Source organism: Marinobacterium lutimaris (assembly GCF_900108065.1).
GTDB lineage: Bacteria > Pseudomonadota > Gammaproteobacteria > Pseudomonadales > Balneatricaceae > Marinobacterium_D > Marinobacterium_D lutimaris.
Genome location: NZ_FNVQ01000004.1, coordinates 399734 through 489205, shown reverse-complemented (window position 1 = coordinate 489205; position 89472 = coordinate 399734). Strand labels below are relative to the sequence as shown.

The 89472-nt window shown below is 59.3% G+C and carries 88 protein-coding genes, 1 tRNA gene and 2 other RNA genes (1 of these 91 running past the window's edge); 54 read left to right on the top strand and 37 right to left on the bottom strand.

The features are described from left to right. The first annotated feature begins 681 nt into the window (after positions 1-681). On the top strand, positions 682-1458 hold the full coding sequence (otnI, locus tag C4S72_RS19390; protein WP_104004819.1) for a 2-oxo-tetronate isomerase: 777 nt from the start codon (positions 682-684) through the stop codon (positions 1456-1458). Positions 1459-1476: 18 nt separating this feature from the next. Here otnI and C4S72_RS19385 read toward each other — a convergent pair whose 3' ends face one another. Next, a complete protein-coding gene (locus C4S72_RS19385; RefSeq protein WP_104004818.1) occupies positions 1477-2298 on the bottom strand; it encodes an HDOD domain-containing protein in 822 nt (273 codons plus the stop codon). Positions 2299-2387: 89 nt separating this feature from the next. Here C4S72_RS19385 and C4S72_RS19380 point away from each other — a divergent pair, with 89 nt between their 5' ends. Continuing rightward, positions 2388-3044 carry a tRNA-uridine aminocarboxypropyltransferase gene (locus C4S72_RS19380; protein ID WP_104004817.1) on the top strand — a complete coding sequence of 219 codons (657 nt, stop codon included), beginning with the start codon at positions 2388-2390 and terminating at the stop codon, positions 3042-3044. A 51-nt stretch (positions 3045-3095) separates the two neighbouring features. Here C4S72_RS19380 and secB read toward each other — a convergent pair whose 3' ends face one another. The 3 genes from secB to C4S72_RS19365 are packed head-to-tail and all read right to left on the bottom strand — an operon-like array spanning position 3096 to position 4252. Continuing rightward, the gene (gene secB, locus C4S72_RS19375) at positions 3096-3548 is read right to left on the bottom strand and encodes a protein-export chaperone SecB (protein WP_104004816.1); all 453 of its coding nucleotides are present in this window, start codon (positions 3546-3548) and stop codon (positions 3096-3098) included. A gap of 33 nt (positions 3549-3581) precedes the next feature. Continuing rightward, positions 3582-3839, bottom strand: coding sequence for a glutaredoxin 3 (gene grxC, locus C4S72_RS19370; protein ID WP_104004815.1), 258 nt, complete (start codon positions 3837-3839; stop codon positions 3582-3584). After that, complete coding sequence (locus C4S72_RS19365; protein ID WP_104004814.1) at positions 3839-4252, bottom strand: rhodanese-like domain-containing protein; 414 nt, start codon at positions 4250-4252, stop codon at positions 3839-3841. The genes grxC and C4S72_RS19365 overlap by 1 nt, the downstream gene beginning before the upstream one ends. Positions 4253-4515: 263 nt before the next feature. Between C4S72_RS19365 and gpmI the strand changes: the two genes are divergently transcribed. From gpmI to C4S72_RS19345, 4 genes are read left to right on the top strand one after another with little or no spacing between them, the layout of a single operon-like run. Beyond that, positions 4516-6066, top strand: a complete 1551-nt coding sequence (gene gpmI / locus C4S72_RS19360; RefSeq protein ID WP_104004813.1) for a 2,3-bisphosphoglycerate-independent phosphoglycerate mutase — start codon at positions 4516-4518, stop codon at positions 6064-6066. Between the two features lie 23 nt (positions 6067-6089). Continuing rightward, on the top strand, positions 6090-7226 hold the full coding sequence (locus C4S72_RS19355; RefSeq protein WP_104004812.1) for a murein hydrolase activator EnvC family protein: 1137 nt from the start codon (positions 6090-6092) through the stop codon (positions 7224-7226). A 21-nt stretch (positions 7227-7247) separates the two neighbouring features. Next, positions 7248-8549, top strand: coding sequence for a S41 family peptidase (locus tag C4S72_RS19350; RefSeq protein WP_104004811.1), 1302 nt, complete (start codon positions 7248-7250; stop codon positions 8547-8549). Positions 8550-8553: 4 nt separating this feature from the next. Next, positions 8554-9336, top strand: coding sequence for a divergent polysaccharide deacetylase family protein (locus C4S72_RS19345; RefSeq protein ID WP_104004810.1), 783 nt, complete (start codon positions 8554-8556; stop codon positions 9334-9336). A gap of 12 nt (positions 9337-9348) precedes the next feature. On the opposite strand, the gene C4S72_RS19340 is transcribed toward C4S72_RS19345, so the two are convergent. From C4S72_RS19340 to coaBC, 6 genes are all read right to left on the bottom strand, one after another. Further along, the gene (locus C4S72_RS19340) at positions 9349-10539 is read right to left on the bottom strand and encodes a CynX/NimT family MFS transporter (protein WP_104004809.1); all 1191 of its coding nucleotides are present in this window, start codon (positions 10537-10539) and stop codon (positions 9349-9351) included. A 141-nt stretch (positions 10540-10680) separates the two neighbouring features. Continuing rightward, complete coding sequence (slmA, locus tag C4S72_RS19335; protein WP_104004808.1) at positions 10681-11286, bottom strand: nucleoid occlusion factor SlmA; 606 nt, start codon at positions 11284-11286, stop codon at positions 10681-10683. A 9-nt stretch (positions 11287-11295) separates the two neighbouring features. Next, entirely contained in the window at positions 11296-12201 is a 906-nt protein-coding gene (argB, locus tag C4S72_RS19330) for an acetylglutamate kinase (protein WP_104004807.1), read from the bottom strand. A 61-nt stretch (positions 12202-12262) separates the two neighbouring features. Then, positions 12263-13651 (bottom strand): phosphomannomutase/phosphoglucomutase, encoded by a 1389-nt coding sequence (locus C4S72_RS19325; protein ID WP_104004806.1) that lies wholly within the window; start codon positions 13649-13651, stop codon positions 12263-12265. 51 nt (positions 13652-13702) lie between these two features. Continuing rightward, the gene (gene dut / locus C4S72_RS19320; RefSeq protein WP_104004805.1) at positions 13703-14164 is read right to left on the bottom strand and encodes a dUTP diphosphatase; all 462 of its coding nucleotides are present in this window, start codon (positions 14162-14164) and stop codon (positions 13703-13705) included. Next, positions 14130-15359, bottom strand: a complete 1230-nt coding sequence (gene coaBC / locus C4S72_RS19315) for a bifunctional phosphopantothenoylcysteine decarboxylase/phosphopantothenate--cysteine ligase CoaBC (protein WP_104004804.1) — start codon at positions 15357-15359, stop codon at positions 14130-14132. Before coaBC ends, dut begins: the two co-directional genes overlap by 35 nt. 120 nt (positions 15360-15479) lie before the next feature. Here coaBC and radC point away from each other — a divergent pair, with 120 nt between their 5' ends. From radC to ppk1, 11 genes are all read left to right on the top strand, one after another. Continuing rightward, complete coding sequence (gene radC / locus C4S72_RS19310) at positions 15480-16154, top strand: RadC family protein (RefSeq protein WP_104004803.1); 675 nt, start codon at positions 15480-15482, stop codon at positions 16152-16154. 224 nt (positions 16155-16378) lie between these two features. Continuing rightward, a complete protein-coding gene (gene rpmB / locus C4S72_RS19305) occupies positions 16379-16615 on the top strand; it encodes a 50S ribosomal protein L28 (protein ID WP_104004802.1) in 237 nt (78 codons plus the stop codon). Between the two features lie 11 nt (positions 16616-16626). Further along, positions 16627-16794 carry a 50S ribosomal protein L33 gene (gene rpmG / locus C4S72_RS19300; protein WP_027854336.1) on the top strand — a complete coding sequence of 56 codons (168 nt, stop codon included), beginning with the start codon at positions 16627-16629 and terminating at the stop codon, positions 16792-16794. Positions 16795-17051: 257 nt separating this feature from the next. Then, positions 17052-19010 carry a methyl-accepting chemotaxis protein gene (locus C4S72_RS19295; protein WP_160115552.1) on the top strand — a complete coding sequence of 653 codons (1959 nt, stop codon included), beginning with the start codon at positions 17052-17054 and terminating at the stop codon, positions 19008-19010. An 89-nt stretch (positions 19011-19099) separates the two neighbouring features. Then, positions 19100-19981, top strand: a complete 882-nt coding sequence (locus C4S72_RS19290; protein ID WP_104004801.1) for a DMT family transporter — start codon at positions 19100-19102, stop codon at positions 19979-19981. A 15-nt stretch (positions 19982-19996) separates the two neighbouring features. Next, entirely contained in the window at positions 19997-20809 is an 813-nt protein-coding gene (gene mutM / locus C4S72_RS19285; protein WP_104004800.1) for a bifunctional DNA-formamidopyrimidine glycosylase/DNA-(apurinic or apyrimidinic site) lyase, read from the top strand. 79 nt (positions 20810-20888) lie between these two features. Next, on the top strand, positions 20889-21803 hold the full coding sequence (locus C4S72_RS19280) for an alpha/beta hydrolase (protein WP_104004799.1): 915 nt from the start codon (positions 20889-20891) through the stop codon (positions 21801-21803). Positions 21804-21915: 112 nt separating this feature from the next. Next, positions 21916-22446 carry a phosphatase PAP2 family protein gene (locus C4S72_RS19275; RefSeq protein ID WP_104004798.1) on the top strand — a complete coding sequence of 177 codons (531 nt, stop codon included), beginning with the start codon at positions 21916-21918 and terminating at the stop codon, positions 22444-22446. Beyond that, positions 22447-23496: an MJ1255/VC2487 family glycosyltransferase gene (locus C4S72_RS19270; protein ID WP_104004797.1), complete on the top strand. Its 1050-nt coding sequence runs from the start codon at positions 22447-22449 to the stop codon at positions 23494-23496. A 566-nt stretch (positions 23497-24062) separates the two neighbouring features. Beyond that, on the top strand, positions 24063-25073 hold the full coding sequence (gene hemB / locus C4S72_RS19265) for a porphobilinogen synthase (RefSeq protein WP_104004796.1): 1011 nt from the start codon (positions 24063-24065) through the stop codon (positions 25071-25073). Between the two features lie 49 nt (positions 25074-25122). Further along, a complete protein-coding gene (ppk1, locus tag C4S72_RS19260) occupies positions 25123-27282 on the top strand; it encodes a polyphosphate kinase 1 (protein ID WP_235009197.1) in 2160 nt (719 codons plus the stop codon). Between the two features lie 92 nt (positions 27283-27374). Here ppk1 and C4S72_RS19255 read toward each other — a convergent pair whose 3' ends face one another. Further along, a complete protein-coding gene (locus C4S72_RS19255; RefSeq protein ID WP_104004794.1) occupies positions 27375-28214 on the bottom strand; it encodes an SDR family oxidoreductase in 840 nt (279 codons plus the stop codon). Between the two features lie 50 nt (positions 28215-28264). Between C4S72_RS19255 and C4S72_RS19250 the strand changes: the two genes are divergently transcribed. The 3 genes from C4S72_RS19250 to C4S72_RS19240 are packed head-to-tail and all read left to right on the top strand — an operon-like array spanning position 28265 to position 31833. Further along, entirely contained in the window at positions 28265-29182 is a 918-nt protein-coding gene (locus C4S72_RS19250) for a hydrogen peroxide-inducible genes activator (RefSeq protein WP_104004793.1), read from the top strand. Then, the gene (gene recG, locus C4S72_RS19245; protein WP_104004792.1) at positions 29182-31263 is read left to right on the top strand and encodes an ATP-dependent DNA helicase RecG; all 2082 of its coding nucleotides are present in this window, start codon (positions 29182-29184) and stop codon (positions 31261-31263) included. Before C4S72_RS19250 ends, recG begins: the two co-directional genes overlap by 1 nt. 54 nt (positions 31264-31317) lie before the next feature. Continuing rightward, complete coding sequence (locus C4S72_RS19240; protein WP_104004791.1) at positions 31318-31833, top strand: DUF501 domain-containing protein; 516 nt, start codon at positions 31318-31320, stop codon at positions 31831-31833. A 75-nt stretch (positions 31834-31908) separates the two neighbouring features. On the opposite strand, the gene C4S72_RS19235 is transcribed toward C4S72_RS19240, so the two are convergent. Both C4S72_RS19235 and coaD read right to left on the bottom strand, forming a co-directional pair. After that, positions 31909-32154, bottom strand: coding sequence for a YfhL family 4Fe-4S dicluster ferredoxin (locus C4S72_RS19235; RefSeq protein ID WP_104004790.1), 246 nt, complete (start codon positions 32152-32154; stop codon positions 31909-31911). 63 nt (positions 32155-32217) lie between these two features. Then, on the bottom strand, positions 32218-32697 hold the full coding sequence (gene coaD, locus C4S72_RS19230) for a pantetheine-phosphate adenylyltransferase (protein WP_104004789.1): 480 nt from the start codon (positions 32695-32697) through the stop codon (positions 32218-32220). 351 nt (positions 32698-33048) lie between these two features. On the opposite strand from coaD, the gene C4S72_RS19225 reads away from it, so the two are divergent. Further along, on the top strand, positions 33049-33681 hold the full coding sequence (locus C4S72_RS19225) for a TetR family transcriptional regulator (RefSeq protein ID WP_160115551.1): 633 nt from the start codon (positions 33049-33051) through the stop codon (positions 33679-33681). Here C4S72_RS19225 and rsmD read toward each other — a convergent pair. Both rsmD and C4S72_RS19215 read right to left on the bottom strand, forming a co-directional pair. Beyond that, complete coding sequence (gene rsmD / locus C4S72_RS19220) at positions 33667-34284, bottom strand: 16S rRNA (guanine(966)-N(2))-methyltransferase RsmD (RefSeq protein WP_104004787.1); 618 nt, start codon at positions 34282-34284, stop codon at positions 33667-33669. The two genes, C4S72_RS19225 and rsmD, sit on opposite strands and share 15 nt — an antisense overlap. After that, complete coding sequence (locus C4S72_RS19215; RefSeq protein ID WP_104004786.1) at positions 34281-35444, bottom strand: hypothetical protein; 1164 nt, start codon at positions 35442-35444, stop codon at positions 34281-34283. Before C4S72_RS19215 ends, rsmD begins: the two co-directional genes overlap by 4 nt. Before the next feature lie 496 nt (positions 35445-35940). On the opposite strand from C4S72_RS19215, the gene ftsY reads away from it, so the two are divergent. The 8 genes from ftsY to trmB all read left to right on the top strand — a co-directional run bounded on the left by ftsY (position 35941) and on the right by trmB (position 42278). Then, positions 35941-37203 carry a signal recognition particle-docking protein FtsY gene (gene ftsY, locus C4S72_RS19210; RefSeq protein ID WP_407657719.1) on the top strand — a complete coding sequence of 421 codons (1263 nt, stop codon included), beginning with the start codon at positions 35941-35943 and terminating at the stop codon, positions 37201-37203. A 17-nt stretch (positions 37204-37220) separates the two neighbouring features. Further along, positions 37221-37889, top strand: a complete 669-nt coding sequence (gene ftsE, locus C4S72_RS19205) for a cell division ATP-binding protein FtsE (RefSeq protein ID WP_104004785.1) — start codon at positions 37221-37223, stop codon at positions 37887-37889. Continuing rightward, on the top strand, positions 37879-38892 hold the full coding sequence (gene ftsX, locus C4S72_RS19200) for a permease-like cell division protein FtsX (protein WP_104004784.1): 1014 nt from the start codon (positions 37879-37881) through the stop codon (positions 38890-38892). Before ftsE ends, ftsX begins: the two co-directional genes overlap by 11 nt. 165 nt (positions 38893-39057) lie before the next feature. Next, a complete protein-coding gene (rpoH, locus tag C4S72_RS19195) occupies positions 39058-39912 on the top strand; it encodes an RNA polymerase sigma factor RpoH (protein ID WP_104004783.1) in 855 nt (284 codons plus the stop codon). A gap of 123 nt (positions 39913-40035) precedes the next feature. Continuing rightward, a complete protein-coding gene (locus C4S72_RS19190; protein WP_104004782.1) occupies positions 40036-40419 on the top strand; it encodes a DUF423 domain-containing protein in 384 nt (127 codons plus the stop codon). Between the two features lie 19 nt (positions 40420-40438). Beyond that, positions 40439-40639, top strand: coding sequence for a sulfur carrier protein ThiS (gene thiS, locus C4S72_RS19185; protein ID WP_104004781.1), 201 nt, complete (start codon positions 40439-40441; stop codon positions 40637-40639). A 52-nt stretch (positions 40640-40691) separates the two neighbouring features. Next, on the top strand, positions 40692-41486 hold the full coding sequence (locus C4S72_RS19180) for a thiazole synthase (protein WP_104004780.1): 795 nt from the start codon (positions 40692-40694) through the stop codon (positions 41484-41486). Positions 41487-41576: 90 nt separating this feature from the next. Further along, positions 41577-42278: a tRNA (guanosine(46)-N7)-methyltransferase TrmB gene (gene trmB / locus C4S72_RS19175; RefSeq protein ID WP_104004779.1), complete on the top strand. Its 702-nt coding sequence runs from the start codon at positions 41577-41579 to the stop codon at positions 42276-42278. A 105-nt stretch (positions 42279-42383) separates the two neighbouring features. Here the strand turns inward: trmB and C4S72_RS19170 are convergent, their stop codons facing one another. Beyond that, on the bottom strand, positions 42384-42785 hold the full coding sequence (locus tag C4S72_RS19170; protein ID WP_104004778.1) for a nuclear transport factor 2 family protein: 402 nt from the start codon (positions 42783-42785) through the stop codon (positions 42384-42386). A 168-nt stretch (positions 42786-42953) separates the two neighbouring features. Between C4S72_RS19170 and C4S72_RS19165 the strand changes: the two genes are divergently transcribed. The 4 genes from C4S72_RS19165 to C4S72_RS19150 are packed head-to-tail and all read left to right on the top strand — an operon-like array spanning position 42954 to position 48831. Next, the gene (locus C4S72_RS19165; protein WP_235009196.1) at positions 42954-44141 is read left to right on the top strand and encodes an ABC transporter substrate-binding protein; all 1188 of its coding nucleotides are present in this window, start codon (positions 42954-42956) and stop codon (positions 44139-44141) included. Positions 44142-44200: 59 nt separating this feature from the next. After that, positions 44201-45070, top strand: coding sequence for a branched-chain amino acid ABC transporter permease (locus C4S72_RS19160; RefSeq protein ID WP_104004776.1), 870 nt, complete (start codon positions 44201-44203; stop codon positions 45068-45070). Positions 45071-45076: 6 nt separating this feature from the next. Continuing rightward, entirely contained in the window at positions 45077-47596 is a 2520-nt protein-coding gene (locus C4S72_RS19155; protein WP_104004775.1) for a branched-chain amino acid ABC transporter ATP-binding protein/permease, read from the top strand. Beyond that, on the top strand, positions 47593-48831 hold the full coding sequence (locus C4S72_RS19150; RefSeq protein ID WP_104004774.1) for an amidohydrolase family protein: 1239 nt from the start codon (positions 47593-47595) through the stop codon (positions 48829-48831). The genes C4S72_RS19155 and C4S72_RS19150 overlap by 4 nt, the downstream gene beginning before the upstream one ends. Before the next feature lie 6 nt (positions 48832-48837). Here C4S72_RS19150 and C4S72_RS19145 read toward each other — a convergent pair whose 3' ends face one another. Both C4S72_RS19145 and C4S72_RS19140 read right to left on the bottom strand, forming a co-directional pair. Continuing rightward, positions 48838-49521: a GntR family transcriptional regulator gene (locus C4S72_RS19145; RefSeq protein WP_200826838.1), complete on the bottom strand. Its 684-nt coding sequence runs from the start codon at positions 49519-49521 to the stop codon at positions 48838-48840. A gap of 188 nt (positions 49522-49709) precedes the next feature. After that, positions 49710-50186 (bottom strand): Spy/CpxP family protein refolding chaperone, encoded by a 477-nt coding sequence (locus C4S72_RS19140; protein WP_104004772.1) that lies wholly within the window; start codon positions 50184-50186, stop codon positions 49710-49712. Between the two features lie 151 nt (positions 50187-50337). Here C4S72_RS19140 and C4S72_RS19135 point away from each other — a divergent pair, with 151 nt between their 5' ends. Both C4S72_RS19135 and C4S72_RS19130 read left to right on the top strand, forming a co-directional pair. Beyond that, the gene (locus C4S72_RS19135) at positions 50338-51051 is read left to right on the top strand and encodes a response regulator transcription factor (protein WP_104004771.1); all 714 of its coding nucleotides are present in this window, start codon (positions 50338-50340) and stop codon (positions 51049-51051) included. Then, entirely contained in the window at positions 51048-52346 is a 1299-nt protein-coding gene (locus tag C4S72_RS19130; protein WP_104004770.1) for a sensor histidine kinase, read from the top strand. Before C4S72_RS19135 ends, C4S72_RS19130 begins: the two co-directional genes overlap by 4 nt. Here C4S72_RS19130 and astA read toward each other — a convergent pair. From astA to glnK (C4S72_RS19105), 5 genes are all read right to left on the bottom strand, one after another. Beyond that, positions 52343-53362, bottom strand: a complete 1020-nt coding sequence (gene astA, locus C4S72_RS19125) for an arginine N-succinyltransferase (protein WP_104004769.1) — start codon at positions 53360-53362, stop codon at positions 52343-52345. The two genes, C4S72_RS19130 and astA, sit on opposite strands and share 4 nt — an antisense overlap. Before the next feature lie 217 nt (positions 53363-53579). After that, the gene (locus tag C4S72_RS19120) at positions 53580-55643 is read right to left on the bottom strand and encodes a putative bifunctional diguanylate cyclase/phosphodiesterase (protein ID WP_160115550.1); all 2064 of its coding nucleotides are present in this window, start codon (positions 55641-55643) and stop codon (positions 53580-53582) included. Positions 55644-55790: 147 nt separating this feature from the next. Beyond that, positions 55791-56129 (bottom strand): P-II family nitrogen regulator, encoded by a 339-nt coding sequence (glnK, locus tag C4S72_RS19115; RefSeq protein ID WP_104004767.1) that lies wholly within the window; start codon positions 56127-56129, stop codon positions 55791-55793. Between the two features lie 197 nt (positions 56130-56326). After that, the gene (locus C4S72_RS19110; RefSeq protein WP_104004766.1) at positions 56327-57586 is read right to left on the bottom strand and encodes an ammonium transporter; all 1260 of its coding nucleotides are present in this window, start codon (positions 57584-57586) and stop codon (positions 56327-56329) included. Positions 57587-57638: 52 nt separating this feature from the next. Next, positions 57639-57977 carry a P-II family nitrogen regulator gene (glnK, locus tag C4S72_RS19105; RefSeq protein ID WP_104004765.1) on the bottom strand — a complete coding sequence of 113 codons (339 nt, stop codon included), beginning with the start codon at positions 57975-57977 and terminating at the stop codon, positions 57639-57641. Positions 57978-58301: 324 nt separating this feature from the next. Here glnK (C4S72_RS19105) and C4S72_RS19100 point away from each other — a divergent pair, with 324 nt between their 5' ends. Beyond that, positions 58302-58580: an accessory factor UbiK family protein gene (locus C4S72_RS19100; protein ID WP_104004764.1), complete on the top strand. Its 279-nt coding sequence runs from the start codon at positions 58302-58304 to the stop codon at positions 58578-58580. Positions 58581-58613: 33 nt separating this feature from the next. Continuing rightward, complete coding sequence (locus C4S72_RS19095; RefSeq protein ID WP_104004763.1) at positions 58614-60119, top strand: YifB family Mg chelatase-like AAA ATPase; 1506 nt, start codon at positions 58614-58616, stop codon at positions 60117-60119. A gap of 57 nt (positions 60120-60176) precedes the next feature. Here C4S72_RS19095 and C4S72_RS19090 read toward each other — a convergent pair whose 3' ends face one another. Then, on the bottom strand, positions 60177-61889 hold the full coding sequence (locus tag C4S72_RS19090) for a putative bifunctional diguanylate cyclase/phosphodiesterase (protein ID WP_104004762.1): 1713 nt from the start codon (positions 61887-61889) through the stop codon (positions 60177-60179). 307 nt (positions 61890-62196) lie between these two features. On the opposite strand from C4S72_RS19090, the gene rep reads away from it, so the two are divergent. Beyond that, positions 62197-64212: a DNA helicase Rep gene (rep, locus tag C4S72_RS19085; protein ID WP_104004761.1), complete on the top strand. Its 2016-nt coding sequence runs from the start codon at positions 62197-62199 to the stop codon at positions 64210-64212. Between the two features lie 87 nt (positions 64213-64299). Here the strand turns inward: rep and C4S72_RS19080 are convergent, their stop codons facing one another. Then, on the bottom strand, positions 64300-64728 hold the full coding sequence (locus tag C4S72_RS19080) for a c-type cytochrome (RefSeq protein ID WP_104004760.1): 429 nt from the start codon (positions 64726-64728) through the stop codon (positions 64300-64302). Positions 64729-64938: 210 nt separating this feature from the next. Continuing rightward, a complete protein-coding gene (locus C4S72_RS19075; protein ID WP_104004759.1) occupies positions 64939-65661 on the bottom strand; it encodes a peptidase in 723 nt (240 codons plus the stop codon). 153 nt (positions 65662-65814) lie between these two features. Here C4S72_RS19075 and C4S72_RS19070 point away from each other — a divergent pair. The 3 genes from C4S72_RS19070 to C4S72_RS19060 all read left to right on the top strand — a co-directional run bounded on the left by C4S72_RS19070 (position 65815) and on the right by C4S72_RS19060 (position 66240). Continuing rightward, a tRNA-Arg gene (locus C4S72_RS19070) sits at positions 65815-65891 on the top strand. A 47-nt stretch (positions 65892-65938) separates the two neighbouring features. Beyond that, a non-coding RNA gene (locus C4S72_RS19065) (RtT sRNA) lies at positions 65939-66063 on the top strand. Positions 66064-66114: 51 nt separating this feature from the next. After that, a non-coding RNA gene (locus C4S72_RS19060) (RtT sRNA) lies at positions 66115-66240 on the top strand. Positions 66241-66331: 91 nt separating this feature from the next. Here the strand turns inward: C4S72_RS19060 and C4S72_RS19055 are convergent. After that, positions 66332-66607, bottom strand: coding sequence for a hypothetical protein (locus tag C4S72_RS19055; protein WP_104004841.1), 276 nt, complete (start codon positions 66605-66607; stop codon positions 66332-66334). Between the two features lie 363 nt (positions 66608-66970). Between C4S72_RS19055 and C4S72_RS19050 the strand changes: the two genes are divergently transcribed. Both C4S72_RS19050 and C4S72_RS19045 read left to right on the top strand, forming a co-directional pair. Next, entirely contained in the window at positions 66971-67507 is a 537-nt protein-coding gene (locus tag C4S72_RS19050) for a hypothetical protein (RefSeq protein ID WP_104004758.1), read from the top strand. Positions 67508-67714: 207 nt separating this feature from the next. Beyond that, positions 67715-68797, top strand: a complete 1083-nt coding sequence (locus tag C4S72_RS19045) for a TRAP transporter substrate-binding protein (protein WP_104004757.1) — start codon at positions 67715-67717, stop codon at positions 68795-68797. 73 nt (positions 68798-68870) lie between these two features. On the opposite strand, the gene C4S72_RS19040 is transcribed toward C4S72_RS19045, so the two are convergent. The 10 genes from C4S72_RS19040 to C4S72_RS18995 form a co-directional block, all read right to left on the bottom strand. Next, positions 68871-69593, bottom strand: coding sequence for an SIR2 family NAD-dependent protein deacylase (locus C4S72_RS19040; RefSeq protein ID WP_104004756.1), 723 nt, complete (start codon positions 69591-69593; stop codon positions 68871-68873). A 151-nt stretch (positions 69594-69744) separates the two neighbouring features. After that, the gene (locus C4S72_RS19035) at positions 69745-70533 is read right to left on the bottom strand and encodes a TIGR00266 family protein (RefSeq protein WP_200826837.1); all 789 of its coding nucleotides are present in this window, start codon (positions 70531-70533) and stop codon (positions 69745-69747) included. A 54-nt stretch (positions 70534-70587) separates the two neighbouring features. Then, complete coding sequence (locus C4S72_RS19030) at positions 70588-71463, bottom strand: type 2 periplasmic-binding domain-containing protein (RefSeq protein ID WP_104004754.1); 876 nt, start codon at positions 71461-71463, stop codon at positions 70588-70590. After that, complete coding sequence (locus tag C4S72_RS19025; protein WP_104004753.1) at positions 71439-73841, bottom strand: bifunctional diguanylate cyclase/phosphodiesterase; 2403 nt, start codon at positions 73839-73841, stop codon at positions 71439-71441. Before C4S72_RS19025 ends, C4S72_RS19030 begins: the two co-directional genes overlap by 25 nt. A gap of 252 nt (positions 73842-74093) precedes the next feature. Beyond that, complete coding sequence (efpL, locus tag C4S72_RS19020; RefSeq protein WP_104004752.1) at positions 74094-74660, bottom strand: elongation factor P-like protein EfpL; 567 nt, start codon at positions 74658-74660, stop codon at positions 74094-74096. A 112-nt stretch (positions 74661-74772) separates the two neighbouring features. After that, positions 74773-75711, bottom strand: a complete 939-nt coding sequence (locus C4S72_RS19015) for a 2-hydroxyacid dehydrogenase (RefSeq protein WP_104004751.1) — start codon at positions 75709-75711, stop codon at positions 74773-74775. Between the two features lie 110 nt (positions 75712-75821). After that, positions 75822-77192, bottom strand: coding sequence for an aspartate aminotransferase family protein (locus tag C4S72_RS19010; protein WP_104004750.1), 1371 nt, complete (start codon positions 77190-77192; stop codon positions 75822-75824). A gap of 26 nt (positions 77193-77218) precedes the next feature. Further along, on the bottom strand, positions 77219-78706 hold the full coding sequence (locus C4S72_RS19005; RefSeq protein WP_104004749.1) for an NAD-dependent succinate-semialdehyde dehydrogenase: 1488 nt from the start codon (positions 78704-78706) through the stop codon (positions 77219-77221). 227 nt (positions 78707-78933) lie between these two features. After that, on the bottom strand, positions 78934-79932 hold the full coding sequence (gene doeB, locus C4S72_RS19000; RefSeq protein WP_104004748.1) for a N(2)-acetyl-L-2,4-diaminobutanoate deacetylase DoeB: 999 nt from the start codon (positions 79930-79932) through the stop codon (positions 78934-78936). A gap of 45 nt (positions 79933-79977) precedes the next feature. Further along, the gene (locus C4S72_RS18995) at positions 79978-81156 is read right to left on the bottom strand and encodes a M24 family metallopeptidase (protein WP_104004747.1); all 1179 of its coding nucleotides are present in this window, start codon (positions 81154-81156) and stop codon (positions 79978-79980) included. Positions 81157-81408: 252 nt separating this feature from the next. Here C4S72_RS18995 and C4S72_RS18990 point away from each other — a divergent pair, with 252 nt between their 5' ends. From C4S72_RS18990 to spoT, 11 genes are all read left to right on the top strand, one after another. Next, a complete protein-coding gene (locus C4S72_RS18990; RefSeq protein ID WP_104004746.1) occupies positions 81409-82425 on the top strand; it encodes a TRAP transporter substrate-binding protein in 1017 nt (338 codons plus the stop codon). Positions 82426-82613: 188 nt separating this feature from the next. After that, positions 82614-83192 carry a TRAP transporter small permease gene (locus tag C4S72_RS18985; RefSeq protein WP_104004745.1) on the top strand — a complete coding sequence of 193 codons (579 nt, stop codon included), beginning with the start codon at positions 82614-82616 and terminating at the stop codon, positions 83190-83192. Positions 83193-83208: 16 nt separating this feature from the next. Beyond that, entirely contained in the window at positions 83209-84495 is a 1287-nt protein-coding gene (locus C4S72_RS18980) for a TRAP transporter large permease (protein WP_104004744.1), read from the top strand. Positions 84496-84507: 12 nt separating this feature from the next. After that, entirely contained in the window at positions 84508-84945 is a 438-nt protein-coding gene (locus C4S72_RS18975; RefSeq protein ID WP_104004743.1) for a universal stress protein, read from the top strand. 91 nt (positions 84946-85036) lie between these two features. After that, the gene (locus tag C4S72_RS18970; protein WP_104004742.1) at positions 85037-85753 is read left to right on the top strand and encodes a GntR family transcriptional regulator; all 717 of its coding nucleotides are present in this window, start codon (positions 85037-85039) and stop codon (positions 85751-85753) included. Continuing rightward, positions 85750-86757, top strand: coding sequence for a hydroxyectoine utilization dehydratase EutB (gene eutB / locus C4S72_RS18965; protein WP_104004741.1), 1008 nt, complete (start codon positions 85750-85752; stop codon positions 86755-86757). Before C4S72_RS18970 ends, eutB begins: the two co-directional genes overlap by 4 nt. 13 nt (positions 86758-86770) lie before the next feature. Further along, entirely contained in the window at positions 86771-87763 is a 993-nt protein-coding gene (locus C4S72_RS18960) for a cyclodeaminase (RefSeq protein ID WP_200826836.1), read from the top strand. Positions 87764-87836: 73 nt separating this feature from the next. Next, the gene (locus C4S72_RS18955) at positions 87837-88325 is read left to right on the top strand and encodes an Lrp/AsnC family transcriptional regulator (protein WP_235009195.1); all 489 of its coding nucleotides are present in this window, start codon (positions 87837-87839) and stop codon (positions 88323-88325) included. Positions 88326-88397: 72 nt separating this feature from the next. After that, complete coding sequence (gene gmk, locus C4S72_RS18950) at positions 88398-89021, top strand: guanylate kinase (RefSeq protein ID WP_104004740.1); 624 nt, start codon at positions 88398-88400, stop codon at positions 89019-89021. Positions 89022-89083: 62 nt separating this feature from the next. Next, positions 89084-89296 carry a DNA-directed RNA polymerase subunit omega gene (gene rpoZ, locus C4S72_RS18945; RefSeq protein ID WP_104004739.1) on the top strand — a complete coding sequence of 71 codons (213 nt, stop codon included), beginning with the start codon at positions 89084-89086 and terminating at the stop codon, positions 89294-89296. 98 nt (positions 89297-89394) lie between these two features. Beyond that, positions 89395-89472, top strand: partial view of a bifunctional GTP diphosphokinase/guanosine-3',5'-bis pyrophosphate 3'-pyrophosphohydrolase gene (gene spoT, locus C4S72_RS18940; RefSeq protein WP_104004738.1) — the 5' portion only. The gene runs 2046 nt beyond the window's last position; 78 of the gene's 2124 nt are visible here — the first part of the coding sequence; the start codon lies at positions 89395-89397; the stop codon falls past the right edge of the window.

Genomic DNA, 89472 nt, shown 5'->3' with positions numbered 1-89472 from the left:
CGCCGATGGTAGTGTGGGGCTTCCCCATGTGAGAGTAGGTCATCGCCAGGCACCTAATACGAAGAACCCCAGTACCGTTGGTACTGGGGTTTTTTGTATTTGGGTGGTGTGATCTGCTGTGTACTACACAGGCCCATGTGACAAAGCCCTGTTCCGCAGGAACGGCTTTGGACGTCGGCTCAGCCGACGCCCGTAGGGTCAGAAGCAGCGCTTCTGATCACTGTAGGTCATCCTCCGAGATCCTTCCGAACGCTGGCATAATAAGCCCCGGAAAGCAGGCAGGCACCTAAAGCAGGTCATCGCTGTTCACCCTTACAGCCAGCTCAGCCCTTCACCATCGACCTATAGCAGCCAATGCTCCACCGCTCCCGATCACTACAGTTCATCCACCCAAGCCTCCTCACGCACTGAACGACCCAAGCATAATCCCCTGGTAATCGGGGCGATGGCGCCCCTCCTACGCAAAGCGATCCTGCCACCGCACCGAAGCACGGGAGGTACGCCCGTGCCGATCGAAGCCAGCACGGTGGATAATCCAAAGCTCGATGGCTGATCGCGACGAGGTCGTCGCGCCGGTAGCTGATTCCAGTTCAGACCGCAGTAAATATCTGGCCAGTTCCCTTCCCCTTCAGCTACCAACACCCTAGCATCAAACAAAAAACCACAAAGAGGGATCGCGCCGTGCCCAGATTTGCCGCCAACCTGTCGATGCTATTTACTGAGTTACCCTTTCTGGAGCGCTTTGAAGCGGCTTCTGGGGCTGGATTTGATGCCGTCGAATATCTATTCCCTTACGACTACCCCGCGGATGAGATTAAGCAGAGGCTGGATGCGCATAATCTGGAACAGGTGCTGTTCAACGCTCCTCCCGGCGACTGGTCAACGGGGGAAAGGGGACTGGCCTGTCTGCCCGGCCGAGAGGACGAGTTTGCCGAAGGTATAGAGCAGGCGATCGCGTATGCCGGCGTTCTTGGTAATCTGCTTATTCATGTGATGGCCGGGATCGTGGGGGAAGGTGTATCCCTGGAGCAAGCCCAGGCCCGCTATATCGCTAATATGCGCTACGCCGCCCAACAGGCGGGCAAGCAAGGTTTAAGACTGATGATCGAGCCTATCAACAACCGCGATATGCCGGGTTACCTGGTGAACTATCCCAATCAGGCGAAGATGCTGATCGAAGAGATAGGAGAAGGAAATGTTGGCCTGCAGCTGGATCTGTATCACTGCCAGATGATGCAGGGCCGGGTCACTCAGACGATGCAGGAGCTTTTCATGCTCACCGAGCATGTGCAGATAGCAGGAGTACCCGGCCGGCACGAGCCGGATGTTGGCGAACTGAATTACCCCTATATCCTGAAACAGCTGGATGAGCTGGGTTACCGTGGCTCTGTGGGGTGTGAGTATATCCCTCAGGGTTTAACTCAGAGCGGGTTGAGCTGGATGGATGCTTATCGTTAAAACGCTGTGGCGCTGCTCTCAGGCGCCCATGCCTTCGAGAATCTCATCTTTCAGGTTCAGATAGTCCAGATCGACAATGCCGAGATGGGCAAGTGCCGGTTGGAGTCGCGACAGTTCCTGCTTGGGAGAGATACGCCAGTAGTAGCGGTATGCCTCGCTGATATCCTGGGCCAGGGTCAGTACGCAGAGCAGCTCACGGGTATGGTCAGCTACCTCGATCCGGTCTTCGAGCACGGCGTCGATCTGAGGCTGGAGGCGTATGGTGTCGGCGATATACTGTGGCAGCAGCCATCGCTCGGCCATCCGAGCGCCAACCCGGTAATGGCTGAAACCGAACTGCTGGGTCTCGGCCTGTTCCAGCTCTGCGGCGCTGAGGTTGCCATTTTTCAGCAGGAAGTCGCGATAGTTATCGAATCCCTGCACCATCAAGGGCAGCCCGCAGTCATGCAGCATGCCGCAGGTGTAAACATCATCCTTGTTTAATCGTGTCAGGCGTTGGGCGATCACTGTGGATAACTCGCTGACATCCTGAGCTGTATCCCAGAAGCGTTCCATACGGCCGGTTTTCTGCAGAGAGTTTTTCATCAATGTCAGCCTGACCAGGCTGAATATCCGCTGGAACCCGAGCAGGCTCAGGGCCCGTTCAACCGAGGTGATCTCCACGGCGAGGCCATAGTAGGGGCTGTTGGCCGCTTTCAGTATCATAGAGTAAAGCGCCACATCCTTACGCAGCAGATCTGCGATCTGACGCTGGTCAGGATCTTCGGCCTGAAAGGCTCGGGCAAGGGAGATCAGGATTTCGGGCTGTGGCGGTATCAGCGTATTGAAATGCTTTTGCATTCAGGGCGACCTCCCGCCACAGTTGCCGTTACAGGGAAAGCCAGTATAGTGCGCACCAGATGCATTTTCAGCTTGAACCCATATAACTTATGTCCAATATCAAAGATCCCGCGCGCAGGCCGTATCTGGCCCGTGGCGCCGGCGTAAAGCGTTGCGAGACCTGCCGTCTGGCTATCGAGTCCTGTATCTGTGAGCATCAGTCCAGTGTCGCTGCGAACTGCGAATTCTGGTTGCTGATGCATCATAACGAATTCTATAAACCGACCAATACCGGCAAGCTGATCGCCGATAGCATTCACGGCACGCGGGTTTTTGAATGGTCGCGGACCGAGCCGCCCCAGGCGTTGCTTGACGCGCTGAATGATCCGGCCTATTTCCCCTGCCTGGTCTTTCCTGAAGGGGAGGACTACCAGCAGCGCATGGTTGCAAAACCACCGGCAGACGGAAGGATTCCCGCCTTCATTATTCTTGATGGAACCTGGCGCCAGGCGCGGCGTATGTTCAGGCACAGCCGTTATCTGCAGCACCTGCCGGTGATCGAACCGAAATCGGACCGGGTATCCAGCTATACACTCAGGCGTTCAACGGTGGCGCATCATCTGTGCACGGCTGAGGTGGCTATAGCTTTGTTGGAGTTGCAGGAGGATAGGGCGGCTGCAAGCCATCTGGAGGGATATTTCGAGCGTTTCAACCGTGAGTATTTCGCTACACGGCGGAAATGGGACAGGGAAGAGGGTGAGGAGTAGGAACTGACCGCGGAAACAGCATGAATCCGCGGTCCGTAAGCTGCTTGCCGATCAGTGCTTTTCGGCTTCTGCGGCTTTTTGCTGCTGCTGAGCGTACAGCGCGTCGAAGTTGACCGGTGCCAGCATCAGAGCCGGGAAGCTAGCCTTGGAGGCCAGGTTGTCGATCGCTTCGCGAGCGTAAGGGAACAGCAGGTTCGGGCAGAAAGCGCCCAGGGTGTGCTTGGTTTCCGCTTCGCCGAGGCCGGCCAGCAGGAAGATGCCTGCCTGCTGAACTTCGATCAGGAATGCAGCTTCGCCTTCGTTTTTGACGGTCACGGTCAGGGACAGAACAACTTCGTAGTGTTCCGGATCCAGAGAGGAGCTGCGGGTGTTGATATCAAGGTTTACTTCCGGCTGCCACTGCTTGGTGAATACACCGGGAGCAGCAGGAGTTTCCAGAGAAGCGTCTTTCAGGTAAACGCGCTTCAGCGCGAACTGGGGCTGTTTCTGTTGGTTCTCGGACATCGGATTTTCCTTTGATGGGTAACAGGTCGGTGCTCAGTCTGCCAGCAGTGGATCCAGCTCGCCGCGCCGCTCCAGCGCGAAGAGTTCGTCGCATCCGCCGACGTGGGTTTCACCGATGAATATCTGCGGTACGGTATGACGGCCATTGGCACGCTGCATCATGGTCTGGCGCAGCGTTGGATCGGTATCCACATCGATGGCGTTGTAGCTCACACCCTTATGCTCGAGCAGCATGATCGCCCGCGAGCAAAAGGGGCACCAGCGCGTCAGATAGATTTCGACGGGCTGCATTATTTCACCACGGGCATGTTCTGGCCGCGCCACTCGGTCATGCCACCGGAGAGACGGATAGCCTGGGTAAAGCCTTCAGCCTTGAGCTTCTTGGTCGCAGAAGCTGCAGCCTGACCGACATTGCAGACTACGATAACAGGCTTGGATTTATCTGCCTTGATCTCACCCATGCGTTTGTCCAGATCGGCCAGCGGCAGGTGCAGTGCGCCGGTAATATGACCGGTATCCCACTCTTTCTTCGGGCGGATATCGATAACGGTGGCGCCATCTTTGTTGATCAGGCGGGTGGCTTCGGCGGGAGACACCGATTTGCCGGACTTGCGGCTCTCGGTCCAGAGCAGCATCGCCAGGGTCAGAACCCAGGCTGCAATCAGGTAATAATGTTGAGAGACAAATTCAATCACGCGATCCATAAGGCTTCCCTAATTGGGGGCTAGTCAACAGGCCGCACAGTATACATGGGCGTGGCGCGCTGGATAAGGTTTGCACCAGGAATTTGGCCGTCGGGGGGCAAGGTAGGGTAAACTGATCCGACCAGATCTATGCAGCCCAACGGAACTATTGGCGCTAGCCGGAATCCAGATCAATCTCGTTGAAAGCGGTGCATTAACGCGACAGTACGCCGAGAACGAGCGGTCAGTTCCGAAATATAAATCAGATTGAATAGATATTTGTGATGACTCAAGCACGTTCAACCAAAGCACTGATTATTCTCGATGGCTTCGGTATCGAAGCGACCCCGTCCTCGGCCATTCAGGCGGCGCAGACGCCGACCTGGGACAAGCTGCTCGCGTCCAAGCCCAACAGCCGGATCAAGACCTCCGGCATGGCGGTGGGGCTGCCGGAAGGGCAGATGGGCAACTCCGAGGTTGGCCATATGAATATCGGTGCCGGTCGGATCGTGTACCAGAACCTGACCCGCATCACCAAGGCGATCGAGGACGGCAGCTTTGCCGAGAATCCGGTGCTGACCGCTGCGATGGACAAGGCGATTTCCGCGGGTCGTGCGGTGCACCTGCTGGGTCTGCTGTCGCCGGGTGGCGTACACAGCCATGAAGACCACATGCTTGCGCTGGCCGAAGTCGCAGTGAAGCGCGGCGCCAAAGAAGTGTATCTGCATGCGATTCTCGATGGCCGCGATATGCCGCCGCGCTCCGCTGAGCCCTCTATTGCTAAAACCGAAGCGAAATTCCGTGAGCTGGGTGTAGGTGCCATCGCCACCGTGGTGGGGCGCTACTTCGCCATGGACCGCGATAACCGCTGGGATCGTGTGCAGCAGGCCTATGATGCGATGACCGCTGGTGAGTCGACCCAGCGGGCCCAGTCAGCCCAGCAGGCGCTGGCCGAGGCTTATGCCCGTGACGAAAACGATGAGTTCGTCACCGCCACCGTGATCACCGATATGGCCGGTCACCCGAAAGGCCTGATCAAGGATGGCGATGCGCTGATCTGCGCTAACTTCCGTCCGGACCGCGCCCGTGAAATTACCCGCTGCTTCGTCGAAGACGACTTCGATGGCTTCGAGCGCAAGGTGAGACCGGCCCTGGCCGACTACGTGATGCTGACCCAGTATGCGGCGAGTATCCCCGCCAGCTGTGCCTATCCGCCGGAAAAACTCTACAACGGTCTCGGCGAGTATCTCTCCAGCCTGGGCAAGACCCAGCTGCGCATCGCTGAAACCGAAAAATATGCCCACGTCACCTTCTTCTTCAACGGTGGTGAAGAGGCGGTTTATCCGGGCGAAGAACGTATCCTGGTGCCCTCGCCGCAGGTTGCCACCTACGATCTCAAGCCGGAGATGAGTGCGCCGGAGGTTACCGACAAACTGGTCGAGGCGATCCTCAGCCGCAAGTTTGACCTGATCGTCTGCAACTTCGCCAATGGCGACATGGTTGGCCACACTGGCAAGTTTGATGCCGCGGTCAAGGCGGTGGAAGTGCTCGACGACTGCCTGGCCCGTGTTCTGGCGGCGATGGCGGAAGTGGAGGGTGAAACGCTGATCACCGCTGACCACGGTAACGTCGAACTGATGGTTAACCCGGAAACCGGACAACCGCACACCTCTCACACCAACTGGCCTGTGGCGCTGATCTACGATGGCCCGCGTGCCGCCGAGCTGAGGCTCGACGAAGGTGCTCTCTGTGACCTGGCTCCCACCCTGCTGGCTTTGATGGAGCTGGATGCGCCGGCAGAGATGGGTGGCAAAAACCTGGCACACTTCAACTGATACGGGGCCTCTGGACCTGATTCATGCGCCTTTTACTACTGATGCTCGTGCTGCTTGTTTCGCTGCCATCAATGGCGGCGAGCGAGCAGGAGGCGCGTGAAACCGAGAAGCGGATTGCAGCGCTCAAGGATGAGATCGCCTCGGTGCAGCGAGGTATCGAACGTCAGCGTTCGGAACAGAAGGAGCAGCAGCAGGCTCTGCGCGACAGCGAGAAGCAGATCAGCGAGGTTTCTGCACAGCTGCGTCAGCTCAACGGCGAGATCGACGGTCTGGGTACCGACCTGGATGGACTGGAAGAGCGTGAGGCTGAGCTCGAACGCCAGGTCGAGGCCAGCGCGGGGCGCGTGCAGGAACAGTTACGCGCCCAGTATCGCGAAGGCCGCCAGCCGCAACTGCAACTGATGCTCACCGATCGGGACCCGGCGCGGGTCGAGCGCCTGATCTATTATTACGATCAGCTCAACGCGCAACTGATCGAACAGATGCAAACCTACCGTACCCAGCTTGAGGCGCTCAACGCGACCCGCTCTCAGGCTGCCGATACCAGCGCCGCGCTGTTTGCCAAGCGTGAAGAGCTGGAAGCACAGCAGCGCAAACTTGAGTCTGCCCGCCAGCAGAGGGAAACCAGCCTGGCCAAACTGAAGTCGGCGATGGCGCAGGATCAGCAGCGTCTGTCCGGGCTGCAGAAGAACCAGACCCAGCTACAGAGTCTGCTGGAGCAGCTTCGGGAATCGATCCGGCGCTCCCAGCTGGAAACCGCCAATCAGGACTTCGACAAGCTCAAGGGCAAACTACCCTGGCCAGTGGATGGCAGTATCAAACGCGGCTTTGGCCAGAAAGTGAATGACCTGGCCTACGAAGGCGTGTTGATCGGTGCCCGCACCGGGCGTGAAGTGCATGCCGTGCATTCAGGCCGTGTGGTGTTTGCCGATTGGCTGCGTGGATACGGTTTACTCTTGATCATTGACCATGGCGGCGGTTATATGAGTTTGTATGGACACAATGAGAGCCTGTTGCGCGAGACCGGCACCTGGGTCAGACCGGGTGATGTGGTTGCGACCACCGGCGACAGTGGCGGTTATGATGAAACCGGCCTCTATTTCGCGATCCGCAAAGGCGGGCGCTCTATCGATCCGGCCCCTTGGCTGGCGGACCGCTGAAAATCACTTCAAGGATAAGCTATGAATCTTCTTGCCAGTGTAAAACGAACCTCTCTGCTGCTCGGGCTTTCGGCGACCCTGGCTTTGCCGGTGACCGCCTGGTCCCAGGAGCCTGAGGGCTCAGAACCGCAGGCGACGCTGCCACTGGAAGAGTTACGCATGTTTGCCGAAGTTTACGGCCGCATCAAGGATGCCTATGTGGAGCCGGTGGATGACAAAACACTGCTGGAAGACGCCATCCGCGGCATGCTGTCGGGGCTGGACCCGCACTCTTCCTACCTGGAACCGGAAGCGTTCGAAAACCTGCAGGTGCACACCAGCGGAGAGTTCGGCGGTCTGGGCATCGAGGTAGGCCAGGAAGATGGCTTTGTGCGTGTGATCGCCCCGATCGATGATACCCCGGCTCAGCGTGCCGGCATCAAGGCGGGCGACCTGATCATCAAGCTTGACGATACGCCGGTGCAGGGAATGCCGCTGAACGAAGCGGTGGAACTGATGCGAGGTGAGATCGGCAGCGAAATTGTGCTGACCATCGTCCGTGACGGGATCGAGAAGCCGTTTGAGGTCACCCTGGTACGTGATGCCATCAAGGTTGCCAGCGTCAAGAACCGTCTGCTCGAGCCTGGATACGGCTATCTGCGCCTGACCCAGTTCCAGCTCAACACCGCCGAGGATATGCGTAAGGCGATCAACGAGATGCAGCAGGAGCAGCCGCTCGAAGGGCTGGTGCTGGATCTGCGTAATAACCCCGGTGGCGTGCTTCAGGCCGCCGTCGATGTGGCCGATACCTTCCTTGATGATGGCCTGATCGTATATACCGAGGGCCGCCTGCCCAGCTCCCAGCTGGAGTTCAGCGCCCAGGCAGAGACCCAGGCTCCAGATCTGCCGCTGGTGGTGCTGATCAATGGTGGCTCCGCCTCGGCTTCCGAGATCGTTGCCGGTGCGCTGCAGGACCATCACCGTGCCGTACTGATGGGTACCGACAGCTTCGGTAAGGGCTCGGTGCAGACCGTACTGCCGCTGGGCAGTGACCGTGCCGTCAAGCTGACCACGGCGCGTTATTACACGCCGAGCGGCCGTTCTATCCAGGCTCAGGGCATACACCCGGATGTGATGATTGAAGAGGGGCGCCTGACCCAGGTTGAACATGAAAACCTGGTGAAAGAGCGTGATCTGGTAGGCCATCTGGAGAACGGTGAGGAAGACAGTCTGGCCGGCAATGGCGATGCCCACCTGGCCGAACGTGACATCCAGCTTTACCAGGCGCTTAACCTGCTTAAGGCGCTGAACATCGTTTCAGCGAACCAGCTGAATCAGGGCTGATTCGATGGCGATGGCCGTCAGGCTTTGGCTGGTAGCGCTTTGTCTGCTGGCCCTTCCGGCTTGGGCTGCGCCACTGGCGGAGCGGCCCAAGCTGGTGCTGATCATCGATGATATGGGCCTCAGTCTGGAACGGGGCCGGGCGGCTCTGGCACTGCCAGGGCCCATCACCTACGCCGTTTTGCCGTTTCGACCTCACTCCCGCGAACTCAGCCTCGAAGCTACAAGCGAAGGGAAAGAGGTGATTCTGCATGCGCCGATGGAGAATATGCGCCACCTCAAGCTGGGGCCGGGGGCACTGACGCCACAGCAGTCCCGGGAGCAGATGCAGCAGCAGCTCAACGCTGCGCTGGATTCTATCCCCGAGGCGATCGGTGTGAACAATCATATGGGCAGCCTGCTCACTCAGCTTGATGAACCCATGAGCTGGGTGATGGAGGTTATCCACAACCGCGGCTTATTCTTCATCGACTCGCGCACCACAGCGGATACCCGGGCGATGGCCGTGGCGCACTCTGCCGGTGTTCCCTCGGTGGAGCGCAATGTGTTTCTCGACAATGATCTCTCGGTCGAAGCGATCACTCACGAATTCCAGCGCGCGGTGGATCTGGCTTTGACCGAAGGGCGCGCGGTGGTGATCGGTCATCCCCATCCGCAAACGATTTCAGTACTGCAAACCATGCTGCCGACGCTGGGTGAACTGGGCATAGTGCAGATGTCGGCAGCGGCCTACCTGAACGAGATCGAAGACGCGCAGAGGCGTCTTCTGGCGCGGCAGACCGCGCACTGATCCTCGGCGGAATCAGTCGCTGAGCGTTCCTGGCCTGGCGGCTACCACTCCCGACAGCATCTGTCCCACTTGCAGCGCCAATAGCAGCGCCAATGCAATCCCCCATCCACTGGTCAGGTCATGCAGCGCGCCGATCACCAGCGGGCCCATGGCGGCGATCAGGTAACCCACGGACTGTGCCATGGCGGACAGCGCCAGCGCCTGTGTCGTGTTCTCGCTGCGCAGCGCAAACAGAGTCAGCGCAAGGCTCAATGCGCCTCCGATGCCGAGACCGATCAGTGAGGCCCAGAGCCAGGCCAGAGGCGGCATCAGCAGCAGGCCGGCCAGTCCGGTGAAGGTCAGGGTAAACAGCCCGATCACCAGCGGTCGCTGATCCTGCATCCGGGTGGCGATCATCGGTGTCAGCAGGTTGGCCGGCACGCCGGCCAGGTTGACCAGCGAGGCTGCCTGTCCGGCGGCCAGGTCGGACAGACCGTTATCGATCAGCATGTTGGGCAGCCAGGTGGCGATGCTGTAGAAGCAGGTGGACTGCAGGCCCATGTAGCCGGTTATGGCCCAGGCGCGGCGGTTGCGCCATAGCGGTGGCCTTTTCGCCTTGGGCGGCTGATAGCTTTGCGTATGCACCCGCAGCAGAAACAGCCAGGGCGGCAGGCATAGCAGCGGCAGCAGCGCCCAGAGCAGCATCGGCGCACGCCAGTCCATAAATGCATCACGCAGCGGCACCGCCAGGTAAACGCCGAGCCCGGCGCCGGCGGACAGTGTCACCGAGTAAATACCGGTCATCACGCCGGTGTGATTGGGGAAATAAGCCTTCACCAGGCCGGGAATCAGCACATTGAGCAGGGCGATGGCGGAGCCGATCAGCAGTGTGCCGAGCAGGATAATCTGGAACGGCGGCATCACCCTCAGGACGGCGCCGGTGCTGATCAGCAGCAGCGCCCCCAGCACCAGTAGTGGAGGGGTGATCTTGCGTGTCAGCAAAGGCACCAGTGCAGAGACAAAGGCGAAACAGAGCAGCGGCAGGGTGGTCAGGGTACTGAACTGACTGGCGCTGAAATTGAGGTTGTGGCGGATATCTTCCACCAGCGGCCCGACGACGACGAGGCCTCCACGCAGGTTGATGGCGGCCAGCATCAGGCCGAGTACGGCGAGACCTATGGCCCAGGGGCGACCCGAGAGCGGGCCTTTGAGGGGAGTGGACATGAACTTTCCTGTTCTTGTTGTTCGTTATTTTCTGCTTGTTATGGGTGGTGCGTTTTTTGTGGTGCGGTGTTGATAAAAAGCACTACCCCGGCACCTTTACGGCGGCCGGGGTAGTGGGAGGCGCTGTGACGCTTGTCAGCTTCAGGCGGCGCGGAACAGACCCTGGGCAAGGCGTGCCCACTGTTCTGGCCAGAACTCCGTCGGTCTGCGCTTGAACTCGCTGCGCACAAACTGGCGGATGCGTCCTTCAGCGGTGGCGAGAATCAGGTTGGCTGTGGAACCGGCAGGAATCTCCGTTCGCAGCCCCTCTCTGACTTCCGCTTCGCGCATGATCTGCTTGAGCTGGGTTTCCAGCCGTTCAAACAGCTGATTCACCCGGTTGCGCAGGCGTTCGGTTTCACCGGAGAGGGCATCGCCGGTCAGGATACGGGCCATGCCCGGGTTCTTTTCCACAAATGCCAGCAGCAGTGTCAGGATCTGTTCGCACTTGCGTTTACCGCTGACCTCGGAGCCGACGATCAGGTTAACACGGGAAAACAGGGTATCCTCGATAAAGCCGATCAGGCCCTCGAACATCCGTGCCTTGCTCGGGAAGTGGCGATAGAGCGCCGCTTCCGACACCCCCACTTCGCGGGCCAGGGCGGCGGTGGTGATGCGGGCGCCCGGGTTGCCCTCCAGCATCTGCGCGAGCGACTGCAAGATCTGCTCGCGACGGGAAATTTTACGTTCCTGCTGTACTTCGCTCATCCAGGGTCCTTAGCCTAGGTTTCGGTTGGTAATCAGGGTGCCGACACCCTCATCGGTAAAGATCTCCAGCATGCAGGAGTGCTCGACCCGGCCGTCGATGATATGGGCGCTGTTCACACCGCTTTTCACGGCGCTGAGGGCGCAGCCGATCTTCGGCAGCATGCCGCCGTAGATGGTGCCATCTTCGATCAGCTCATCGACCTGGCGGGTAGACAGACCGGTCAGTACCTTGCCGTCCTTGTCCATCAGACCTGCGATATTGGTCAGCAGAATCAGTTTTTCCGCCTGCAGCACCTCGGCCACCTTGCCGGCGACCAGGTCGGCGTTGATGTTGTAGGAGTGGCCCTCGGCATCAACGCCGATCGGCGCGATCACCGGGATAAAGTCGGAGTTGACCAGCATCTCCAGTACCCGCACGTTAACGCGATCAACCTCGCCCACATGGCCGATATCGATGATCTCCGGCGCTTCCATCTCCGGTGTCTTGTGTTTCACCTTGAGCTTGCGCGCGCGCAGCAGTTCGCCATCCTTACCGGTCAGGCCGATCGCCTTGCCGCCGGCCGCGTTGATCAGGCCGACAATCTCCTTGTTCACCATGCCGCCGAGTACCATCTCGACCACATCCATGGTCTTCTCGTCGGTGACCCGCATGCCGTTGATGAACTTGGATTCGATGTTGAGCTTTTCCAGCAGCTCACCGATCTGCGGACCACCGCCATGAACCACGATCGGGTTGATGCCGATCAGCTTCATCATGACGATATCGCGGGCGAAGCTCTCTTTGAGCTTCTCGTCGATCATGGCGTTGCCGCCATATTTGATCACCAGTGTCTGGCCAACAAAGCGCTGGATGTACGGCATTGCCTCTGACAATACCTGGGCGGTGGAGATCGCCTGACTACGGTTAAGGGGCATTTAACTCATCCTCTGAATATGGGTGTTACTGATGGCGCTCATTCCTCGGGCTGGCTCCGACTTATTCGTCGGGGATGTCGAGGCTGGCGTCGACAGCGTGCAACCGGGTCTGGAATTCATGGCGGATACGCGCAAGCGCCGCCTCATTCTCAGCCTCGAAACGCAGTACCAGCATGGGGGTGGTGTTGGAGGCCCGTACCAGTCCCCAGCCATCCGGATAATCGATACGCACGCCGTCGATGCGGCTGGCTTCACCACCCGGAAACTCCAGTTGCTGAAGCGCGTCGACTATCTGGAACTTGTTCTCTTCGGTCACCTGAATATTGATCTCAGGCGTACTTATATCTTCAGGATAGGCGCTGAATATCTCGTCGGCAGTTTCGTGGCGCTTAGCGAGAATCTCCAGCAGGCGCACGGCGCTGTAGAGACCATCATCGAAACCAAACCAGCGCTCCTTGAAGAAGATGTGGCCACTCATCTCGCCGGCCAGCAGAGCTCCGCACTCTTTCATCTTGCGTTTGATCAGCGAGTGGCCGGTCTTCCACATGGTAGCCTTGCCGCCGGCATTTTCGATCACTTTTGGCAGCAAACGCGAACATTTTACGTCGAACAGGATCTCCGCGCCCGGGTTACGTGATACCACGTCCTCAGCGAACAGCATCATCACGCGATCGGGATAGATCACCTTGCCCTTCTCGGTGACTACGCCGACGCGGTCGCCGTCACCATCAAAGGCCAGGCCCAGGTCAGCGCCGGTTTCGGCCACCTTGGCGATCACATCCTGCAGGTTCTTCAGCTTGCCCGGATCCGGATGGTGGTTGGGGAAGGTACCATCCACCTCGCAGAACAGCGGGATAATCTCCACGCCCATGCGCTGGATCAGTTCTGGCGCCAATATGCCCGGAATACCGTTGCCGCAATCCACCACAACCTTCAGTGGGCGGTTGACGTGCACATCACCGGCAATGCGCTGCAGGTAGGCTTCGGCCACATCCTCTTCGCTGCGCTGTCCCTTGCCTTCGGTGTAGTCGCGCTGGTCGATACGTGTGCGCAGCTCCTGAATCTCTTCACCGGACAGGGTGTGTCCGGCCAGCATCATCTTGAAGCCGTTGTAATCGGACGGGTTGTGGCTGCCGGTGATCATGATGCCGGTCTGGTGCGCGCGTTGATGCGCGGCAAAGTAGAGTACCGGCGTTGGCACATAGCCGATATCGATCACGTCAGCACCGCCCTCAAGCAGGCCCTCGATGAGGACCTCTTTCAGGCGTGGCCCTGAGAGTCGGCCGTCGGCGCCAACGATCACTTCGCCAATTCCCTGGCTGTGAGCGCTGGCGGCAAAGGCACGACCGAGATGGTAGACCAGCGGCTCAGTCAGCGACTCGCCAACAATACCGCGGATGTCGTAGGCGCGAAAAACGCCGGCATCAAATGTTTCCAAATCAAAACTCATTCCGTGCTCCTTGCTGAGTAGTTGGTTGAAACATTGTAGATAGAGCTGGGCTCAATGGCGGCCGGAAGATCCAAATCCGCCGTCACCACGGTCAGTGTCGGTAAACTCTTCGACCACTTCGAAGTCGGCTTGGACCACGGGAACCAGCACCATCTGCGCGATACGCTCGCCCGGCTCCACGGAGAAGGTGGTATCGCCACGGTTCCAGCAGGAGACAAACAGCTGGCCCTGGTAGTCGGAATCGATCAGGCCGACCAGGTTGCCGAGCACGATACCGTGCTTATGGCCCAGGCCCGAGCGCGGCAGGATCATTGCGCACAGGTTCGGATCCTCGATGTGGATCGCAAGGCCGGTGGGGATCAGTTCGGTCTGACCGGGCTCCAGGGTGATCGCGTCATCGAGGCAGGCGCGCAGGTCCAGGCCCGCGGAGCCATCGGTGGCGTAAGCCGGCAGCGGGAACTGGCCGCCGATGCGGTCATCAAGAATCTTTACCTGTAGCTTTCGTTTGTTCATTGAAGTGCTCTGCTATGCGGTTGATCAGTTGGCGAGCCAACTGCTGTTTCGAAGATTGCGGCAGCGTTTCTTCGCTGTTCGGGCCGATCAGTGTGACGGCGTTTTCGTCGCTGTTAAAGCCGATGCCCTCAGCGGACACGTCGTTGGCGATGATCAGATCCAGGCGTTTACGGGTCAGTTTATCGCGGGCGTATTGCAGTACATCGCGGGTCTCTGCGGCGAAGCCCACGGTGAACGGACGTGAATCTGCGGCTGCGACGCTGGCGACGATATCCGGGTTTTTGGTCAGACGCAGTTCCATGATCTCGTCCGAGCCCTTTTTCATCTTATGCTCGGCCACGGCGACCGGACGGTAATCTGCCACTGCTGCGGCGGCGATAAACAGGTCGCAGTCGTGCAACGTAGCCATGGCTGCGTCCAGCATCTGCAGGGCGCTTTCAACCTGCACCCGCTCGACGCGATCAGGAGCGGCCAGGTTGACCGGGCCTGAGATCAGCGTGACGCGGGCGCCGGCATCGCGCGCCGCTTCAGCCAGGGCGTAGCCCATCTTGCCGGAGCTGTGATTGGAGATATACCGCACCGGGTCCAGCGCCTCACGGGTAGGGCCGGCGGTGATGCAGACATGACGGCCGCTCAGCGCCTGGAAGTCGAACTGTTCGGCGCACAGCTGGGCCAGTTCGACCGGCTCCAGCATGCGGCCGGGGCCGGTGTCGCCGCAGGCCTGGGAGCCGCTGCCGGGACCAAACACCTGCACATCTATGCTGTCCTTCAGGCTCTGCATATTCTGCTGGGTACGCGGATCACGCCACATCGCCTGGTTCATGGCCGGCGCCAGGGCGATGGGCGCATCGCTGGCCAGGCAGAGGGTGGTCAGCAGATCGTCGCCCATGCCGGCGGCGAGACGAGCGATAAAGTCGGCGCTGGCAGGCGCTACCAGAATCAGGTCAGCCCATTTCGCCAGTTCGATATGACCCATGCCGGCTTCGGCTTCGGGATTGAGCAGTTGCAGATGTACCGGGTTGCCGGACAGCGCCTGCAGTGTCAGCGGGGTGATAAATTCGGTGGCGGCCGCGGTCATCACCACGCGGACATCCGCCCCGGCACCCTTCAGAACGCGCGTCAGTTCAGCGCTTTTATAGGCAGCTATACCGCCACTGATACCGAGAAGAATCCGGCGGTTAGTAAGTCTGTGCATACCCTGTGTGTCCGATGAATTCAGGATGGAGGCTTGGGAGAGTCCAGCCCTTTAAGATACCATTCTGATGCTGTGTTGCGTAGTGCAGACGGCATGATCGGGACCACAGGGAGGTGGCAAATGGCGATCACGGACTGGCCTGCCGAGGAGCGGCCGCGAGAAAAACTGCTGGCCCGCGGCGCTGAGGCGCTCTCCGATGCGGAGCTGCTGGCGATCTTTCTGCGCACCGGGGTAAAGGGGAAAAGTGCTGTGGATCTGGCACGGGAGCTGTTAACCACTTTTGGTGGTCTGCGGCCGCTGATCGAGTCCTCCAGGGAGCAGTTCTGCGCAGCCCTGGGACTTGGCGATGCAAAGTATGTGCAGTTACAGGCGGTGATGGAGATGTCGCGGCGTCATCTTGAGGCGCAGCTGCAACGTGGTTCTGCACTGGAAAGCCCCCAGGCGGTGCGGCGCTATCTGTCGGCGCAGCTACGGCATGAAAACCGCGAGGTGTTTGCCTGCCTGCTGCTGGATAACCGTCATCGCGTGATCCGCTTCGAGCCGCTGTTCTTTGGCACCATCAACGCCGCCAGTGTTTATCCCCGCGAGGTGGTGTCGCTGGCGCTGCGCCATCAGGCGGCGGCGCTGATTCTGGCGCACAATCACCCATCGGGTGTTGCCGAGCCCTCCCAGGCGGACCGTCAGATCACCGACCGTTTGATCGATGCCCTGGCGCTGGTCGATGTGCGGGTGCTGGATCACCTTGTGATCGGCGACGGGGAGAGCGTGTCCTTCGCCGAGCGAGGTTGGCTGTAACTGCCGGTTAGACGGGACCCTTCTCTGTTGGAAACTGGTGATTAATTAGCCAAAAAAGCTGGCGCTTCGATTGCTATCTCTGTATAGTACGCGGCCTTCTGTCCCTAATGGTACGGGATTTTGTCCGGGTTATTGGACGCTCCGCCTGAGAGAGCGGCGTAACATCGCTCTCGATAAGTATCTGACAGAAGTTAATTAACCCTTTTAGATTAAGGTTTATTACAATGTCTCGAGTTTGCATGGTAACGGGCAAGCGCCCGGTAACCGGAAACAACGTTTCCCACTCTCAGCGCAAGACGCGTCGTCGCTTCCTGCCGAACCTGCACTGGCACCGTTTCTGGGTTGAGAGCGAAAACCGTTTCGTTCGTCTGCGTGTTTCCTCCAAGGGCATGCGCATCATCGATAAAAAGGGCATCGACACAGTTCTGACCGAACTGCGTGCCCGTGGCGAGAAAGTTTGAGGAGCTAGGTCATGGCTAAAGGCGCACGCGAAAAGATCCGACTGGTTTCCTCTGCTGGCACTGGTCACTTCTACACTACTGACAAGAACAAGCGTAACACTCCGGACAAGTTCGAATTCAAGAAATACGATCCGGTTGTTCGCAAGCACGTCATCTACAAAGAAGCCAAAATCAAGTAATTGGTTTTAGCTTTCGAAAAACCCCGGCCCCGGCCGGGGTTTTTTTATGCCTGTAATGTCGCAATCAGAATTGAGGTTGTTCCGATCCGGCCGATATCCTAGTTTTACAATCGGGTATTGGATCTGATCGATTGTGTGGAGCCTTCCGGTCGGGATATCGTGCTGTTACAAGATGGATATGTCGCCAAAGACTAACAGGGTTTGTTTTGGCAGGGTGCCGATCAACAAATCCAACGACAGTTCGAGAGTGCGCAGAGATGAAAATCAAACAGAAGCTGATGCTGGCGTTCGTGTTTACCGTGTTGGTGCCCAGCGTTTTGCTGTCCGCCTACAGCATTACCCATTCGCGCAATGCCGCAGAAGAGCGTTTCGCCGAAATAAGTGAGCTGAAGGTCAGAGCTGTTGATGATTCATTCAGCGCCTTCTTCCAGGATATCAGCAAAGATATAACCAACCTGGCCAAGATGCCCGCCATTCGCAGCGCCGACAGTACCATCCCCACCTACTACGGCGGCCCGGATGTCGATATGAAGCCCTCCCGGGCGGGCGGTCTGGAAGGTGAGATCTACGCCAATCTGGCGCTCTTTGCCGATACCCATCCCGGTTTCGCCTATGTCTACATGGGCACCGAGCAGGGGGGGTATGTGCAGTGGCCGGAAGGCAAGGTCTCTGCCGGCTACGATCCGCGCAAGCGCCCCTGGTATGAAGAGACAATGCGTAACCCGGGCGAAGTGGCGATCCGCAGTGCTTACTACTGGGCGGTGGATGACGTCACCCTGGTGGCGGTGGCGCGCAGCATTGAAAACGCCCGTGGCCAGGTGGTTGGCGTGATGTCCGCGGATGTATCCCTGGCGTCGCTCACCGAGATGGCTCGGGAGGAGAAACTCGGCGACAACGGTTACCTGATGCTGGTGGAAGATACCGGTACCGTATTGGTGGACGCAACCCGCCCGGAAAACAACTTCAAGAACATCAATGAGCTCGAAGGCGATGCGTACCGGCAACTGGCGGGTACCCAGAACGGGCTGCTGCGCGTCAATATCGCGGGTGAGGAATACAGCGCCCGGGTGCACAGCTCAGAGGCTCTGGGCTGGAAAATCATCGCCTTGATGCCGCGCAGTGAAATCCTGGCACCGGCCCAGGCGATGATGTGGACCCAGGTAGGCATCACCGCATTGGTGGTGGTGCTGGTCTGCGTGTTTGCCTTCTGGCTGTCCGGCATGCTGGTCAAGCCGGTGCGCCTGGTGAGCGATGGCCTGCGCGAGATCGCTCAGGGCGAGGGGGATCTGACCCAGCGCCTCAGCGTGGTGAGCAGGGATGAGGCCGGCGAGCTCGCGGTCTGGTTCAACCAGTTCCTGGATTCGTTGCAGGGGCTGGTGCGCCAGGTCAGCCGCAGCGCGGAAGAGATCGAACAGGTGTCCGGCGAAACCAAGAGCAGCGTGGCGGCGGTGGACCGGGCCAGTGAATACCAGGTGCAGGAGGTCGAGGCGATGGTGGCCTCGGTCAACGAGATGTCGGCCACCGCGAATGAAGTGGCCAGCAGTTGCTCCCGCACCGCGGATGCGGCCATGGCCAGCCAGGAAGCCAGTGAGCAGGGTCGCCAGATCATGGGCCAGACCGAGCAGAGTGTGCGTCATCTCGGTGACCAGGTAGCCCAGTCCATGGAGCATATCCGTGAGCTGGAGCTGGAAACCAATCAGATCAACAAGATCCTCGAGGTGATTCGCGATATCGCCGAGCAGACCAACCTGCTGGCGCTAAACGCCGCGATAGAGGCGGCCCGTGCCGGTGATTCGGGACGTGGCTTTGCCGTGGTAGCCGATGAGGTACGTACCCTGGCGCAGCGTACCCAGGTTTCCACCGAGGAGATCAGCTCGCTGGTTGATCGTTTGAAGAACCAGACGGCCCAGGTGGTGGGCACCATGGAAACCAGCCATGCACAGTCGAAACAGACCGTTGAACTCTCCGGGCAGGCCCATGAGGCGTTCGAGCGGATCAAACGTTCGGTGGACGAGATTACCGATATGGCGACCCAGATCGCCAGCGCCGCCGAGCAGCAGCACCAGGTATCTGAGGGTATCAACGCCAATATCGAGGCGATTCACGGTGCCGCCAGTGAAGTGAACCAGGTCTCTTCCGACGTGGCGGACAAAGCATCGCGTCAGACCGACCTGGCGGCACAGCTGACCAGCCTGGTGCACCGCTTCAAGGTCTGATTTTAGCTCCATCTCCATCGGAGACTGCCTGTACCCGGGGTGGCAGTCTCCGGTATCGTTTGCCTTCCCATAAATCGAAGGAAGGCTCGATGTCCATTGCCGCGCTGAAACCTTATGTGCCGCTGCTGTTTGTGCTGCTCTGGAGCACCGGCTTTATCGGTGCGCGCTTCGGCTTGCCCTACATTGAGCCGTTCAATTTCCTGTTTATCCGCATGCTGCTCACGCTGGTGGTGTTTTTCGCGCTGGTGCTGGCGTTCCGTGCCGCCTGGCCGGGGCCGCGTCAGGCGCTGCATCAGATGGTGGTGGGATCACTGGTGCATGCGGCATACCTGGGCGGTGTGTTTGCGGCGATCGGCTGGCAGATGCCGGCGGGTGTGGCCTCATTAATTGTCGGTCTGCAGCCTCTGCTCACCGCGGTGTTGGCCTGGGTAGTCTGGCGCCAGAGGCTGCTGCCGTTACAGTGGCTGGGCCTGGTGTTGGGCCTGATAGGGGTGGCGCTGGTGCTTGCGGGTGGCAACCGGCTGGGGCAGTTTGAGCTTACAGCCCCCGCGCTGGCGGGCGTGGCGATTGCGCTGGTGGCGATCTCGGTGGGTACGCTCTATCAGAAGCACTTTGGTCAGGGGGTGAATCTGCTGACCGGCTCCTTTTACCAGTATCTGGCCACGGCGCTGTGGATGGGGTTGCTCACCTATACCTTTGAAACCGGCGAGGTAGACTGGCAGCCGGAGCTGATTGGGGCGCTGGCCTGGCTGGTACTGGGGCTTTCAGTGTCGGCGATCCTGCTGTTGCTGCTGATGATCCGTGAGGGCGAAGCCTCCAAGGTGGCCAGTTATTTTTATCTGGTACCGCCGGTTACCGCGATCGAAGCCTGGCTTCTGTTTGACGAGCAACTGGGCGCGCTGGCGCTGTTCGGTGTGGCGGTCACGGTCAGTGGTGTTTATCTGGTCTTGCGGCGTCAGGCCGCAGCTTAGCGTTGAAGTATATCCATGCCTGAATTACCTGAAGTAGAAACCAGCCGGGCGGGCATCGCTCCGCATCTTGAAGGACGCACTGTTTCTCGCCTGGTGGTGCGTCAGCCGCAGTTGCGCTGGCCGATTCCCGCCGAGCTGGCGCAGTGTCTGGAGGGGCGGGTCATCCGCTCTGTGGCGCGTCGTGGCAAATATATTCTGATTGCCGTGGATGGCGGTGCCGCGCTGCTGCATCTGGGGATGTCGGGTAGCGTACGTGTGTTGCCGGTTGGTGCGCCGGTGGGCAAGCACGACCATGTGGATCTGGAGCTCGATAGTGGCGTCATGCTGAGGCTCACCGATCCGCGCCGTTTCGGCGCACTGCTCTGGCAGCCAGAGCATGAACTGCACAGTCTGCTGGCGTCGCTGGGCCCTGAGCCTCTCTCGGATGAATTTAATGCCGAGTATCTGCAGACCTGCTGCAAGGGACGCAAGACCGCGATCAAGACGCTGATCATGAACAGCCAGGTGGTGGTCGGGGTGGGAAATATCTACGCCAACGAGGCGTTGTTCCAGGCGGGTATCGATCCGCGTCGGGCTGCGGGCCGTGTCTCCGCGCAACGTCTGGAGCAACTGGTGGTCTGTATCAAGCAGGTGCTGGCCTGGGCGATCAAGCAGGGCGGCACAACGCTGAGGGACTTTGTCGGCGGTGACGGCAAGCCCGGCTACTTCAAGCAGGAGCTGCATGTTTATGGCCGCGCTGGTGAGCCTTGTCACAGCTGTGGCAGTATATTGAAAGAGGTGCGTCTGGGGCAGCGAAGTACCGTTTTCTGTCCCTCCTGCCAGCGTTAGGGGATATCGGCATTGCGCCGGCTCCCTCATTCCTGACCGCATAGGTCGCTGCTGCCAGAAAGAGAGCAGAGGAGAAAGCATGAACCGTCCAGTAGAGTTGGCTCCACCGCGTTTTGAAACCGGCGACGATCCGATCCGGGAGGTACTCAGGCACAAGCTTGCTATCGGTCCTCATCTGGCGCGGCGGGAGGCTTTTCGCGTGGGCTCGGATGGTCTCCACTGTGAGTATTATCACTGCTCCGATCAGGCGCCCCTGCTGGTATTCCTGCCGGGTATCGGTACCTACTGTGAACTCTACGCCGAGCTGCTGGCTCGGCTCTGCGATCACGGCTTCAACGTGGTCGGGGTCGACCCGCGTGGCCACGGTTATTCGGATGGTCCCCGCGGCGTTTATACCGTCGAAGAAACGGTCTGTGATCTGGAACGGGTGGTAACGGCTCTGCGAGAGCGGGGCAACGGCCAGGTGGCAGTCTATGGCTACTCCATCGGTGCGGTGATCGCACTGGCGCTGGCTGAGTCCGATGAGCGGGTGGATGCCACGCTCTGTGGAACGCTGCTGCTCACCGAACAGCCGCCGGACCTGATGCATCAGATGGGCTGGTTCTGGACCTGGGGTACGGCGCAGATGTTTCCGACCCTGAAGGTGCCGCTGGGGAACTTCATGGACTTCGACACCCTGCTGGCCGGTAACCCGGCAGGCGAGGTGATCAATGAAGATCCGCTGGTGGTGTTCGATTACCCGTTGAGCACCCTGTCGAGCCTGTTTACCCACCGCGCCGCCAGTTATTCGAACTGCTTCGATTTCGATCTGGCGATTATCCAGGGGGATAGGGATGAGGTGCTGCCGCTCTCCTATGCCGAGCGGGTGATCGGGCAGATGGCTCAGCCCTCGGAGCTGCTGGTTCTGGCCGGTGAGGGGCATATGATCCCCTGGGATAACCCGACACTGCTGGCGCAGAGTGCAGCAGACTGGTTGCAGGCTAGCCTCAAGTAAGATGGTTGTTTAACTCGCCGCCGTATTAACCAAAGCGTCAAGGCGCGGTCATCTGTCTGTCATTCCTGACTGTGGATAATGCCTCCAGGCTGCACAGAAGCGGATGACTGCGATGAACAGACTTCAGAAACTGACCGCCCTGGATACGCGTTTTTTCTACTGGTGTAATGATTTGCACCGGGATCTCGGGTTGGCGCCGGTTAGTCGATTTGTCTCCCGGCTGGGCGACGGTGTGTTGTATCTGCTGGTGGGGTTGGGGTTCGCCCTCTGGGAGCGCGAGCAGGGAGTTATCTTCCTGCAGGTTGGCCTGATGGCCTTCGCGCTGGAACTGCCGCTCTATCTGATACTGAAAAACACCATTCGCCGCGACCGCCCCTGTGACCGCTTAAGCGGATTCAGGGCCGTGATCAAGCCGTCCGACAAGTTCAGTTTTCCATCTGGCCACGCTGCTGCGGCCTTCCTCTTTGCCACCATCATGTCGGCGTTCTACCCGCCGCTGGCACCCTTCGTGTTTATCCTGGCCGGCCTGATCGGCCTGTCCCGGGTGTTACTGGGTGTGCACTATCCCAGCGATATCGCCGCCGGCGCTTTGCTGGGCGTTTGCTCCGCCGTGGTTGCGCTGCACCTCTGGGAGCTGATCTGAATGCGGATTCTGTACGGAGTTCAGGGGACGGGTAACGGCCATATTACGCGGGCGAGGGTGATGGCGCCTACGCTGGCTAATGCCGGGATCGAGGTCGACTATCTGTTCAGCGGTCGTCCGGCGGATGCCTACTTCAATATGGAGCCCTTCGGTGACTACCGCACCCGGCGTGGCATGACCTTTGTCACCGAGGCGGGAAAGGTGCAGCGCTACCGCACCCTGAGGGACAACAGCCTGCCGGAGCTGATCCGCGATGTGCGTGCCCTGGATCTGACGGGGTATGACCTGGTGCTGACCGACTTTGAACCGGTTACCGCCTGGGCTGCCAGGAGACAGAAGGTGCGCAGTATCGGTGTGGCTCACCAGTATGCATTCTGTTACCGCGTTCCAGGTGTCGAGCGCGCGCCTCTTTTGAAACCCTGTCTTAACCTGTTTGCGCCGGCTGACGTGAAAGTGGGTGTTCACTGGCATGCATTCAACGCGCCGATCCTGCCTCCGTTGATTGAGCCACAGCGCCTGCCGCTGAGTTGCGATGCCGGCAAGATCCTGGTCTACCTGCCGTTCGAGGCGATGGACGATATCAAGGCGGTGCTGACTCCTTTCAGCGATTACCGCTTTGTGATCTATGCCCGGGTTGATGCGCCGTCCGAAGAGACTAACCTGTCGATCCGTCCTCTTTCGCGCGATGGCTTCCAGGCGGATCTGGCCAGCTGTGATGGTGTGATCTGCAATGCTGGCTTCGGCTTGTGCAGCGAAACGCTGCAGGCGGGTAAAAAACTGCTGGTGAAGCCGCTGAAAGGGCAGGTTGAGCAGCTGGCCAACGGACGCGCTCTGCAGCGTCTGGAACGGGGGCAGGTGATGAATCAGCTCTCTACGGAGGTGGTGGCAGGCTGGTTGCCGGGTGATAACCCTGAACCCCTGCCCTGGCCAGATACTGCGGGCGCGCTGGTGGAGTGGCTCGCCGAGGGCGCAGAGGCACCGGTAGCCGATCTCTCGAAGCGTCTGTGGCGTGATTTTCAGGCTGACGGCTTTGCCGAGCAGTTCTCCTGAGCATTTTCCCTTTCTAGCTGAAACGGTTGTCCGCCTGCCAGAGGTTCGCTCGGGGCGGCTTAATGCTGTTCGCGTATAGAGAAGAATCTGGCTTTAGCTGTGAGGAGAAGCGTTGTTAACAAAGAGGCTGCCAGGGAGATGGCTGGGAGAGCGTGCTTTTTAAGCGGGGCAGAAAAGATAAAGGGACGTATGTTCCGTCATACGCCCCTTTAACATGGCTTCCATTGATCCTTGCATCTGTTCGCGTCCTGCATGCGTCCTGCTGTCCGTTGATGCGGGCTGGGCCATCCAAGTGTTCGGTCCGTGAACAGGAGATCCGTTAAAAGAATTATCGCAGTGCGGAAAAAAATGGATATAGGAATTTTTCCTAGTTTTTCGGCTTTTCGATGTGGTGGGGTTTTGAATTGATCGAGGTCAAAATTCATACAGCGGCTTCACAGGGAGAAGCATGCATCCCCTGATCAAGCTTTGCGTTAACATGGTGTTTAATAACAGATAAGTTGGCGCTGTCATCTTGCTGTCATCATTTTGTCGTCAAATGCGAAGCTGAAACAAGGATATCCACCGTGACTTTCAACAATAGCCAGCGTTTCTACCCCGATACCCGTATGCGCCGTATGCGTGCCGACGACTTTTCCCGTCGCATGATGCGCGAAAACACCCTGACCCCCGATGATCTGATCTACCCGATGTTTGTTATCGAGGGTAGTAACGAGCGTGAAGCCGTAGCCTCCATGCCCGGTATCGAGCGTCTGAGTATCGACCTGCTGGTGAAAGAGGTGAAAGAGGCGGCAGCGCTGGGTATTCCGGCTGTGGCCCTGTTCCCGGTAACGCCACTGAGCGCCAAGTCAGAAATGGCTGAAGAAGCGTTCAACAGCGATGGTCTGGCGCAGCGTGCTGTGCGTGCCATCAAGGAAGCGGTGCCCGAGATGGGCGTGATTACCGATGTGGCACTGGACCCGTTCACCACTCATGGCCAGGACGGCATCATCGATGATCGCGGCTATGTGCTTAACGATATCACCGTTGAAACGCTGGTGCGTCAGGCGCTCTCCCACGCGGAAGCGGGCGCGGATATTGTTGCGCCCAGCGACATGATGGATGGCCGCATCGGCCAGATCCGCGACGAGCTTGAAGACAACAGTTTTGTTAACACCCGCATCATGGCTTATTCCGCCAAGTATGCGAGTGCTTACTACGGACCTTTTCGCGATGCGGTAGGGTCTGCAGGTAACCTGGGTAAGGGTAATAAGTTCACCTATCAGATGGATCCCGCCAACAGCGACGAAGCTCTGCATGAGGTCGCGCTGGACCTGGCCGAGGGTGCCGACATGGTGATGGTTAAGCCGGGCATGCCATATCTGGATATTGTGCGCCGCGTGAAGCAGGAGCTTCGGGTGCCAACCTTTGCTTACCAGGTGAGTGGCGAGTACGCCATGCACATGGCGGCGTTCCAGAACGGCTGGCTGGATGAAGAAAGTGTCATGCTGGAATCGCTGATGGCGTTCAAGCGTGCGGGCGCGGATGGCATTCTGACCTACTTTGCGATGAGGGCCGCCCGCCTGCTCAATAGATAAACTATATTTGGCGGATGGGAAGATGGAGCTACAGACGGGAGTTACTGACATGGCGGACAACACGGAACTGGATACCAGCGAAGCGACGCTGGCCTTGCGTGAGAGTCGTGAGATTCTGCCCACTATCGAGCCGATAGAAGCGCCGCCAGTCGATCTGAAAGCGCCTGAGCTTTATATCAACCGCGAGTTGAGCCATCTTCAGTTTAACGTCCGCGTGCTGGAACAGGCGCTGGATGAAACTCAGCCGCTGCTCGAGCGGCTGATGTTCCTGCTGATCTTCTCCAGCAACCTGGATGAGTTTTTCGAGATCCGCGTTGCCGAGCAGATGCGCCAGTTGAAGTATGGTCGCGAAGCGGTCGGCCCTGATGCCATGCACCCGCAGAAGGTACTGGAGAAGATCCGCGAGATCTGCGAGGTCAACGTTGCCCGCCAGTACCGCATCCTCAATGACATCATGCTGCCGGCGCTGGAAAAGGAAGGGATTCACTTCCATCGCCGTGGTGCCTGGACGCCGGAACAGCGCGCCTGGGTTGAGGATTACTTCAACGAAAAACTGGTGCCGGTGATCAGCCCCATCGGCCTGGACCCTTCGCATCCGTTCCCGCGCCTGGTCAACAAGAGCCTTAACTTTATCGTCGAGCTCGACGGCAAGGATGCGTTTGGCCGTGAAACCGGCATGGCGATCATTCCGGCGCCGCGTTCACTGCCGCGTCTGATCCGTCTGCCGGACGAGCTCTGCGACGGTGGCGACAACCTGATCTTCCTGTCATCGGTAATCCACGAGTTTGCCGACAACCTATTCCCGGGGATGCAGGTCGAGGGTTGCTATCAGTTCCGTATCACCCGTAACGCCGACCTGACCTTCGACTTCGAGGAGATTGAGGATCTGGCGCGTACCCTGCGCGGTGAGCTGCATTCACGCAAGTTCGGTGATGCGGTGCGTCTGGAGGTGGACAGCCGTACGCCAGAGCACCTGCTCAGTTTCCTGCAGGCGGAGTTCAGCCTGCCGGACTCTCACGTGTACCGGGTGACTGGACCGGTGAACCTGACCCGCCTGATGGCGGTGCGGGATCTGGTGGAGCGCAAGGATCTGCGCTGGCCGCCGTTTACTCCCGGGCTGCCGAACAAACTGAAAAACAGCGAAGATATCTTCACGACGATCCGCCGCAACGATCAGCTGCTGCTGCACCCGTTCCAGTCGTTCTCGCCGGTGGTGGATCTGCTGCGCCAGGCAGCCAAGGACCCGGAAGTCGTCGCGATCAAGCAGACGCTTTACCGCACCGGTGTGAAGTCGGATATCGTCAACGCGTTGGTGGAAGCGGCCCGCTCCGGCAAGGAGGTCACCGTGGTGATCGAGCTGCGCGCCCGTTTCGATGAGGAGAGCAACCTGCAGCTGGCCAGCCGTCTGCAGGAGGCCGGTTGCCTGGTGGTTTATGGCGTGGTTGGTTACAAGACCCACGCCAAGATGATGCTGGTGGTGCGCCGTGAAGGTAACAGCCTGGCGCGTTATTGCCACCTGGGCACCGGTAACTACCATTCAGGCACCGCGCGTCTCTATACCGACTACAGCTACATGACCGCCGACGATCAGGTCGGTGAGGATGTGCACAAGATCTTCCAGCAGCTTACCGGTATGGGCAAGATCCAGAAGCTGCAGAAGCTCTACAACGCGCCGTTTACCCTGCATGCCAAGATGCTGGAACTTATCCACAACGAGATTCGCAACGTCAAGGCGGGCAAGAAGGGGCATATCATCATCAAGGTGAATGGCCTGACCGAACCGAAGCTGATCCGAGGGCTCTACGAAGCGTCCCAGGCCGGGGTTGAGGTCGATCTGATCATCCGTGGTATGTGCCGTCTGCGTCCGGGGCTGGAGGGGATCTCCGACAATATCCGCGTGCGCTCGATCATCGGTCGTTTCCTGGAGCACACCCGTGTCTACTGGTTCGCCAATGCCGGTAAACCCACGGTGATCTGCTCCAGCGCGGACTGGATGGAACGCAACATGCTCAACCGTGTTGAAACCGGCTTTGAGCTGTACGGCAAGCATGCCGACCGGATTCGCACCGAGCTCGGCTACTGTCTGCAGGATAACTGCCAGAGCTGGGAGCTGCACTCCGACGGCAGTTACACCCAGAACCGTCCCGCCGAAGGTGAGGAGTTGTTCAGCGCACAGCAGACGCTGTTGAACGAGCTGGCCAACGCCTGATCCAGGCTCCTGAAGTCTGAATGAAGCTGGCCCCGATCGTTCGGGGTCAGCTTTTTTCTGCCTGTTATTTTCTTCCTGTTACTTCCTGCCTGCTACTTCGGCTCTTTAAGTAGTTCGCTGAAACCAGTCTTGAAATCTGGATACTTCAATTTGTAGCCTGTTGCCTGCAGACGCAGGTTACGACAGCGTTTGCTGCCGCCACGCCGCACCGGCTTGCGCTCGGTAATCTCAACGTCCAGCTGCTGTGCCAGCCAGCCCATCACCTCGCTGATCGGAGTTGGAGCGTTGTCACTGGTGAGATAAATCGGTGCCAGCGTCTCACCCCGGATCGCCATGCCGACCAGGTGCGCCAGAAAGCCTGCGCAGTCGTCGCGGTGAATCCGGTTGCTGAAGTGAACCGGAGACTCCGGCGCCTGAATGCCGGCACGTACCTGATTCAGCAGATGGGTGCGGCCAGGGCCGTAGATACCTGAAAAACGCACCACCGTGGCGGGAACCGACGCGCTCAGTGCTATCTGTTCGCTCTCCAGCAGTATCTGTCCCGAGGGGCTGTCCGGCTCGGTGGCGCTGAACTCATCCACCCACTCGTGCTCATGTTGCCCATAGACGCCGGTTGAGCTGGTCAGGAACAGCCGCTTGGGAGGCTGTGGCAGGGCGGCGAGTACTCGCTTGAGGCCATCGACATATACTGATCGATAGACTTCCAGATCTCGGCTTTTAGCGGCCGCAGCGTAGACCAGGTAGTCGCAGGCGGGCAGAGCGGGAAGGCCATCGGCAGATGACAGATCGCCGGCCAGTGGCTGGATGGCCTCTGGGAGCTGGTTTATAGTACGCCGCAAACCATAGACCTCGACGCCTTCAGCGGCGAGACTAACCCCTAAGGCTGATCCGACATCACCACAGCCGGCAATGAGTACCCGGATTTTTTGCATTTTAACCTCCACGCAAACGCTCGGGTTCACATCTTAACAGAGGAATATGCATGACGCTGACGGAGCTTCGTTACATTGTCACTCTGGCGCAGGAACAGCATTTTGGTCATGCCGCCGAGCGCTGTTATGTGAGTCAGCCCACGCTCTCCATTGCGGTGAAAAAGCTGGAGGAGGAGCTCGGGGTCGCGCTGTTCGAGCGCAGTAAAAATGCGGTGCGGGTGACGCCGGTGGGCGAAAAGGTGGTGCGTCAGGCACAGATGGTGCTGGAGCAGTCCGAAGCGATCCGTGAACTGGCGAAAGAGGGCAAGGATCAGCTGGCATCGCCGCTGCGGGTTGGTGCGATCTACACCATCGGGCCCTACCTGTTTCCGAAACTGGTGCCCAAGGTGCAGCAGATGGCGCCGCAGATGCCGCTCTATATCGAGGAAAATTTCACCGAGGTGCTGCGTGGCAAGATCCGCACCGGTGAGCTTGATGCGATCATCCTGGCGCTGCCGTTTCATGAGCCCGATGTACTGACCCGCTCGATGTATGATGAGCCGTTCATGATGGTGCTGCCGAAAGAACACCCGCTGGCGAAAGAGAAAGAGATCGACAGCTCCAAGATCAGCGACGAGCGCATGCTGCTGCTGGGCGAGGGACACTGTTTCCGCGATCAGGTGCTGGAAGCCTGCCCGGTGCTGGGCCAGTCATTCCACGACAAGCACACCATTACCGAAGGCAGTTCGCTGGAAACCATCCGCATGATGGTGGCTTCGGGCCTTGGTACCAGTGTGCTGCCGATCTCTGCGATCGAAGGCCATCCGTCACGCAATCTGGTGGCCACGGTGCCGTTCAAGAAGCCGCAACCGATGCGCACCGTCGCGGTTGCCTGGCGCGCCAGCTTCCCGCGTCCGCAGGCGATCGAGGTGCTGATGCGCGCCATCATGGAGTGTCACGAATCCGGGCCGATGGCGGATATCGCCTGATGCTCTCCGTGTCAGCCAAACCGGTACCGATCACCGAACTCAAGGGGGTAGGGACGGCGCTGGCACTGAAGCTTGAGCGGCTGGGTCTCGAGACCATTCAGGACCTGCTGCTGCATCTGCCGCTGCGTTACCAGGACCGTACCCGGGTGTTGCCTATCGGCAGCCTGAGGCCTGGCGACGAGGGCGTTATCGTCGGCCATATCGCCGCCAGCGATATCACTTATGGCCGCCGCAAGGCGCTGATGTGCCGGGTGCAGGATGGCACAGGCTCGATCACGCTGCGCTTTTTTCATTTCTCGGCGGCACAGAAAAACAGCCTGGCTCAGGGAAAGCGGATTCGGTGTTTTGGCGAGGCGCGTCCGGGGCCTGCATCGCTTGAGATGGTGCACCCCGAATACAAGGTGATCGCCGATGAGGGCAGCGTTCGCGTCGATGATGCGCTAACACCGGTCTACCCCCTGACTGAAGGACTCACCCAGGGGCGCATCCGTGGCCTGGTCGAACAGGCGCTGGGGTGGCTCGATAAGGGCATCGTCGAAGACCTGTTGCCGGACAACCTGCGTCAGCAATGGCAACTGCCAGAACTGACCGAGTCGATCCGCTATCTGCACCAGCCGCCGGTAGCGGCGGACCAGGAGCAGATGCTGGAGGGCAAGCATCCGGCGCAGCAGCGCCTTGCCTTCGAGGAACTGCTGGCGCATCACCTGTCGCTGCTGAAAATTCGGCAGAAGGTGCAGGAACAGGGCGCGCCGCTGCTCAAGGCCACGGGCAAACTGAGCCTGCCGTTTATCGCCAGCCTGCCGTTTGAACTGACCCAGGCGCAGCGCCGCGTCGCCCGGGAAGTGGCTCGTGATATGACCCTGCCGGTGCCCATGCTGCGGCTGGTGCAGGGCGATGTGGGCTCGGGCAAGACCGTGGTCGCCGCGCTGGCGGCGATCCAGGCACTGGAAAACGGCGCCCAGGCGGCGGTGATGGCGCCTACGGAGATTCTTGCCGAACAGCATTACAACAATTTCTCCGCCTGGCTCGAGCCCCTGGGCGTCAGCGTGGCCTGGCTTGCCGGCAAGGTGAAAGGCAAGCAGCGAGCAAGAGAGCTTGAGCGGATCGCCAACGGCGAGGCGCAGCTGGCGGTGGGTACCCATGCGCTGTTCCAGGAGGAGGTGCGCTTCCATAATCTGGCGGTGGTGGTGGTCGATGAGCAGCATCGCTTCGGTGTTCACCAGCGCCTCAGTCTCAGGGAGAAGGGGTGCAACGGTGAACAGACGCCACACCAGCTGATCATGACCGCCACGCCGATCCCGCGAACCCTGACCATGAGCGCCTACGCCGACCTGGATTGCTCGATCATCGATGAGCTGCCGCCGGGACGAACGCCGGTAAATACCGTGGTGATCGCCGATGGGCGTCGTGACGAGGTGATCGCGCGGGTGCGCAGCGCCTGCAGTGAAGGGCGCCAGGCTTACTGGGTCTGCACCCTTATTGAAGAGTCCGAGGCGCTGCAGTGTCAGGCCGCCGAAGTCACCGCCGAATCCTTGCGGGAAACCCTGCCGGAGCTGCGCATCGGCCTGGTGCACGGGCGCCTGAAAGCGGCGGAAAAAGCGCAGATCATGGCAAGCTTCAAGGCTGCGGAACTCGATCTGCTGGTGGCGACCACGGTGATCGAGGTCGGCGTTGATGTGCCCAACGCCAGCCTGATGATTATCGAGAACCCGGAGCGCCTCGGCCTTGCCCAGCTGCACCAGCTGCGTGGCCGTGTCGGGCGCGGTTCGGTCGAGAGCTTCTGCGTGTTGATGTATCATGCGCCGCTTTCACAGCAGGGGCGAGAGCGTCTGGCGGTGATGCGTGAGAGCACCGATGGTTTCAGGATCGCCGAGAAGGATCTGGAGCTGCGTGGCCCCGGTGAAGTGCTGGGGACCCGCCAGACCGGCATGATGCAGTTCCGCATCGCCGACCTGCAGCGTGACGCGCACCTGCTGCCGCGGGTTAAGCGGGCTGCGGCCGATATCGAACAGGCGCCAGCATTGATGGATGCGCTGATTCGCCGCTGGCTGGGTCAGGGCGAGGCCTACGCCCGCGTCTGACCGCTATAGTTTCAATACAGTCTTTGTATTCAGAGTTTTATTTAGAGAAGAGCCATGCAGCCCGACAGCTCACAATTAGAAATAATCCAGCGTCAGCTCGGGCGTGAGCCCCGCGGTATCGTCGCCATCGCCCATGCCACGGAGCAGGGGGTGCCGGTGGTACTGCAGATACGCTCGCTGGTGGATGACAAACCCTTCCCGACGCTTTACTGGCTTAGTTCTCGCGACCTTTACCAGATGATCGCCGAGATCGAGACCGCCGGCGGTGTGAAACGCATTGAGCAGATGCTGGCTGAAGATGGGGCGCTGCGCGAGGCCTATCACGCCCAGCAGCAGGCCTATGTGGATCTGCGCTGGCAGCTGATGGATGCAGGGGATAAGGCCCGCATCGAGGAACTTGGATTTACCGACCTGTATAACCGCTACGGTATCGGCGGCATCGCCCAGTGGGACAAGGTGCGCTGCCTGCATATGCAGTACGCCCATCATCTGGTGGCGGAGAATCTGGTGGGGGAGTGGATGGACAGAGAGTTCGGCCTGAAAGAGCGACTTGCCGCGATCCGCATTTAAGCCTTGCGAGTGCAGAACGAAAAACGGCAGCCATCTGGCTGCCGTTTTTCTTCCACCGTCTACCGGTGGCGGGCCTTAACCCATCAGCTTGTGGTACTTGTTCATCAGCTGATCTTCGGTTTCGGCGTGATCCGGGTCTTTCGGGATGCAGTCGACCGGGCACACTTCAACACACTGCGGCGTATCGTAGTGGCCTACGCACTCGGTGCACTTGCCCGGGTCGATTTCGTAAATTTCCTCGCCCGGAGAGATTGCCTCGTTAGGGCATTCCGGCTCGCATACATCACAGTTGATGCATTCATCGGTGATCATCAATGCCATGGTGGCTACCTCAATGACTGACAGGTTTTAGGTAAAGCAAACTTCGACGGGTCGATAGTCTGCTTAGGACGAGTAATGCTGCTTCAGGGCATCCGCTACGGCCGGATGTACAAATTTTTCCACATCCCCTCCCAGTGATGCGATCTCGCGGATCAGGGTAGAGGATATGAATGACAGGCTTTCCGCCGGCGTCAGAAACAGACTTTCGACATCCGGTGCCAGCTTGCGATTCATATTCGCCAGCTGAAACTCGTATTCAAAGTCTGATACGGCGCGGAGCCCACGCAGGATTACATTGGCGTCCTGTTCACGGACAAAGTCAGCAAGCAAGCAGTCAAAACCGACCACTTCCACACCATCGAGGTGGGCAAGTGCCTGCCGGGCCAGATCGACACGTAGATCCAGCGACAGGGACGGGCCTTTCTTGGGACTGTCGGCAACCGCTACGACTATGCGGTCGAACAGCCGTGAGGCGCGTTCTACCAGGTCAGTATGACCATTGGTGATAGGGTCGAAGGTGCCGGGATAGACTACCGTATTCATCACAGGCGCTGACCTATATATCTTTTATTTAAGCGACACTGTTTGAAGCCGGATCTCCGCCTTCTGTACAGCAGATCACCATCTAAGCTTCCTTAAGGCGCGGATGTTAGCCCAATTAACAGAGGCGTACAAATAGAATAATGGAATCGTAATTATAAAAATGGTTATATTAAATCAAAGTTAATATTCCTATAAAGAATAAGGTTATCCGGACGGTAGGGATGATTGTTCGGTAAATGTGACGTTTTTGTTACCCGTAGTGGGTCCATATTGATTCCGTTGTAAGGCCCACGTAATTTACGAAGCTTAATTTAGGCGCGGCGAATGTTATCGCGATCAGGGAGAGGACGTGTGGTCAGGCGTAGTAAGGAAGAGGCGGAAGCCACTCGTAAGGGATTGTTGGACAAGGCGTTAGAGTTGTTTGCGGCAGAGGGAACCGAAGCGGTCACCATGAAGCGCATCGCCGCGGAGGCGGGCGTCACCCATGGTGCGATGTACTGGCATTTCCGTAACAAGAAGGATCTGCTGGAGCAGCTGCATCTGCGGGCGCACTGGCCGTTCGAGGCCCATTACCTGGATCAGCGCCAGGCGGTGCAACAGGACGCGCTGGAGGCTCTGGAAAATTTCCTTCGCGCCGCCCTCGCTGAATTTTCCAGAAACACAGAGTTGCAGCGTCTCTATCGTCTGTTCCACTACGGTCGCGGATGTTCGCCGGAGTTAACCGATATGGCGCCCAGGCTGGACCAGGAACTGGAAAGCTGGCGCGACTTTATTCACTACTTTCTGAAACAGGCCCGCAAGCAGAAACAGCTGCGTAAAAAGCTCGACCTGGAACTGCTCAGTGACAGTCTGTTGATCGCCATTGTCGGTGCCATTGATCTCTGGCTGACGGCTCCCAAACGTTTTGACCTGCGAGAGCAGACCGATTATCTGCTGGCGATGCAGATTCAGGGCCTCAGGGTGCTGAAATCATCCATGGTCTGAGCTGCATTCATAAAGTCGGTAGCTGACCTGTCCGGCGTGCTTTTCCCGGTAAAGCGACCAGCTTTCCGGCACATCCGGCGCGCCGATCTCCTTCTCGCTTTCCACATAGACCATGGCACGCTCCGACAGCAGGTTGTGGCTCTCCAGCAGCGCGCAGAGTGGAGCCACCAGCCCCTTGCGGAATGGCGGGTCCATAAATACCAGGTCAAAGCGTTCCGATTCGTCAGCCGGCAGTGCCGACAGCCAGTCCAGCGCGCTGGCGTTGACTACCTCGGCGTTCTGCACCTTCAGCTTCTGCAGGTTTTCCCTTAGCGTACGCGCCACCAGCGATGACTGGTCCACAAAAGTGAGCGAGCCGGCGCCGCGAGACAGCGCTTCAAGGCCCAGGGCGCCGCTGCCGGCACAGAGGTCGACGCAGCGAGCGCCTTCGGTCACGCCCTGCAGCCAGTTGAACAGGGTTTCCCGCACCCGGTCAGGGGTGGGCCTCAGGCCCTCGATGGCGGCGAAAGGAATGCGGCGGCTACGCCAGTCTCCACCGATAATGCGAACGAACGCCTGCTCGGCAGCCTCAGGACGTTTGCGGGTGGTGTTACGGCGACTCATGACGGATTTCCAGTGCTGGCAAAACGGATCTGCAGGCTATGCCCGGGATCGAAAAGGTTAGTGATCAGGGCGCGGGCTGCGTCCAGATCGATAGTGTTCAGTGTATCGCGAAACGCCCGATGGCTGTCCAGCGGCAGTCGGTACAGTGCAACCAGCTCCAGCCAGTCTTGCGGCGCTTCATCAATGATCCGGTCATACCGTTCCAGCAGGGCTGCGCGGGTCTGCTCCAGCAGTTCCTCGTTGATCGCCTGGCCCAGCTGTTCAGGAGTCTGCAGGGATGCGGCGGCGTCCGCCGGCAGAATCAGGGCGCGATAGCCGTTCTGTGCCAGCGGCTTCCAGATCCAGCGGTAATCGCTGTTGCCGCCAAGCCGCGGCAGAAGTTGCGCGACCAGCTCTGCTGCCAGGCGTTGCTGTGCCAGCTCGGCGCCATCGCGCGGTGCGCCCTGCAGCTGGCCGGTCAGTACCAGGTTTCGCTCTGGCTGGCGGGGGCTGGCGTTCAGGACGAGCTGCATCGGCGAGATATCGGATCGCCGGTTTCGGGCATCCGGCGCCGGTGCGTCCTCTTCGCTGGGTTCGATATTTCCGCTCAGGATCCAGGTGGGCAGCGCCGCAGTTGGTGTATCGGCGGTGTCTGCCAGTTGTTCGCCCAGCGCGACAAGCAGTCGACTCTCATCCTGCTGCGACTGCAGGTAACGCTCGGCCTGGGCACGCTGGTGCAGGGGGGCGTTATTCAGCCGTTCCTGTCGCCGGAGCAGGCTATAAAACTGCTTCATCTGCTGCGCAGTGGGCACCTTGTTCATATGCAGGCGCACCAGCAGATGCGTGGAGCTTTCCTTCAGCTGCGCCTGCCAGCCACGTTCGGAGAGCCAGTCGTGCATATCGGTCATGCTCAGCCGCTGCTGCAGCGCCTGGGCGCTCACCCGGTTATCGATCCAGGCTTGGTCGGTCAGTGTCTGTGGCAGCGGCAGCAGCAGGCCAAGGTCGATGCCCTCCTGTTGCAGCGGCAGTTCATAGGCATGCAGCGTGCTGTTCCAGCGCAAAGGGTCGAGCGGAGTCTCGCCGGCGCCCCGCTGCAGCAACAGAATAACGATCGGAAGAACCCAGACCAGTATCAGCAGGTAACGGCGGTTGAAGAGTGGTTTGCTTTTGCTTTCGGCCACAGCCTTTCGCTGTCCTTCGGTTGGATGGTAACGCTATGTTAAGATAGCGCGCTTTAGACTCTCATTGAACGGGGGCGTCTCCCGCTTACCCTTCAGTCACCCGGATACTACAGAATTTATGGAAGCACTCTACACCTGGATGCTCGATAACGGGCTGGATCCCAGTATTGTTCCCTACGCCTTTGGCGCCATCGCGTTTGTCATTCTTCTGGCTATCTTTTTCTACCTGCTTGGTGGCAAGGATAGCGCTGCCGAGCAGCCGCTCGAAAAGCCTGCTGAAGCCAAGCCGGTAGAAAAGCCGGCGGCACAGCCGGCAGCAGAAGCGCAGCCGGAAGTCGTTGAAGAACAGCCTGAAGCCGCCGAAGAAAAGCCGGAAGAAGCTAAACCGGAAGAAGCCCGTCGGGAAACCGCTCAGGTTGAAACCAGCGAAGCAGCGTCCGATGTGGTGAGCCAGGCGCGCACCGAAGCGGAAACGGCTGAAGCGGCCCGTGCCGACCTGGAAAAGCAGCAGGAAGAGCTGGAAGCCCAGGCCCTTGAAGCCCGTGAACAGGCTCAAGCTGAGCAGCAAGCGGAAAGCGCGCCGCAAACGCCTGAGCCCGCGGTAGAAGAAAAAGCCGTCGAGCCTCCTGTTCAGCCAGAAGTGGTCGAGCAGCCGCCGGTAGAGGAAGAGGCTCCTGCCAAGGCTGAAGCGCCGAAAGAAGAGCCGAAGCCAGAGGAGCCGGTTGCAGAGCCGGAACCCGCGGCCAAGGCTGTTGAGCCTGAGCCTGAGCCTGAGCCTGAGCCTGAGCCTGAGCTTGAGCCTGAAGCTGCGCCTGCGCCCCAGGAACAGCCGGAGGTTCGCAAGAAGCGCCTGTTCGACCGCATCAAGAGCGGCCTGAGCCGCACCAAGGCGGGTCTGACCGAGCAGCTTGGCAGCCTCTTTATGGGCGCCAAGGAGATCGATGACGATCTGCTCGAAGAGATCGAAACCCTGCTGCTGATGGCTGATGTGGGCGTTGAGGCAACCACCGAGATCGTCACTCGCCTGACCGACCGCGTTGAGCGTAAACAGCTGAAGAACCCTGAAGCGCTGCGTGATGCGCTGAAAGAGGAACTGGGTGACCTGCTCGGCGGCGTTGAGCATCCGCTGGTGCTGCCGCAAGACAAGTCTCCGGCGGTGATCCTGATGGTCGGCGTCAACGGTGTGGGTAAAACCACCACCATCGGCAAGCTGGCCAAGCGTTACCAGAGCGAAGGCAAATCGGTGATGCTGGCGGCGGGCGATACCTTCCGCGCCGCGGCTGTCGAGCAGCTGCAGGTCTGGGGTGAACGCAACAACGTACCGGTGGTGGCTCAGCATACCGGCGCCGATTCCGCCTCTGTGCTGTTCGACGCGCTACAGGCCGCCAAGTCTCGCGGTGTTGATGTGCTGATCGCCGATACGGCGGGCCGTCTGCAGAACAAGGACAACCTGATGCAGGAGCTGCAGAAGGTGGTGCGCGTGATGCAGAAGATCGATCCGAGTGCGCCGCACGAAGTCATGCTGGTGCTGGACGCAGGTACCGGTCAGAACGCCATCAGCCAGGCTAAGCAGTTCAAGGAAGCGGTGGGCGTCAGCGGTATCACCCTGACCAAGCTGGATGGTACCGCCAAGGGCGGCATCATCTTCGCCATTGCCAAGCAGTTTGGCCTGCCGATCCGCTTTATCGGTGTCGGTGAGCAGGTGGATGACCTGCGCCCGTTCGAGGCGGAAGAGTTCGTTCAGGCGCTGTTCGACTAAACCGGGCTGGAGCACCCATGACCGCGATCCGTTTCAGTAACGTCGGTAAACGCTACCCCAATGGGCATGATGCCCTGAAGGGGGTGAATTTTGACCTGCACTCGGGGGAGCTGGCGTTTCTGACCGGTCACTCCGGCGCCGGTAAAAGTACGCTGCTGAAGCTGATCATGCTGATGGAGCGGCCCAGCCGGGGCGAGGTCTGGGTCGGCGATCAGGATCTGGCGCGGCTGCCGCGCAAGCAGATACCGTTTCACCGTCGCCGCATTGGTGTGGTGTTCCAGAATCACCAGTTGCTGTTCGATCGCAGTATCTTCGACAACGTGGCGCTGCCGCTGCAGCTGTCCGGTTACGACCCGGTGGATGCGGCGCGGCGTGTGCGTGCGGCGCTGGACAAGGTGGGCCTGCTGTCGCGGGAGAAACTCAATCCGCTGACGCTGTCGAGCGGTGAGCAGCAGCGGGTCGGCATCGCCCGTGCCATCGTGCATAAGCCGAAACTGCTGCTGGCGGATGAGCCCACCGGTAACCTGGATCCGGCTCTGTCCGAGGACATCATGCACCTGTTCGAGCAGTTCAACAGCATCGGCACCACGGTGCTGATTGCGAGCCATGATCTTTCGCTGATTAATCGTATGCGTCACCGCGTATTGACGCTGAAGGACGGCAGGATGGTGGCTGATGTCGACTGAGAACCCCTCACAGAAAACGCAGAAACAGCCCCGTAACGCCGCTCAGGCGCCAAGGCGAGGTGCGGTTCAGCACCGCATCGGTCTGGCTGACCGCAGCCGCAGCTGGAGGCGTCACCATCGCGAGGTGGCGCGGCAGTCGTTTTTCCGGCTCTGGGTCACGCCACTGGCGTCGCTGATGACCATGGCGGTACTGGCGATTGCGCTGGCGCTGCCCGGTTTTCTGTTCACGGCGTTGAAAAACCTGGATCAGCTCACCTCTGGCCTGGATACCGATCCGCATATCTCGCTCTACCTGAAGGTGGATTTGAGTGATGCACGGATCGACAGCTTCAGTCGTGAACTGCTGCTGCGCCAGGATCTTGCCTCGGTGGAGCTGATCAGTCCCGACAAGGGGCTGGAAGACTTCAAGCAGTACACCCGCTTTGACGATCTGCTCGACTTCTTTGACACCAACCCGCTGCCGGCGGTGATCACTCTGATCCCCATGGCGCGGGATGCCGACGCTCTGGCACAGCTTCGCAACGAACTGGCGCAGCTGCCGGAGGTGGAAGAAGCACGGCTGGATCTGGAGTGGGTGCGCAGGCTGGGCGCCTTTATGGCGTTGGCCGAGCGTAGCGCCTGGGTACTGGGTGGTCTGCTGGCGCTGACCGTGCTGCTGGTGGTGGGTAACACCGTACGCATGACCATTGAGTCGCGCCGGGACGAGATCCAGGTCAGCAAGCTGGTGGGCGCCACCGACGCCTGGGTGCGCCGGCCTTTCCTGTATAGCGGCCTCTGGTTTGGCCTGTTCGGCGCGGTTCTGGCCTGGCTGCTGGCGCAACTGGCGCTGGCGCTGGTGGCAGAACCCGTGCAGGCGCTGGCAGCGCTCTATCTGAACGACTATGTTGTGCATGGGCTTGGCGTCAGAGAATCGCTGACACTGCTGCTGACCGGCATGATTCTCGGGCTTGGCGGCGCCTGGCTGGCGGTGGGGCGTCATCTGAAGGACATCGAGCCAGGCTAGTCTATAACTGAGTCAGTCGCCAGGTTATTGCGTTTTTATCCACAGCGCGTTATTTTTTCTGGTCCGCGAAAAAGGCGGGAGTCGACAGACCGGGAACTTTTCCACATTGGGTACGGTCCTAAACTCGGTTTTTAAATGTTGGATCCAAACGAGGTGAATCCTTAAATGGGCACGAGCTTACAGGTTGTTGAACAACTCTCACCGGGGCGCAATGTAGACGCTTACGTGCAGAGTGTGAGCACGATTCCAATCCTCACCGCTGAAGAGGAGCGTGAACTGGCCGAGCGTCTGCACTACCAGAGCGATCTGGAAGCGGCACGTCAGCTGGTTATGTCTCATCTGCGTTTCGTTGTACACATTGCACGTAGTTACTCCGGTTATGGTCTGCCGCTGGGCGATCTGATCCAGGAAGGTAACGTGGGCCTGATGAAGGCCGTCAAACGCTTTGACCCCACCATGGGTGTTCGCCTGGTTTCCTTTGCGGTGCACTGGATCAAGGCGGAGATGCACGAATTTATTCTGCGCAACTGGCGTATCGTTAAAATCGCGACCACCAAGGCGCAGCGCAAGCTGTTCTTCAACCTGCGTTCGCAGAAGAAGGGCCTGGGTTGGATGAACAACGACGAGGTCAAGGCGATTGCCGATGATCTGGGCGTTGATGCGAAAACCGTACGTCAGATGGAAGGTCGCCTGGCCTCCAGCGATACTGCCTTCGATGCGCCGGTCGATACCGACGAAGACAGCGCCTGGCAGGCGCCGGCTGCCTATCTTGAAGATATGAGCGCTGACCCGGCTGCGCAGCTGGAAGCTTCCGACTGGGAGGAGAGCTCCCAGAAAGCACTGATGGACGCGATCTCCGTACTGGATGAGCGTAGCCGCGATATCCTGATGCAGCGCTGGCTCAGCGAAGAGAAGGCCACCCTGCATGATCTGGCGGCCAAGTACGGCGTATCCGCCGAGCGTATCCGCCAGCTGGAAAAGAACGCCATGAACAAGATCAAGGTGGCGATGAGCGCCTGATCCTGGATTTTATGACTGGCTAAAGAGGCCGCCGCACTCCCTGTGAGTCCGGCGGCCTTTGTTTTTACGCCTGCCGGTGCGCGGCGTATACTATGGCCCCCAAACCGAATACCCGGAGAGAAGATGTCGGCCCGCCTGACCTTTCTGAGTGCTGCCTTGCTGGGTGCCCTGGCGGTTTGCCTGGGTGCATTTGCCGCACACGGCCTGCGTGATCAACTGACCCCGCGCATGCTGGAGGTCTTCCAGACCGGGGTAACCTACCAGTTCTACCATGTGTTCGCGCTGTTTGGCGTTGGCCTGCTGCTGCAGCGCCAGGACCGCCGTTTGCTGCGTGTCAGTGCGGTACTGTTCCTGGTCGGTATGCTGTTGTTCTGCGGCAGTCTCTACCTGCTGGTCGCCACGGGCGTTCACTATCTGGGAATGGTTACGCCGGTGGGCGGAGTACTGATGATTGCGGGCTGGCTGACGCTGGCCGGCGGCGTTTTCAAGGCTCTCCCGGGTAAATAGTTAATCAAGGTAAATCAGGATGCAGATACAGTTAAACGGTGAATCTTTCGATACCGCGGAAGGCGCCACCTTGGAGCATCTGGTTGAACAGCTGGGCCTTGTCGGCAAGCGGATCGCCATCGAGCTGAACATGGAGATTGTGCCGCGGGGCGAGCACGCCGAAACCGCGCTGAAAGAGGGCGATCAGGTTGAGGTGGTTCACGCCATCGGTGGCGGTTGAGCCGCGCCTGTCCAAGCCGTTCTCCAATCGAATTTATGCAGGGTAATAGACTATGTCAGAGCAACAGCTGAACGATAAACTGGTTATCGCCGGTAAAACCTACAACTCACGTCTGCTGGTGGGCACCGGAAAATACAAGGATCTGCAGGAAACCGGCGCAGCGATCGCTGCCAGCGGCGCGGAGATCGTTACCGTGGCGGTGCGCCGCACCAACATCGGCCAGAACCCCGATGAACCGAACCTGCTGGACGTCGTCAGCCCGGACAAGTACACCATCCTGCCGAACACCGCCGGCTGCTACACCGCTGCCGATGCGGTACGTACCTGCCGCCTGGCCCGTGAACTGCTGGACGGCCACGACCTGGTGAAGCTGGAGGTACTGGGCGACCAGAAAACCCTCTATCCCAATATCATCGAGACCGTGCAGGCCGCCGAGACCCTGGTTAAGGATGGCTTCAAGGTGATGGTTTACACCAACGACGATCCCATCGTTGCCAAACGTCTGGAAGAGATCGGCTGTGTCGCGGTGATGCCGCTGGGCTCCCTGATCGGTTCGGGCCTGGGTATCCAGAACCCGCACAACATCCGTCTGATCATGGAAGAGGCGCAGGTGCCGATCCTGGTGGATGCCGGTATCGGTACCCCTTCGGAAGCGACCATGGCGATGGAAATGGGTTGTGCCGGCGTATTGGTCAACTCCGCCATTGCTGGCGCGCAGAACCCGGTGCTGATGGCGCAGGCGATGCAGAAAGCGGTGCAGGCAGGCCGTGAAGCCTTCCTGGCGGTGCGTATGCCGCGTAAGGCTTATGCCAGTGCTTCCTCTCCGCTAGTTGGCACTATTAGTTAACTTTCCGTGAGTTAAACAAGTCTCAGCTAAGATTACCCAGACGCGGGTGCCGATGCGGCGCCCGCGCCCATACAAAGACAAGAGTTACCCATGAGCGAAACAGAACAGCAGCCGCGGCCGATGCGGCAGGTGCGCAGCTTTGTGGTGCGTGCAGGACGGATGACCGAAGGCCAGGAGCGGGCCCTGAAAGAGAACTGGCCCCTGTACGGGCTGGAACTGAGTGGTGGGATGCTCGATTTCCGCGAGCTGTTTGGCGATGACCGTCCGGTAATACTGGAGATCGGCTTCGGCATGGGCGATTCGCTGATTGAAATGGCGCGTCAGGCACCGGAGAAAGGCTTTATCGGCATCGAGGTTCACCCGCCGGGCGTCGGTCGTTTGCTCTCCCGCGTGCGTGAAGAGGGGCTGGAGAACATCCGTGTCTTCGGTGAGGATGCCATCGAGGTGCTGGCCCAGTGTATCCCGGATAACAGCCTCGCCGGTTTGCAGCTGTTTTTCCCCGATCCCTGGCCGAAAAAGCGCCATCACAAGCGCCGCATCGTGCAGCCGGAGTTTGCCCAGACCATCCGCAAGAAGCTGGCGATAGGTGGAGTTTTCCACATGGCCACGGACTGGGAAAACTACGCTGAGCACATGATGGAAGTGATGAGTGCCGCCGAAGGCTACCGCAATGCGGCGGGTGCCGGTGAGTTTTCACCCCAGCCGGATTGGCGCCCCGTCACCAAGTTTCAGAAGCGTGGCGAGAATCTCGGCCACGGTGTCTGGGACCTGATGTTCGAACGTACCGAATAAAGCTTCCGGCGCATCTCCTGCCTGGGAGGTGCGCCTGTGCTTTTCTATTCTTTTTAGCTTTTTTCCTTTCTTACTGCAGCTATCCCTGCTGCTATTCCTTCTGTTTCAGTCGCGGTTGATCGCCGGCTCCAGAATCCACTCCGCGCTGTCGTTCCAGACATCCATGCGCGTAATTTTCCCATCACGTACTTCGAAGCGATCCAGGTAGCGGTTGCCGGAGAAGCTGCGTCCATCCAGCCACTCGCCGTACAGCGTGCCATTGGAGTAAACCACCACATGGTCGCTCTTGTCGCAGGCATCAAACTGACCCAGCTGCTTTTTGACCCAGCTGTAGCGAGATTTGTTGAACGCCGTGATCTCGTGGGCGCTGGGCATGGCGCGGCCACCGGTAAAGGTGATCTTCACGTCCTCGGCCATATAAGTGGCGGCGAGGACCGGATCGGGCTTCATGGAAGCATCGAGAAACTCACGAACTATTTCTACGGCAATCTCTACGGCGTCTTGCATCTTATCTCTCCCGGTTAAGGCGTTTTGTGCACGGTTTTAACTGGTTGTGCACTCTGTTGGTGCCAAATTCTGTAGATTACTAGCCAGATCGCTAGCATTTCCTACGTTATTTTAATGGCATCTATATTGCTAGCAATAAATTAGCAATCAAACAGCGAGGAGATGTTCATGTCTAGCAAGCGAAGCATTCTGGGTAAGGGGCTCAAGGCGGCAGCCCTGGCAACAGCAGTCACTGCAGTCAGCGTATCCGCGCAGGCGGCTGAAACGATCAAGGTCGGTCTGGTGGCGGCACTGTCCGGTCAGTCGGCTAAATCCGGTGAAGCGATCACGCGAGGCCTGTCGGTGGCGATCGATGAGATCAACGCCAACGGCGGTGTGCTTGGCAAGCAGATCGAGCTGGTCCGCCGTGATGATGAGAGTAACCCCTCCCGCGGTCTGCTCGCAGCCCGTGAACTGATCCAGAAAGAGGAGGTGGCGGTGATCTTCGGTGGTCTGGATACGCCGGTGTCCATGGCGCTGGTGCCGGTGATGAACCAGCTGAAGGTGCCGTACATGGGTACCTGGGCGGCGGGTACCGCGATTACCCACAACGGTGCCGAAGAGAACTACGCCTTCCGCGTCTCTGCTGTGGATGAAATTGTCGATGAAGCGTTGCTGCGTTACTCCATTCAGCACTACAACACCCAGAAGCCGGGCATGATTCTTATCAACAACCCCTGGGGTGAATCCAACGAGAGAGGCCTGATGAAGGCGATCGAGTCTCGCGAGATGCCGATTGCGGGGCTGGAAAAGTTTGAATCCGGTGATGTGGACGTGGTGCCGCAGCTGACCCGTCTGAAAGAGGCCGGTGCCGATACTCTCTATATGGTGGGTAACGTGTCACCTTCGGCGCAGGTGGTGAAGTCCCTCGATCGTATGGGCTGGGACGTGCCGATCGTTTCCCACTGGGGCCCGGCCGGTGGCCGTTTCAGTGAGCTGGCAGGTCCGAACGCCGATCGCGTCGAGTTCATCCAGACCTTCCTGTTCGCTCCCGAAGGTGAAGATCCCAAGGGCGATGCCGTCTTTGCCGCTCTGCAGGCCAAGTACCCGGAGATCAAGACCCACGCGGACGTGACGCCGGCGGTGGGTATCGCCAACGCCTATGACGCCATGCACCTGGTGGCGCTGGCGATGGAAAAGGCTGGCACTGTTGAAGGACCTGCGCTACGTGAAGGTTTCTACGCCATCGATGAATATGAAGGCCTGATCAAGACCTACAACAAGCCGTTCTCTCCGGATAACCAGGACGCGCTGGGCCCTGACGACTATGTGTTCGCACACTTCGTCGACGGCGCCATCGTGCCGGTTTCTAAATAATAAAAAAGTTTACATAGAAAAAAGCCCGCCCCGAATCGGGGGCGTGGCGGGAGTCTGCAATGATAAGTGCCTCGATCATATCGGGCCTGGGGCTTGGCAGCATGTACGCGCTGCTGGCGCTGGGCTTCCACGTCACCTTTATCGTGTCCCGCACGGTCAACTTCGCCCAGGGCAGTGCCATGATGCTGGGGGCCGTGTTCGGCTTCACCCTGTATCAGACCTGGGGACTGCCGCTCTGGCTGGCGGTGCCCATCGCGCTGGTGCTGGCGGCGATCTATGGCCTGGCGATCGAGCGCTTTCTGGTGCGGCCCTTTGCCTCCCGCGGTTCCGACGGCTGGCTGATGGCGACGGTAGCCGGCGGTATCCTTGTGGATAACCTGGTGCTGTTCACCTTCGGCAAGGAGCCGCGCCAGTTTCCCTCCGACTGGGCATCCAGCACCGTCGAGCTGTTCGGCTCGGGTGTGTATATCCAGCAGTTGCTGATTCCCGCCATGGGGCTGCTGCTGGCGGCGGCCCTGATGCTGGTGAACCGTTACACCCGCCTCGGCAAAGTGCTGCAGGCCACGGTACAGAACCCGGATGCTGCATCGCTGATGGGGATTCGGGTGCCGCGGGTGATCTCCATCGCCTTTGCCGTATCCACGGTGCTGGCGGCCATCGCCGGCCTGCTGATCGCACCGCTGTTCAGCGTATCCTCCGACATGGGCACGCTGTTCGGTCTGAAGGCGTTCGCCGTGGCCATTCTGGGCGGTATCGCCAGTGCGCCCGGTGTGCTGGTGGCCGGTCTGCTGTTTGGCGTGATCGAAGCGCTGGTGACGGCGCAGCTCGGCTCCGCCTTTACCCAGATTATTACCTTCTCTCTGGTTATTGTCGCGCTCGCGCTGCGGCCCGACGGTCTGTTCGGTAAACGTCGACTGCTTAAGGTGTAACGCGTTATGACCCTGAATACTTCAATAGGACTGGCGATCGTGGCACTGCTTGGCGCCAGTCTGAGTTTTATCGTCGACAGCTACAGCCTGCTGGTGCTGACGCTGTTCTGCCTCAGTGCCCTGGTGGCCACGGGGCTGAATATCCTGATCGGCCTCAGTGGCCAGATCTCCTTTGGTCATGTGGCCTTCTACGCCATCGGTGCCTACTGCGCCTCTCTGATGACGATGGCCGGTGTTCCCTTTGGACTGGCGCTGCTCAGTGCCGCGGTGCTGACCGGTGTTTGCGGCGGTCTGCTGGCGATCCCTGCGTTGCGCGTGCAGGGCCCCTATCTTGCGATGGTGACCATCGCTTTCGCTTTCGTGATTCATCACGGGCTGATGGAGTGGAAGGATGTCACCGGTGGCTCCAACGGCCTGATCGGTGTGCCGATGCCCAATTTTGGCGTCGTCTCCTCGGAAACCGGGCTGGCATTGACCTCGGTGCTGCTGATGGTAGCCGGGCTCTGGTTTTACCAGCGACTCGCACTGGGTCCCTGGGGCAAGGCGATGCGGGCGGCCAAGGGGTCGGATACCGCGGCACGCTCTATCGGCATCAACCCGATGGTACCCAAGGCCTGGGCCTTTGCTCTGTCGGCGGCGATGGCGGGCAGTGCAGGGGCGCTGATCGGGCCGCTGATGATGTTTATCAGCCCGAGTACCTTCCCGTTCTCCCAGTCGATCCTGTTTGTGCTGGCGGTGATCGTTGGCGGCAGCGGCTTTCTGTTCGGGCCGTTGATCGGTGCGGCGGTGATCGTGCTGCTGCCGGAGCTGCTCTCTGGTGTGGCGGAATATCGCCTGCTGGTCTTTGCCGGCTTCCTGCTGGCGGTGCTTTGGGCAGCGCCGCGCGGCTGTATCGGTCTGATCCTGTCGCGGCTGCGCCGCAACGAGGGCGAACGGGTACCGGCGCGGGCGGATGCCGGCGTGCTGGAGTCGTTCCTGAACCCGTCCCGCGGTTACGCCGGTGGCCTCTCTGTGGATAACATCGGCATCAGTTTCGGTGGCGTCAAGGCAGTCCAGGGTGTCAGCTTCAAGGCGCCGGAAGGGGAGGTGACCAGTATTATCGGCCCCAATGGTGCGGGTAAAACCACGGCGCTGAACCTGATCAGCGGCTTCTATACGCCAGACAGCGGCTCGGTGAAGCTGGAGTCGGAGCTGGCCGGGCGTAACGCCTGGGATATCGCCCGCGCCGGGATAGCGCGAACCTACCAGACCACTCAGCTGTTTGAGGAACTGAGTGTGATGGACAACCTGCTGATCGCCATGCGCAAGGGGCAGCTGAGCCATCCGTTGGCCCAAGAGAGCGAGCGTGCGCGGGAAATCGTGCGTAACCTGCTGGCGTTCACCGGCTATCGCGGTGAGCTGGATATCGCCGCCGGCAATCTGCCCCACGTGGATCGCCGCCTGGTGGAGATCGCCCGGGCACTGGCGATGGCGCCGCGGGTACTGTTGCTGGATGAACCGGCCGCGGGGCTGAGCCGTTCGGAAACGGACCAGCTGGGCGAGCTGCTCAAGGCGATCGCCGGTTTTGGTATCGCGGTGATCATCGTCGAGCACGATATGCCGCTGGTGATGTCGGTATCGGATTCGATCCTGGTGCTCGATTCCGGCAAGCCGATCGCGCTGGGTACACCGGCCGAGATTCGCGACAACCCCCAGGTTATTGCGGCCTATCTCGGTGGCACCGACTACGAGGGCCGCCCAAGGCAGCAGGCCTGGGCAGGACCTGCCGACCACACCCTGTTTGTGAAGGATCTGCAGCTCGACTACGGCGCAGCGCCGGTGGTTGCTGATGTGAACCTGGTGGTTAAGCCCGGTGAATGCGTGGCGATCCTTGGTGCCAACGGTGCCGGCAAGTCCAGCATCATGCGTGCGCTGGCGGGACTGCACCGGCCGGTGCAGGGAACCATCCTGCTCAATAACGAGAGTATCGATAAGCTCGATGCCAGTGGTATCAGCAGCCAGGGGCTGGCGCTGGTACCGGAAGGGCGGCAGGTGTTCCCGGAGCTGAGCGTGCGCGACAACCTGCTGATGGGCGCTTTCCAGCGTGATTTCCGCAAGGAGGAAGAAAGTCAGGAAGAGGCAGTGGAGGCAGTGCTTGAGCGCTTCCCGCGGCTGCGTGATCGTATCGATCAGCCGGCGGGACTGCTCTCCGGCGGTGAGCAGCAGATGGTGGCGATCGGCCGTGCACTAATGGCCAAACCCACGCTGCTGCTGCTCGATGAGCCTTCGCTGGGGCTGGCACCGGCGATGATCCGGGAACTGTTCGAGGTGCTGGCCAGCCTGCGTGACGAAGGCATCACCATCCTGCTGGTGGATCAGATGGCTAACCTGGCGCTGACCCTGGCGGACCGCGCGTACCTGCTGGAGACCGGACGTATCGTTAAGGCCGGAAGCGCTGAAGAGCTCAGCAAGGATAAGGCGCTCGAAGCGGCTTACCTCGGCTCCGAGGATAAAAAGAGGGGTAAAGAAGGGGAGGATGCCGCATGAGCCTGACCCGTTTTATCAATCTGCGCCTGCCGGAAAAACCTGATCAGCTCAGTGAGCTCTGGGTCGATGCCAGCGGAGAATTTATCGCTCCGCCGGAAGACGCCGCGGCCGATGCCGATATCGATCTTCAGGGGCAGCTTGTGCTGCCGGGCTTGATCGAGACCCACGTACATCTGGATAAGGCGTGCATCATGGATCGCTGTCGCCTGGTGGAGGGCTCACTGCAGGAGGCGATCAGCGAAACCGCCAGGGCCAAGCAGGCGTTCGATCCCGAGGATATCTATCAGCGCGGTCGCCAGACCCTGGAGAAGGCGATTCTGCAGGGTACTACCTGGATGCGCACTCATGTGGAGATCGACCCGGTGATCGGTTTGCAGGGGCTGGAGGCGGTCCTGCGGCTGAAGCAGGAGTACAGCTGGGCGATCACCCTGCAGGTCTGCGTTTTTCCACAGGAGGGGATGTTTAATAACCCGGGCACCGAGGCGCTGCTGCTTGAAGCGCTGGATCGTGGCGCCGATCTGCTCGGTGGCTGTCCCTATACTGACAGCGAGCCGGTGGCGCAGATCGAGCGCCTGTTCGATATCGCGGTAGAGCGTGATCTGGATCTGGATTTCCACCTGGACTTCGATCTGGATCCTGCCAACAGCCTGATTCCGGCGGTGGTGGATGCCTGTCTGCAACGCAACTGGCAGGGGCGGGTCACCATCGGTCATGCCACCAAACTGTCGGCCCTGCCGCCGGCACGGCTGGCCGAGGTCGCCACCAGCCTGGTGACAGCGGGTATCGCGGTGACGGCGCTGCCGGCCACCGATCTTTACCTGAACGGGCGCGGGCATGATCACCTGGTGCCGCGGGGTGTGAGTCCGCTGCACCGGCTCAGCGATGCCGGGGTCTGCTGCTCGATCTCCACCAACAATATCGGCAATCCGTTCACGCCGTTCGGCGATATGTCGCTGGTGCGCCAGGCGAATCTCTTTGCCAACGTGGCCCAGCTGGGAACACCGGCGGACTTCGAGCGCTGCCTGGATTGGGTATCGGTGGAGTCGGCGCGACTGCTGGGGCTGGACCGCTACGGCCTCAAACCGGGCTGCCGTGCCGACTTTATTACCCTGGCTGTGGATAACCGGGCGGGGGTGGTGCGTGACCTGAGTCAGCCGACACAGGGCTTCAAGGGCGGGCGACAGACCTTCTCGCGGCCACAGCCGCAGCTGCTTGGGCCGGAGAAGTTCGGTTAAGCGGTGTTATTCCGCCGTTGTGAGCAGGGTCTGGAGGCTGTCAGGTGAAGCCTGATAGCTGGACAGGTCCAGCTCGCTCTCAAGGTGGTTGAGGTGCTCGATCATGAGTTCATGGGCTCTTGAGCGGTCACCCTTCGCCAGGGCGGCGATGATCTGGCCATGTTCATCATGCTGGCAGGGCGGCTGGTCGTTACGCTGATACAGGCTGACGATCAGCGAGCTGCGCGTCATCAGGTTCTGCAGGATCTCGCGCAGCACCGTATTCTCGGAAATCTCCGCCAACAGCAGGTGAAAGTCGCTCAGTGAGCGCACGATATCGCGACGGTCTTCGCCGTCGGTGGCCTGCTTCTCCCGCGCCATATGAGCCTCGATACGGTCGCGATTGCGCTCCAGCTTATCCTGGGTGATCGCTTCCACGATGCCGCGCTCCACGGCCCTGCGGGCGGCGAACACGTCGCGCGCTTCCTGGGCGGTGGGCTTGGCCACACTGGCGCCTCGGTTCGCTTCGATGGTGACGATATGCAGCATCGACAGTCGCTGCAGTGCCGCCTGCACATGGTTGCGGTTGGCATCCAGAGCCTCGACAAGCTGAGCTTCGACCAGGCGCATACCGGGCGGGAGTTTATGCTGGGCGATCGCCTGGGAAAGGCGTTCGATAATACGGTTTATTTCACGTTGCTTGGGTGTCACGGGCCGACTCACGAATCGATAAAGCCAATATAAAACAATGACAGGAACGGGGTTCCGGATACTGCGCAGCAAATGATAGCAGAAAGTGCTAGCACAGTAGTTGATTCCGGTGGGACTCTTTCGACCAGGCAACGTAAAACGGCCGGAATAAGACCGGCCGTTTTGGCTTTAGCTACAGATCTGGCTACTTAGCGATCGCAGTCACGCTCGCCGCGTTCGCCATGATGGCCCTTGAAGTCACCTTTGCGGTGTTCGCCGCCATGTTTACCACCGCGCTCTGCGCGCATCTCCTGGAACTGCTGCATCTGTTCCGGCGTCAGGATCTCTGCCATCTTGGCGTGCATGTCGGCGCGCTGCTGGATACGCTCTGCCACCTGAGCCTGGGTCTGTTCGATCAGCTTCTGCACGTCGGCCTGGTAAGTGTCTGAGCTCGGGTCCAGGTCTTTCAGGCCACCCTTGTGGTCGCGCATTTCGTCACGCATCTCCTGGCGGGCTTCGCGCTGCTGATCCCAAAGTGCTTTCATCTGGGTCTGCTGTTCTTCACTCAGGCCCAGCTTGCTGGCCATACGGTCGCGGTACTCGCCTTTTTCCTGGGCGATCGCTACGCCGGTCAGGGAGCTGGCCAGCAGGGCTGCGGTGATACCGCCGATAATCAGTTTACGCATGGTGTCTCTCCTCGCTCTCTCTTGTTGATGGACTCAGTATGCGAGGAGTCACTGCTAAGTTGGGTTAGCAGGGAGTAAAGTTTGGTAAAGGCCGCCACAGCGGCAAAGGGACGGCTTAATATGCACTCATGAGATGTTTTAAGGAGCGAGTGTGAGTACAGAGCGACTGCTGATTATCGATGATGACAGGGATCTCTGCGATCTGCTGAAAGCCTATCTCAGCCATGAGGGTTACCGGGTGGATGCCTGCCATTCCGCCGAGCAGGCGCTGGAGCTGGTTGGTGATGGCAGCGGCTGGGATCTGCTGGTGCTGGATATCCAGATGCCCGGTGCCAGCGGATTGGAATTGCTGCAGCAGCTACGCCCGCGGGTGCAGACACCGGTGATCATGCTCACCGGCCGCGGCGATGAGATCGACCGTATTCTCGGCCTTGAGATGGGCGCCGACGATTACCTCGGCAAACCCTGTAATCCTCGCGAACTGCTGGCGCGGGTGCGCGCCGTGCTGCGTCGCTCTGCGCTTAAGGAGCAGCCGGCAGAGAAGAGCCTGTTCCCGGAGCAGCCGGTGGAGGCGTTCGGTATCCGTCTCGACCCCGGTTCTCGCGAGGTGCTGGTGGGCAGCGAAGCGGTTGAGTTGACCAGCGCCGAGTTCAACGTGCTGGCGTATCTGATGAACAGCGCCGGCACGGTGATGAGCAAGGAGCAGCTCACCGAGCTGGTGCTGCACCGCAAGCTCACCGCCTATGACCGGGCGCTGGATGTGCATGTCAGCCGGGTGCGGCAGAAACTGGCGGCGCTGCTGGAGCAGGAGTTGATCAAGACGGTACGTGGCCAGGGCTACCAGTTTCTCAAGGGCAAGGCATGAACTGGCATCGTAAACTTTTCTGGAAAATCTTCCTGGTCATCTGGCTGATCAGTGCGGCCGGCACGGGCCTGGCCGTGATCGGTATCCTGAACATGGCCGAGGAGCGCCAGAGCAAGGAGCTGCTGGAAACCCGGGCGCTGGGCCAGGCGCGATTGATGCTGGAATGGGAAGATCGGGGCGATCATCGTCACCACGATGACGACGATGATCATGATGCCCGCCGCCGTATGATTCCGCTGTGGATCTTCGATGCAGAGACTGGTGTGCAGCTGCAGGGGCCGGACCGCAGACCACCCCGTGAGTCGAGTGCGCTCAGCTTCGCCATGGAAGGGCTGCAGGGCGAGCCCCTGAAAGTGGTCGTACATGCGCCCCGTGGCGGTCTCTACTTGAAAAAGATACTGGGCTTTCTGGTGTCGGTGCAGGCAGTGATTGTGTTGCTGGTATCGGCGTTGGCGGCGCTGTTTCTCTCCTGGCTGATTATCAGGCCGATCAACCAGCTGCGTGCCCACGCCAAGGATCTCTATCACAACCAGAACCTGAGCACCCGGGCCAGCAGCCGGCTGAGCCAGCGCCGTGATGAGATCGGCGAGCTGTCGCGGGAATTCAACGCCATGGCGGGATATGTCGAGGATACGCTGACCGCCCAGCAGCGCCTGCTGCAGGATGTTTCCCATGAACTGCGTGCGCCGCTGGCGCGACTGCAGGTGGCGGCAGGCCTGGCCGAACAGCGGCTCGGTGAAGATGACCCCACGGCTGGCCGGATCAACCGGGAGTGCGAAAAGCTGGACGGCCTGATCGACAAGATTCTGTCCCTGTCGCGGCTGGACCAGGTCGATCCCAGCGGCGAGCCGTTCGAGCTGCTTGAACTGCTGGAAGAGCTGCGCGCCGATGTGGATTTCACCCAGCCGGAGCGCCCGGTCCTGGTCAGTGTTGAGCCCGCCGGGTTGCGCCTGGCTTTGAATGACGAGCTACTCAGGGGGGCGGTATCCAACCTGATCAGCAACGCACTCAAATATACGCCTGCTGACAGCCCGCTGGCGCTCAGGGCTGTGCGTTCATCCACAGGACTCAAACTGAGCCTGAGGGATAGAGGGCCGGGCGTCAGCGAGGATCTGCTGGCGCGTATCACCGATCCTTTCGTACGTGGCGGCGACAGCTGCGATGGCTATGGTCTTGGGTTAAGTATTACCCGGCGTGCGGTGGAGCGTCTGGGTGGCAGTCTGGTGCTGGCCAACCATCCAGACGGTGGCCTGGAGTGCGTAATCAGCCTGCCGCGGTCTGTGATTGCGGCCTAAAGCCTGAGCAGGCGCGCCTCGTCTCCCTCTTGTAGTGACAGGGCGGCGGCCTGTTCGGCGCTTAGCCGCAGCGTCTTTCTCTCTGGGCTCAGCGGGGTCATCAGGCAGCGAAAGCCGGTGGTCAGGGTATTGGCCACTAGGTGCCGCCTGGCGCCGTCCGGCGGTGGAGAATCATCGACAATCACTCGAGCGCGCCGGCTTTTATTAATGGCGCGGATATCGCCCTGGCGGGCCGCCAGGGTGGGGCCGGCATCGAAAATATCGATGTAGTTTTCGAATCTGAACCCCTCCCGCCTGAGCATCTTGCAGGCGGGCTCGGTGTTCGGGTGCACCTTGCCGATGACTTCCTGGGCATCCTCCGGCAACAGGTGGATATAGATCGAGTGTTTCGGCATCAGCTCGGCGATGAACACCTTGTTACCGGCGCCGGTCAGGTGATCGGCCTGGTCGTAATCCATGGAGAAAAAGCGCCGGCCGAGCCCTTCCCAGAAGGGGTTGGTGTGCTGCTCATCGGTAAACCCCCTCATCTCGGCGATCACACGGTCATCAAAGCGACCGCTGTGCTCTGCCATAAACAGGAAACGCGATTTCGACAACAGGGTGCCCTGTCCGCTGTGGCGGTATTTCGGTCGCATATACAAGGTGCAAAGCTCGGAGCTGCCGGTGTAGTCGTTGCACAGGTTCAGTGTCTTGAACTCGTTATAGACGCCGAGTTCCCGCGACGAGTGCACAACGGTGCCGAGATGGTAGTGGTAGAACGGCATATCCAGCCCCACGGCGGCGGTGATGCCGCAGGTGCCGGCGATCTCGCCGCTGTCGCTGTCCTCCAGTACAAACAGGTAAGTCTCCGGGCCCGGGGCGGCGTCACTGCGGCTCAGGGTCTCAACCGATTGACGGATTTTATTGGCCAGGAACTCCGCATCGGCTGGCAGGGAAGTAAAGCCAGGGCCTGATTCCCGGGCAATCTCTAACAGCACCTCAAGATCCGTATGTCGGATTGGACGGATGATAAACATGGGCCGCCTCCATAAATCCCTGTTGTTGCTAGTGATATAACAGAGAGTTTAGTCCGCTTGCCGGCAGATAGGCGTGGAATATGTGGTATTAGTCACTGGATAAGTCTGTGGCTTTGTTATGCAAACTGCATGAATCTTTTGCAAAAGATGTTTAGTAACAGTGGCTTATGTATGTTTTGCAGAATGCGACAAATGTGGATAACTTTTTCGGAATGGCTCAGAGCTGGGGCGCGGTCAGGGTTTCCTGACTGTAACGCTGGATGATCTCCTCCAGTGGCAGAGGCCTGTCGAACAGGAAACCCTGACCCACCGGGCAGCCGGAGTTGAGCAGGAACTGGTGCTGTTCGCTGGTCTCTATTCCCTCGGCCAGCACCTGCAGTCCTAACTGGCGCGCCATCAGGATAATGGTTGAGGTGATCGCCAGGTCGTCGCGATCATCCGGCAGATCCTGCACGAAGGAGCGATCAATCTTGAGCACCTGTACCGGCATCTTTTTCAGGTAGCTCAACGAGGAGTAGCCGGTGCCAAAATCATCGATCGCCAGCGTGATGCCCAGGTCACGTAACTTGTGCAGCAACATCAGGGAGTTGCTGTAGTTATCGATCATCAGCCCCTCGGTGATCTCCAGTTCCAGGAAGCTGGCCGGCAGTTCGGTTTCCTCCAGCACTGATTTAACCGTAGCAGCCAGGCCCAGGTCATCGAACTGGCGTGCGGAGAGGTTCACCGCCACCCGGAAGGGAGCGTCCAGATGCTGGCGCAGCTTTGCGGCGTGGCGACAGGCCTGTAGCAGCACCCAGCGGCCGATGGAGACGATCAGGCCGGTTTCCTCGGCCATGGGGATAAATTCTGCCGGTGAGATAGGCCCTTCCTGGGGGTGGTTCCAGCGCAGCAGCGCTTCAATACCCACCAGGGCGCCGCTTTTCAGGTCAATCTGCGGCTGGTAAACCAGCTTCAGCTCGCCCCGGTCCAGTGCCTGGCGCAGGTCGTGCTCAAGTGTCAGCGCCCGGTGTGCTTCAGCGTTCATCTCGGCACTGTAGAACTGGTAAGTGTTACGACCCACGTGCTTGGCGCGATACATCGCCAGGTCTGCATTGCGCAGCAGGCCGCTTACGTCCACGGCGTCGACGCCCAGCAGCGTAATGCCGACACTGACGGTGACTTGTATCTGGTGCGTGCCTATGTCCAGTGGCTGTGCCAGCAGCTCGATAATATCGTCACAGTAGTTGCGCACCGCGTCGATGGAGCTCAGGTTACGCAGCAGAACGGTGAATTCGTCGCCGCCGAGGCGGTGCACCGTATGCGGCGGATTGATACAGAAACGCAGCCGGCTGGCGACGCTGCGCAGCAGCGTATCCCCGGCTTCATGACCCATGGTGTCGTTGATCTTCTTGAAATGATCCAGATCGAGCAGCAGCAGGGCACTGATCCCTTCTCCGCGCGAGTGCAGCAGCTCTTCGAGGTGGTCGCGGAAATTACGCCGGTTGCCCAGGTCTGTCAGCGGATCGAAGAAGGCCAGCCGTTCCATCTGTTGCTGGTGCTCTTTTAACTGGGTGATATCGTCGCTGACCGAGACAATATTGGTCAGCTTGCCATCCTCATTCAGAATCGGCGAGATCGACTGCAGGCTCCAGTAAAGCTCACCGTCCTTGCGCCGGTTATGCAGAGTGCCGCGCCATTTGCGGTGGCTCAGGACAGTGGCCCAGAGATTGGCGTAGACCTCACCGGGCGTATTGCCGGATTTGAGAAACGAGGGCTGATGCCCGATCACCTCTGAAAGGGTGTAGCCGCTGATATCGGTAAAACGGGAGTTGATATATTCGATGCGCCCCTGAGAGTCGGTGATGACCACGGCGCTGCCGCTGTTTTCCACGGCATTGGAGAACTGCTTCAGTTCCAGCTCCCGGAGGTGGTGAATCCGTTCATCGGTGACCAGCACCAGGGCTGCGCTGACATTGCCATTGGTATCGTGTACTGCCGATACGTGCAGCTCCAGATCCAGAGGTGCATCGTTGTGAATACGGTAGTACGGCAGGGAAAATGCGGCATGGTCGCCACGAAACAGGGCGCCAAGGCGGCTGACGAGATCCGGGCTGGAAGCGCTGTCGAGAAAAAAACGGCTGAGCTGATGAAGCGGGGAGGGCAGGGAAATCAGTGCAGACAGTGCCCTGTTGGCTGCCAGGCAACGCCCCTGGCTGTCAAACAGGCAGGCACCCAAAGGAGAGGACTCCAGAGCATCCAGAGTACTCCTGGCTACAGCGCTTATCTCACCTTGCTCGGGCACCCTCACCACCGGACTTCTACCCCAACTTCATGACAAAAAAGCTAAAGGGTGATCCTAGCAAACAGAGGGCTTAGTGCAATAGATTTGCGACACAAACTCGATTGTCGATGGTGTGGAGCAAGGGTTGGAGCGGGTGGGTCGAGACGCTCAGAGAGCGTCTGAACCGCTTTCGCCGGTACGGATACGGATAACCTGTTCCAGCGGAGAAACGAAAATCTTGCCGTCGCCGATCTTGCCGGTGTTAGCGGTTTTGCTGATCGCTTCGATCACCTGGTCGACCATGGCGTCATCGACAGCGATTTCGATTTTGACCTTGGGAAGGAAGTCCACCACATACTCGGCACCACGATAAAGCTCTGTATGGCCTTTCTGACGACCGAAACCTTTCACCTCGGTGACGGTGACACCCTGAATGCCGATATCCGACAAGGCTTCGCGAACATCATCAAGTTTAAACGGCTTGATTACCGCTGATACCAGTTTCATCGTTTGGCTCCTTATTAATCGTTGGGCGCACTGCTTCACAGCAAAATGCCCTGACTTCATCCGGTTAGCTACCGGAATTCCTGAGTATACCTACAATAGCCGGCTTTCGCATACGCGTCATTCGCCGCGAAGTGCAAAAATAGATACGTAAAAAAGGGAGCCACGAAGGGCTCCCTTTTAGGCTCAGTTACAGAGCATTAGTTCTTGCTGGAAGCGAACTCAGGATAAGCTTCCATGCCGCACTCGGCGAGGTCGACACCTTCGTACTCTTCCTCTTCGCTGACACGGATACCCATGACGGCTTTGATGATCAGCCATACGATCAGGCTGACAACGAAGACCCACAGGAAGATGGTCAGGGCGCCGATGATCTGGCCGGAGAAGGTAGAACCGTCGTTGGTAACCGGTACCAGCAGCAGACCCAGCAGACCGACAACACCGTGCACGGAGATCGCACCGACAGGATCGTCGATCTTCAGCTTGTCGAGGGTGATGATGGAGAAGACAACCAGCACGCCGCCGAGGGCACCGAAGATGGTGGCCTGCAGGGCAGACGGGGTGGAAGGCTCAGCAGTGATCGCTACCAGGCCAGCCAGGGCGCCGTTCAGGGCCATGGTCAGGTCGGCTTTGCCGAACAGGATGCGGGCAACGATCATCGCAGCAACCACACCACCGGCAGCGGCAGCATTGGTGTTCATGAATACAACGGCGACAGCGTTGGAGTTCTCAACATCGGAGGTCGCCAGAACGGAACCACCGTTGAAGCCGAACCAGCCCAGCCACAGGATGAATGTACCCAGAGTGGCCATCGGCAGGTTCGCACCCGGAATAGCGTTGATTTCGCCATTCTTGCCGTATTTGCCCTTACGAGCGCCCAGTACCAGAACACCGGCCAGAGCAGCAGAAGCGCCCGCCATGTGTACGATGCCGGAACCGGCGAAGTCAGAGAAGCCCAGGTCGCCCAGAGTGTACATGCCGAAGACAGCGTTGCCGCCCCAGGTCCAGGAACCTTCCATCGGGTAGATGAAACCGGTCATGACGACAGCGAACAGCAGGAATGCCCACAGCTTCATGCGCTCAGCAACGGCGCCAGAAACGATAGACATGGCGGTTGCAACGAACACAACCTGGAAGAAGAAGTCAGCAGACGGAGCGTAGGTAGCCGGCTCTTCTGCGCCGGTGAAACCGTCACCGGTGATGCCGGAAAGGAAGTACTCGCCGCCGTACATGATGGCGTAGCCAGATACGAAATACATGATGCAGGCGATCGCAAACAGCGCGACGTTCTTGGTCAGGATCTCGGTGGTGTTCTTGGCGCGAACCAGGCCTGCTTCAAGCATGGCAAAGCCGGCGGCCATCCACATCACCAGAGCACCACATACCAGGAAGTAGAAGGTATCCAGTGCATATTTAAGCTGGGTAACGTCCCCGGCTGTTGTATTCAGAAGTTCTTCCATCTGCTTAGCCCTCCATCAGGCCTTACAACGTCTTAAACAGTTTATGGATTGATCAGAGCGCGTCGTGACCGGTTTCGCCGGTACGGATACGTACGACTTCTTCCAGCGGCATGACGAAAACCTTGCCGTCGCCGATTTTGCCGGTCTGAGCGGCTTTGCTGATCGCTTCGAGGACCTGGTCGACGATATCGTCAGCCACGGCCGCATCGATGCGTACTTTCGGCAGGAAATCGACCACGTATTCTGCGCCCCTGTAGAGTTCGGTATGACCTTTCTGACGGCCGAAACCCTTGACCTCAGTCACAGTGATACCCTGAACGCCGATGTCGGACAGCGCTTCGCGTACATCATCCAGCTTGAACGGTTTGATGATTGCTGAAATCAGCTTCATTTCTGAATCCCCCTTGGAATAGATATAACGAAGTGTGCGCTGCTTAGGGGCGTTGCACGCCTCGGTTGTGGTTCCCTCAAGCCAGAACTGTGCCACTAGTAAAAAGTTCTTAATAAACAATTAGATATTTGTATAGAGTGAAAATTGATCAGGTAACTGGCGGTGCACGATAAAAAAAGCTGAGCAATTTTTGTGCACCGATAAAGTGCGCGCATTTTTTTGGTGCACTGTATTTTCAGACTTGCACCAAGCCTGACAGTACGGGGTCTGGCGCGGTATAGTGGTGTTCAGTCATCAACCAATTCAAGCTGGGGTTTATTCCCGATGCATCAAAAACTGATCGATAGCCTCAATGCTCAACTGGGCCAGATTTTCGAAGGCGCCCGTGAGCTGCCGGGGCAGAAAGAGTTGCAGCAGCAGGTGCGTACCGTGGTACAGAGCACCTTTTCCCGACTCGACCTGGTGACCCGGGATGAGTTCGACGCCCAGAGCGCCGTTCTGGCACGAACCCGCGAGCTGGTAGAACAGCTGGAGAAGCGACTCGCCGAACTTGAGCAGGCAGCCCCTGCCGCAAAGGAAGGCAACGACAAACCGGCGGAGTAATACGGCTTCGCCTCATGACCCAGGGACGGTGTCATGTCTTTAGCCATAATTCATACCCGGGCCCAGCTTGGCGTCGAAGCGCCGGCGGTGTCCGTTGAAGTACATCTCTCCGGCGGTCTGCCGTCACTTTCTATCGTTGGTCTGCCGGAAACGGCGGTCAAGGAATCCCGTGAGCGGGTGCGCAGCGCCCTGATCACAGCGGGTTTCGACTTTCCTCAGCGACGCATCACCATCAATCTGGCGCCGGCGGATCTGCCGAAAGAGGGCGGTCGCTACGACCTGGCCATCGCTCTTGGCATCCTGCTGGCGTCGGGACAGTTGAAAAGCGACTGGCTGGATCAGTTCGAGGTGATCGGTGAGCTGGCGCTTTCCGGCACGGTAAGGCCGGTGACCGGTGTTTTGCCGGCAGCGGTAGCCTGCGCCTCGGCCGGGCGCAAGCTGATCGTACCCGCCCGTAATGCGGAAGAAGCACTGATGACGGGCGAGGTTCAGGTGCTTGCCACCGAGCATCTGCTGGCGCTGACGCAGCTGCTTGGCAGTAAAGAGCTGCCGGAGATGCCGACGCAGGCACAGCTACCACCGCTCTCTGCCGATGTGCCGGACCTGTGTGATGTTCGCGGCCAGCTACAGGCACGGCGCGCTTTGGAAGTGGCCGCCGCCGGTGCCCATAATCTTCTATTCAGTGGCCCGCCCGGCAGCGGCAAAAGCATGCTGGCATCGCGACTGCCCGGTCTGTTACCGCCGATGGCACGTAATGAGGCGCTCGGCGTGGCGGCTATTCACTCGGTGGCGGGGTTGCCGGTGGAGTTGGCCTGCGCCGGCGTGCGCCCTTTCCGGGCGCCGCACCACACCGCCTCGGCGGTGGCGCTGGTGGGTGGCGGTGGGCGACCGAGGCCGGGGGAGATCTCTCTGGCCCACCAGGGCGTTTTGTTTCTTGATGAGCTGCCGGAGTTTCCGCGCCGGGTGCTGGAGGTGATGCGCGAGCCGATGGAGAGCGGCGAGATACTGATCTCCCGCGCGGCTCGCTCGACCCATTACCCCGCTCGGTTTCAGCTCGTTGCCGCCATGAATCCCTGCCCCTGTGGATACTTTGGCGATGGCACTGAGCGCTGTCACTGCAGCCCGGACCAGATCAAACGTTATCAACAGCGTATCTCCGGGCCGCTGCTGGATCGTATCGACCTGCATCTGCATGTGCCAGCACTGAGTCCTGCAGAGCTGCTGCATCCGGCGGAGCCTGGCGAGGGCAGTGCCAGGGTGAGAGAGCGGGTGCTGGCGGCACGGGAGCGTCAACTGACGCGGCAGGGCAAGGTGAATCGCGATCTGTCGGCGCAGGAGCTGGATCAGTTCTGCGCGCTGCCGGATGATGCGCTGCGGCTGCTGGAGCAGGTGATGGTGCGCCATCATGTCTCGGCGCGTGCCTGTCACCGTCTGCTGCGGGTGGCGCGGACGCTGGCAGACCTGGCGGGGGATGCGGATATCGGCAGTGCCCATCTGCTGGAGGCGCTGGCGTACAGGGGCAAGCTGGCGGAAACTTAAGCGGTTGATTCAGTAGGTGGTTAATTAAGTGGGCGGTTGATTCAGTAGGCAGTTGATTCAGCCGCTTTGCAGCTGGTTGGTTCCGAGCATCTTCAGGAACACGTCGAGGCTCACCGGCGGGCTGAAGAAGTAGCCCTGGACCTGGTCGCAGTCCTGTTTGATCAGGAACTCCAGCTGGTTCTTGGTTTCCACCCCTTCCGCGATCACGCTCTTCTGCAGGTTATGCGCAAGGGTGACGATGGCGCGGACAATCTCTTCATCATCGGGGTTGCCGGGTACACCGGCGATAAAGCTCTTGTCGATCTTAAGCGTGGTGATCGGCAGTTTCTGCAGCAGCGAGAACGAGGAGTAGCCGGTACCGAAATCATCCAGCGAGAAGGCGATGCCGTGGGCGCTCAGGGTCTTGATGCATTCCTTGACGTGCATCTCGTCGCTGAACAGCGCGGTTTCGGTAAGTTCGAACTCCAGCATCGAGGTGTCGATATCGAACTGCTCTATAAGACGCTCGATGGTGCGCGCCAGATAGGTGTCCTGGAACTGGCGGAACGACAGGTTCACGCCGATATGACCGTGCAGCCCAGCCTCGCGGATCAGCTTCATATCGCGGCCGGCGCGCTGGATGACCCAGTAGCCGATCGGCACGATCAGGCCTGACTTTTCGCAGGCAGGGATAAATGAGTCCGGTGGGATCAGTCCGTGGACCGGATGCTCCCACCGGATCAGCGCTTCAGCGCCGGTGATGCAGCCGGTGCGCAGATCGATGCGGGGCTGATAATAAAGCACGAACTCTTCGTTCTGCAGGGCGCGCCAGAGCTCGGGCTCCAGCGTGATATCCTCGTTTTCGCTGCGATCCAGACGGGTATCGTAGATAGCGTAGCTGAGTCCGCCCTTCTGTTTGGCGCGGGTTCGCGCCAGGCCGGACTGCTTGATCAGGGTGTCAAATTCGCTGCTGTGCTGGGGCGAGTAGGCAACGCCGATACTGCAGCTCAGCGTCTTTTCACCATCACCGATGTTGTATGCCGGCATAAGCGCGGCGATCAGTTCACCGAGGAGCCCCTTGGTGCGGTGCTCAATTACATCGGCTTCTTCCACCGGCAGAATAAAGGCGAATTCGTCGCTGCCGATGCGGGAAATATGCCGGGTTTCGCCGAAACTGCGCAGGCGACGGCTCAGCTCCAACACGACTTCATCACCGGCGTCGTGGCCGAATTCATTGTTGAAGCGGCTGAAACTGTCGAAGTCGACGGTGATCAGAGCCAGCTGCTGCTTTTCATGCAGCTCATTAACGAGTGCCTGGTAAAAGTACTGACGGTTACCCACACCGGTAAGCGGGTCGGTAATTTTTAACTGGGCGAGGGCGTCCTGGCTGCGGCGGGTGCACTGGGCGTAGCGCAGTGAACGCAGCAGCAGGTCACGGTCGAGCTTTTTCAGGCTGAGTTGGTCGATAAGCGGCTGGCGGATCAGCAGCGATGGATCGGCTTCGGCCAGATGATCGTTGAAGACGATGATCGGCATGCCGGGATGAGCCAGCTGTACCCGCTTGATCAGGTTCTGAAGTGCGGGTTTATCGTTGGTGTAGCAGAGCAGCAATGCTCCGCTCGACAGCTTCTTTTCGATATCCTCCGTGCTGGCGCACGCCTGCAGACGGAAGCCGTCCGTCGGTATCAATACCGATTGCAGCAGCGGCTCAAGCCGGGCTGTGGGATCTAGCAGCAACAGCTGTTGCTGATCGTTGTCACTGTCGTGTGTTGCCTGGTCAAATGCCAGCATCTGCCGGTCCTTCTGAAACTGCGATAGGTACGGCGCCGGAGTGCTCTGAGATTCGCCACTCTCGTGCGATAATGGCTGCCCCGGAAGGCCAGCCAGATTAACACGTACAAATCAGGCTTGAAACAACTGTTTAAATCGTTTTCTTTCAGTCTCTTAGGATTATCCGTCCCGGGTAATGCGTGGAGGCGGTTCCTGAGAACTCTGCGACTGAGCTGTGGCGGATTGTCTTAAAATACCACCGCTTTTGAACAGAATCTCTTAATAGATCGGCCGTATCGTTACAACATTTAGCTTTTATTGAGGTGTCATGAGCAAACTGAACCCCCGCCAGCAGGAGGCCGTCCACTATATCGGTGGCCCGTTACTCGTGCTCGCTGGTGCCGGATCGGGCAAAACCAGCGTAATTACGCGCAAGATTGCCTACCTGGTTCAAAGCTGTGGCATCGAGGCGCGGCATATCGCAGCGGTTACCTTTACCAACAAGGCAGCGCGCGAGATGAAAGAGCGCGTCAGCAGCCTGATTCAGGGCAAGGCCAGCCGCGGTCTGACCGTCTCTACCTTCCATAACCTGGGGCTGAATATTATCCGCCGTGAGCACAAGGTGCTCGGCTTCAAACCCGGCTTCTCCATTTTCGATGACCAGGACAGCAAGGCGCTGCTGCGCGACCTGATGATCGATCACAATGAAGATACCGACCATGTGCAGATGGTGCAGGGCCAGATCTCCAGCTGGAAGAACGACATGGTCGAGCCGCAGCAGGCGCTGGAAATCGCCCAGGGGCCGCAGGAGATTCTCGCCGCCCGCGCCTATGAAGCTTACAACCGTCACCTGCGCGCCTATAACGCGGTGGACTTCGACGACCTGATCCTGGTGCCGGTAAGACTGTTTGCAGAGCATCCGGATGTGCTCGAGCGCTGGCAACACCGCATCCGTTACCTGCTGGTGGATGAGTACCAGGATACCAACCTGTCCCAGTATCGGCTGGTTCGGCAACTGGTTGGCCACCGTGCCGCACTCACCGTGGTGGGCGATGACGACCAGTCGATCTACGCCTGGCGCGGCGCCCGACCCGAGAACCTGAATCAGCTGCAGGAAGACTTTCCCAGCCTCAAGGTGGTGAAGCTGGAGCAGAACTACCGCTCGACCAGCCGTATCCTGAAGGCGGCCAACACCCTGATCGCCAACAACCCACACGTGTTCGAGAAGACGCTGTGGAGCGAGATGGGCTATGGCGATCCATTGCGGCTTATCCATACCCGTAACGAAGATGCCGAATGCGACCGCATCGCTACCGAGATTCTCGACCGCCACCTGCGTGACCGCATCCCGTTCAAGGAGTTTGCCGTGCTCTACCGTGGCAACTTCCAGTCGCGACTACTGGAGGTGAAGCTGCAGAGCTACCAGGTACCCTACAAGATCAACGGTGGCACCTCCTTCTTTGCCCGCGCAGAGATCAAGGATCTGATGTGCTACCTCAAGGTGCTGGTCAACCGGGATGATGACAACGCCTTCCTGAGGGTGGTGAACCTGCCGCGCCGTGAGATCGGCCCCTCCACGCTGGAGAAACTGGGGCAGTACGCGTCCGAGCGCCAGATCAGCCTGTTCGCCGCCTGCGATGAAATCGGTATAGAACAGGTACTCTCCGCCAAGGCGGTGGACCGGTTACGCCGTTTCTGCGACATGCTGCAGCGGATGTATGAGAACTGCGGCAAAGGTGACCCGATCGCGGCGATTCGTGATCTGATCTACGAGATCGAATATGAAGACTGGATCCGCCAGAACAGCACCAGCGAAGGGGTTGCCGAGAAGCGGGTGCAGAACGTCTGGTTCCTGGTCGACTCTTTGCGCTCAACGCTGGAGCGTCTGCAGGAGGAGGATCCGGACGCCGGCATTGAAGAGGCGATTGCGCGCCTGATCCTGCTGGATCTGATGGATCGCCAGGAAGAGGAAGACGACTCCGACAAGGTGCAGCTGCTGACGCTTCACGCCAGCAAGGGACTGGAGTTTCCCCACGTTTTCCTGATGGGGATGGAGGAGGAGCTGCTGCCGCACCGCAACAGCATCGAGATGGATACCATTGAGGAGGAGCGGCGTCTGGCCTATGTGGGGATCACCCGCGCCCAGCGTACGCTGACCATGACGCTGGCAAAAAAACGACGTCAGTTCGGCGAGGAGGTGGAGTGCGCGCCGAGTCGCTTCCTGGAAGAGTTGCCGGCGGATGACCTGGAGATCGAAGGCGCAGGTCAGGCCAGCCCGGAGCAGAACCGTAAACGCGGCAACGCCACGCTGAACAGCCTCAAGGGGATGTTCGACGACCTCTGATCGCCTGAGGCTTCTCTCAACAACGAACAAGGCCACCCGAGGGTGGCCTTGTTGCTATCTGCTGTAGAAATCAGATTGGGTCTGAAATCAGGAACCGGACAGCATGTACTCGATGGCAGTCTTGATCTCGTCGTCGGAGCAGTCTGCACAGGTGCCTTTCGGCGGCATGGCGTTGAAGCCGTTGAGCGCATGGTTCATCAGAGTTTCCATGCCTTTCTCGTCCAGGCGGGCCTGCATTTCGTTAGTGCCGAATTTCGGAGCGCCCAGCACGCCGGTGCCGTGACATGCAGCGCACTTACCGGTGTAGATGCTTTCGCCAGAGCGGGCACCACCAGCAGCGACCGGTGCAGCAGCGGCGCCACCACAGCTGTCATCACCTTCGATACATACGCTACCGATCGGCTTGATGCGCTCAGCGATAGCATCATCGGTAGCCGCCTGAACAGAGCTGGCCAGGGCAAAGCCCAGACCCAGCGCGCAGAGTGCTTTAACAGCTTTTGCAGCGAATTTGTTCACAGTCACAACCTCATTATCAGGAAATGGTTTTGGCAGGCTTGTCAAAATGCGCTTCCAGGCGAGGCAAACAAGGCTGCACCAAAAATCTGGTCAGGGATTATACCGACAAAAAAGTCCCTACGAAAAGGCGGACCTTAGTACCCCTGACCCAGGACAGCTAATAAAAGGTCGCTGGTGCATCAACCGGTGAGAACGCAGCGACCGGCTCGATTACAGGGTTGTACGCGGCAACTGGTTAAACAGTTCCTTGATCCCTTCACCCCAGGCTTTGCGCAGCGCCAGGAACTCGGCATCTTCGCTGCCCAGCTGGCGGGTGCGCTCAAGGCTGAAGCTGTTCTTTTCATAAGTAAGCACGTCGATTGGCAGATCCACCGTTAGGTTACTCTTGATGGTGGAGTCCATCGAAATCAGGCCGCAGGTCATCGCGGTTTCCAGCGGCGTGTTGAAATCGATGATACGGTCGAGAATCGGCTTGCCGTATTTGAACTCGCCAATCTGCAGGAACGGCGTTTCGATGCTGGCCTCAATAAAGTTGCCCTGTGGATAGATCAGGAACAGGCGCGGCTCCTCGCCGCGGATCTGGCCGCCGAGCAGCAGTGAACAGCCCAGGTCCACGCCCTGGCCCTGCTGATTGTGGGTGTCGCGCTCGATAATCTCGCGCATCAGCTTGCCGATATACGCCGCTTCGTCATACATGGACGGCAGCGTCATCAGGTTCTCTTCAGCCTCGTTGATACGCCGTTTCAGCAACTCGACGATACTCTGGGTGGTGGCCAGATTACCGGCGCTGAGCAGCACCAGTGCATGATCCTTGCCGTTGCCAAAAGAGAACAGCTTGCGGAAAGTTGAAATGTTATCCACACCCGCATTAGTGCGGGAATCGGCCACAAAAACCAGCCCTTCAGCCAGTCGCATCGCCACGCAGTAGGTCATCGCTCTCAGGTACCGTTATTGAGTTGCGGTTAGTTCAATCGGGCCTATAGTAGGGCCGCCAGATGCTGGTCGTCTACACTTCTTAGGGAGTAAATCTAGCTTGCAAAGCGCTGTCGAATCGGTAACATTGCGACCCGCAAACACTTCCTATGCGCGCCTGTAGCTCAGCTGGATAGAGTAGCAGGTTCCGATCCTGTTGGTCGGGGGTTCGAATCCCTCCAGGCGCGCCATTTTTCCTAGCTCCACCTTATCTTCCAGTCCGCACTAAAGCTCACAAAGCATTCCTACGCCTGGAGGGTGAGAACCCCCGATGGGGTTCGAGCCGAGCGCAGCGAGACAGCGTTGCCGCAGGCAACGACCCGAAGGGCGAGGCGAAGCCGAGTAATCCCTCCAGCTCCATCTGCACCATTTTCTCGACCGACCTTATTTTCCAGTCCGCACTAAAGCTCACAAAGCATTCCTACGCCTGGCGGGTGAGAACCCCCGATAGGGATTCGAGCCGAGCGAAGCGAGACAGCGTTGCCGCAGGCAACGACCCGCAGGGCGAGGCGTAGCCGAGTAATCCCTCCAGCTCCATTTGCACCATTTTCTCGACCGACCTTATCTTCCGGTCCGCACTAAAGCTCACAAAGCATTCCTACGCCTGGAGGGTGAGAACCCCCGATGGGGGTTAATCCATCGCCTTCTTAACCGCCTTTTTCACCGATGGCTCTTTCTTCTCTTCGATCTTGTCCATCACCTTGCCATCCGGAAGCTTGTCCTCGACCTTGTCTGCAGCCATATCCTTGGCGGCCTCGGCCGGTGTGCAACGGCCGCCGATGCCGATGGTGGATTTAGCGACCGCACCCTTGGCGACCTTTTCGGCGTTGCAGTCGGGATCCAGCAGGTCCGCCGACGCTGATGAAGCGGCCAGGGTCAGCGCGAAAGCCAGTGCAATCTTTCTCATTTCGTTCTCCTTAACAGCCATATCTGAACCGCTGATCATGCTTCTGCGTTGCTATCAGCCGGTTAATATTCCGCAGGTTGATATCCCTGAGAGAGCAGAGTCTCTCCTTGGTACTGCCTCCAGGCAGCCCAAATGAAGAATAGTCGATCAGCATTTCCTGGCCATGACGCGCCGATATCTTTTCGCACAGTGCGAATCATTTTCGCCCTGAGGTGCGCCCCCGGCCGGATTCATCAGGGCTTTCGGTGGCAGAGGCCTGTCTATCGGTTAGTTCAGCATCGTCTAAACTAAAAACCTGCCGACTGACTCGGATATATCCAGTGTCGGCAGCAGGCATTCCTATCAATAAGAAAGGCGACGCAGATGAACAGGTTAACTGGCAAGTTACTGATGGTAACCGGCCTGATCCTGTCTCCGGTGTTGGCACAAGCTGAAGATAATCAGGCTTTAATCGAACGGGCGCTTTCCGCGGCGCCATCCATGGTCATCGACGGTGCGACGGTGATGTACCGTGGCGAGGTGCTGCAAGAGGGCAGTAATGGCTGGGTCTGTATGCCGGAAACCTTTCCGGACGACGGTTCTCCTCTGTGCAATGACGCGGTCTGGATGGAGATGATGCAGGCGATGGGCGCCCAGGCACCCTATGAGGCGACACAGGTTGGCTTCTCTTACATGCTGGCAGGCGACGGCCCAGATGGCGGGGTGAGTAATTCGAACCCTTTCCATGCGGACCGCTTCCATGCGGATGACTTTATCCGTGAAGGGCCGCACCTGATGGTGATACTGCCGGCTGAGCTGCTGGAAGGTATTCCGAGCGACCCGAACGCCGGTGGTCCCTATGTGATGTGGAAAGACAGCCCCTACGCTCATGTGATGATTCCGGTCGGCGAACGTAAATAGATCGACCGGGTGAGTTCTGTTTAAGCCACCTTGATAAGAGGGGCGAGGTTTGCCCCTCTGCATCGTTTTATCCCCGCTTTTTACCGCCAAACGTGGGCGAAGTGTGCAATATCTGCGCTGTACTCTTCAGAACTTTGCGCACAGAAGGTACTATCCTCCGGCTCCTCTCGACATAAAAATGACACATACGGACACGGACTGACGACAATGAGAATTCGCTTTGCCTCGTTCAAGCTGGCGGCGGCGCTTGCCGCGCTGCTGTCGCTGGCCAGTACCTCTGTGCTGGCAGATAAGACCTACCGACTGAATCTGGCCGAAACCTGGGGGCCGAACACACCGATTCTGGGCGAGACCACGCGCCACATGGCTGCCATGGCCGAGAAGATGTCCGGCGGGCGCCTGCAGATCCGTATCGATTCGTCCAACAAGCACAAGGCGCCGTTCGGCATCTTCGACATGGTCAAGGCCGGTCAGTACGACATGGGCCACACCGCGTCCTACTACTATAAGGGCAAGGTGCCCAACACCATGTACTTCACCACCGTTCCTTTCGGAATGACCGCGCCGGAACAGTACGCCTGGTTCTACTATGGCGGCGGTATGGAACTGATGGAAAAGGTGTATGCGCCGCATAACCTGCTCTCTTTCCCGGGCGGTAACACCGGCAACCAGATGGGCGGCTGGTTCCGCAAGGAGATCAACTCCATCGAAGATCTTCAGGGTCTGAAAATGCGTACCCCAGGCTTTGCCGGTGAGGTAATGGCCGAAGTCGGCGTTGCCGTAACCAACATCCCGCCGGGCGAGCTGTACACCTCACTGGAGCGCGGCACCATCGACGCACTGGAGTGGGTTGGCCCCGCGCTGGACCTGCCGATGGGTTTCCACCGCATCGCAAACTACTACTACTCCGGTTGGCAGGAACCGGGTGCCGAGGTGCAGTTTCTGATCAACAAGCGTACCTGGGAGAGCCTGCCGGAAGATCTGCAGGAGATCCTGCGTGTGGCGATGCGCACCGCAGCCTACGACATGTACAGCGAGAGTACCCACCTGAACTCCCTCGCCTGGCAGCAGATGAAGGAAGAGTATCCGGATGTGACCCACAAGGTGTTCCCGCCGGAGGTGATGGATGCGCTGCGTGCGGCTACGGAGAAACTGCTTAAGCAGGAAGCCGCCAAGGATCCGCTCACCGCGGAAATCGTGGAAAGCCAGGAAACCTACCTGAAGCAGGTTCGCAAGTGGACCAACATCTCCGACAAGGCTTACCTGGATAGCCAGCCGGCCTTGGATTAAGCGCCTCGGAATAAAAAAACCGCCTGTTGGCGGTTTTTTTGTGTCTGCGGCTTGGGCTTTGGGCGCTATTGGCTCAGTCCAGCCAGCGCTTGATCCTGTCCAGCAGATGACTGTCTTCGGCAAAGGCTTCGGTGGCGCTGGTGCGGAAATGGCGCTCGTAGGGGATCAACGACTTGCCGTCGTAGACGCTTTTCTCGCAGGGATCGACATAGACGATACGCGCCGCGCCCTGGCTGCCCATGTAGGCTTCGGCGCAGAAGGCGATGACGCTTTCGCTGCTGCCCACCACCACAACCAGATCCTCTTCGGTGAGGCTGTCCATCAGGGCGAACAGCTCCTGGTACACCGGCGCCATCTCGCCGAAAAACACCACGTTGGGTTTGAACTGTTTCGGTCGGCTGGCGTAGTCGAAAGCCTCGTAACCCAGGTGGAAGATCTCGCGGCTTTCCAGGTCCACCATCTCCAGCAGGTTGCCGTGGATATGACGCACAGCTGTGCTGCCGGCGCGTTCATGCAGATCATCCACGTTGGAGGTCATCAGAATCACGCGCCCGGGATGTGCCTGCTGTACGGCGGCTATGGCTTTATGGGCCGGGTTGGGCTCAACACCAGCCAGCGAGGTGCGGCGCTGGTTGTAGAACTGATGCACCAGCTCGTAGTTACGCTCGAAGGTGTCGATATTGCAGACATCCTCGATGGAATGGTTTTCCCACACCGCATCTGAACCGGTGCGGAACGTAGGTACGCCGGACTCGGCGGAGATGCCGGCGCCGGTGAAAAAGATAACTCGTCTCATCCCGATCCTCCTTTCAGGCCTTACAGACTATGCGCAGGAGTGATGGCGTCAAGCGGTGAAAGCGGCGGGTGTTTGGCCAGAAGCAGGGCGGGGCTTATAGTCGCAACTATTGAACGGAAGAGCGGCGCCCGTGGGGCACCATCGTTGAGCCTTAGCGGCCGTCGAGCATACGGCCCAAGCCGCCAAGGACAGAACCCTCACCCTTGTCACTGCCGCCGGAGCTTGGCGCGCTGGCGATGATGCGGTCCGCCATGCGTGAGAACGGCAGGCTTTGTAGCCAGACGGTGCCGTGCCCCTGCAGCGTGGCCAGGAACAGACCTTCACCGCCAAACACCATGGACTTCAGGTTGCCGGCGCGTTGAATGTCGTAGTTGATACCCTCGGTGAAGCCCACCAGGCAGCCGGTATCGACCCTCAGCGTTTCGCCGTTCAGTTCCTTTTTCACCACTGTACCGCCGGCCTGGATAAATGCCATACCGTCACCTTCGAGGGTCTGCAGGATAAAACCCTCACCACCGAACAGGCCGGAACCGATGCGGCGGTTGAAGGCGATGCTGACCCGGGTGCCAAGTGCGGCGCAGAGAAAGGCGTCTTTCTGGCAGGTGATCTTCTCGCCGTAATCGGCCATGTTGAGTGGGACGATATTGCCCGGGTAGGGGGCGGAGAACGCAACGCGGCGTTTGCCGCTGCCGCGGTTGCTGAAATGGGTGGTAAAGATCGATTCACCGGTGAACACCCGCTTGCCGGCGGAGAAGAGCTTGCCCATAAACCCTTCATCCGGGTTGGAGCCATCGCCCATCTTGGTTTCGAAGTCGATCTCCTGCTCCATGTAGGTCATGGCGCCGGCTTCGGCGATAACCGTCTCGCCTGGATCCAGCTCCACCTCAACCAGCTGCATTTCGGAGCCGATCAGCTCGTAATCTACTTCATGACAACGCATAGCGATTTTTTTCTCCTTGTTCGGTCAGCCGGTGATCGATGGCGCCGGCACCTGTTATCGCGATTTTTCGAGTGCCGGTTGGTACCAGAGTTCACTGGGAACCTTTTGGATCGACGGAAGCGTAAACGGGGAGGTCAGGTCGATAATCTGGTAGTCGCTGTGTTCGAGAAAACTCAGTGCCCTGCTCATCTCCGGACGCTGGCGCAGAAAACGTTCGAACTCGCCGCTTTCGTGCAGTTGCATCAGCCCGTAGAGGATGCGCTCCTGGAGCAGAGGTCTGCGTTTTGATACCGCTATGTAATAGGGGCCTGTGTAGCGCAGGACCACTTTTTTATTTGCGACCAGACCTTCGGCGAGTGGCAGTTTCAGCTCTTCCCAGATCTCGGCCACACCGCGGGGGAAGTAGTCGACACGACCCGCTTTTAGCATTCGCATCATGCTTACCATGTCCGATGTGGTAATAACGGACAGCTGGTTGGCTCGCAGTATATCGGTGTCCGCCCAGTCGCCGCCCTGGATGGCAACGTACGGCTGTAAATCTTCCAGTGACTTGACCGCTTCCAGGGCGGCCAGATTCTCCGGGGTGGTCATCATCACCCGGTAACCGAGCAGGCCGCGCATCAGCGGAAAGGGGACCACGAGCATTTCCGACTCGACCTCCTCGCTGGACATGACAAACATGACGTCCAGCAGTGCCCCATCCGTGACCAGTTGACGCACACGCCCCTGGGAAGGGGACATATCGGACCTTTGCAGCCTGTAAGGGCCGTACTTCTCCTCTGAGGCCTGCAGGCTTTTCTCTAGCAGGGCGAGCGGGTAATCAATCAACCCGTCAGTGGCATAGCGCACCAGGGTCGTCTGATCTGCACTCCAGGCCGGGCGTGGCAGAAGCAGTGCAAGGCTGATCAGGAGCGCTGAGAGTATTCGCATATGAGTGACTCCCGGGTATCCAGCATTCGGCTGAACTGTTCTGCTGGCATGGGGCGAGCGAAATGGTAGCCCTGCAGCAGCTCGCACTGCATCTCGCGCAGTGATTCGGCATGGCGGGCTGTTTCGACACCCTCGGCGACCACCGCCAGGCCCAGAGTGTGGGCCAGGTTGATGGTGGCCTCTACCAGCCTGAGAGTGCGATCGTCGTCATGCATATTGAGGATAAAGCTCTTATCGATCTTCAACGCCTGGAACGGGAAGCGGCACAGATAGTTCATCGAGGCGTAGCCGCTGCCGAAGTCGTCGATCACCAGTGAGATCCCTTTGTCGGTCAGCTGCTGCAGCTTGTTCTGGATCAGGTCGTTACCACTCAGCAACAGCTGTTCGGTGACTTCAAGTTTCAGGGCTTTACTGGGCAGCCCCGAGAGCTGCAGCGCGTTGTTGACCACCCGGAGAAAGCCGCTGTCAGCCATCTGCAGCGGTGATACATTGACGTTGATGACGAAGTCCGGCTTTCGGTAGAGCCATTCGCTGGCCTGGATGCAGGCGCGTTGCAGAATCAGTTCACCGATCTCTCCGATCAGGTTCAGGCGTTCCGCCTCGCCGATAAACTCCTCCGGTGAGATCCAGCCGAGCTCCTCGTTATGCCAGCGGGCCAGGGCTTCGCAGCCGCTGATCTCACCGCTATCAGACTGGACCACCGGCTGGTAATAGACATCCAGCTCTTCCAGTATCTGTCCGCTTTTGAGCAGGGTAGAGATGCGCAGGCGTCGCGCCAGTGCTTCACTCATCTCCGGCTTGAAGAAGCGGAAGCTGCGGTCGCCACCGCGTTTTGACTGGTAGAGCGCAGCCAGGGCGTGTCGCATCAACTGGTTACCGTTGTCGCCATCATCCGGTGCCAGGGCGATGCCGATGTTCAGGTTGGCGTTGATCTGCTCTTTTCGCAGCCAGAGTGGAGTGTTGAATGTTTTCAGCAGGTTGCTCGCCAGGCGTTCGATACCGCCGCGCTGGTCGTCTTCCTCAAGCGGCAGGGCGCAGAGCAGTTCATTACCGGTGGTGCGGGCGAGCAGGGCGCCGCTGGGCAGGTTCTCCTCGATGATACTGCACACCTCCAGTAACAGCTGATCGGCATACTGCAGCCCCAGGGACTCCAGGACCTCGGCGTAGGACTGGATGGAGATCGCCAATACCGCCAGGTTGTTATCCTCGATCAGTTGTTCATCGATACTCGCCAGGGCCAGCTCGCGATTGGGCAGACCGGTGAGTAGATCATGTTCAAGCAGGTGGCGTTCCCGGGCTCGGGCCTCGCGCTGTTCGGTGATATCGATGGCGAAGAAAATGAAGAGCTCCTCTCCCTGATCCCTGAAGCGCCGGCAGCGGATATTGATCCAGGCGGGGCGTGCTTCATCGTAGGGCCAGAACAGTTCCTTTTCCCACTCTTCGGTGCTGCGAGTGTTTTTGATAACGCCGCGCAATCCTCCCTGCTCGGGAGCGATACGCTCGCCAAGCTGTTTCAGGGTCTGGCTGTCCACCTCTTCCCAGGGCTCTACACCGAGCAGCTGCTTAAAGGGGTTGTTGGCATACTGGGGCTGCTGGTCGGCATTGAAGATCAGCAGTGCAGCGCTGCCGGTATTGGCTGCCAGGGCCAGGCGCCGGTGCTCGGTGCTAATGGTCTTGAGCCGTTCGGCGTCTTCGATAAAGCGCTGGCGCATGGCGTTAAGGGCGTTACGGATCTGGTCCAGCTCATCGTCTCTCTGCGCCTGGGAGCGATCATAGACGAACGCCTGCGCCGGAGTGCTGAGGGTGATCTGGCTGGCGCTGTGGCGCAGTTTGAGCAGGTGGCGGAACAGCAGGCGATGCAGAATCAGTAGAATCAGCGCCGAGACGATCAGCGTTTTCAGCGCCTGTAAAGCCACGATCAGCAGGGCCTCTCGCTGCAGGTTGTCATAGGCGGCTGAGCGATCGATCTGCAGTGTCAGTTGTCCCAGCGGGATAGCGCCGTCCGGAGTGTTTTGCTGCAGTGGATAAGTTTTTCTTGTGATGTGCTGAGAGCCCTGCGCCTCGCCGGCGCTGTAGCTGCTGCCTTCTGGCGTTTTCAGTGAAGCCTGGGCGATGTAGGGAAGGCGCTGGATAGACGTCAGATTGTAGGTAATAAGCTCTTCGTCCAGGCGCCAGACGGCATCCTGAAGGGACAGAATAAAGGTCGGTTCGGCATCTGCCAGTCGTGCATCCAGCTGATTCAGCTCGTCCTTGAAGCCGACGTAGAGCTGGGCGACAGCGACCAGCGCGGCAAACAGGCTGCTGGCCAGCAGAATGCTGGCGAGAATCTTCAGGGATAGAGGATGGCTTTGCCTGAGCTCCTGTAAGCGTCTCAGCATTCGTTATTATTTCCTCAGGGGGGCTCCGCTTCGGATTACCAGGCCGCTATCGGTGGTTTCAGTGTAGACGAACCGAGACAGCCTTACCGGAAAAGTAACATTTTTGTCGTCAGTTTTAGCGTTGATTTAAGGGTATCGGTTGAGGATAGGTGGAGCGCGGGTAAAAGGGTTAGATATTCTGCTGAAGAGTGCTCAGGAAGCGGGTAGAAAAGGGGAGCGTCGCCCATGCTGGGATGGGCGACTGGGTGCGGATCAGGCGCGGGAGCTGAACTTACCGGTTTCGGTGTTGATCTTCACCTTTTCGCCGGCTTCCAGGTATTCAGGTACCTGAATCTCCAGGCCGTTGGCGAATTTCGCCGCCTTGGTGCGACCGGTAGCGCTGGCCGCTTTCATACCCGGTACGGTTTCAACGATTTCCATCACCACAATCGCCGGCAGCTGGATAGAGATCGCCTGACCGTCCACCAGGGAAACCATGATCCCTTCCATGTTTTCGATCAGGAAAGGCACCTGGCCTTCGATAGCGCTGGCGTCGATGCCGTACTGGCTGTAATCCTCGGCATCCATGAAGTAGTAGAGGTTGTCTTCACGGTAGAGGTAAGACGCGGTGCGGCGTTCCAGGGCAACATCCTTGAGGATATCGTCGCCGGTGTAGGTAGCTTCATGTTTGCCGCCACCGGGCAGCAGGCTGAAACGTACGCGGTACAGCGTGGATGCGCCACGGGCAGTGGGGCTACGGACGTCGATCTGCTGGACGACCATCAGTTTGCCGTCGATATCGACGACCTGGTTACGCTTGAGTTCGGATGCCTTGGGCATACACACCTCGAAAAACGTGTGGGTTAAAAGTTGGCGCCTATTCTAGCGCTGTTCCCGGCTGGCCAGGGAGTCAAATTTTACCTCTGAGCAGTCATGCCAGCGGTGTTTCAGCCTAATAGCCTCGCTGGTAATCCACCGTCTCGGGAATGCTGCCATGCATCAGGTAGGCACTGACGTTCTGGCGCACGATTTCGCTGGCGCTGGTGATATCGGTGGGGCCGGAAATATGCGGCAGAACGCTGACCGCCGGATGCTCCCAGAGCGGATTATCCTGCGGCAGCGGCTCCTGGTTGAATACATCGAGCACGGCGTGTTCCAGATGTCCCGCATCGAGGTGGCGTAACAGGGCGTCGTAATCGAAGATCGGTGCGCGGGCAAAGTTGATGATGCTGGCGCCGGGCTTGAGCTGTGACAGGCGCTGGTCGTTCATCAGCAAGCGGGTGGCGTCAGTCAGTGGCAGCAGGGCGATGACAATATCGCACTGAGGCAGCATCGCATCCAGGCCTTCACTGCCGGCGAAATGCTCCACGTTGTCGATCTGCTTCGGGCTGCGGCTCCAGGCGCAAACCTTAAATCCGTTGGCGAGCAGCGTCTCGATGGCGGCCAGGCCCAGGTTGCCGGTGCCGAGCACGCCCACGCGCGTCTGTGACGGCGGCTGGTAGATATGCTGTTTCCAGTGGTGCTGTTGCTGCTGACGCAGGTAAGTGGGGATCTGCCGGTGCAGGTAGAGTGTCCAGGTCAGTACACCCTCGGCCATGATTCGCGCCAGTTCCGGGTCCTGCATGCGCACGATGGGGATCTCGGCCAGCTCCGGCATGGATACCATCTTTTCCACCCCCGCCCAGAGGCTCTGCACCCATTTCAGGTTCGGAAAACGGCGCAGCTCCGAAGGTGTCGGGTTGGCGACGATGGCGAACTCTATGCTCGCTGCCTGCTCATCGTCGATCGCTTCGGAAGTGATCACCTGCTGATCGGGCAGTACCCGGTTCAGGCTTTGCAGCCAGAGCTCAAGCTCCTCGGCATCGATATCGGCGATCAGCGGGATAAGCATGGTGTCTCCTGTTTAGCAGCCTGGGGATAGCAAACACTCGTGCTGTTGGCAGCATGAGAGGCACAAAAAAGGGGGCACAGTGTGCCCCCTTGGGTGTATTAGCAGTCAGCTTAACCGAGAACTTCCTCGATGGCACTGTGCAGGGCGGAGACCACCTTGTCGCACTCCTCCTTGCTGATGCAGAGCGGCGGCGCAAAGCCGAGGATATCGCCCTGTGGCATGGCGCGGGAGATCACGCCGCGGGCCAGCAGTGCAGCAGCCAGTTTGCCGCCGAGTGCGCCAACGTTGTCGAAGCGCTTGCGGCGGGCCTTGTCTTCGACAAATTCCACAGCCACCAGCAGGCCTTCGCCGCGTACCTGGCCCACGTTTTTGTGGCTGCCGACCGCTTCGATCAGCGCTTGCTTGAAGTAGGCGCCGGTTTCACCGGCGTTAGCCACCAGGTTCAGCTCGTCCACCAGCTCCAGGTTGGCGACACCGGCAGCGGCACCGATCGGATGCGCGGAGTAGGTCCAGCCGTGACCGAAGGCGCCGAACTCGTCGGTACCCTGTTCCAGTACTTTCCACACCTTGTCGGCGACGATGGAACCGGACAGCGGCGCGTAGGCAGAGGTCAGGCCCTTGGCGATGGTGATGATGTCCGGCTTCAGTCCGTAATGCTCGGAGCCGAACATGGTGCCCAGACGGCCGAAACCGGTGACCACTTCATCGGCGATCAGAAGGATGTCGTACTTGTTCAGCACCTTCTGGATCGCTTCCCAGTAGCCCTTCGGCGGCGGAATCAGGCCACCGGTACCGAGCGCCGGTTCGCCGATAAAGGCGGCGATGGTATCCGCGCCTTCCGCTTCAATCAGCTTTTCCAGTTCGTTGGCGCAGTGAGCGGAGAACTCCTCTTCGCTCATATTGTCGTCCTGGCGACCGTAGTAGTAGGGCGCCTCGGTGTGGACAACCTGGCTCAGCGGCAGGTCGAACTGTTTGTGGAAAAGATGCAGACCGGTCAGCGAACCGGTAACCAGGCCGGAGCCGTGGTAACCGCGCCAGCGGGAGATGATCTTTTTCTTCTGCGGGCGACCCAGCACGTTGTTGTAGTACCAGACCAGCTTGACGTTGGTCTCGTTGGCGTCTGAGCCGGACAGGCCGAAGTAGACCTTGGACATATGCGCCGGTGCGCGGTCGAGGATCATTTTCGACAGGGTGATCGACGCTTCGGTGCCGTGGCCCACGTAGGCGTGGTAGTAAGCCAGTTCGTTAGCCTGCTTGCTGATCGCATCGATCACCTTCTGCTGACCATAGCCGACGTTGACGCAGTAAAGGCCGGCAAAGGCGTCGAGCAGGGTGTTGCCGTTCATATCATCGATGTAGACACCCTTACCGCCGGTGACGACACGGTTGGGCAGATCACCGCGGGCAAAGCCGGCCAGATGTGTGGAGGGGTGGAAAAAGTTTTCGCGATCCCAGCTTTCCAGTGTGTTGATATCAGTCATAGCTACCTCCAGTAGTAATCCGGCCCTTAAAAGTCCCGGCAGACATATTTAATTTCAGTAAATGCTTCAATGCCCTGGCGCGCGCCTTCACGGCCGATACCGGACTGTTTCATCCCGCCGAAGGGGATGGGTGCACCGGTGACCTTGGTGCGGTTTACCGCGACCATGCCGTACTGCAACGCCTTGGTAAGACGGTAGATACGATGGGCGCTTTCGGTATGAACGTAACTGACCAGGCCGTATTCGGTGTCATTGGCGCGGCCGATCGCTTCCGCTTCGGTGTCGAACGGGGCGATGGCGGCCACCGGGCCGAAGGTCTCCTCATGGAAGATCTTCGCGCCGGTGGGCACATCCGCCAGTACGGTGGGTTCAAAGAACAGCGGACCGGCCTTATGCACCTTGCCGCCGGTGAGCAGGCGGGCGCCTTTTTCCAGCGCGTCGCTGACATGCTCCTGCTGCTTGGCCACCGCCTTGTCATTCATCAGCGGGCCGATCACCGGATCGTCGATGCCGGCGCCTACGGTGAGTGCGGCGGTTTTTTCGGCAAAGCGTTGGCAGAACTCTTCATAGATGGGGCGTTCCACCAGGATGCGGTTGGCGGCCAGGCAGTCCTGCCCCGAGGTGGCGAACTTGGCGTCGATGGCGCAGTCCACGGCGTGTTCCAGGTCCGCATCGGCGAACACCAGAAAAGGCGCATGGCCGCCCAGTTCCAGCACCAGGCGCTTCACTGTATCGGCGCTCTGGCGATAGAGCAGCTTGCCGATCTCGGTGGAACCGGTGAATGACAGGGCGCGCACTTCAGTCATCTCGGTCCAGGGTTTGACGACTGTGGGCGCTTCGCCGGTGACCACGTTAAACACACCGGCCGGTACGCCGGCACGCTCCGCCAGCTCTGCCAGGGCCAGCGCCGAGAAAGGCGTTTCCCAGGAGGGATGAGCCACCACGGTGCAACCGGCCGCCATCGCCGCGCCGGCCTTGCGGGTCAGCATGGCGGAGGGGAAGTTCCAGGGGGTGATCAGTGCCGCCACGCCCACTGGTTCGCGCCAGAGTTCTACCTCGGCATGAACCAGGTGGGACATGACGCTCTCGATATTGAGGCGCTTGCCCTCTTCGGCGTAGTACTCGAGAAAACCCGCGGCATATTCGATCTCGCCGCGGGATTCGGACAGGGGCTTGCCCTGTTCCACGGTCATCAGCAGCGCCAGATCCTCTTTGTTCTCCAGCAGCAGGTCGTACCAGCGGCGCAGGATGCGGCTGCGATCCTGGGGCAGCATCATCGACCAGTCGCCGAACGCCTTGTGCGCTACCTGCACGGCGGTGCGGCTCTGTTCGGCGCTGAGGCTGGCGACGGAGCCGATCCAGCTGCCATCGGCCGGGTTGGAGACATCGATCTTGGCGTCGCCGTCACCGGAGCGCCATTCGCCGTCCACGTAGGCAAACTCGCGGAACAGCGTCGGGTCGTTCAATCGATCGAGCAGGGCGTCGCGTTCGTGGCGTTTTTTGACTGACAGCATGATGAATGTCCTCCCAAGGGTGTTCGCCAGGTAGGTGTTCTCTGGCGGCGCTCTCCGTCCGGTGTTTTCGGTGGAGAAGACGATGGGTTCATTGTGGGTCAGAAACCGGCGAGGGGTTTTCTGAAATCGGGCTGTCTGGAGGAGAAACTCTCTTTTTTGCAGGGCGCCCGGGAGAGAGTTTCTCCCGGGCTGTTTAAGTGCTGATAACTGTTTGAATTAGAAAAGGATTAAACGACTTCTGCGATCACGTTAAGGCAGTCGCCGATCTTGATCAGCGACGGTACATGGCGACAGATCACCATGCCATCGCGGGGCGCGCGATATTCCGCCGGTAGTTCCGGCGAGGTGCGCTCCGTACTGTGGATACGCGCGACCAGGTCGCCCTCATGGACGATATCGCCCAACGCCACGCAGGGCTCTACGAGGCCCGCGTGCTCGCAGAAGATGAAGGAGCGGAAGTCCGGCATATCGAGGCTGACGCTATCGTGCTTGGGCATCTGCGGATCAGCGTTGAGTATCCCGGCATGGATCAGAAAGTTATCCACACCGCGGCGGGCGATCTCCACCGTATAGGGCGAGCTGGTGCCGCCGCCACCGAGCTCGGTGGTGACAAACACCTTGCCGGCTTCCTCCACCATGGTGTCATAGAGCCCGGCGGCATCGATCTCCAGCATCTGCAGATAGTGGGGTGCGCCGAATGCCCTCGCGGCTTCTTCACAGGCGGCCTGCTGCTGCTTGTCGTCGAGAATATGCGAGGCGGCAAAGGGCACGAAGTCCAGGGTTTTGCCGCCGGAGTGGATATCCAGCACGTAATCGGCCATCGGCACCAGGGTGCGCGAGAAGTAGTCCGCGATCACCTCTGACAGGCTGCCATCGGGGCGGCCGGGGAAGATGCGGTTCAGGTTCAGCTGATCCACCGGGGAGACCCGGGTGGCGGCCTGAAACGCGGGAAAGTTCATCGCCGGCACAACGATAACGCGGCCGTGAAAGCTTTCGATATCGGTGCGGTTGGCAAAGTTGTACAGGGCGATCGGCCCCTCGTATTCATCGCCGTGGTTGCCGCCGGTCATCAGCGCCGTGGGGCCATCACCGTTTTTGAACTGGGTGACCGGAATCATCACTGCGCCCCAGGCGGAATCGTTGCGGGAGTAGGGCAGGCGCAGAAAGCCGTGCTGAATCCCGTCCTTGTCGAAATCGATGGTTGGCGTGATCGGGTTGTTACGCATAAATCAGCTCCAGAAATCGGATGCGGTAAATCAGCTGCCGCGTCGCTATTTGACGAACAGCTTGCGTGGAACCTGGGAAAGCATCAGGCCGCCCTCAGGGGTGACTGTCATGCTCTCGGTGATCTCGAAGCCCCAGTCGTCAAACCACATGCCGGGCATGAAGTGGAAGCACATCCCTTCCTCCAGCACGGTGTCATCGATATCACGCAGGCTCATGGTGCGCTCGCCCCAGTCGGGCGGGTAGCTCAGGCCGATGGAGTAGCCGCAGCGGTTGTCCTTCTCATAGCCATGTTTGCGGATATGCTGGGTGAACGCTGTGGCAACCTCTCCGCAGGTGGTGCCGGGGCGGAACATCTCCTGAACCATGTCGATGGCATCGAGGATCACCGCCTCGATATCCAGGTATTTCTGTGATGGCTTGCCGAAGTGAAGGGTGCGGCTCACCGGGCAGTGGTAGCGGTTATGCACACCGGCCAGCTCCAGGCACATGCCGGTGTTGTTCTCGATGGGGGTGTCATCCCAGGTCAGGTGACAGGCGGCCGCTTCCGGTCCTGACGCCAGCAATGGCTGTATCGCCGCGTAGTCGCCGTAGATATCCGGTGTGCCACGGGTACTGGCGTGAAGAATCTCCGCCACCAGGTCATTCTTGCGCAGGCCGGGTTCGGCCACGTCGAGCACCCGCTTGTAAACCTCTTCGATCACCGAGCCGGCGCGACGCATGTACTCGATCTCTTGCGGTGACTTGATCGCCCGCTGCCAGTTAACCAGCGCCGTGGCATCGGTGAAGCTGGCGTCGGGCAGGCACTGGATCAGCAGATGCATACCGCGGTAGGTCTGATAGTAGTTGTCCATCTCGCCGCCGATGACGCCGGTATCCAGCTGGCGCTGCTTGAGAATCTGCGCCAGGTACTCGGTGGGGTGAACCTCCGCCGACTGAACGTAGTGGTCCGGGTAGGCGATGATGTCGTCGTCGGGCAGGTTGGTGGTGATCTGTGCGGAAGGTGCATCGATACCGCGGCCGAACCAGAACAGTTCACTGTCGGCACTGATCACCACACACTGATAAACATAGAAGGACCAGGCGTCATATCCGGTGAGCCAACAGATGTTGGATGGGTCGGCGATCACCAGCACGTCGATTCCCTGGTCTATCATTGATTTACGGGTTTTAGCCTGGCGGGCCAGGTATTCACCCGCTTCAAAACGACGACGACTTGGTTTCACTTGGCGTCTCCCTATCGCGTTGACGGTTTGAGATGTACACAAATAACATTTTCAGGTGCTAAGAAATGCTGCCTTTAAGGGGTATTTCTAGTACGAATTCGATTGAATGTATACATCTCGGTTGCAAATCTGTTTCTAGGTTGTATGTTGAATGTAACTGTGCGGATAAGGGGGTCGTGCTCTTGGCAGCCTGCAGACGCTGTTTTTCGCGCACTGCAATCCGAAAAATAACTTCCAGCAGAGGGATATCAGATGAAGAAAACACTCACTCCGAAAGTTCTGGCCGGCGTGATTGCGGGTATGGTGATGACCACCGGCGCCGCCCAGGCTGACACCTGGCGCTACGCCTTTGAGGAGGCGCTTACCGATGTACAGGGTATGTACGCGACCAAGTTCAAGGAGGAGATCGAGAAAAATTCCGACCATGAATTGGAACTCTTTCCCTACGGTACTCTGGGGGAATCGGCAGACATCATGGAGCAGGCCCAGGCCGGCATTCTGCAGTTTGTTGACCAGTCACCGGGTTTCACCGGCGCGCTGATTCCGGAAGCCCAGGTTTTCTTCGTACCCTACCTGCTGCCGAACGACCCGGAGCAGCTGAACGAGTTTTTCCGCACCAGCAAGGCGATCAACGAGGACTTCAAGGAGCTTTACGCCCAGCACGGTCTTGAGCTGCTGACCATGTTCCCTGAGGGGGCGGTGGCGATGACCACCCAGGAGCCGGTCACCAGCCCCGCAGACCTGGATGGCGTCAAGGTGCGTGTAATGACCAACCCGCTGCTGGTCGAAACCTACAAGGCGTTTGGCGCCACCCCGACTCCTCTGCCCTGGGGTGAGGTGTATGGCGGCCTGCAGACCAACATCATCCAGGGCCAGGAAAACCCGGCCTTCTTTATCGAATCCACCAAGATGTATGAGGTGACCGACTACATCACCTACGCGGGTCACAGCAACTTCACCACCGCGGTCATGGCCAACAAGGATTTCTATGACGGCCTCGGCGAAGCGGACCAGAAAGTGATTCAGGACGCCACCGATGTGGCGTTCGAATACATCCTCGATTACCAGCAGGGGCTGGATGAGGATTCCATCGCCAAGATCAAGGAAGCCAAGCCGGAAATGAACGTCAGCGTGCTGACCGAAGAGCAGCGGGCGCCGTTCAAGGCCGCGGCTACGCAGGTAGAGGCGAAGTTCATTGAAATGACCGGTGATAGCGGCAAGGCGATCCTCGATCAGCTGAAAGCCGATCTCGAAGCAGTTACCCAGTAACAGGGAGCTGCGTGTGACCAAAGGGCCGGCCGGGCGGTCGGCCCTTTTGGTTTCAAACCGGCAGTTTCAAACCAGCAGTTTGAAACTCTTTGTTCAGAACCCTTTGCAGAGCCCGAGACGGAGCTGCTGAGGAACTGTTTTGGAGAGCAAGGCAATGTCCAGGGTATTGATTACCAAGGAGGGCTGGTATGGCTGACAAACCAGCGGATAACGAACACTCGTCCGACCTGCCCGGTATTCTCGGCATCATCGATTCATGCATCAGCCGCCTGGAAGCCTGGGGGCTGGCGCTGAGTGTGATCCTGATGGCGGTGAATACCATCGCCAATGTGATCGGTCGTTTTGCCTTCGGCGAGAGCCTTTTCTTCAGCGAAGAGGTGAACCGAATCCTGATCATCCTGATCACCTTTGCCGGCATAGGTTATGCCGCCCGACATGGCCGCCATATCCGCATGTCGGCGATCTACGATGCGTTGCCGCCATCGGTGCGCAAGGTGTTCATGGTCGTGATCGCTATCATCTCCTCCCTGTGTCTGTTCGCACTCTGTTATTTCTCGGTTCTCTACATCGACAAGGTGGCCAGCTCCGGCCGGGTGCTGCCATCGCTGCAGATTCCGGTTTACTGGATCTACCTCTGGGTGCCGGTGGGTTTCTTCGTTACCGGGGTGCAATACGCGCTGACAGCGGTGAAAAACCTGATGCAGAAAGATATCTACCTCTCGACCAAGGTGCTTGAGGGATATGACGACACCGAAGTTGAGCTATAGGTAGGGAGACTCGATCATGGCAGCTACCATCTTTCTGGCAATGATCATCCTGTTGTTGCTGGGTTTCCCGATGATGATCCCGCTGATCATCGGCGCTTTCATCGGCTTTTACGACCTCTTTAACGGGGTCGGTAAAATGGACTTCATGGTGCAGCAGTTCATGGCCGGTATACGCCCGGCATCGCTGATCGCCGTGCCGATGTTTATCTTTGCCGCGGATATCATGACCCGCGGTCACTCCGCCAACCGGTTGATCGATATGGTGATGAGCTTTGTTGGCCATATCAAAGGCGGCCTGGCGGTCAGTACCGCGACGGCCTGTACCCTGTTCGGTGCGGTTTCCGGCTCGACCCAGGCCACGGTAGTGGCGGTGGGTTCGCCGCTGCGACCACGCATGCTCAAGGCGGGTTACAAGGACAACTTTGTGCTGGCGCTGATCGTCAACGCCAGTGATATCGCCTTCCTGATTCCGCCGAGTATCGGCATGATCATCTACGGCGTGGTATCCAACACCTCCATCTCCGAACTCTTCATCGCCGGTATCGGCCCGGGCCTGCTGATCCTGGTGCTGTTCTCCATCTACAGCATGATCTACGCCACCATTCACAATGTGCCCACCGAGCCAAAAGCCAGCTGGGGTGAGCGCCTGGGGGCGGTGAAACAGGCGGTCTGGCCGCTGGGTTTCCCGGTGATCATCGTTGGCGGTATCTACGGCGGTATCTTCAGCCCCACCGAAGCGGCGGCGGTCTGCGTGCTCTATGCACTGATTCTTGAGGTCGTCGTATTCCGCGCCATCAGCGTCAAGGATGTCTGGGATACCGCCAAGTCCACCGGTCTGATCACCGGTGTGGTGTTTATCCTGGTGGGTGCCGGCGCGGCGTTCTCCTGGGTGATCTCTTTCGCGCGGATTCCGCAGGAGATCCTGTCGGCGGTCGGCGTGGCCGATATGAGCGCCATCGGCGTGCTGTTTGTGATCTCCATCGCCTTCTTTGTCGGCTGCATGTTTGTTGACCCGATCGTGGTGATTCTGATCCTGGTGCCGATCTTTGCGCCGGTGGTGGAATCGGTGGGTCTGGACCCGGTGCTGGTGGGTACCATCATCACGCTGCAGGTGGCGATAGGCTCGGCAACGCCACCCTTTGGCTGTGACATATTTACCGCCATGGCGGTGTTTAAACGCCCTTATATCGAGGTAATCCGTGGCACACCGCCGTTCGTCATTATCCTGCTGGCGGTGGCTGTAGCGCTGATCTTCTTCCCTGATATTGCGCTTTTCCTGAGGGATCTTGCGTTCGAAAAATAGTAAGGAGGCGAAGTGTTTAAACGCATACTCCTGCCGGTCGATGGATCGGACGGTGCTTTCGAAGCGCTGAAGGTGGCGGTCGAAATGCAGAAGATCCACGACGCAGAGCTGATGATTCTGTCGGTCTATCGGCATCACAGTCTGCGCGAGGCTTCCATGTCGATGGTGCGTCCACGCGAGCCCGAACATATGGATGACCTGATGCAGAGTTACTCCCGGGAAGTGGCGGAAAGCTTTCGCAAGTACGCCATCGAACAGGGCTGCCCCGGGGTTAGGGCGTTCGTGAAAAGCGGCCATACCGCGAAAACCATCGTGGAATTTGCTGAGAAGAACAAGGTTGAGCTGATTATTATGGGCAGCCGGGGGCTTGGCGATGCCGAGACCTTCCTGGTGGGCAGTGTCTCGCAGAAAGTGGTGGGCATGTCAAAAATACCGGTATTGGTTGTCTGACCTCCGCCTGGGAGCCGAATCACCGGCCACCCCTCAAGGGCTGGTCGGCTCCCATAACAACAATGATTTTAAAAGAGCGGGTTGAAACACGATGAATGCTTTGCCGGACAGTTCCGGTACCGAGGTGGATGAATCCCTGAGCGGCGTCGAACAGCGTTTCGAACATATCTACTCCACGCTGCGCAGCCGCATCTGTCTGCTGGATTACAAGCCGGGCACGCGCCTTTCCGAAGTGGCGCTGGCGCGGGAGTTTGATGTCAGCCGCACGCCGGTTCGCAAGGTGCTTGGGCGGCTTGAACTCGAGGGTCTGCTGGAGATCCGTCACGGCGTGGGCACGCTGGTGACCGAAATCGATTTTGATTACCTGGCCGAGGTGTACCAGGTGCGTATGGAACTGGTCTGTCACCTGGGCATCATGGCGCCGATGCCGCCGTCGGAAGAGCTGCTGGCCTCGATCCATGAAACCCTTGAACGTACCCGCCAGGTCGGCAGTGACGAAAATCCCAAGCGTCTGTTTGCCCAGGTAAATATCGAATTTTTCGAACAGCTGATGCAGCTGGTGGGTAACCGCGCCCTGCGCGAAGTGGCGACGCTGCTGTTCTACCGCTCATCGCGGATGTGGCCCTACCTGATGCGCGACGAAACCGTGGCGATGGAGGCGGAGATGTTCGCCAACGAGATCCGCGAAACCCTGCAACTGCTGGAAAGCGGACAGATGGTCGCCGTTGGCAATCTGCGCCGCCGCCATATCGCCATGGCGTTGCAGCGGTTGAAACTGATGTCTACCGAGAATGGATTGGTTGCATGAGCCTGATCGATCTAGCCGCCGTGTATCGTGCCCGTCGGGCCATCGCCGGGCGTGTTACCCGTACGCCACTGATTCCGGCGTTCAGCCTCGGTGATGAACACACCGAGGTGCGTCTGAAGCTGGAAACCACCCAGCCCACCGGCGCCTTCAAACTGCGCGGTGCGGTCAATGCGCTGGCCAATCTGAGTGAGGAACAGCTGGCGCGTGGCGTGGTTTGCGCCTCCACCGGCAATCATGGCCGCGCCCTGGCCTGGGGGGCATCGCAGCTGGGTGCCCGGGCGACTATCTGCATGTCGTCGCTGGTGCCGCAGAACAAGGTCGAAGCGATCCGGGCGCTAGGTGCCGATGTGCGCATTCACGGGCGTAGCCAGGACGAGGCGCAGCAGCTTGTGGATAAGCTGGTCGCCGAACAGGGCATGAATGAAATCCCGCCTTTTGACCACGCCGATGTGATCGCAGGGCAGGGCACCATCGGGCTGGAGATTCTGGAGGACTGGCCGGAAGTCGACACCCTGATTATCGGGCTCTCCGGTGGCGGGCTGCTCAGCGGCATAGCGCTGGCCGCAAAGGCGATCAAACCGGATATCCGTATTATCGGCGTCAGCCCGCGCCGGGGCGCGGCCATGGCGGCCAGCCTGCAGGCTGGAAAGCCGGTTGAGGTTGAAGAGCTGGAAACCCTGGCCGATTCCCTCGGTGGCGGCATCGGTCTGGATAACCGTTACACCTACGAGCATGTGAGCTCCTTGATGGATGCCTATGTGCTGCTGGAGGAGCGGGAGATCGCCGCCAGCATGCGCCATCTCTATCGTCATGAACAGCTGGTGGCCGAGGGAGCCAGTACCCTGGGTGCGGCGCTGTTGCTGGAGCCTGAACGCCGGCGAGAGATGGGCGCCAAGCTGGGATCGAAAATCGCGATCATCGTTTCTGGCCGTAATGTGGATATGGACGCGTTTACGGCGGTGATTGATGGCAGTCACAGCGCTTGGAACAGCGAAGACAGCTAAGCAGGAGGTCATCATGGCCGAGATCAGCATACTGACCGAATCTGAACTCAGACAGTGCGTCAGGCTGACCAAAGAGGTCACCGACGTGATCGCCGCCGCCTTTGCTCGCCTGGCCCAGGGCGGCGTGGTGATGCCGCCTGTTTTGAGCATGGAATTGCCCCAGGTGAACGGCGAGGTGGATGTGAAGACCGCCTATGTGCCGGGCATGGATAACTTCGCCATCAAGGTCAGCCCCGGCTTCTTTAACAACCCACTCAAAGGGCTGCCAAGCCTGAACGGCCTGATGGTGGCGCTGTCCGCCGAAACCGGCATCGTCTCGGCGGTACTGCTGGATAACGGTTACCTGACCGATATCCGCACTGCGGCGGCCGGTGGCGTGGCCGCCCGCTTTATGGCGCCGCAGCGGGTCGAAACCGCCGGTATGATCGGTACCGGGCTGCAGGCTCGGCTGCAGGCGCAGGCACTGTTGCTGGAACGTAATGTGGAGCACCTACTGGTCTGGGGACGCGATGCCGCCAGGGCCAGGCAATACGCCGATGAGCAGACGCAGGTTCTGGGTATTCCCGTCAGCGTCGCGGATAGCGCCGAGGCGCTGGTGAAAGCCTCCCAGGTGGTGATCACCACCACGCCGGCGAAAGAGCCGGTGATCGATGCTGATTGGCTGCATCCGGGGCTGCATATCACTGCCATGGGTTGTGATTCGCCGGAGAAAAACGAGATCGACCCTCGCGTACTGGTGCAGGCGGACCTGGTGGCGGTAGATCGTGTCAGCCAGTCGCTGGAACGCGGTGAGATGCGCACGGCAGTCAAAGCGGGCCTCATCGACGCCGACAGCATATTGCCGGAGCTACCGGCGATCAGCGCAGGCCTGGTGCCGGGGCGGCACTCGGAGGAGCAGATCACCCTCTGTGACCTGACCGGTACCGGCGTTCAGGACACCGCCATCGCCGACCTGGCGCTGCGGATTGCACGGCAGAAAGGGTTGGGGACGTTGATTGAAAGCTGAGCCATGGTTTTTTAATAAGAGAGCTGAATAAGCGAGCCGAACACGAGAGCTGAATACGAGAGACGAAGCCTGAATGCGTATAAGACTGGATGATCGGGATATCCAGATGCTGTCGATCCTGCAACGGGAGGGGCGCATCACCAAGACGGAGCTGGCGCGGCGGGTCAATCTGTCGCCGACACCCTGCTGGGAGCGTCTGCAACATCTGGAAAAACTCGGCGTCATCGAAGGCTATGGCGCCCGCATCGCCTGGTCTGCGCTGAGTCGCCAGACCATTGTGTTTATGGAAGCGGAGCTGAACAGCCACCAGGCTGCCGATTTCGACCGCTTTGAGCGTGCCATGCAGGAGCAGCCCGAGGTGCTGGAGTGCTACGCCCTCGGCGGCGGCATCGACTATATGCTCAAGGTGATTGCGCCCTCTGTGGATGATTACCAGCGCTTTGTCGATCGTATGCTCAACGCTGATATCGGTCTGCGCCGCTACTACACCTATATCGTGACCAAGCGGGTCAAAGATACCGAGTTTGTGCCGGACAGCCTACTCGAAACGCTTAAAAGTTAGCCGCTCGGACGTCGGACTCGGCCTCGCTTTCTGCTAGAATTCCGCCTTTGCGATCAGAGGGTAGCTAGCGACATGAAACATCTGGGTCATCTTTACATCGTTTCGGCCCCATCCGGTGCCGGCAAGACCAGCCTGGTCAAGGCTCTGCTTGAACGTGATACCCAAGTAGTGGTGTCGGTTTCGCACACCACGCGTCCATGTCGTGAGGGCGAAATCGATGGCGTCGACTATAACTTCGTCACGCCCGAGCAGTTCGAGGCCAAAATCGAAAAAGGCCAGTTCCTGGAATACGCCGAGGTGTTCGATAACAAGTACGGCACCTCTCAGATCTGGGTTCAGGAACAGCTCGATAAAGGCCTGGACGTGATTCTCGAGATCGACTGGCAGGGAGCCGAGCAGGTGCGTCGCCTGATGCCGGATGCGCGCTCCGTGTTCATTCTGCCGCCGAGCCGCGAAGTACTGGAGCGCCGTCTGCGTGGCCGCGGTACCGATACCGAAGAGGTGATCCAGCGCCGCCTGTCGAAAACCGTTTCCGAGATCAGCCACTACAGCGAGTTCGACTACCTGATCATCAACGACGACTTCGAAACGGCCCTGGCTGATCTTGCCTCGGTGTTCCGCAGTGCGCGCCTGACGCAGGACCGACAGCAGCAGCGACACGAGGCTTTGCTCTCCGGCCTCTTGTCTAAGCTTTGATCGAATCGTAAACTAGCCGACTGGTTTTATTTTCATCACCCAATTTCCCGCCGAGGACTGCAATGGCACGAGTAACAGTTGAAGACTGCCTGGATAATCTTGATAACCGCTTCGAGCTGGTAATGGTCGCGTCCCGTCGTGCACGTCAGCTGGCGACTGGTGGCAAAGATGCCCAGGTTGAGTGGGAAAACGACAAGCCCACCGTTGTTGCCCTGCGCGAAATCGCTGAAGGTTTCGTCGACCGCACTATCCTCGACGAGCGCGACGAGGGCTGATCTTCCCCTCCGCTTTCGGATACGGCATCATCATCGGGTAGAGCTTTTCGCCGGCGACGCTGAGTTGATGCCGGCGCTACCGAGGTTCACGAGATATGATGCCGACCATCGATGCCCTTTCAGACAATCTGACCGAGTATCTGGATCTTGAACAGATCCGGCAGGTGCGTCGCGCC

Coding starts and splice junctions, on each gene's coding strand:
- C4S72_RS19050 (WP_104004758.1), top strand. CDS start 66,971: ATGAACAGGTTAACTGGCAAGTTACTGATGGTAACCGGCCTGATCCTG.
- C4S72_RS19255 (WP_104004794.1), bottom strand. CDS start 28,214: ATGCAAAAAATCCGGGTACTCATTGCCGGCTGTGGTGATGTCGGATCA.
- gmk (WP_104004740.1), top strand. CDS start 88,398: ATGAAACATCTGGGTCATCTTTACATCGTTTCGGCCCCATCCGGTGCC.
- C4S72_RS19345 (WP_104004810.1), top strand. CDS start 8,554: ATGGCGATGGCCGTCAGGCTTTGGCTGGTAGCGCTTTGTCTGCTGGCC.
- C4S72_RS19340 (WP_104004809.1), bottom strand. CDS start 10,539: ATGTCCACTCCCCTCAAAGGCCCGCTCTCGGGTCGCCCCTGGGCCATA.
- C4S72_RS19250 (WP_104004793.1), top strand. CDS start 28,265: ATGACGCTGACGGAGCTTCGTTACATTGTCACTCTGGCGCAGGAACAG.
- C4S72_RS19270 (WP_104004797.1), top strand. CDS start 22,447: ATGCGGATTCTGTACGGAGTTCAGGGGACGGGTAACGGCCATATTACG.
- C4S72_RS19155 (WP_104004775.1), top strand. CDS start 45,077: ATGACCCTGAATACTTCAATAGGACTGGCGATCGTGGCACTGCTTGGC.
- C4S72_RS19275 (WP_104004798.1), top strand. CDS start 21,916: ATGAACAGACTTCAGAAACTGACCGCCCTGGATACGCGTTTTTTCTAC.
- C4S72_RS18970 (WP_104004742.1), top strand. CDS start 85,037: ATGAATGCTTTGCCGGACAGTTCCGGTACCGAGGTGGATGAATCCCTG.
- ftsX (WP_104004784.1), top strand. CDS start 37,879: ATGTCGACTGAGAACCCCTCACAGAAAACGCAGAAACAGCCCCGTAAC.
- C4S72_RS18980 (WP_104004744.1), top strand. CDS start 83,209: ATGGCAGCTACCATCTTTCTGGCAATGATCATCCTGTTGTTGCTGGGT.
- C4S72_RS19035 (WP_200826837.1), bottom strand. CDS start 70,533: ATGCGTTGTCATGAAGTAGATTACGAGCTGATCGGCTCCGAAATGCAG.
- C4S72_RS19235 (WP_104004790.1), bottom strand. CDS start 32,154: ATGGCATTGATGATCACCGATGAATGCATCAACTGTGATGTATGCGAG.
- efpL (WP_104004752.1), bottom strand. CDS start 74,660: ATGCCCAAGGCATCCGAACTCAAGCGTAACCAGGTCGTCGATATCGAC.
- rsmD (WP_104004787.1), bottom strand. CDS start 34,284: ATGAGTCGCCGTAACACCACCCGCAAACGTCCTGAGGCTGCCGAGCAG.
- C4S72_RS19240 (WP_104004791.1), top strand. CDS start 31,318: ATGCAGCCCGACAGCTCACAATTAGAAATAATCCAGCGTCAGCTCGGG.
- rpmB (WP_104004802.1), top strand. CDS start 16,379: ATGTCTCGAGTTTGCATGGTAACGGGCAAGCGCCCGGTAACCGGAAAC.
- C4S72_RS19350 (WP_104004811.1), top strand. CDS start 7,248: ATGAATCTTCTTGCCAGTGTAAAACGAACCTCTCTGCTGCTCGGGCTT.
- C4S72_RS18990 (WP_104004746.1), top strand. CDS start 81,409: ATGAAGAAAACACTCACTCCGAAAGTTCTGGCCGGCGTGATTGCGGGT.
- C4S72_RS19025 (WP_104004753.1), bottom strand. CDS start 73,841: ATGCTGAGACGCTTACAGGAGCTCAGGCAAAGCCATCCTCTATCCCTG.
- C4S72_RS19385 (WP_104004818.1), bottom strand. CDS start 2,298: ATGCAAAAGCATTTCAATACGCTGATACCGCCACAGCCCGAAATCCTG.
- rep (WP_104004761.1), top strand. CDS start 62,197: ATGAGCAAACTGAACCCCCGCCAGCAGGAGGCCGTCCACTATATCGGT.
- C4S72_RS19180 (WP_104004780.1), top strand. CDS start 40,692: ATGTCAGAGCAACAGCTGAACGATAAACTGGTTATCGCCGGTAAAACC.
- doeB (WP_104004748.1), bottom strand. CDS start 79,932: ATGCGTAACAACCCGATCACGCCAACCATCGATTTCGACAAGGACGGG.
- rpoZ (WP_104004739.1), top strand. CDS start 89,084: ATGGCACGAGTAACAGTTGAAGACTGCCTGGATAATCTTGATAACCGC.
- argB (WP_104004807.1), bottom strand. CDS start 12,201: ATGCCCCTTAACCGTAGTCAGGCGATCTCCACCGCCCAGGTATTGTCA.
- C4S72_RS19015 (WP_104004751.1), bottom strand. CDS start 75,711: ATGCTTATCCCGCTGATCGCCGATATCGATGCCGAGGAGCTTGAGCTC.
- grxC (WP_104004815.1), bottom strand. CDS start 3,839: ATGCAGCCCGTCGAAATCTATCTGACGCGCTGGTGCCCCTTTTGCTCG.
- C4S72_RS19160 (WP_104004776.1), top strand. CDS start 44,201: ATGATAAGTGCCTCGATCATATCGGGCCTGGGGCTTGGCAGCATGTAC.
- glnK (WP_104004767.1), bottom strand. CDS start 56,129: ATGAAACTGGTATCAGCGGTAATCAAGCCGTTTAAACTTGATGATGTT.
- C4S72_RS19365 (WP_104004814.1), bottom strand. CDS start 4,252: ATGGATCGCGTGATTGAATTTGTCTCTCAACATTATTACCTGATTGCA.
- C4S72_RS18955 (WP_235009195.1), top strand. CDS start 87,837: ATGCGTATAAGACTGGATGATCGGGATATCCAGATGCTGTCGATCCTG.
- C4S72_RS19055 (WP_104004841.1), bottom strand. CDS start 66,607: ATGAGAAAGATTGCACTGGCTTTCGCGCTGACCCTGGCCGCTTCATCA.
- C4S72_RS19150 (WP_104004774.1), top strand. CDS start 47,593: ATGAGCCTGACCCGTTTTATCAATCTGCGCCTGCCGGAAAAACCTGAT.
- glnK (WP_104004765.1), bottom strand. CDS start 57,977: ATGAAGCTGATTTCAGCAATCATCAAACCGTTCAAGCTGGATGATGTA.
- astA (WP_104004769.1), bottom strand. CDS start 53,362: ATGTTTATCATCCGTCCAATCCGACATACGGATCTTGAGGTGCTGTTA.
- rpoH (WP_104004783.1), top strand. CDS start 39,058: ATGGGCACGAGCTTACAGGTTGTTGAACAACTCTCACCGGGGCGCAAT.
- C4S72_RS19110 (WP_104004766.1), bottom strand. CDS start 57,586: ATGGAAGAACTTCTGAATACAACAGCCGGGGACGTTACCCAGCTTAAA.
- C4S72_RS19280 (WP_104004799.1), top strand. CDS start 20,889: ATGAACCGTCCAGTAGAGTTGGCTCCACCGCGTTTTGAAACCGGCGAC.
- C4S72_RS19090 (WP_104004762.1), bottom strand. CDS start 61,889: ATGCTGGCATTTGACCAGGCAACACACGACAGTGACAACGATCAGCAA.
- C4S72_RS19165 (WP_235009196.1), top strand. CDS start 42,954: ATGTCTAGCAAGCGAAGCATTCTGGGTAAGGGGCTCAAGGCGGCAGCC.
- C4S72_RS19030 (WP_104004754.1), bottom strand. CDS start 71,463: ATGCGAATACTCTCAGCGCTCCTGATCAGCCTTGCACTGCTTCTGCCA.
- C4S72_RS19190 (WP_104004782.1), top strand. CDS start 40,036: ATGTCGGCCCGCCTGACCTTTCTGAGTGCTGCCTTGCTGGGTGCCCTG.
- C4S72_RS19380 (WP_104004817.1), top strand. CDS start 2,388: ATGTCCAATATCAAAGATCCCGCGCGCAGGCCGTATCTGGCCCGTGGC.
- eutB (WP_104004741.1), top strand. CDS start 85,750: ATGAGCCTGATCGATCTAGCCGCCGTGTATCGTGCCCGTCGGGCCATC.
- gpmI (WP_104004813.1), top strand. CDS start 4,516: ATGACTCAAGCACGTTCAACCAAAGCACTGATTATTCTCGATGGCTTC.
- C4S72_RS19040 (WP_104004756.1), bottom strand. CDS start 69,593: ATGAGACGAGTTATCTTTTTCACCGGCGCCGGCATCTCCGCCGAGTCC.
- C4S72_RS19045 (WP_104004757.1), top strand. CDS start 67,715: ATGAGAATTCGCTTTGCCTCGTTCAAGCTGGCGGCGGCGCTTGCCGCG.
- slmA (WP_104004808.1), bottom strand. CDS start 11,286: ATGAGCGAAGTACAGCAGGAACGTAAAATTTCCCGTCGCGAGCAGATC.
- C4S72_RS19355 (WP_104004812.1), top strand. CDS start 6,090: ATGCGCCTTTTACTACTGATGCTCGTGCTGCTTGTTTCGCTGCCATCA.
- thiS (WP_104004781.1), top strand. CDS start 40,439: ATGCAGATACAGTTAAACGGTGAATCTTTCGATACCGCGGAAGGCGCC.
- trmB (WP_104004779.1), top strand. CDS start 41,577: ATGAGCGAAACAGAACAGCAGCCGCGGCCGATGCGGCAGGTGCGCAGC.
- C4S72_RS18960 (WP_200826836.1), top strand. CDS start 86,771: ATGGCCGAGATCAGCATACTGACCGAATCTGAACTCAGACAGTGCGTC.
- ppk1 (WP_235009197.1), top strand. CDS start 25,123: ATGGCGGACAACACGGAACTGGATACCAGCGAAGCGACGCTGGCCTTG.
- C4S72_RS19295 (WP_160115552.1), top strand. CDS start 17,052: ATGAAAATCAAACAGAAGCTGATGCTGGCGTTCGTGTTTACCGTGTTG.
- C4S72_RS19140 (WP_104004772.1), bottom strand. CDS start 50,186: ATGCGTAAACTGATTATCGGCGGTATCACCGCAGCCCTGCTGGCCAGC.
- dut (WP_104004805.1), bottom strand. CDS start 14,164: ATGAACAAACGAAAGCTACAGGTAAAGATTCTTGATGACCGCATCGGC.
- C4S72_RS19010 (WP_104004750.1), bottom strand. CDS start 77,192: ATGACTGATATCAACACACTGGAAAGCTGGGATCGCGAAAACTTTTTC.
- coaBC (WP_104004804.1), bottom strand. CDS start 15,359: ATGCACAGACTTACTAACCGCCGGATTCTTCTCGGTATCAGTGGCGGT.
- C4S72_RS19170 (WP_104004778.1), bottom strand. CDS start 42,785: ATGCAAGACGCCGTAGAGATTGCCGTAGAAATAGTTCGTGAGTTTCTC.
- ftsE (WP_104004785.1), top strand. CDS start 37,221: ATGACCGCGATCCGTTTCAGTAACGTCGGTAAACGCTACCCCAATGGG.
- secB (WP_104004816.1), bottom strand. CDS start 3,548: ATGTCCGAGAACCAACAGAAACAGCCCCAGTTCGCGCTGAAGCGCGTT.
- recG (WP_104004792.1), top strand. CDS start 29,182: ATGCTCTCCGTGTCAGCCAAACCGGTACCGATCACCGAACTCAAGGGG.
- C4S72_RS19100 (WP_104004764.1), top strand. CDS start 58,302: ATGCATCAAAAACTGATCGATAGCCTCAATGCTCAACTGGGCCAGATT.
- C4S72_RS19290 (WP_104004801.1), top strand. CDS start 19,100: ATGTCCATTGCCGCGCTGAAACCTTATGTGCCGCTGCTGTTTGTGCTG.
- C4S72_RS19095 (WP_104004763.1), top strand. CDS start 58,614: ATGTCTTTAGCCATAATTCATACCCGGGCCCAGCTTGGCGTCGAAGCG.
- rpmG (WP_027854336.1), top strand. CDS start 16,627: ATGGCTAAAGGCGCACGCGAAAAGATCCGACTGGTTTCCTCTGCTGGC.
- C4S72_RS19130 (WP_104004770.1), top strand. CDS start 51,048: ATGAACTGGCATCGTAAACTTTTCTGGAAAATCTTCCTGGTCATCTGG.
- C4S72_RS18985 (WP_104004745.1), top strand. CDS start 82,614: ATGGCTGACAAACCAGCGGATAACGAACACTCGTCCGACCTGCCCGGT.
- radC (WP_104004803.1), top strand. CDS start 15,480: ATGGCGATCACGGACTGGCCTGCCGAGGAGCGGCCGCGAGAAAAACTG.
- C4S72_RS19325 (WP_104004806.1), bottom strand. CDS start 13,651: ATGAGTTTTGATTTGGAAACATTTGATGCCGGCGTTTTTCGCGCCTAC.
- coaD (WP_104004789.1), bottom strand. CDS start 32,697: ATGAATACGGTAGTCTATCCCGGCACCTTCGACCCTATCACCAATGGT.
- C4S72_RS19075 (WP_104004759.1), bottom strand. CDS start 65,661: ATGACCTACTGCGTGGCGATGCGACTGGCTGAAGGGCTGGTTTTTGTG.
- C4S72_RS19005 (WP_104004749.1), bottom strand. CDS start 78,706: ATGCTGTCAGTCAAAAAACGCCACGAACGCGACGCCCTGCTCGATCGA.
- mutM (WP_104004800.1), top strand. CDS start 19,997: ATGCCTGAATTACCTGAAGTAGAAACCAGCCGGGCGGGCATCGCTCCG.